We start from the raw sequence: 100,784 nt of genomic DNA, 5'->3' as shown, positions 1-100,784 counted from the left end.
ACCGAAAACGGGCGGTGCAAACGCAGAAACTGCGTTGAATTCGCTGATTCCGAGTCGCGCTGTTTCATGTCGTGGCAAGCCGCCCGCTATCGGCTGGCGCTAAACGTGTTTTGAACACCATCCTTAGGGCAGGCTGAACCAGCGTCAAATCGATGCCGTAAATACCGTTGGTCGCCTGGGCAGAAAGTCTTGTGAACTTGAGTTGACACAAAGTTTCACCTTTTTACACTACATACTCATCTGCTACTTATCGCCTTGGGGAGGTTAAATGAGTGCTTCAAAAGTATTTGCTTTGGGTATGTCCCACTGCGCGCTGTGTTTGGGGTTCTCGGCCGTACTTGTGGCTTGCGGTGGCGGAAGTGATGCTGGAGGCAACCGGCTGGTTGGGGCAAAGTCCGATACTGTTGCCAAGGGTAACTCCACAGTAGGAAGTACTCCGGCGCCGAGTGAACCGCCCTCACAAACGCAAACAGATGAGATCTTGCGCAAGGGCGCAGAGTTGAATCAAGTCGAGTTGGCAGCAGCCCAAACTGCACTAGGTGCAAGCGGGTCCAAAGCTTTTCAATTCACGACCAAGGCATTCTCCGGGTTGATCACGGCCTATCGGTTCTACAACAGCCAAACCGGCGCTCACTTCTATACGGTCAACACGACCGAACGCGACAACATCATTGCCAATCTGCGGCAGTTTCAATATGAGGGCCCAGCGTTCTTGGCGAGTGCTGTGGCGGCCCAGGGCTTAAGTCAGGTTCATCGCTTCTACAACACGCAGACCGGTGTTCACTTCTACACCATCAGTGTTTCCGAGAAAAATCTGATCCAGCAGACATTGCCACAGTATCAGTACGAAGGGGTTGCGTATTACGCCAGCAAGGTGACAGGCACTGCCTTGACGCCATTGCACAGGTTCTACGTGAATACCCGGGGATTTCACTTCTACTCAAACAACCAGGCAGAAACGGACGCCATTCGCAACAATCCCGCGACGGCCCACTACGTCTATGAAGGTGTGGGCTATTACGTGCTGGGCGGCAGCTATGAGGCAAGACCGGTGGTCTTGCCACACTCTGGGGTGAGCACTTCGTCGTGTTATCCGCTGGGAAGCAGTACCGTGGTCGTTTGTGATTCGGACAGTGGCCGCTCTCTTTATCAGGCCCAGGATGGTCATCGGGCAAGCATCAATCCGATGAGCTACAGCGAAGTACCCGCAGCGGCGGGAGGCACGTACCCTCGCACCGAGTGCATCAAAGACAACATGACCGGCCTTTTCTGGGAAGGGAAGAATGCAGTCGAGCCACGGTCGGCCGCTGCGGTTGTGACCTATGCGAATGTCGCTGCCTATGTGACGTACGTCAACAGCATTGCACTGTGCGGCTTTACCAATTGGAGAGTGCCAGAAATACAGGAGCTGCACAGCATTGTTGACTATGGTCGACGTGGCCCCAGTCAAGACACAGAATGGTTTCCCAATGCGGCGTCAAACTATTACTGGTCTTCCACACAGTCGGTCGTGTCCAGCGCTGCCCAGAATTGGGTGGTGGATTTCGACGACGGTCGGCAGTATCGATACGCTCGCACCTCGAGTCTGCGTGTTCGTTTGGTTCGTCACCAGCCCTGATGATGCAATGGCTGTCCGTGTTTTCTCCTAACAAAGTAGGGATGAATTCCATGAAGACTTTTTCCGCTATTTGCAGGGCATATCTTGTGTTCGTGTTTCTCGGCGTGAGCAGTGAGATGGCGTTCTCGCAAGCCACCTGTCCCACCTCGCCAGGCCGGTTCGCTGCCACCGGGGACGAAGTGCTTGACCGGTACACGGGTTTGGTGTGGAAGCGCTGCAGCCAGGGGCAGACGTGGAGTGGGTCTGACTGCACTGGAACGGCAACCACCCACACGCACGAGCAGGCGATGATTGTTGCTGGCCAGGCCACCGGAGGTTGGCGTCTGCCGAATATCCGGGAGTTGTCAACCCTGGCCGACTTCGGCTGCTACAGCACCTTGCTGGCGGCTATCGATCAAACGGCGTTTCCTAGGGCACCCAGGGGATCTGCCTGGTCGACGACCCCGATGAAATTGAGTACTGGGTACGCCTGGTATGTGAATTTCGATGAGGGTGATGCTCAGTGGACTTCTCGTGGAAGTTCTTTGTATGTTCGTCTTGTGCGATCCACGCCCTAAGTTTGTAGAAGGCAACGCGGTATCGCTGGACGCGATGTATCAGTCTGGAGTTGGAGTCCAACTCCAGAAACTGCTATTGCTCTAACCGGTGTCAGACGCCCAGATACTGTTCCAGCAGTTCCGGCCTGGACAGCAGTTCTTCCGAAGACCCCTCGAACACCACCTCGCCCTTGACGAGGATGACGTTGCGGTCGGTGATCTGCGTGACCTGTTTCCAGGCCTTGTCCACGATGATGCTGCTGATGCCGCTTTCCCGGATCAGGCCGCAGATGCGCCAGATCTCGCGCGCGATCAGCGGCGCCAGGCCTTCGGTCGCCTCGTCGAGGATCAGCACGTCGGGGTTGGTCATCAGCGCGCGGCCGATGGTCAGCATCTGCTGCTCGCCACCGCTCAGTTGTTGTCCGCCGTGGCCCAGCCGTTCCGACAGGCGGGGGAAGGTTTCGAGCACGCGCTCATAGGTCCAGTCGCGCTGACCCTTCGTTCCGGCGCGCGCCGACATCAGCAGGTTTTCCTTGACGCTGAGGTTGCCGAAGATGCCGCGCCCTTCGGGCACGTAGGCGATGCCCTGTCGCGCGATCTCGAAGGTCGGCGCGCCGGTCATGGCCTGACCCTTGATGTGTACCGTTCCGCCGCTGGGTTTGACGATGCCCATGATGGACTTGAGCAGGGTGCTCTTGCCCATGCCGTTGCGGCCCATCAGGCCGATGGTCTGGCCGGGCTGGACGGTGAAGTCGATGCCGCGCAGGATGTGGCTCTGGCCGTAGTGGGTGTGCAGGCCGGTGGCCTGGATCAGCGGGGTGGTCATGTTCAATGCTCCTCGCCCAGGTAGGCCGCCTGCACCATCGGGTCGTTGCGCACCTCGGTCGGCGTGCCGCTGGCGATCACCTGGCCGTTGACCATCACGGTCAGCTGGTCGGCCAGTGCGAAAACGGCGTCCATGTCGTGTTCGACCAGCATCATCGCGTGGTCCTTCTTGAGCTTGAGCAGCAGCTCGACCATGCGCTCGGCCTCGGCCTGGCCCATGCCCGCCAGCGGTTCGTCGAGCAGCAGCACGGTCGGCTCGGTGGCCAGCGTCATCGCGATTTCGAGCTGTCGCTGTTCGCCATGGCTGATGGTGGCGGCGACGGTCTGCGCGCGGTGGGTGAGGCCGGCGAGCTCGATCGCGCGTTCGCAACGTTGGTTCACTGCCGTCATCGACGCGGCCGACTGCAGCCAGCGCAGCGGGTTCCAGGGCGCGTGCCCTTCGCGCGACTGCGCGGCCAGGCGCACGTTCTCCCAGACGGTGAAGGGCAGGAAGATGTTGGTCTTCTGGTAGCTGCGGCCCAAGCCCAGGCGCGAGATCGATTCCGGCGTGTGGCCGGCGGTTTCTTCGCCGCCGAACAGGATCTTTCCCGAGGTCGGCTGCAGGTCGCCCGAGAGCAGGTTGGTCAGCGTGGACTTGCCGGCACCGTTGGGGCCGATGACCGCGTGCAGGTTGTCGCGGTAGAGCTTGACCGAGACCTCGTTGACGGCCGCGAGGCCGCCGAAACGTTTGGTCAGCTTGTCCGCGGCGAGCAGGGCGACATCACTCATTTCGATGCCTCTTTGTTGCGGTTCAGGAATTTCTCGCCCAGACCGAGCAGCCCGCGCGGCGCCACGATCACGATGAACACGATGAACAGGCCCATCCAGAGCTGCCAGTGCTTGCCGGTTTCGAAGCCGCCGATGGCGGGCAGGTCCTTGACCAGGTGCAGCACGTACTCGAAGCTGAAGGCGCCGACGATGGCCCCGGCGAAGTTGCCCATGCCGCCAAGGATGACCATCATGATCGCGTGCGCGCTCATGTGGAACCCCATCAGCTCGGGGTTCACGAAACCGGTCTGTGCGGCCCACAGGTAGCCCGCGACGCCGGCCAGCGTGCCCGCCAGCGTGAAGGCCGCGAGCTTGTAGCCGAAGCTGCTGTAGCCCACGGCGCGCAGCCGGTGTTCGTTGACGCGGATGCCCGCCAGCACGCGGCCGAAGGGTGAGAACAGCACGCGGCGCAGGAACAGGTAGACCGCGATCAGCACCACCAGGGTGAAGTAATAGAAGTGGCGCTTGTTCTCCAGGTCCAGGCCGATGGCGGTCGCGTCGGGCCGGAAGTTGACGTAGATGCCGTCGGAGCCGCCCAGCGACTTGTTGTCGAAGAACAGGAAGAACACCATCTGCGCAAACGCCATGGTGACCATGATGAAGTAGATGCCGTGGGTGCGGACCACGAAGAAGCCGATCACCAGCGCGGCCAGACCGGCCCCGGCCGCCGCCAGCGGCAGGCTCCAGAACAGGCTGATGGGCGTGTCCTGCGGCGTGAGAAAGGCCAGTGCATATCCGGCCAGGCCGAAGTAGGCCGCGTGGCCGAGCGAGACCAGGCCGGTCACGCCCTGCAGCAGGTCCAGGCTCATGGCAAAGATCGCCAGGATCATCATCTGCGACAGCAGCTGCAGGTAGAAGTCGGTGCTTTCCAGCGGCACGAAGGGAAAGGCGGCGAGGGCGATGGCACCGGCGATCAGCACGGCCTGCATCGACTTGGGCAGCCGCTCAAGTTGGGCTTTGGCGTTGCTCATGAAATGTCGACCCCCACGCTGGTCACTTCGTGTACTGCGCTGCCCCCCACGGGGGCTTGAGCGCCTTGGAGCGGTCCTGCGGCACTCATTGTTTGAACAGCCCTTCCGGCTTGTAGAGCAGCACCGCTGCCATGAGCATGTAGACGGCCATGCCGGCGATCTGCGGCACGAGCACCTTGCCGAAGGTGTCGACCAGACCGACCAGCAGGGCCGCGACGAGGGCGCCGCGCACCGAGCCGATGCCGCCGATGACAACCACCACGAAACACATGATCAGCACCGAGCTGCCCATGCCGGGGTAGACGCTGGACAGCGGCGAAGCCACCATGCCGGCCACCGCCGCCAGCGCCACGCCCAGCGCAAACACCACGCCGTGGATCAGGCGGATGTTGATGCCCAGCGCTTCGGTCATCTCGCGGTTGAAGGCCCCGGCGCGGATCTTCATGCCCAGCCGCGTCTTGCTGATCAGGCCGTAGAGCCCCAGCGCCAGCACGACACAGACGCCCGAGACCACCAGCCGGTAGACCGGGTAGGAGAGGTTCTCGGTCAGCTGGATCGACTGGTTGACCGCGGCGGGCACGGCGACCGAGTGCACGTCGTCGCCCCAGAGGATCGAGCGGATCTCTTCAAAGATGTAGATCAGGCCGAAGGTCAGCAGCACCTGGTCCAGGTGGTCGCGGTGATAGAAGTGCCGGAACAGCAGCCATTCAAGCAGCCAGCCGAACGCCACCGCGATGATGCTGCCGACGACGATCGCCAGCACCAGGCTGTTGAACTGCGCCGCCAGTGCCCAGGCGAGGTAGGCTCCCAGCATGTAGAAGCTGCCGTGGGCGAGGTTGACCACGCCCATGATGCCGAAGATCAGCGTCAGGCCGGCAGCCAGCATGAACAGCAGCAGTCCGTACTGCAGGCTGTTGAGCAGTTGAATGAGGAAGTTGGCGAAGTCCATGGCACTCCGTACAGCCGGGGATGGCGCCGATCCGGCTTCGCCGGTCGGCAGACATCACCCCCATGAGGGGGGTGATGCCGAAGGCAGCGCAGGGGGGTCAGCTCAGTTTGCAGCCAGCGCCGGAGTCGGCCACGGCCTTCTGCGCGATGCCGATGACCTTGTTTTCCTTGCCCTCGACCTTGCGCAGGTACATGTCCTGGATCGGGTTGTGGGCCTTGCTCATGGTCCATTTGCCGCGCGGGCTGTCGATGGTGGCGCCTTCCATCGCGGTGTACAGCTCCTTCTTCTTGGAGAGGTCGCCCTTGACGGCGTTGGCGCCCTTGACCATCAGCAGACCGGTGTCGTAGCCCTGCACGGCGTAGACGTCGGGCTGCAGCTTGAAGGCCTTGGCGTATTCGAGGCGGAATTTCTTGTTGGCCGGCGTGTCCAGCGAGTCGCTGTAGTGCATGGTCGTCAGCACGCCCTTGGCGGCGTCACCGGCGGCGTCGAGCACGCCCTCGGTCAGGAAGCCCGAGCCGTAGAGCTGGATGGTCTTGTTCAGGCCGGCCGCCGCGTAGTCGGTCAGGAATTTGGCCGCGCCACCACCGGCAAAGAAGCAGGCCACGGCGTCGGGCTTGAGCGCGGCGATCTCGGTCAGCAGGGCCTGGAACTCGACGTTGGGGAAGGGCAGGCCCAGCTTCTTGACGATGGTGCCGCCGGCGGCGGTGTAGCTCTGCTCGAAGCCTTCGAAGGCCTCTTCGCCGGCCGCGTAGTTCCAGGTGATCCAGACCGCCTTCTTGTGGCCGCGCTCGACCATGGCCTTGCCCAGCGCCAGCGTGGGCTGGGAGTTGGTGAACGAGGTGCGGAACACGTTGGGCGCGCACTGGGCGCGGGTGGCGATGTGCACGCCGGCGTTGGGGATCAGGTTGAGCACACCGGATTCGCGGGCGACCTTGTGGATGCCCATCTGCACGCCCGAGTGCACGGTGCCGACCAGCACGTCGACCTTGTCGCGCTGCACCAGGCGCTGCGCGTTCTCGATGCCCTTGGCCGGATTGGATTCGTCGTCGACCTTGAAGTACTCGATTTCGCGGCCGCCGAGCTTGCCACCCTGTTCGTTGATCGCCATGCGGAAACCGTTCTCGATCGCCACACCCAGCTGGGCGAAGGTGCCGGTGTAGGGCAGCATGAAGCCGACCCGCAGCTTGTCCGATTGCGCGCGTGCCAGTTCGGGCAGCAGCAGGCCGGACGAGGCGGCGCCGATCACGGCGGCAGAACGGGTCAGGACGAGGCGGCGGGTGGTCATGGGAGAGGCTCCTGGGAGTTCGTCAAAGGTGCTGTCACTGTAGGCTGGCACTCGACGCATGGCGATACAGGCTTTCCCGTACTTTAGGGTTCAAGTATTCAGGAGTAAAGCAAGAAAGTCGAGCGAGTGGTGCTGTGACATGCAGTATCGTGCATGTTGTGCAGAATATTGCGAGGGGAAACCCTTGATGCGCACAAGACGTGCGCTGTGCCGAAAGCACTGCATGGGTGATCGGAAACGGGATGGGGTATGGGAGGGTGGCCTACCCGGAGGGACTCGAACCCCCGACCTGCTGCTTAGAAGGCAGCTGCTCTATCCAGTTGAGCTACGGGTAGACGGTGAGGCCGAGATACAAAAAAGGCCCACGTCGTGGGCCTTTTTGTTCTCAAGAAATGGTCGGAGCGGCGGGATTCGAACTCGCGACCCTCTGCTCCCAAAGCAGATGCGCTACCAGGCTGCGCTACGCTCCGACAAGCCGACGAGTATACCCTGCGGCGCAGCTTCATCCGGATTGTTTGCCTCCGACCGGCCTTGCGAACGCAAAACCACAGATTGGGCGCGCGCTGTGAGATTTGGTGGCACGGATATCAGGCCCCATCCGCGGTGGCGCGCGCGAGACGCGCCAGAACGCCCGTCAGGCGCTAGCATTGCAAGACAACTTTAGTTTTCATCATGTTTGACCGCATCAAACAAGCCTTTCGGCGCAATGCTGCTTCCGGAGCCGGGGATACCCCGGTGTCCCGCTGGGCCACTTCGCAGTTCCTCCACCACAAGGGCGGGGACAGCGGCCAGTTCATGATCGAAGGCCAGCTGCTGGGGCGGGCTTTCCGTGCGGAGTGTGGCGCTTCCTCGCGGCCATACATCGATGGGCTGGAGCTTCGTGCCCGCGTGGACCTGGACCTGCCGCCGGTGGGGCAGGTGGTGGTGATGTCGCGTGTGGTCGAGAAGTGGCTCATGGCCATCGACCCTTCGTCCGAAGCCTCTCGCGGGCTGGCGGACGAAAAGCGCTGGCTCAATCAGTTGTCGGAAACGCAGTGGCGCGATGCCTCGCCGGTTTTCTGGTCGCGCTATTCGGTGCGCAGCGACTCTTCGGAACTGGCCCAGCGCTGGCTGGACAACGATGCGCTGGAGTTCCTGACCATGGGCGACAGCCAAGTCGCCGCGAAGGTGCCGGTGGTGATCGCACTGATGCGCGGCAAGTGTTACCTGCGTCTGCAGGCCAATCCGCACGCCCGGGATGCCGACACCCTGCTCGCGCTGGAGCTGATGGAACACCTGACCGAGCGTGCCCTGAAACTGGCGGCGCGCCACTCGCGCCGCCACTGACTCAGCAACCCCGCGTCACCGGCATTTCCACATCGGTCTTCAGGGCCATGTGCCGGGCCAGTTCCAGCTTGGCGATCGCGGCACGGTGCACTTCGTCCGGGCCATCGGCCAGGCGCAGCGTGCGCTGGTTGGCGTAGCTGTAGGCCAGCGGGAAATCGTCGCTGACGCCACCGCCGCCGTGGGCCTGGATGGCCATGTCGATGATCTCGCAGGCCATGTTGGGCGCCACCACCTTGATCATGGCGATCTCGGCCTTGGCGACCTTGTTGCCCACGGTGTCCATCATGTAGGCGGCCTTGAGCGTGAGCAGGCGCGCCATCTCGATCTTGCAGCGCGCATCGGCGATGCGTTCGTGCCAGACCGACTGCGACGAGATCGGCTTGCCGAAGGCCACGCGGCTGTTCAGGCGTTTGCACATCAGTTCCAGCGCGCGCTCGGCGGCGCCGATGGAGCGCATGCAGTGGTGGATGCGGCCCGGGCCAAGGCGACCCTGGGCGATCTCGAAGCCGCGGCCTTCGCCCAGCAACAGGTTGCCCACCGGCACGCGCACGTCCTTGAGCAGCACTTCCATGTGGCCGTGTGGCGCGTCGTCGTAGCCGAACACGGTCAGCGGGCGCACCACGGTGACGCCGGGGCTGTCCGCGGGCACCACGATCATGCTCTGCTGCGAGTGGCGAGGCGCTTCAGGATCGGTCTTGCCCATCACGATGTAGACCTTGCAGCGCGGGTCGCCGGCGCCGGACGACCACCACTTGCGGCCGTTGAGCACGTAGTGGTCACCGTCGCGTTTGATCTCGCACTGGATGTTGGTGGCGTCGGACGACGCGACCGCGGGCTCGGTCATCAGGAAGGCCGATCGGAATTCGCCCTTGAGCAGCGGCTCCAGCCACTCGTCCTTGATCGCTTCGCTGGCGTAGCGCTCCAGCGTTTCCATGTTGCCGGTGTCGGGCGCCGAGCAGTTGAACACCTCGGCAGCGAACGGCACGCGGCCCATGATCTCGCACATCGGTGCGTATTCGAGGTTGGACAGGCCTTCGGGGGCGCGCTTGCTCTGCGGCAGGAAGAGGTTCCACAGGCCGGCGGCGCGGGCCTTGGGCTTGAGCTCCTCGATGATGGTGGTCGGCCGCCAGGCGTTGCCCGCCGCGCGGTTGGCGGCGATCTCGGCGAAGAAGCGCCCTTCGTTCGGGTAAATGTGCTCGTCCATGAATGCCAGCAGGCGCTGGCGCATGTCCTTGACCTTGTCGGTGTAATCGAAGTTCATGTGGTTCCTTTGGGAGTCGTGGGTCCGGACGGGTTGAAAAGGTTCAGGCCTGTTGCGCGAAGCGCCAGGCCATTTCGGCAAGAGGACGGGCGCCAGCGGCGGACGAGACCGCTTGCGCGCTGGAGGCTGTGCCCGCTTCGACGCGCTTGGCGATGCCTTGCAGGATCGCCGCGAGGCGGAACAGGTTGTAGGCCAGGTAGAAATTCCAGTCGGCCTTGAGCTGCTCGGGCGTCACGAAGCCGGTGCGTTCGCAGTAACGGGCGATGTAGTCGGCTTCGGTGGGAATACCCAGCGCCTGCACGTCCAGGCCACCGATGCCCCTGAAGGCGCCGGGCGGGATGTGCCAGGCCATGCAGTGGTAGCTGAAGTCGGCCAGCGGGTGGCCCAGCGTGGAGAGTTCCCAGTCGAGGATTGCAAGCACGCGCGGCTCGCTCGGGTGGAACATCAGGTTGTCCAGCCGGTAGTCGCCGTGCACGATGGACACCATCGACTCGTCGCGCGCCATCGCCGGGATGTTCTGCGGCAGCCAGGCCATCAACTGGTCCATCTCGGGAATGGGCTGGGTGATGGAGGCGACATACTGCTTGCTCCAGCGGCCGATCTGGCGCTCGAAGTAGTTGCCCGGCTTGCCGTAGTCCGACAGGCCGATGGCATTGGGGCGCACCGTGTGCAGCGCCGCCATGACCCGGTTCATCTCGTCGTAGATCGCACCGCGTTCGGCGTTGGACAGGTCCGGCAGCGACTGGTCCCACATCACGCGGCCCTCGACGCACTCCATCACGTAGAAGGCGCGGCCGATCACCGATTCGTCTTCGCACAAGGCGTACATGCGCGCCACCGGCACGCCGGTGCCGTGCAGCGCACCCATCACGCGGAACTCGCGCTCGATCGCGTGCGCCGACGGCAGCAGCTTGGCCACCGGGCCGGGCTTGGCGCGCATCACGTAGGCGCGCTGCGGCGTGATGAGCTTGTAGGTCGGGTTGGACTGGCCGCCCTTGAACATCTCGATGCTCAGGGGGCCCTGGAAACCCTCGACGTGGCGTTCGAGCCAAGCCTGCAGGGCTGCCGCGTCGACGGCGTGTTGCGATGCCACCGGTCGTGTGCCGGTGAAGTTCTGGAAGTCGTTCATTCGGTCACGTTCGGTGAGTGCGGGAGCGGGGTCAGGTTTCGGCTTCGGCGATGCGCATCAGCATGTCGCGGTTGCGCACCACCAGCCCTCCCTGTTCGATGCGGATCGCCTCTTCGCGCTCCATGGACTTGAGTTCCTGGTTCACGCGCTGGCGTGACGCGCCCAGCAGTTGCGCCAGTTCTTCCTGCGCCAGCTGCAGGCCGATGCGCATTTCGTTGCCGTCCGACAGGCAGGGCACGCCGTAGGAGCGCACCAGGTGCAGCAACTGCTTGGCCAGGCGCGCGCGCAGTGGCAGGGTGTTGAGATCCTCGACCAGACCGAACAGGGTGCGGATGCGCCGCGCCTGCAGCCGCATCAGCGCCTCGTACAGCTCGACGTGTGTGCTGAGGATCTTCTGGAAATCGTTGCGGGCCACGCACAGCATGGTCGTGGGACCGTGCGCGTAGGCATCGTGCGTGCGGCGATCCCCGTCGAAGAACGCCACGTCGCCAAACCACACGCCCGGCTCCACATAGGTCAGCGTGATCAGCTTGCCCGACAGCGAGGTCGAGCTCACCCGCACCGCGCCCTTGGCGACCGCCGTCCACTCGGTGGGCGGTTCGCCACGGGCGACGATCAGGTCGCCGTCCTTGAATCGCTTGACGTAGGCGCATCGAAGAATGTCGTGTCGCAGGGAGGGGGAAAGACTCTGGAACCAGCGACCACTGTTGATCGCCTCGCGTTCTTCCATTGTCAGAATCGGTTCGTCCATCGGATGTCTTTTGAGTGACTGAAAGCGGTCCCATTGTCACCACTGGGACGCAGGGCGGGCATCAGGGATATCGCGGGGAAGTGTCCCGCAGGTGTCGCTGCGCTGCTCGAAAAATCGCAGCGCCGAACGAAAGCGGGGCAGCCGGCGGGCCGCCCCAGGGCTGGCCTGACCCCGGCGACGGTGAAGACCGGCATCCTTCCCGGTCCTGGGGGTGTGACCTGCGCGGCGGCGCTGCGCGGGGCTTCGCCGGGGGACTACCGGTACCGGGCCGGTCGCTTGTCGAGGAAGGCCGCGATGCCCTCGCCGCCGTTGGCGTGGTGCAGGTTGCGCACGAAGTGGTCGCGTTCGGCGGCGAGCTGCGTGTGCAGGGGAGTGATCTGCGCGTCGTTGACCAGTTCCTTGATGCTGGCCATCGCGTTGGGCGCGCGGGCGTTGAGCTTCTCGGCCAGCGTCAGCGCGGTCGCGAGTGCCTCGCCCGGTGCGCTCACCTGATTGACGACGCCCAGCCCTTGCAGCCGCGCCGCATCGATGCGGTCGCCGCAGAGCAGCAGTTGCATCGCCGTCGCGCGGGGCAGGGCGCGCACCATGCTCCAGCTGGCGCCGCCATCGGGCGAGAGGCCGACGTTGCTGTAGGCCATCACGAACACGCTGTCCTGCGCCGCCACCAGCAGGTCGCACGACAGCGCCAGCGAAAAGCCCGCACCGGCGCAGGCGCCCTCGACCGCGGCGATCACCGGCTTGGGAAAGGCGCGGATGGTCTCGATCCAGTTGTGCAGGCTTTCGATGCTCTGCGCCTGCACCTCGGGCAGCTGCTGGCGGTTGGACAGCAGGCGCTGCAGGTTGCCGCCGGCGCAGAAATGGCTGCCTTCGCCGGTGATCACCACCGACCGCACCTCGGGGCTGGATTCGGCCACGTTCAGCGCCTCGACGCCCGCGGCGTAGATCTCGGGGCCGAGTGCGTTGCGGTGCTCGGGGTTGCTGATGGTCAGCACCATGGTCTGGCCATGGCTGTGGCTGTTGAGGCTGGCGGTCATTTCAGGCCTCTTCGTGCATCAGGCTCAGACCCAGCGCGCCACGGCGGCGCAGCCAGGGTGAGGGACGGTAGCGGGGATCGGCGTAGACCGTGCCCATGTTGAAGAGGATTTCGAGCACATTGGTGGGGCCGATGCGGTCGCCCATGGCCAGCGGGCCCATGGGGTAGCCCAGGCCCAGCGTCACCGCCACTTCCAGGTCAGCGGGGGTGCAGATGCCCTGCTGGCACATGTCGGCGGCGATGTTGACGATGGTTGCCACCACGCGCTGGGTCACGAAACCGCCGCTGTCGCGCACCACGCTCACGGCTTTGCCGTCTTTGGCGAACAGGGCGTGGGCAGCGTCGCGCATGTCGGGGCGGGTGGCGGGGTTGGTGGCCAGCACACGGCGTTTGGTCGCGGCGTCGTCCAGCATCATGTCGATGCCCACCGTGCGGGTCGGGTCCAGACGCTCGACCGCGGCCAGCGTGGTCACATCCAGTCCCAGCGGGGCGACCAGGATCAGCGCGGCGGCAGAGGGTACCTGCGCGGTTTCAATGCTGGCGCCCAGGTTCTTGAGCAACTGGTAGAGCTCGGCACGCCGTGCGGCCTTGGGCGAGACCCAGACCGGGGGCAGCGAAGCGACCTCGGGCACGGGCGGTTCGGCGGGGACCTGCGCCACGCCATTGACATAGGGGTAGAAGCCCTCGCCGACCTTCTTGCCGACGACCCCGCCGGCCAGGCGCTGCGCGGTGATCACGCTGGGCCGGTAACGCGGCTCGTCATAGTACTGGCGGTAGATGGATTCCATCACCGGGTGCGACACGTCCAGAGCGGTCAGGTCCATCAGCTCGAAGGGGCCGAGCCGGAAGCCCATCTGGTCCTTGAGGATGCGGTCGATGGTGGCGAAGTCGGCCACCCGCTCGCCAGCCACCCGCAGTGCTTCGGTGCCGTAGCCCCGGCCGGCGTGGTTGACGATGAAGCCGGGCGTGTCCTGGGCCGCGACCGGGGTGTGTCCGAACTGGCGCGCGAACTCGGTCAGTTGCTGGCACACCACAGCTTCGGTCTTCAGTCCCGCGATCACCTCGACGACGCGCATCAGGGGAACGGGGTTGAAAAAGTGGAATCCGGCCAGGCGCCCGGGCCGCTTGAGCGTGGCACCGATGGCGGTCACGGACAGGGAGGATGTATTGGTGGCGAGCACCGCCGTCTCAGGCAGCAGTGCCTCCAGATCACCAAACAGCTTCTGCTTGACGTCGATGCGTTCGACGATGGCCTCCACCACCAGATCACAGGGAGAAAGCGCGGAGAGTTCACCGACGCAGGACAGCCGCTGCAGCATGGTTTCGCGCTTCTGGGCGTCAAGCTTGTTCTTGTCGACCAGGGTCTGCCAGGTGTTGGCCAGCGCCGTGCGGGCGGCTTCCGCTGCACCAGGCTGGAGGTCGAACAGCAGAACTGCGCTGCCGGCCTGCGCCGCCATTTGTGCAATGCCACGTCCCATGGCGCCAGTGCCGACGATGCCGACGGTTTGAAAAGTAGGGGTCATATGAAAGTATTATTCGAGGGGGGAGGGCAATGACCTATGACAAAATGTTGCCACCAAGAATGGAAAGGCTCTGACGTGCGCCAGATCTGGATCGGCTCTATTTTGCTATCAACGGCGTTGGGCAGTCCCGCGGCCACTTTGGGCAGGCACAGCGGTGCCGTCGTGATCGGCCGTCCGCTTGATATCAAGGTGCAGGCCAGCGCCGGTTCGGACGAAGACCTCGCAGGCCAGTGCGTGCACGCCGACGTGTTGTTTGGCGACAACCAGGTCGGTCCGTCGTCGGTGCGTACCTCGGTTCAGCGCAATGCGCCCGATGCCGAAGCCTCTGTCCGCATCCAGACCACCGTGCCGGTGAACGAGCCGATCGTGTCCGTGGTGGTCAGGGCCGGGTGCTTGTCACCGTTTTCGCGCCGCTATGTGCTTCTGGCCGACCTCCTGTCCGAGCCGGCCACGACCGCCGGGGCTGTCTCCGAGACCGGTTCGGTGGCTTCGGCCAATCCGGCTGAGCTGCGTGCACTGCCGCCGCTGAAGGCGGCGCCATCTTTGCGCAGTGGCCGTTCCTCCGGTGCGGGTGCTGGAGCAGAGCCTTCCGCTGCGGCGGCTGGTGGACCGAAGCCCGGCACCCTGGCCAACGCCATCCCGCAGCGCACCAAGCCGCCAAGCGTGGTTCGGCGCGACGATCCACCCAAAGACGCCGGGCCACGCCTGCACCTCGATCCGGTGGATGTGAATCTGGGGATTGAGCGCGATCCGGCGCTGAGACTTTCACTGGCCCTGTTGAGCGAGCCCACCTCCAACGAGCAGGAGCGCGCCGCCGCCGCCCAGTTGTGGAAAGCGTTGAATGCATCGCCGGAAGACATCCTGCGCGATGCCCAGAAGCTGTCCGTGCTGGAGGCCGAGTCCAAGGGACTGCGCGAGCAGGAGGCCAAGAACAAGGCCGCTTTGCAGGCGCTGGAAGCCGAGGTCGAGAAGTCGCGCTACATGACCTGGCTGGCGTATCTGCTCGGCGGCTTGCTGTTGCTGAGCCTGCTGGGCGTGTCCTGGTTGTGGAAACGCCGCTCGGCGGCGGGCACCGGCGATGCGAAAGCCAAGAGCTGGTGGGCTGCGGGATCGTCCAAGAATGCGGCGGCCACGGCCAAAGGAGCTGTGAAACCGTCTCGTCCGCTCGATCTGGACCTGGATCTTGGTGACGAATCGGGCCTGGACGATCTGCATGTCCTGCACTCCGATGCGAGCGAGAGCGAGGCAGCGTTGCTGACCGCAGCTGATCGCCGTGAATTTCCGGCGAGCCAGATGGGGGTTTCCCGGTCGGTCGCCACCGAAGAGCTGTTCGATGTGCAGCAGCAGTCGGATTTCTTCGTGTCACTGGGCGAGTTCGATCAGGCGATCGGCGTGCTCAAGAACCACATCAACGAAAGCCATGAGCCCAGCGCGCTGGCTTACCTGGATCTCTTCAAGCTCTACCACAAGCTGGACCGTCGCAGCGACTACGACCGGCTGCGCGTCGAATTCAACCAGAAGTTCAACGCGGGTGCACCACCGTTCGATCAGTACTCGGATGCGAGTCAGGGGCTGGAATCGTACGAAACCGCGTTCGGCCGCATCCAGGCGCTGTGGCCCCAGCCGCGCGTGCTGGATGTGATCGAAAACTCGATCTTCCGCGACGCTTCCGATGGCGAGGCCGAGGTGTTCGACCTGGAGGCATACCGCGAGCTGCTGCTGCTGCACGCGATTGCCAAGGATGTGATCAAGCGGGATGCCGGTCTGGGGGCTTCCGATTTCCAGCACACCTCCATCCGCCCGCTCAAGGCAGCCGGACCCCGCGGAGCGGTGGCTGCGGGCGCCGCGGCAGCGGTGGCCGGTGCTTCCGGCGATCGCAATACCCAGCCGCTGGAAGACATTCCGCACGCATCCCCGCGCCTGGGACTGGATGTGGACCTGGACGCCTTGCAGGAGGCCTCGGCGTTCGAAGCGTCGCTTCCGGAGGTGGCGGTGCCGGTGGAGCAGACCGCCAAGGTGGTGTCTCCGCTCCATGCGGGGGATGAATTGTCGATCGGCAACCTGATCGACTTCGAAGTACTCGACTTCATGCCTCCGGACGACGATGCCGACAAGGGCGGCAAAGCCGGTTGATTCCGTCTTTGCCAAAGAAAAAGGGCCGGAGATCTCCGGCCCTTTTTCTTTGGCAATGGCACTCAGCGACGGACCTGCAAGGACCCCGGATTGACGATGTTGGTGGGTGTCCCCTTGATGAAATTCACCACGTTGTCGAAGGCCGCGGAAAACAGGGTTTCGTAGTTGTCCAGCTCCACATAGCCGATGTGTGGCGTGCAGATGCAGTTCTCCAGGCGCAGCAGCGCATGGCCCTGGAGAATGGGCTCAGACTCGAACACGTCGATGGCGGCCATGCCGGGGCGCCCCCGGTTGAGCGCCGTCAGCAGTGCCTCTGCCTCGATCAGCTCGGCACGGGACGTGTTGACCAGCAGCGCGGTCGGCTTCATGCGTGAAAGGTCTTCCAGCGTGACGCAGCCGGCGCTTGTTTCGCCCAGCCGGAGATGCAGGCTAAGCACATCGGACTGCTCGAACAGCTGCTCGCGGCTGCTGGCCTGTTCGTAGCCGTCGTTCACCGCTTGCTGGCGGCTGTTTTCGCTGCCCCAGACGAGCACCCGCATGCCGAAGGCGCGTCCATAGGCAGCGACCAGTTTGCCGATGCGGCCATAGCTCCACAGACCGAGTGTCTTGCCATGCAGCACCATGCCCAGACCGAAGTTGGCGGGCATCGAAGAGGCCTTGAGGCCGGACTGCTGCCACGCGCCATGTTTGAGGCTGGCCACATACTGGGGAATCCGGCGCATCGACGCCATGATCAGAGCCCAGGTCAGCTCTGCGGTGGACACCGGGGAACTCTTGCCCTCGGCGACGGCGATGCCGCGCTCCGTACAGGCGTTGACATCGATGTGGGCACCGACGCGGCCGGTCTGTGCGATCAGCTTGAGCCGCGGCAGCTTTTCGACCAGTTGGCGCGTGATCTGGGTTCGTTCCCGGATCAGCACCAGCACGTCTGCATCACGCAGGCGAATCGACAACTGGCCAACCCCCTTGACGGTATTGGTGAAGACCTTGGCAGGGAAAGGTTCCAGGCGCGTGGCGCAATCGAGCTTGCGGACCACGTCCTGATAGTCGTCGAGGATGACAATGTTCATGCCGGCTATTGTGCCGCCATGCATGGATGCCGGACCCGAGCGCGGCTTGGGTACCAAGCGGGCGAGAAGGATTCCTCGCCCGCTTGGTGCTCAGCCCATGGCGGTCGGCTGTTCCAGCGCGGCCAGACGTTCCAGTTCGGCGCAGACATCGGCCATACGGCCAGCAATGACGAGCCGGTTGTTTCCCCGCAGCGTCTTGGGTGGACGCACGATGCGCACCGGTGCGGCGCGCACGGTGGCAGGGCAGGCGGCCTGGGCCTGCTGGGCACCGCGTTGCGTGACGTCTGCAGATGGCGCGGCTCGTCCCAGCCAGCCGGCCTTGGCAAAGCGTTGCAGCCAGGGTGCCACCGGGCGGCGGGTCTGGCACGAGGTCGAAGGAGCAGGCAGCCAGCTGTCGATCAGTTGCAGGGGCGCGCGCCAGGTGGTGGAAGAGATGCGGATTCCCATGTGAAACTCCAGTGAGGGGTTGGACACAGGCAGGATTGACACGGAAAAGCCGACCTCGCAGGGATGTGCACGGCGGCACGGAAACCACCGGACAAAACGCCCGCCACCTGCAAGGACAGCACCGACCCGAGGGGTCAGATCTGGAAGCTGTTTCGGATCAGGCCGACCGCCAGGCCTTCGATTTCGAAGGGCTCGCCGGGTTGCACGACGATGGTCTTGTAGTCGGGGTTCTCGGCGTGCAGCTCGATTTGCTGCTCGCGCCGCATGAAGCGCTTGACCGTGACATCGTCGCCCAGGCGGGCCACGACGATCTGGCCATTCTTGGCTTCCTTGCCAGCCTGCACGGCCAGCAGATCGCCATCGAGGATGCCGACGTCCCGCATCGACATGCCGCGCACGCGCAGCAGGTAGTCGGGCGTGCGCTGGAACAGGCTGCGCTCCACATGGTAGGTCTGGTCCACATGTTCCTGCGCGAGGATCGGGGAACCGGCTGCGACGCGACCGATGAGGGGCAGCATCAGCTGGGTCAGGCTGGGCAGCGGCAGTGTAAGCTGCTGGGCCCTTTGCTCATTGATGGCCCGCAGGTCGTGGCTGCGCAGCCGGATGCCGCGGGAGGTGCCGCTGACGAGTTCGATCACACCCTTGCGCGCCAGCGCCTGCAGGTGCTCCTCGGCGGCGTTGGCGGACTTGAAGCCGAGTTCGGCGGCGATCTCGGCCCGCGTCGGTGGCGCACCCGTGCGCGCAATGGCGTTCTGGATCAGCTCCAGGATCTGCTGCTGGCGGGGAGTGAGCTTGGGCGGGAACGACTCGATCATGTCAACCTCGTGGTTTGGCGAGCGGGGCAACGGATAAGCTGTTTTCTTATCCAGTATCTGTATTTTTAAACAGTTTCGGAGACTTGGCAAGTGGCAATCAACAACAAGGGCGTTCGGGTCATCCTGGGGACCGGTGGAACCATTGCCGGCCGCGCGAGCCGTCCGGGCGACAACGTGGGTTATGTGGCCGGGCAGGTGCGGGTCGAAGATCTGCTGGCGGGGGTGCCAGCGCTGGAGGGCATGGCACTGGAAGTCGAGCAGGTGGAGCAGGTCGACAGCAAGGACATGCACTTTGATCTGTGGAAGCGCCTGCTGGAGCGGCTGGCGCATCACCTTTCCCGCGAAGAGGTCAGTGGTGTGGTGGTCACACACGGCACGGACACACTGGAAGAGACGGCCTGGTTCGTCGAGTCGGTGCTGCGCCCGGTCAAGCCGGTGGTGTTCACCTGCGCCATGCGGCCTGCGACCGCGCTGGTGCCGGATGGCCCGCAGAACCTGCTCGATGCCGTGACGGTGGCGGGGCTGGCAGAGGTGTCGGGCACGGTGGTGGTCTGCGCCGGGCAGGTGCACGCTGCCGAGCATGTGGCCAAGGTGCACAGCTACCGCGTGGATGCCTTCGATTCCGGCGACGCGGGGCCGCTGGCCTGTGTCGAGGAGGGCCAGTTGCGCTGGTTCCACCGGCCGCCGGCTGCGAACACCCCAGATGGTCGCGCCGACGACCTGCTGGCGCGGGTGCTGGCGGCCCCGGCCTTGCCCGGCGTGCACATCGTCACCAGCCACGCGGACACCGATGGTGGGCTGGTGCGCGCCCTGCTGCTGGCGGGAGATGCCGATCCGGGACTCCGGCCGCGTGGCATTGTCGTGGCGGCCACCGGCAATGGCACCGTGCACCGGGCGTTGGCGCAGGTCCTGAGCGAGGCCTCGGCGCGTGGGGTGCGCGTGGTGCGGGCCACGCGCTGCGCCCGGGGGCGGGTGATTCCCGATCCGGCCAATCCCTGGCCGGATTCGGCGGGACTCTCGCCGGTGAAGGCGCGCATCGCGCTGGCTCTGGCGCTGCTGGCCGGAGACGTCGTGCCGTCCTGAAACAACAAACCCGGCCTGGGCCGGGTTTGTGTGGGGTGGCCGAGGGCTTCAGCCAGCCAGTGCCTGGAAGGCGCGGCCGGTGATTTCGTCGACCGAGCCCGTGCCGCTGATGGCACGGTACTTGGGTGCGGCGGCCGGGTCGGCCTTGGCCCAGTTGCTGTAATAGTCGACCAGCGGGCGGGTCTGCGCGCTGTAGACCTCCAGGCGCTTCTTGACGGTCTCTTCCTTGTCGTCGTCGCGCTGGATCAGGGGCTCGCCAGTCACGTCGTCCTTGCCTTCCACCTTGGGCGGGTTGAACTTGACATGGTAGGTGCGACCCGAGGCCGGGTGCGAGCGGCGGCCGCTCATGCGCTCGATGATGGCGTCGAATGGCACGTCGATTTCCAGCACATAGTCCAGCTTGACGCCGGCTGCCTTCATCGCGTCGGCTTGCGGAATGGTGCGCGGGAAGCCGTCGAACAGGAAGCCGTTGGCGCAATCGCTCTGGGCGATGCGTTCCTTGACCAGGTTGATGATCAGGTCGTCGCTGACCAGGCCGCCCGATTCCATCACCGCCTTGGCCTGCAGGCCCAGCGGCGTGCCGGCCTTGACCGCTGCGCGCAGCATGTCGCCGGTGGAAATCTGGGGGATGCCGTACTTCTGGCAGATGAAGGTGGCTTGAGTGCCTTTGCCCGCGCCCGGAGCGCCCAACAGGATCAGTCTCATCGTCTTCCTTGTGAAGAGTTTTTCAGTGGATTCGAAGGGGCGCCTGTCTCCGTGAGCGCACCCGCACCTCTCTCACGAGAAGCGTTCGATTGAGGATAGCATGGCCCGCCCCGACACTGGCTTACAGGCGCGGCAAGAGAATCAAACTGATACGAACAGGGCGCGCACGCGCTCAAGGTCGGCCGGCGTGTCGACGCCAGGGCCCGGTGCGTGCTCGCTCACGTGCACCGCAATGCGCTCGCCGTGCCACAGCGTGCGCAACTGCTCCAGCGACTCGGTGCGTTCCAGCGGGGCCGGTTCCAGCGCGGGAAACTGTCTCAGGAAACCGGCCCGGTAGCCGTACACGCCGATGTGCCGCAAGGGCGCTGGCGACGGCAGCGAGGCCGGCGCGCCGTCGGCCATGCCGTCGCGCCACCAGGCGATGGGCGCGCGGCTGAAGTACAGCGCGGTTCCCACGCGGTCCAGCACGACCTTCACCACGTTGGGGTTGACGAAGTCCGCGGTGCTGGCGATCGCGTGTGCGGCGGTGCTCATCGCGCAGTCGCTGCGACGCAGCAGTTCATCGGCCACGGCCCGCACCAGGGCCGGATCGATCAGGGGTTCGTCGCCTTGCACATTCACCACGACGGTGCCGTCGTCCAGGCCCAGCAGGTCGCAGGCCTCGGCCAGCCGGTCGCTGCCCGACGGGTGATCGGCGCTGGTGAGCAGGGCGGCGATGCCGTGCGATTCACAGGCGGCGACGATGCGTGCGTCGTCCGCCGCCACCACGACTTGCCGGGCACCACTGAGCGCAGCCTGTTGTGCGACCCGAACCACCATGGGCAGGCCGGCGATGTCGGCCAGTGGCTTGTCGGGCAGACGGCTGGAGCCCATCCGCGCGGGAATGAGCACGACGAAGCCGCCGTGTGTGCCGTCCGCACCGGTCATGGCGAAGGGGTGTGGGAAGCCAGGCGTTCCAGCTCTTCGTCGGAGAGCGTGCGGGCTTCGTGTTCCAGCAAGATGGGAATGCCGTCGCGCACCGGATAGGCCAGGCGGGCGCTTCGGGAGAGGAGTTCCTGGCGGTCGCGGTCGAAGGTCAGGGGGCCCTTGGTGACCGGGCAGACCAGCAGTTCAAGTAGTTTCGTGTCCATCGGGGGATGATAGTCGGGCACCGTGCCCGCAGCCGGCCAGCCGCCGGTCCAGTGCCTCGAAAAACGCCGGTTCGATCCGCAGTTCCAGCGGAACGGCCCAGACCGCGGGGCGCTCGCTGGCGGGCCGAAGGCCCACGACATCCAGAAGCTTGACGGCGTCCTTCTCGGTACACAGCACCGTGGCCGATGGCGAGCGCGGCAAGGCGGCGAACGCGCCGGCATCGGCGTGGTCGGGCAAGGCCAGGGCCTGTGAAAGCACGAGGCCCCGCTCGCGCAGCATCTGGAAAAACACCTCGGGCCGCGCGATGCCGGCGACCGCCACCAGCGTCTGACCGGCGAACGAGCGCAGGTCACGGCGCGTCCCATGCCCATCGACGGCGTGATCGGCGAGGCGCCGCGCGGCGAAGAAGGCCCGGGTGCCCGGGGGAATGGGGATGTCTCCGTGCGGACCACCTTCCCGGCCCTGACACAGCACCAGTTGCGGAGCCAACGGATCGTCCGCTGCCGGCGGCCAGGGCTCGCGCAGCAGACCGGCGGGCAGCAGCCAGCCGTTGCCCAGTGCCCGGTCGTCGAACACGGCGATCGACACGTCGCGGCCCAGCGCCAGGTGCTGCAGGCCGTCGTCGCAGACCAGCACGTCCACCTCCGGATGCGCTGCCAGCAAGGCCCTGGCCGCATCGGCGCGGCGTCTTCCCACGAAAACGGGTACCCCGGCTTTGCGGCGGATCAGCACTGGCTCATCGCCGCCATCCACCGCCGCCGTGCCCGGATGCAGTTCAAGCACCGCATGGCCTTGCCGGCCATGGCCCCGGGAGACGACACCCGGGTGCCATCCCGCGCTTTTGAGGTGTTCCAGCACGGCCAGCGTGGTGGGGGTCTTGCCCGCGCCGCCGACGACCACATTGCCGACCACCACCACAGGCACCGGCATGGTCGCGACGGGAAGCCGGCCGCTGAGGTAACGCCGTTTGCGCAGGGCAAACAGCAGGCCGTAGACCTGCGAGAGTGGCCACAGCAGCCGCGCACGCCAGCCTCGTCCGGCCCAGACCGCCTGCCAGCGCGCCGGGGCGTCGGATGGGCTCATGCGTGGGCCGCCGGAGGCGTCAGGACTTGCCGCGGGCGGGCGCCGAGCCCGATTGCTGCGTCGCGAAGGTGATCTGCACCAGCCCCGCGCGGCGGGCGGCGTCCATCACGTTGATCACCGACTGGTGGGTGGCGGCGGCGTCGGCGCTGATGATGATCACCACTTCGCGCGTGTCCTGCGAAGCCTGCTGCAGCGCGCGGGTGAGCACCTCGACCGAGGCGCCTTCCAGCAGTTGCTGGTTGATCGCGTAGCGGCCGTCGCTGGACACGGCCACGATCACCTCTTTGGGGGTGGTCCGCTGGGCCTGGGCGTCGGCGACCGGCAGGTTGACCTGCAGCTGGGTGAACTTGCTGTAGGTGGTGGTGAGCATCAGGAAGATGAGCACCACCAGCAGGATGTCGATGAACGGGATCAGGTTGATCTCGGGCTCATCCCGGGTGCCGGGGCGGAAGTTCATGCGGGTTCCGGTTCAGGTTCGGTGCGCAGGCTCAGCGGCGCAGGCCGGCCAGGTGGCGGGCAAAGCGCTCGGACGCGACTTCCATGCCCAGCAGATACTCGTCCACGCGCGCGCGGAAGTAGCGCCAGAAAATCAGGGTCGGAATGGCCACCATCAGGCCGAAGGCCGTGTTGTAGAGCGCCACCGAAATGCCGTGCGCCAGCACGGCCGGGTTGCCGCCGCCGGGCACGGTGCCCATGCCGCCGTCGCTGCCTTGCGAGCCGAAGATGTCGATCATGCCGATCACTGTCCCCAGCAGGCCCAGCAGCGGCGCAGCGGAAGCGATGGTCGCCAGGGCGCCGAGGTAACGCTGCAGCTTGGCGCCGGCCAGGCGACCGGCGCCTTCCAGACTGGCGCGCAAGTCGGCCTCGGTTGCGCGTGGGTCGTTGTTCAGGGTGCGGAAGCCACTGGCCAGCACCTCGCCGAAGACCGAGTTCTGCTCCAGCTGGGACACGACGTCGGGGCTGGGCACGCCGCCGCGCGACACCATGATGGCTTCGTCCAGCAACTGGGGTGGCAGGACCTTGCTGGCCTTGAGGTTGACGAAGCGTTCGATGATGAGTGCCAGACCGACCACGGAACAGAACATGAGGGGCCAGATCGGCCAGCCGGCGGCTTGTATGATGGAAAACAAAGTCAGGGCTCCAGTGCGATCTTTTGATTATGTCTCAGGCCCTGTGGCCGCCTTGAGACCGCCTGGCCCTCCAGTCTTGCTGCGTTGGTGGGCAGACAACCCCCCAGCGACCGCCGGCGATGCACAGATTCTGTGGATAACTTTGTGCAGAACCCTACCCGGAAGGCGCCGCGCGCCCCGAATCCATTGCCTCTCAACGTTTCGATGACAAAACAGGCACCACAAAAGGCTTTGAAATCAAGCGTCTGCGTTCGCCGCCCCATGGCGATAGGCCCCATGGCGCGCAACGCCAGCAACGGCGCGGTTTGTGGACAGCTTGTGCCCGGAGAACCCAGTGTCTGAGCCATTTTTCAACGCGGACGACGCCGTTTCGCGGCGCGTGTGGGCAGTTGGCCCGCTGATGCAAGCGATTGCGGACGCCCTGTCGGTGCGTTTCAACCCGGTGGCGGTGCGTGGGGAGATTTCGGGCTTCTCGCGTGCGGCCAGCGGGCACTGCTACTTTTCGCTCAAGGATGAGGGTGGCCAGTTGCGCTGTGCCATGTTCCGGCGCTCGGCCGACCAGCTCCAGTTCGCGCCGCGGGATGGCCTGCTGGTGCAGGCCCTGGGCAAGCTGGACGTCTACGGGCCGCGCGGCGACCTGCAGCTGATCGTCGAGTCGCTGAAGCCGGCCGGGCAGGGTGCCCTGTTCGAGCAGTTCCTGCGTCTGAAGGCCAAGCTGGAGGCCGAAGGCCTGTTCGACGCCGGACGCAAGCGCGATCTGCCGCCGCAGCCGCGCAGCATCGCGGTGGTGACCTCGCTCGGGGCCGCTGCGCTGCGTGATGTCGTCACGGCGCTGCGCCGGCGGGTGCCGCACATTCCGGTGGTGATCCATCCGGCCTCGGTGCAAGGGGCGCAGGCACCGCAGGAAATCTGCCAGGCGCTGGAAGGTGCCTACCAGCGGTTCCACACCACCGGCGAGGGCGAGGTGCTGCTGCTGGTGCGGGGGGGCGGCTCGCTGGAAGACCTCTGGGCCTTCAATGACGAAGCCGTGGTGCGTGCGGTGGCGCAGGCGCCGATGCCGGTGATCTGCGGCGTCGGTCACGAGACCGACTTCACCTTGTCGGACTTCGCGGCCGACCTGCGCGCACCCACGCCGACCGCCGCAGCCGAACTCTGCGCCCCCGCCCGCCAGACGCGGCTCGATGGCTTGTCTCAGGTGGCGGCGGTCCTGGACGGTGCGGTGCACCGGGCCATCGATCTTCGGACCCAGCGTCTGGACCAGCTGGCCCAGCGTCTGGGTCGTCCGTCTGGCCGGGTGCATGAAAGCCAGCAGCACCTGACCGTGCTGCAGCACCGCCTGGCGGGAGCGGTGCGGTTGCGACGGCAGCGGCTGGGCATGGCGCTGGACCAACTGTCCGGCCAGCTTCCCCAGGCGCGCGACCGTGCTTTGCAGGTGCAGGTGCAGCGGCTGGACCGGTGTGCGTCGGCCCTTGGCCTGCTCGATCCGACGCTGGTGCTCGAGCGGGGCTATGCCTTCCTGACCGATGAAGAGAAGGGCAGTGTCATCACCAGTGCCGGCCAGGTGCAACCCGGCCAGCGGGTGCGGGCGACGCTGTCGGACGGAACACTGGGGCTGACGGTCGACGCCTGAGCCTTTGCCCGACCTGTGCGGGTGGGGCAGCATATTTCCGCATCGCAGCACCAATTCGCGGTCTTGCCTACAATGCGCCGGACTCAGCCGCCGGAGTTCTTCCGGTGCCGGTTTCTTCCCAACAATCTTGCAAGAGGACCCCACATGGAACACACCCTGCCCGCACTGCCGTACGCCATTGATGCCCTGGCGCCGCACTATTCCAAGGAAACCCTGGAGTTCCACCACGGCAAGCACCACAACGCCTATGTGGTGAACCTCAACAACCTGCAAAAGGGCACCGAGTACGAGTCCCTGTCGCTGGAAGAGATCATCAAGAAGGCCCCGAACCCCGGTCCGATCTACAACAACGCCGCCCAGATCTGGAACCACACCTTCTTCTGGAGCTGCCTCAAGCCCGAAGGCGGTGGCGAGCCCTCCGGCGCCCTGGCTGCGGCCATCAACGCCAAGTGGGGCAGCTACGCCGCCTTCAAGGAAGCCTTCGTGAAGTCGGCCGTGGGCAACTTCGGCTCGGGCTGGACCTGGCTGGTGAAGAAGGCCGACGGCTCGGTCGACATTGTCAACACCGGCGCTGCCGGCACGCCGCTGACGGGCGCCGACAAGGCCCTGCTGACCGTGGACGTGTGGGAACACGCCTACTACATCGACTACCGCAACCTGCGTCCCAAGTTCGTCGAGACCTTCCTCGACAAGCTGGTGAACTGGGGTTTCGCGGAAGCCAACTTCGCCTGATCACCTGGCTCCGGCCGTTCAAAGGCCCGAAGGCGTCATGCCTTCGGGCCTTTGTCTTTGCTGGCACCCGTCTGGTGGCAAAAATTTGAAGTTTTTTTGCCTTGTTTTTGCGATGTGAGATATGACTTCAAAATTTGAAGCCCGGGTCAGAGGACTGAAAGCAAAATCCCACACCATCGTTTGATTGCCCCGGATCTGTGCTCGGACCGGCGGTGTTCCAACAACGACATCAGGAGCCAATTCATGAGCCAAACTTCCTCCACCATCGTTTACACCCTGACCGACGAGGCCCCGCTGCTGGCCACGGCGTCGTTCCTGCCCATCATCCGCACCTTCGCCAAGCCCGCCGGCGTCGACGTGGTCACCAGCGACATTTCGGTGGCCGCCCGTGTGCTGGCCGCATTCCCGGAATGCCTGACCGAAGAGCAGCGCGTGTCCGACGACCTGGGCGCGCTGGGCAAGCTCACGCTTCGTCCCGAAGCCAACATCATCAAGCTGCCCAACATCAGCGCTTCCATTGCCCAGCTCAAGGCGGCGATCAAGGAGCTGCAGTCCAAGGGCTACGCCATTCCCGACTTCCCCGAAGCGCCCAAGACCGAAGAAGAGCAGGCCATCAAGGCCCGTTACTCCAAATGCACAGGCTCGGCCGTGAACCCGGTGCTGCGCGAAGGCAACTCCGACCGCAGGGCGCCACGCGCCGTGAAGGAATTCGCCCGCAAGAACCCGCACAGCATGGCCGAGTGGAGCCAGGCCTCGCGCTCGCACGTCTCGCACATGCACGCCGGCGACTTCTACCACGGTGAAAAGTCGATCACGCTCGACCGCGCCCGCGACGTGAAGATGGAGCTGATCACCAGCAGCGGCAAGACCGTTGTCCTCAAGCCGAAGGTCTCGCTGCTCGACCGGGAAGTGATCGACTCGATGTTCATGAGCAAGAAGGCCCTGCTGGCGTTCTACGAGAAGGAAATCGAAGACGCGCGCAAGACCGGCGTGATGTTCTCGCTGCACGTCAAGGCCACCATGATGAAGGTCTCGCACCCCATCGTGTTCGGTCACTGCGTCAAGATCTTCTACAAGGAAGCCTTCGAAAAGCACGCCAAGCTGTTCGAGGAACTGGGCGTCAACGTCAACAACGGCATGGTCGACCTGTACAACAAGATCGCCTCGTTGCCGCAGAGCAAGCAGGACGAGATCAAGCGCGACCTGCACGCCTGCCACGAACACCGTCCCGAGCTGGCCATGGTCGACTCGGCCAAGGGCATTACCAACTTCCACTCGCCCAACGACGTGATCGTCGACGCGTCCATGCCCGCCATGATCCGCAACGGCGGCAAGATGTGGGACGCCAATGGTCGCCTCAAGGACGTCAAGGCCGTGATGCCGGAGTCGACCTTCGCCCGCATCTACCAGGAGATGATCAACTTCTGCAAGTGGCACGGCGCCTTCGATCCCAAGACCATGGGCACGGTGCCCAACGTGGGCCTGATGGCCCAGCAGGCCGAAGAGTACGGCTCGCACGACAAGACCTTCGAGATCACCGAAGACGGCGTGGCCAACATCACCGACCTGGAAACGGGCGAGGTGCTGCTGAGCCAGAACGTCGAGGCCGGTGACATCTGGCGCATGTGCCAGGTCAAGGACGCCGCGATCCGCGACTGGGTCAAGCTGGCCGTCAACCGTGCCCGCAACTCCGGCATGCCGGTGGTGTTCTGGCTGGACAGCTACCGTCCGCACGAAGCCCAGCTGATCCGTAAGGTCAAGATGTACCTGCACGAGCACGACACCAACGGCCTGGACATCCAGATCATGAGCCAGGTGCGCGCGATGCGTTACACGCTGGAGCGCGTGATTCGTGGCCTGGACACGATCAGCGCCACCGGCAACATCCTGCGCGACTACCTGACCGACCTGTTCCCCATCATGGAACTGGGCACCTCGGCCAAGATGCTGTCCATCGTGCCGCTGATGGCCGGTGGCGGCATGTATGAAACCGGTGCCGGCGGCTCGGCGCCCAAGCATGTGCAGCAGCTGGTGGAAGAGAACCACCTGCGCTGGGACTCGCTGGGTGAGTTCCTGGCGCTGGCGGTGTCGCTGGAAGACCTGGGCCTGAAGACCGGCAACAACAAGGCAAAGATCCTGTCCAAGACCCTGGACGCCGCGACCGGCAAGCTGCTGGACAACAACAAGAACCCGTCGCCCAAGACGGGGCAGCTCGACAACCGCGGCAGCCAGTTCTACCTGGCGCTGTACTGGGCGCAGGAACTGGTGGCACAGACCGAGGACGCGGAACTGGCGGCCCGTTTCGTGCCGCTGGCCAAGCAGCTGGCCGACAACGAAGCCGCGATCGTGGCCGAACTGGCGGCGGTGCAGGGCCAGCCGGCCGACATCGGCGGTTATTACCAGCCCGACTTCGCCAAGCTCTCGGCCGTGATGCGTCCGAGCGCCACCTTCAACGCCGCGCTGGAAGCGGTGGCCTGAAGCCCATCAAGGACCGTCTCCGGACGGTCCCCCAAGAAAAAGCCCGCCTGATGGCGGGCTTTTTCTTGGGGTCTGCAAGCTGGGCTCGTTCAGCGCGTTCCTTCGAAAGGCGTGCCACCGAGCTTGGTGCCGGCCTTGAGCCCCCGCTTGGCGAACCAGCCCTGGTTCATCTCCAGCACATAACGCACCGGCTTCTCGGAGCAGTGCGAATCGAGCGTCTGCGGCTTCATGTCGGCCAGGTTGACGATGGTGCCGTCGTCGGCCACGAACGCCGCGGTCAGCGGCAACAGCGTGTTCTTCATCCAGAAGCACTGTCCGGCCGGCTCTTCGAACACGAACAGCATGCCTTCGTTGGCCGGCATGTCGGTGCGGAACATCAGGCCCGTGGCGCGCTGGTCAAACGAGGAGGCCACCTGTGCGTGGATCAGGTGCATGCCGGCCTTGAGTGTGACCTGCGGCAGGTTGCGCTGCGCTTCCTGGGACCAGGCGGTGGAGCTCGCCAGGACCAGTGTCGCGAGCAAAAGGGTGAATCGGCGGATCATGCGCGGGTTCCGGAAGTCGTGTTGGGCAGCATTGTGCTTGATCGCGCGGGCATCGCCCCCAGGTTTGGGGACTAGAATTTCCCGCGCGCCGAGCCTCGGATGTCATGCACCCGGGCCAGACGGTTGACCCCATTCCTTCCACCGGAGTTCCTTTTTCATGTACCAGCACATCCAGGTGCCCGCGCAGGGCACGAAGATCACCGTCAATGCCGACATGTCGCTGAACGTTCCGGACGAGCCAATCGTTCCCTACATCGAAGGCGACGGCACCGGGCTGGACATCACGCCGGTGATGCTCAAGGTGGTCGATGCGGCGGTGGAAAAGGCTTACGGAGGCCAGCGCAAGATTCACTGGATGGAGGTCTACGCTGGTGAGAAGTCGACCAAGGTTTACGGACCGGATGTGTGGCTGCCCGAAGAAACCCTGGCGGTTCTCAAGGACTACGTGGTCTCGATCAAGGGTCCGCTGACGACGCCGGTGGGTGGTGGTATCCGCTCGCTCAACGTGGCACTGCGCCAGGAGCTGGACCTGTATGTCTGCCTGCGCCCGGTGCAGTACTTCAAGGGCGTTCCGTCGCCATTGAAGGAGCCAGAGAAGACCAACATGGTGATCTTCCGCGAGAACTCGGAGGACATCTACGCCGGCATCGAGTACGCCGCCCAGAGCGACAAGGCGAAAAAGCTCATCAAGTTCCTGCAGGACGAGATGGGCGTGACCAAGATCCGCTTCCCGGACACCTCGGGCATCGGCATCAAGCCGGTGTCGATCGAAGGCACCGAACGCCTGGTGCGCAAGGCGATCCAGTACGCGATCGACAACGACAAGCCCAATGTGACCCTGGTCCACAAGGGCAACATCATGAAGTTCACCGAAGGCGGCTTCCGTGACTGGGGCTATGCCCTGGCGCAGAAGGAGTTCGGCGCGCAGCCCATCGACGGTGGCCCGTGGTGCCAGTTCAAGAATCCGCGTACTGGCCGCAACATCGTCATCAAGGACGTGATCGCCGACGCCTTCCTGCAGCAGATCCTGACCCGGCCGGCCGAGTATTCGGTGATCGCGACCCTCAACCTCAATGGCGACTACATCTCCGACGCTCTGGCGGCGCAGGTGGGCGGTATCGGCATTGCCCCGGGTGCCAACATGTCCGACTCCGTCGCCTGTTTCGAGGCCACCCATGGCACGGCGCCCAAATACGCCGGCAAGGACTACGTGAACCCGGGTTCCGAGATCCTGTCGGCTGAGATGATGCTGCGCCACATGGGCTGGAAAGAGGCCGCCGACCTGATCATTGCGTCGATGGAAAAGGCGATCCTGTCCAAGCGCGTGACCTACGACTTTGCCCGGCTCATGGACGGCGCCACCCAGGTTTCGTGCTCCGGCTTCGGTCAGGTGATGATCGACAACATGTAATCAGGGCCTTGGCGCCCGCAGGGAGCGCAAAAGCGCACAAAAGCCGCCAGGAACCGGCGTTCCTCGGCGGTTTTTTCTTGGCCGCCAAGTTCACAATGCCTGCATGGACAGGTGCACGCACGCATTCAACGAGGGGGTGAAAACCACTTCTCGCGGTGGTGTGCGGGCCGCGGTTTTCCCTGTTCGCAGCAGCGAAGGGCGTGGACCGCTAGAATGGTTTTCATGGCCTCCCAGATCCCGAAAAAGCCCCAGATTCCTGCAGCTCCACCAGGTGTGGGCAGCGATGATTCGGTGGTGCTCGAACGCCGCACCCAGCGTGTCAAGCCGCCCCAGATGTACCAAGTCGTGCTGCTCAACGACGACTTCACCCCCATGGAGTTTGTCGTGCACGTGATCCAGGAATTTTTCAGCAAGGACCGCGAAACCGCCACACAGATCATGCTCAAGATCCATCTGGAGGGCAAAGGCATCTGCGGCGTCTATTCCCGCGATGTGGCCAGCACCAAGGTCGATCAGGTGCTGGCGGCATCCCGGGTGGCCGGTCATCCGCTGCAATGCCTGAGTGAACCAGTTGAATAAAGACGGGTCTACCCCAAATGATGGTCTCTTCCCTGTAAACCACCCAACGGACGTTCGCGTTTCAGATCCTCACCAGCCAAAAGGAAGTGTCCATGATTGCCCAGGAACTTGAAGTCAGCTTGCATATGGCCTTTGTCGAGGCCCGGCAGCAGCGGCACGAATTCATCACGGTCGAGCACTTGCTGCTCGCACTGCTGGACAACCCCAGCGCCTCCGAAGTGCTGCGGGCCTGTTCGGCCAACATCGACGATCTGCGCAAGTCCCTGACGAACTTCATCAAGGACAACACCCCGCAGGTCGCCGGCACCGACGAGGTCGACACCCAGCCCACGCTCGGATTCCAGCGCGTGATCCAGCGCGCGATCATGCATGTGCAGTCCACCGGCAACGGCAAGAAGGAAGTCAACGGCGCCAATGTGCTGGTGGCGATCTTCGGCGAGAAGGACTCGCACGCGGTGTATTACCTGCACCAGCAGGGCGTGACCCGCCTGGATGTGGTGAACTTCATCGCTCACGGCATCCGCAAGAGCGATCCGCCCGAGTCGTCCAAGCCGGGTGAAAGCGCGGCCGACAACGAAGAGCAGAGCGCCGAAACCAAGGGCAACGACAAGCAGTCCCCGCTGGAGCAGTTCACCCTGAACCTGAACCAGGCGGCCAAGGACGGCAAGATCGACCCGCTGATCGGCCGCGACTACGAGGTCGAGCGCGTGATCCAGATCCTGTGCCGCCGCCGCAAGAACAACCCACTTCTGGTGGGCGAAGCCGGCGTGGGCAAGACGGCGATCGCCGAGGGCCTGGCCTGGCGCATCACCCAGGGCGACGTGCCGGAAATTCTGGCCGAGTCGAACGTGTTCTCGCTGGACATGGGTGCGCTGCTGGCCGGCACCAAGTACCGCGGTGATTTCGAGCAGCGCCTCAAGGCCGTGCTCAAGTCGCTCAAGGACAAGCCACACGCCATCCTGTTCATCGACGAAATCCACACCCTGATCGGAGCCGGTGCGGCCTCGGGCGGCACGCTGGACGCGTCCAACCTGCTCAAGCCGGCGCTCTCCAGCGGCCAGCTCAAGTGCATCGGCGCGACCACCTTCACCGAATACCGCGGCATCTTCGAAAAAGACGCGGCCCTGTCGCGCCGCTTCCAGAAGGTCGACGTGGTCGAACCGACCGTCGAACAGACGGTGGACATCCTCAAGGGGCTCAAGAGCCGCTTCGAGGAGCACCACAGCGTCAAGTACGCCGTGGCAGCGCTGCAGGCCGCGGCCGAGCTGTCGGCCAAGTACATCAACGACCGCCATCTGCCCGACAAGGCCATCGACGTGATCGACGAGGCCGGTGCTGCGCAGCGCATCCTGGTGCCGTCCAAGCGCAAGAAGACCATCGGCAAGACCGAGATCGAAGAGATCGTGGCCAAGATCGCGCGCATTCCGCCCGCGAACGTGTCCAACGACGATCGCGGCAAGCTGCAGACGCTCGAACGCGACCTAAAGAGCGTGGTGTTCGGCCAGGACAAGGCCCTCGAGGTGCTGGCCGCCAGCGTCAAGATGGCGCGTTCAGGCCTCGGCAAGGCCGACAAGCCGATCGGTGCCTTCCTGTTCAGCGGCCCCACCGGCGTCGGCAAGACCGAGGCCGCCAAGCAGCTGGCCTACATCATGGGCATCGACCTGCTGCGCTTCGACATGTCGGAGTACATGGAGCGTCACGCTGTGAGCCGTCTGATCGGTGCGCCTCCGGGCTACGTCGGTTTCGACCAGGGCGGCCTGCTGACCGAGGCCGTCACCAAGAAGCCGCACTGCGTGCTGCTGCTCGACGAGATCGAGAAGGCGCACCCGGACATCTTCAACGTGCTGCTGCAGGTCATGGACCACGGCACGCTGACCGACAACAACGGGCGCAAGGCCGACTTCCGCAACGTCATCATCATCATGACGACCAACGCGGGTGCCGAGACCATGAACAAGGCGACGATCGGTTTCACCAACCCGCGTGTGGCCGGAGACGAAATGGGCGACATCAAGCGCCTGTTCACGCCCGAGTTCCGCAACCGGCTGGACGCGATCGTCAGCTTCAAGGCGCTGGACGAGCAGATCATCATGCGCGTGGTGGACAAGTTCCTGCTGCAGCTTGAGGGTCAGCTGGCCGAGAAGAAGGTCGAGGTCACCTTCACCGACACGCTGCGCAAGCACCTGGCCAAGAAGGGTTTCGATCCTCTGATGGGCGCACGCCCGATGCAGCGCCTGATCCAGGATACGATCCGCCGTGCCCTGGCCGACGAGCTGCTGTTCGGTCGCCTGACCGAGGGCGGCCGCCTGACGGTGGATCTGGAAAGCAAGGCCGGCGACGACGGCAAGGAAACCCAGGAAGTCAAGCTCGACATCCTGCCGCTGCCGAAGAAGGAAGGCAAAGCCAAGCCGGAAGAGGCGACCACGGGCTGACCCAGGTGGGGGCGCAAGCCCCGACCGAACAGCCAAGAAAAAGCCCGGCTCTGCTGGGCTTTTTCATTGTCGCGGGCGGGCTATCAGGAACGCAGTGCCTGGATCGCCTGTGCCCAGCGGGCTGCCAACTTGGATTCGCCGGTGGCGTTGGGATGCACGCCGTCGTAGAGGTCGCCGGTGGAGAAGCCGGCCGACTGGTCGACCACGCTCACCCCGCGGCTGGCGGCAATGCCGTCGATCTGCGCATTCAGTGCGGCGACCGCTCCCGGGTCCACCACGTTCGGAATGATCTTGGCGAGGACGATGCGGACATCGCCCTTGCCGGCGCGGATGTTGTCGATCAGCCCACCCAGCTCCTGTGCCACGCCAGCGGGGTTTTCGCCCTGGAACAGGTCGTTGGTGCCCAGATGAATCAGCACGATGTCCGGCGCCGCGCCGGACACATACCCGGCGGCCTGGGCCGACATTTCGTCGGTCCGCCAGCCCCAGTGGCCTTCGTTGTCCTGGTCGAAATCGGCGTTGGGCGCGCTGCCGCCGGACACGCCCGAATGGCTGCCGACAAAGTTGACCTGGCAGCCGGCACCGACGAGGTTCATCCAGAGGTCGCGGCGGTAGCTGTTGTGGCCGGTGTCGCCTTCGGTGATGGAGTCGCCCATGGGCATGATCCGCAGGGCGCCGCCCGAGGTGCCGCAGGAGGCCACCCGTTCGGCGGTGCTGCCGCCGGCCGGCGCGCCGTCGGAACCGCCGCCGCCGCCGCCGCAGGCAGCAAGTGCCAGCGCCAGCAGAGGCGAAGTCAGGGACATCAGGGAAGGGCGAAGGCGCATGGAAATTCCTTGAAAAAGTGGGTGATGGTGTCGAGGGTCAGCGTTTGCCGCCCAGCAGGCCGCCGAGCACGCCACGCACGAGCTGCCGCCCGAGGCCGCTGGCCACGCTGCGCGCCGCCGTCTTGGCCATGGTCTGCACCAGGCCGTCGTACTGGCCGCCGCGCGGACCGGTGCGTCCGAACAGGGCTTCGTTGATCATGCCGCCGATGCCCGAGCCTTCTTCTTTCTTGTCTTCGGTGGCGCCCGGGATGCGGGGCGTCTTGGGTGCATCGGTCGCTGCGGCTGGTTGCTCTGCCTGTCCGCGCTTGCCGGCGTGGGCCTGGAACACTTCGTAGGCGCTTTCCCGGTCCACCACCTTTTCATACACGCCGGCCACGAGCGAAGTCTGCAGCAGCGTGGTGCGCTGTTCGGGCGTGATCGGGCCGAGCTGGCTGCCCGGCGGAATCACGAACACGCGTTCGGTTTCGCTGGGGCGGCCCTTGGCATCGAGCAGGCTGACCAGGGCTTCGCCCACGGCAAGCTCCGTGATCGCGGCTTCGATGTCCAGTCCGGCCTTGGGGCGCATGGTTTCGGCGGTGGCCTTGACGGCTTTCTGGTCGCGCGGGGTGAAGGCACGCAGCGCGTGCTGCACGCGGTTGCCCAACTGGCCGAGCACCGAATCGGGAATGTCCAGCGGGTTCTGGGTCACGAAATACACGCCCACGCCCTTGGAACGCACCAGGCGCACGACCAGCTCGATGCGGTCGATCAGGATCTTGGGTGCTTCGTCGAACAGCAGGTGGGCCTCATCGAAGAAGAACACCAGCTTGGGCTTGTCCGGGTCGCCGATTTCGGGCAAAGCCTCGAACAGCTCCGAGAGCATCCAGAGCAGGAAGGTGGCGTACAGGCGCGGCGCGTTCAGCAGCTTGTCGGCCGTCAGCACGTTGATCACGCCCTTGCCGCCGACCGTCTGCATGAAGTCGCTGATGTCGAGCATGGGCTCGCCGAAGAACTTGTCGCCGCCCTGTTGCTCGATCTGCAGCAGGCCGCGCTGGATGGCGCCGATGCTGGCGGCGCTGATGTTGCCGTACTCGGTGGTGAACTGCTTGGCGTTGTCGCCGATGTGCTGCAGCATGGCCCGCAGGTCCTTCATGTCCAGCAGCAGCAGGCCGTTGTCGTCGGCGATCTTGAAGACCAGGTTGAGCACGCCGGCCTGGGTGTCGTTCAGGTCCAGCATGCGCGAGAGCAGCAGCGGGCCCATGTCGGAAATCGTGGCGCGGACCGGATGACCCTGTTCACCGAACACGTCCCACAGCGTGGTGGGACAGGCCTGCGGTTCGGTCGGGGTGAGACCGCGGTCGGCCAGGATCTTGCGGACCTTCTCGGGCAGATTGCCTTTCTGGCTGATGCCGGTCAGATCGCCTTTCACATCGGCCATGAACACCGGCACGCCGATGTTGGAGAACTGCTCGGCCAGGGTCTGCAGCGTCACCGTCTTGCCGGTGCCCGTTGCGCCGGTGATCAGCCCGTGGCGGTTGGCCAGTCCGGGCAGCAGATGGCACTGGGCATTGGCGTTCTGGGCAATCAGCAGCGGTTCGGCCATGTCGGGCTTCCTTACAGGGGTGAAGAGGGGAGGGGGTCGTAAAATCGAAGGTTATTACACCAAATTCTGGTCAGAAAAAAGGACTCTCTCGTGGCTGGACACAGCAAATGGGCCAACATTCAACACCGCAAGGGCCGGCAGGATGAAAAGCGGGGCAAGATCTGGACGCGCGTGATCCGAGAAATCACCGTGGCCGCCCGCACCGGTGGTGGTGACCCGGCCATGAACCCCCGTCTGCGGCTGGCGATCGACAAGGCCAAGGCGGCGAACATGCCGGCCGACCGCATCAAGTACAACGTCGACAAGGCCTCGGGCAACCTCGAAGGCCAGGCGCTGGAAGAAATCCGCTACGAAGGCTACGGCATCGGTGGCGCGGCCATCATCGTGGACACCATGACGGACAACAAGGTGCGCACTGTGGCCGAAGTGCGTCATGCCTTCAGCAAGTACGGCGGCAACCTGGGCACCGACGGCTCGGTGGCCTTCCAGTTCAAGCACTGTGGCCAGATCATCTTTGCGCCGGGCACAAGCGAAGACAAGGTGATGGAAGTGGCGCTGGAGGCCGGCGCCGAGGATGTGATCACCGACGACGACGGCGCCATTGAGGTGCTGACCGCCTACACCGACTTCGAAGCCGTGAAGAACGCGCTGGAGGCCGCGGGTCTGAAGCCCGAGGTGGCCGAGGTCACCATGCGGGCTGAGAACGCGATTCCCCTTGCTGGTGAAGACGCGGCGCGCATGCAGAAATTGCTCGACATTCTGGAAGACCTGGACGACGTGCAGGAGATCTTCCACAACGCAGAGATCAACGAATGAAAGTCCTGGTGATTGGCGGTGGTGGCCGCGAGCACGCGCTGGCGTGGAAGCTCAAGCAATCCGAGGGGGTCGAGCAGGTGTTTGTGGCGCCCGGCAACGCCGGTACCGCGCGCGACGCGCAACTGACCAACCTGGCGATCACCGACAAGGTGGCGCTGCGCGAATGGGCGCAGGCCAATGGCATCGGCCTGACCGTGGTCGGTCCCGAGGCGCCACTGGCGGCCGGGGTGGTGGACGAGTTCCACGCCCACGGCCTGGCCATCTTCGGACCGACGCAGAGGGCGGCCCAGCTGGAAAGCTCCAAGGCCTTCAGCAAGGCCTTCATGCAGCGCCATGGCATCCCGACGGCCGAATACCAGACCTTCACCGACGCGGTGCAGGCCCACGCCTATGTGGACGCCAAGGGCGCGCCCATCGTGATCAAGGCCGATGGCTTGGCGGCGGGCAAGGGCGTGGTGGTGGCGATGTCGCTGGCCGAGGCGCACGAAGCGATCGACTTCATGCTGCTGGACAACAAGCTGGGCGTGGCGCACAACGAGGGCGGCGCCCGCGTGGTGATCGAGGAATTCCTCGACGGCGAGGAGGCCAGCTTCATCGTGCTGTGCGACGGCGTGAACGCACTCGCGCTGGCCACCAGCCAGGACCACAAACGCTTGCTGGACGCCGACCAGGGTCCGAACACCGGCGGCATGGGCGCGTACTCGCCGGCGCCGGTGGTCACGCCGGCCGTGCACCAGCGCGCCATGGACGAGGTGATCCTGCCCACGCTGCGTGGCATGGCCGCCGATGGCATTCCGTACACCGGCTTCCTCTACGCGGGCCTGATGATCACGCCCGACGGCCGCGTCAAGACGCTGGAATTCAACTGTCGCATGGGCGATCCGGAGACGCAGCCGATCATGATGCGCCTGCGCTCCAACCTGGCGCAGGTGCTGCTCTCGGCCACCCGCGCCGAGCTGGACCAGGTGACGCTGGACTGGGACCCGCGCGTGGCGCTGGGCGTGGTGCTGGCGGCTGCCGGTTACCCGATGAATCCCCGCAAGGGCGATGCCATCACCGGCCTGCCCGCCGACGAAGCCGACCGCATGGTGTTCCATGCCGGCACCGCCGACGCCAACGGCCAGGTGGTGGTCTCGGGCGGACGCGTGCTGTGTGTGACGGCGCTGGCCGACACCGTGGCGGCCGCCCAGAAGAAGGCCTATGGCGTGGTCGACGGCGTGCGCTTCGACGGCATGCAATGCCGCCGCGACATCGGCTACCGTGCCCTCTGACACCATGACCCAGCCGACCCGCCGCGTTCGCGACTACCTCACCGGCCTGCAGGACCGCATCACCTCGACCATTGCGGTGGTCGACGGTGGTGCCTTCGTGGTCGACCACTGGAAAAAACCCAAGGGCGAGCGCCTGCAAGGGCAGGGCATTACGCAGATCCTGGAGAACGGAGCCGTTTTCGAACGAGCCGGCTGTGGCTTCTCGCACGTGACCGGCCCGAGCCTGCCGCCGTCGGCCACACAGCACCGGCCGGAACTGTCGGGGGCGCCGTTCGAGGCGATGGGCGTTTCGCTGGTGTTCCACCCGCGCAATCCCTTCGTGCCGACGGTGCACATGAATGTGCGCATGATCGCCGCGACGCCGGCCAGCGGGCAGACCGTGTGCTGGTTCGGCGGCGGCATGGACCTCACGCCGTACTACGGCTTCGAGGAAGACGCCGTGCATTTCCACCGCACCTGCAAGACGGCGCTGGACCCCTTTGGCGTCGACAAGTACCCGCGCTTCAAGAAGTGGTGCGACGAGTATTTCTACCTCAAGCACCGCGACGAGCAGCGTGGTGTGGGCGGGGTGTTCTTCGACGACTTCTCCGAGCTGGGTTTCGAGGGCAGCTTCTCGATGCTGCGCTCGGTCGGTGACGCCTTCCTTGACGCTTATCTGCCGGTCGTGGACCGTTGCCGGGCCATGGAATATGGTGAGCGCGAGCGCGCGTTCCAGCTCTACCGCCGCGGCCGCTACGTCGAGTTCAACCTGGTCTGGGACCGCGGAACGCACTTCGGCCTGCAGTCGGGTGGACGCAGCGACTCCATCCTGCTCTCCATGCCGCCCATGGTCAGCTGGTCGTACCAGCGCGCCGAAGAGCCCGGCTCGGAAGAGGCGCGGCTTTACAGCGATTTCCTCGTGCGCAAGGACTGGATCTGATGCCGCAGGCGGCGCCGGGAAACCCCTTGCGCATCGGCCTCTTCGGCGGTGCCTTTGATCCGCCCCACCGCGCCCACCGGGCCCTGGCCGAGGCCGCCATCGGGCAGCTGTCGCTGGACCGGCTGCACATCCTGCCCACAGGCCAGGCCTGGCACAAGTCCCGCACCCTGACCGATGGCGTGCACCGCCTGGCCATGTGCCAGCTCGCCTTCGTCGATCTGCCCGCCGTGCGCGTCGACGACCGCGAGCTGCGTCGCCCGTCGGCCACGTACACGATCGACACCCTCGAAGAATTCCGTCGGGAGTACCCGGATGCCCGGTTCTTCCTCATCGTCGGTGAAGACCAGCTCCAGGCCTTCCGGAGCTGGCGCCGCTGGCAGGAGGTGTTGTCCATGGCGACCCTGGTGGTCGCTGGCCGGCCTGGTTCGCAGGGCGATTCGCCGCTGTCCGATGGACCTTCCTCGAACGACGAAGTGCCTTTCCTGCGCCTGCTGATGCCTTTGTCACCCCTGAGTTCCACCGGCATCCGGGCCGGCCTGGCCGATCCCGAACGCCGCCGCACAGGGCTGGCCGCTCTGGTGCCTGAAGCCGTCGCAGGCTATATTTCCAACCATTCCCTCTACCAACAGCCTTCATGACCAGCGAAACCACCGCCAAAAAAGACATCCAGAAACTCCAGCGAGCCATTGTGGAGGGCCTGGAAGACGTCAAAGGCCAAGACATCGTGGTCTTCAACACCGAAGCGCTGTCGCCGCTGTTCGAGCGCGTGATCGTCGCCAGCGGCACCTCGAACCGCCAGACCAAGGCGCTGGCCTCCAGCGTGCGCGATGCCGTGCGTGAAGCCGGTTTCGACAAACCCCGCATCGAGGGCGAAGACAACGGCGAATGGATCATCATCGACTGCGGCGCGGCCGTGGCCCACGTGATGCAGCCCGTGATCCGCCAGTACTACCGCCTGGAAGAGATCTGGGGCCAGAAGCCGGTGAAGCTGAAGTCGGGCGCCGAGAAGGCGGCGGCTTCCAAGAAGGCTGCTTCGGCAGAACCCAGGAAGGCCGCGAAAAAGACATCCGCGAAGACTGCAGCGACCAAGGAAGTGGCGCCCGTGTCCGGCAAGGCCGTGGTGCGCAAGACCGCCAAGGCTGCCGCACCGGTGGCCGCCAAGACGCCTGCGAAGAAGACGGCCGGCAAGGCACCAGTCAAATCGGCTGCCGCCAAGGCGCCGCGCAAGACGACGGCTGCTGCTGGCGCCAAGCCCAAGGCCGCGTTGCCCAAGCTGGTGGTCAACAAGCCCAAGCCCGCCGCCAGACCGGCAGCGAAAACCGCCGCCAAGCCGGTCGCCAAGAAGTCCGCGCCGAAGAAGAAGGCATGAAGCTCGTGATCGTCGCGGTCGGGCAGCGCATGCCCGACTGGGCCCAGACCGCCTACGACGATTACGCCAAGCGCTTCCCGCCCGAGCTGCGGGTCGACATCAAGACCGTCAAGACCGAGCCCCGCGGTTCCAAGACCGTGGAAACGGTCATGGCCGCCGAGCGCGAGCGCATCGTGGCGGCGCTGCCCAAAGGCTCCCGCACCGTGGTGCTCGACGAGCGCGGCACCCAGCTGACCACCAAGGCGCTCGCACAGCAGTTGCGCCAATGGCAGCTGGATGGCGACGACGTGGCGCTGGTCATCGGTGGCCCCGACGGGCTGGAACCGGCCTTCCGTGAGGCGGCCCACCAGCGCATCCGCCTGTCCGACCTGACGCTGCCGCACGCGATGGTGCGGGTGTTGCTGATCGAACAGCTCTACCGGGCCTGGTCCATCAACGCCAACCATCCGTACCACCGTGAGTGACTTCATCTATCTCGCCTCGCAGAGCCCGCGCCGCAAGCAATTGCTCGAACAGTGGGGTGTGCGCTGCGAACTGCTGCTGCCCGACGACCACGAAGACGTCGAAGCGCTGGAGGCGGTATTGCCAGGCGAAGCGCCGGCCGCCTATGTGCAGCGGGTGACCGGGTTGAAGTTGCAGGCGTCGGTGCAGCGTCTCCGGCGCCGGGGCCTGCCGCTGGCGCCGGTGCTGTGTGCCGACACGACGGTGGCCCTGGGCCGGCGAATTCTCGGCAAACCCGCCGATGCGGCCGATGCGCGCCGCATGCTGGGCGATCTCGCGGGCCGCCGGCACCGTGTGCTGACCGCGGTGGCAGTGGCCCGGCCGGCGGCGCGTGGCGCGGGCCGGCAATGGGCGGCGCTGTCGACCTCGAAGGTGCAGTTTGACGCCTGGAGCGCGGCCGACATCCGCCGTTATGTCGATAGCGGCGAACCCATCGGCAAGGCCGGCGCCTACGCCATTCAGGGCAGCGCGTCGTTGCACATCAGCCGCATCAGTGGCAGCTACTCGGGCATCATGGGGCTGCCGGCCCACGAGACGGCCCAACTGCTGCGCGCCGCCGGCGTGCGGCTGGCCTGCTGAACAACCAGAACATCGAGACAGACATGAGCCAGGACATCCTGATCAATTGGGCGCCGCAGGAGACGCGGGTGGCGGTGGTCGAGCAGGGCGCGGTGCAGGAGGTGCATCTGGAGCGCACCCTGGAGCGCGGACTGGTCGGCAACATCTATCTCGGCAAGGTCTCGCGCGTGCTGCCGGGCATGCAGTCGGCCTTCATCGACATCGGGCTGGACCGTGCGGCCTTCCTGCATGTGGCCGACCTGATGCCCAACATCAACGCCAAACACGCCGCGCCGAAGGACCGTGCGCCGTCGGCGGGCGAAGGCTCGGCCGAAGGTGGCGGCAAGATGCTGACACCCGATCCGGTGCAGCCGATCGAGCGCCAGATCTTCGAAGGACAGGCGCTGATGGTGCAGGTGCTCAAGGACCCGATCGGTTCCAAGGGCGCGCGGCTGACCGCGCAGATCAGCATCGCCGGCCGGCTGCTGGTGTTCCTGCCGCAGGACAACCACATCGGCGTGTCGCAGAAGATTCCCGCCGCACAGCGCGAAGCCCTGCGCCAGCGGCTGCTCGCGCTGACGGCCATGCCGGATGGCAGCGCGGCGGGCGGCTTCATCCTGCGCACCAACGCCGAAGACGCGACCGACGAAGAAATGGGCGAAGACATCGCCTACCTGCGCAAGACCTGGCAGCGCATCAAGGAGGCGTCCTCGCGCCAGCCGCCGGCCACGGTGCTGCATGTCGACCTGAACCTGATGCAGCGGGTGCTGCGCGACCTGGTGGGTGCGCAGACGCAGTCGATCCGCATCGACTCGCGCGAGCAGTTCGGCCTGCTGCAGGCCTTTGCGGCCGAGTTCATGCCCGACACCGCGCGCAAGCTGCAGCTTTACACGGGCGAGCGGCCGATCTTCGACCTGTTCAACGTCGACGAAGAGATCACGCGGGCGCTGAGCCGGCGCGTCGACCTCAAGTCGGGCGGGTATCTGGTGATCGACCAGACCGAGGCGTTGACGACCGTGGATGTAAACACGGGCGGCTTTGTCGGTGCCCGCAATTTCGACGACACGGTGTTCCGCACCAACCTGGAGGCCGCGCAGGCGATCGCCCGGCAACTGCGGCTGCGCAACCTGGGCGGCATCGTGATCGTCGACTTCATCGACATGGTGCGCGAGGACCACCGCGACGCCGTGCTGACCGAATTCCGCAAGCAGCTGGCGCGCGACCGGGTGAAGACCATGACCGGCGGTTTCTCGCAGCTGGGGCTGGTCGAAATGACCCGCAAGCGCACGCGCGAGTCGCTGGCGCACATGCTCAGTGAGCCTTGTCCGGCCTGTGATGGCAAGGGTGTGGTCAAGACCGCGCGCAGCCTTTGCTACGACATCCTGCGCGAGATCCTGCGCGAGGCGCGGGCCTTCAGTCCGCGCGAGTTCCGCGTGGTGGCGTCACCGCGGGTGGTGGAGCTGTTTCTCGACGAAGAAAGCGCTCATCTGGCCGGACTGTCGGACTTCATCGGCAAGCCGATCTCGCTGCAGGCCGAAAGCTCCATGACCCAGGAGCAATACGACATCGTCCTGCTCTGACCCTCAGGCAGCTTCCGGTTCCGAGAAGCCCTGCGCGTGCAGCCGGGCGTACAGGCCGCCGGTGCGCAGCAGCTGCTGGTGGGTGCCCTGCTCGGCGATGCGGCCGTTGGCCAGCACGACCACGCGGTCGGCGTGTTCGATGGTCGAGAGCCGGTGCGCGATGACCAGGGTCGTGCGGCCCTTCATCAGGCGGGCCAGGGCGTCCTGGACCAGCCGCTCGGACTCGTTGTCCAGTGCCGACGTCGCTTCGTCGAGGATCAGCACCGGTGCGTCCTTGTAGATGGCCCGTGCGATGGCCAGGCGCTGGCGCTGACCGCCGGAGAGCTCGGCGGCGTTGTGACCGACGCTGCTGTGGATGCCGCGCGGCAGGCGCGACAACAGCTCGCCCAGGTTGGCCGACTCCAGCGCCGCCAGCACCTTGCCTTCGTCGATGGCACCCCCGGCGGCGCCCAGCGCCACGTTGGCGGCGAGGCTGTCGTTGAGCATGATCACGTCCTGGCTCACCATGGCGAACTGGCGCCGCAGGCAATGCAGTTCCCAGTCGGGCAGAGCGACGCCATCGAGGTGGACCTCGCCGTGCAGCACTTCGACAAAGCGCGGCAACAGGTTGGCCAGCGTGGTCTTGCCCGAACCCGAAGGTCCGACCAGGGCCAGCACTTCCCCAGGCTGCACCTGCAGCGACACACCGCACAGGGCCGTGCGGTTGACTTCATCGTCGCCGGTGGATTCGTCGTCGCGCGAGGGGTAGCGCACCCAGACGTCCCTGAATTCGATGGCCCCCTGCACGCGGTCGGCGACGTGGGTGCCGCTGGATTGCTCCGGCGTGTCTTCGATCAGTTCCAGCCCGCGCTCCAGCGCCGCCAGGCCCCGCGTGATCGGGCCGGCGATTTCGGCCAGGTGCCGGATCGGAGCGACCAGCATCAGCATGGCCGTCACGAAGGCCACGAAGTTGCCGACGGTGACGCCGCTGCGGCTGCTCTGCCAGAGCGCCACCGCGATCACTGCCGACAGCGCCACCGCCGCCAGCATCTGCGTCAGCGGGGTCATGGCCGCCTGGGCGATGGTCGACTTCAGGGCCAGGCGCCGCAGCCGAACGCTCAGGCCTTCGAAGCGCTCCGACTGGCGGGCCTGCGCGCCGTGCAGCCGCACCATGCGGTGGGCCAGCGCGTTTTCCTCGACCACGTAGGCCAGTTCGTCGGTGGCCTGCTGGCTCGACTTGGTGAGGCGGTACAGCCGGCGCGACAGCACCCGCATCACCACCACCAGCGCCGGGAACAGGAACAGCACGATCAGCGTGAGCTTCCAGTTCAGCACCATCAGGTAGCCCAGCAAGGCCAGCAGCGTCAGGCTGTCCTTGGTCAGGGTCAGCAGGGCATTGACCAGCAGCGTCGAGCCGGTCTGTACTTCATACACCAGCGTGTTGGACAGCTTGCTTGCGCTCTGGCGGGCGAACAGGGTCATCTGCGCGTCGTTGAGCTTGTCGAACATCGCCCGGCGCAGGTTCAGCAGACCCAGGCTGGCGGTGTAGGAGAGCGCGTACTGTGCGAGGAATCCCGACAGACCGCGGATGCCGAACAGGCCCAGCAGCGCTGCCGGCACCATCCAGAGGTCGATGTTGCCTTCGGAGAAGCCACGGTCCAGCAGCGTCTTGAGCAGGGCCGGGATCATCGGTTCGGTCAGTGCGCCGATGACGGTGCACACCGCGGCCAGCACGATGCCGGCCGATGCCGAGCGGAAATACGGCCAGAACCGACGCAGTCGCTGACGGATCGTGTCCCGGGGGGATTCGAGTGCTGGATCGGGAGTAGTCAAGGCGGCTGGAACCTGGGTCGGTGTGTGGCGGATGCGCGGGCGGGGAACTTGTGCCGGGGGCAGCACATCTTGTCACGGCAGGGGTATGCGCATCCGGTATTATCCGTTGGCGGCCCGCTATGGTGCATTCACCCTTGAACCAACGCATGCAGGAACTGAAACGAACCGATTGGCTGCCCTCGCGGCGGCACCTGTTGACCCACGCCGCAGCCCTGTCGCTGATGGCGGCACCTCTGACAGATGCAATGGCGCAGTTTCGCGTCGAAGTGTCGGGGGCCGGTGTCACCCAGATTCCGATCTCTGCCGCCGCCTTCCGCGACAACAGCCTGGTGAACCAGGACATGGCCGCCATCGTGCGCGCCGACCTGGAGCGCAGCGGGCAGTTCAAGTTCATCGAGCCGCTGCCGGTCCGTCTGGACGAAACCTCCCGCCCTGAGCTGAACGCCTGGCGCGAAAAGGGCACCGATGCGCTGCTGACGGGCAGCGTGACGCGTCTGGCCGATGGCCGTTACGACGTGCGTTTCCGGCTCTGGGATTCGGTGCGTGGGCAGGACCTCGGAGGGCTGAGCTACCCGGTCGGCGCCACCGACCTGCGCTACGCCGCACACAAGATCGCCGACTACGTGTACGAGAAGCTCACGGGAGACAAGGGGGTGTTTGCAACCCGCATCGCCTACGTGACCAAGTCGGGGACGCAATATCGATTGCTCGTGGCCGATTCCGACGGTGAAAACTCCCGCGTCTCGCTCACCAGTCCAGAACCAATCATCTCGCCAAGTTGGTCGCCCGATAGTGCGACTCTTGCATACGTCTCTTTCGAGACTCGCAAGCCGTCGATCTACTCGATCAATGTGGGGACTGGAAAAACTCGCCTGCTGGCCAACTTCCGTGGCTCCAACAGCGCGCCGTCGTGGTCGCCCGATGGACGTCAACTGGTGGTGACCCTGTCGATTTCCGGCAATGCCCAGATCTACGCGATGGATGCCAATGGCGGCCAGCCACGGCGGCTGACGAACTCCGGCAGCATCGACACGGAACCGGTGTTCAGCGCCGACGGCCGCTCGATCTTCTTTGTGAGCGACCGAGGCGGCTCGCCTCAGGTCTATCGCATGGGCGCCAACGGTGAGAACCCCCAGCGGCTCACCTTCGACGGCAACTACAACATCTCGCCGGCACCCAGCCCCGACGGACGCTGGCTGGCCTTCATCTCCCGTGTCAATGGCGCCTTCCGCTTGCACGTCATGGACCTGAACGGCGGCAAGGTCACTGCGTTGAGCGACACCAGTGCCGACGAAAGTCCGAGCTTTGCGCCCAACAGCAAACTGATCGTCTACGCCACGCGCGACCGTGGTCAGGAAGCCCTGATGACGTCCACCGTGGATGGCCGTGTCAAGACCAGGCTGGCTGGCGCACAAGGCGACATCCGTGAGCCCGACTGGGGCCCGTTCGTCCGCTGACACCGACATACTCGACCTACTGTACGCTCACTCCCATACCGATCCAGAAAGGGACTTTTGCAATGACCAAGACTTCGACCCAGGCGCAGCACACGAACGCCTCCCGCCCTGTCTGGCTGACCCGGGTCGCCGGGCTGTTGTTGGTGGCCACGCTGGTCGCCTGCGGTTCCAGCGTGAAGCTCGACGAAGCACCGGTGGAAGACCGCAATACCACCTCGACCGGCCAGACCGGGCAGGATGGCTCCGGTACGGGTGTTGATCCGCGTGGTGTGACGGGTGTGCAGGTGCCGGGCATGAATTTGCCGCAGCCTACCGGTCTGACCCGCATTGTCTATTTCGACTACGACAGCTTCGAAGTGCGCGCCGAATTTGCCGCGGCGCTGGAAGCCAACGCCAAGTACCTCAAGGCCAACCCTGGCCGCAAGGTGGCGCTGGAAGGTCACACCGACGAACGCGGTGGTCGCGAATACAACCTGGCGCTGGGCCAGAAGCGTGCCGAAGCGGTGCGTCGCTCGATGGCTCTGCTCGGCGTGTCCGAAGGGCAGATGGAGCCGGTGAGCTTCGGTGAGGAAAAGCCCGCCGCCATGGGTGGCGACGAGGCCTCCTACGCCAAGAACCGCCGCGTCGAACTGACCTATAAATAAATGAAGCTCCGCCCCTTTGCTTCCTGGCCCGCCCTGATGGGTGGTGCGTCGTTGGTGGTCGCCAGCCTGTGGCCGCTACAGGCGCATGCCCTGTTCGACGACGACGAGGCCCGCAAGGCCATCCTCGACCTGCGGCAAAAGTTTGACGCCTACCGGCAGGACACCGATGCGAAGCTGGGGCGGCTGATGAACGAGTCGCGTGATGCAGGCACGGCCAGCCAGCGCAGCATGCTCGAACTGTCGAACCAGAACGAGCAGCTCCGGGCTGAAATCGCGCGCCTGCGTGGCCAGAACGAGCAGCTTGCGCGCGACGTCGCCGAACTGCAGCGTCAACAGAAGGATGTGCAGGCCGGTGTCGATGCCCGGCTGCGTCAGGTCGAGCCGGCCAAGGTGTCGCTTGACGGTGCCGAGTTCACCGCCACGCCGGAGGAAAAGCGGGACTACGACGCCGCGATGGAGTTGCTGCGCAAGTCCGACTTCGCGGGTGCGTCGTCGGCCTACGCCGGCTTCCTGCGCCGTTTCCCGGGCAGTGGCTATACGCCGTCGGCGTTGTACTGGCTGGGCAATGCACAGTACGCCAACCGCGCCTACAAGGAAGCGATCGAGAGCCACCGCCGTCTGGTGGCGCAGTACCCGTCGCACCAGCGCACGCCCGAAGCGATGCTGGCGATGGCGAACAGCCAGATCGAACTCAAGGATGGCAAGGGCGCCCAGCGCACGCTGGAGACCCTGGTGCGTACCTACCCGCAGTCCGAGGCCGCAGCCGCCGGGCGCGAACGTCTGGCCAAGATTCGCTGAACGGCCCCCCGGGGCGTGGTCCCTGGGTCGCTGCTTGTGGAACGCGAATGACCTCCGACTTTGAACGCCGCTTCGGCGGCATGCGCCGCCTCTATGGCGTAGACGGGGCGCAAGCCGTGTTCGACGCGCATGTGGTCGTGGTCGGCATTGGTGGGGTCGGCTCCTGGGCGGCGGAGGCACTGGCCCGCAGCGGAGTTGGGAGGCTGACATTGATCGACATGGACCATGTGGCGGAGTCGAACGTGAACCGCCAGATCCATGCGCTGTCGACCACCCTCGGACAGGCCAAGGTGGAGGCAATGAAAGAGCGCATCGCGCTCATCCATCCCGACTGCACGGTGCAGGTGGTCGACGACTTCGTGACACCGGACAACTGGTCCGCGATGGGCGCTTCCTTGCTCGCCGGTGGGCAGTCGCTGGCGGTGGTCGACGCCTGTGACCAGGTGCGGGCCAAGACGGTGATGGCTGCGTGGGCGGTGGCGCACCAGGTGCCACTCGCGAGCGTGGGCGCTGCCGGTGGCAAGCGCCGGGCGCAGGCGGTCGAGGTCGGCGACCTGGCCGACGTGACGCACGATCCGCTGCTGGCACAGCTGCGTTACCGGCTGCGCAAACACCACGGCGCATCGCGCACCAAACGCATTGGTGTGACCTGCGTGTTCAGTCGCGAAGCGGTGGCGCCTCCGGATGCCTCGTGCGCAATCGGGTCGGTGGATGGTTCGCTCAATTGCCATGGCTACGGGTCGGCGGTCAGTGTCACCGCGACCTTTGGCATGTGTGCCGCAGGCTGGGTCATTGGCGCATTGGCAGAACGTGTTGAAAAAGTGCGGCCCATTTTAAAAACAGGCGAAATGACGCTATAATCTGAGGCTTCGCAGTATCCGAAATCGATTTCAGAAATCGGATCGTGCGGGGCGTTAGCTCAGTTGGTAGAGCAGCGGACTCTTAATCCGTAGGTCGAGTGTTCGAGTCACTCACGCCCCACCAGTTTTCAACCTCCCGGTTCCGGGAGGTTTCTCTCGGTCCAGCGCGACCAGACAGATCTTCCAAGTTTGATGGGACGTTAGCTCAGTTGGTAGAGCAGCGGACTTTTAATCCGTTGGTCGGCAGTTCGAGCCTGCCACGTCCTACCAAAGCAAAAGCCCTGGTCTTTCGACCAGGGCTTTTTTCTTGGTGCAGCCAAATGCCGTTCAGGCCTTTTTCTTGAGCAGGCCGTAGATCACCAGCAGCACCACAGCGCCCACCACCGAAGCGATGAACCCTGCCGCTTGGCCCTGCGCGTACAGCCCCAGGGCTGCGCCCGCGTAGCTGGCCAGGAACGAGCCGGCGACGCCCAGGATGGCGGTCATGATCCAGCCCATGCTGTCGTCGCCCGGTTTGACCATGCGTGCGATGAAACCTGCGATCAGGCCGATGAAGAGGGTGCCGAGAATGGACATCATGGAAAGTCTGCCTTTCAGAAAGTAGAGAGAAAGTCTCTGTTCCGGTCAGACTGTAGCGAGCATTCGAGGCCCGGGGAACCCCGTCGCATCCAAACCCGGGCGCCGTGTGCGGGCTGTCACCCCGCAGCGGTGTTCACGCGACAGCGTTGGCCGCCTCGATGGCTTCGGTCAGTTCCAGCCACTTCGCCTCGACGGTGTCGATCTCGTCGTTGACGGCTTTGAGCTGGCGCCCCGCGTCGGCGAGCACGGCGGGTGTGGCCGGCTGGCTCAGGGCGTCTTCGAGGCGCTGCTTTTCCTGGGTCAACGACTGCAGGCGCTTGTCGGCCTGTTCCAGCGATTTCTTCAGCGGGCGCAGCCGTTCTGCCAGTTGCTGGCGTTTCTGCGCGTCGAGTTTGCGCTGCTCCGCGCCGCCGGGCGATGGCGGCGCTGCAGCAGCGGCAGGCGCTGGTGCTGCCACCGGTGCGGCGACGGCGGGTGCGGGCTCGCCGCGGGCCTCCTGGCGCCGCGCCTCGCGCGCCTGCTTGGCGACGTCCAGCAGATAGCGCTGGTAGTCGTCGAGGTCGCCGTCGAACGGAGCGATGCCACCACGCGAGACCAGCCAGAACTCGTCGCACACCGCGCGCAGCAACGCACGGTCGTGGCTGACCAGCATGACCGTGCCTTCGAATTCGTTGAGTGCGACCGACAAGGCTTCGCGCGTGGCCAGATCCAGGTGGTTGGTCGGTTCGTCGAGCAGCAGCAGGTTGGGGCGCTGCCAGACGATCATGCACAGCACCAGGCGCGCCTTCTCGCCGCCGCTCATGCTGCCCACGGCCTGTTTGACCATGTCGCCGCCGAAGTTGAAGCCGCCCAGGAAGCTGCGCAGATCCTGCTCGCGCGTGGCCTGGCCGCTCAGGCGCCCTTGCGCCGTGCAGTCCTTGACCAGCCGGATCATGTGTTCCAGCGGTGTGTCCGCCGGGCGCAGCACGTCCAGTTCCTGCTGCGCGAAGTACCCGATGTTCAGGCCCTTGCCTTCGGTGATCTGGCCGCTGATGGCGCCCAGGTCGCGCGCAATGGTCTTGACCACGGTCGACTTGCCCTGGCCGTTGGCGCCCAGGATGCCGATGCGCTGGCCCGCCAGCACCGACTTGCTGACATTGCGCACGATCACGGTCGGCGTACCGCCCTCTTCGGGCGAGGGATAGCCGAAGCTCACGTCCTGCATCGCCAGCATCGGGTTGGGCAGGTTCTGCGGCTCGGCGAACTCGAAGTTGAAATCGGCCTCGGCCAGCACCGGGCCGATCTTCTCCATGCGCTCCAGCGCCTTGACCCGGCTCTGCGCCTGCTTGGCCTTGCTGGCCTTGGCCTTGAAGCGGTCGATGAACTTCTGCAGGTGCGCCATCTTTTCCTGCTGGCGCGAGTAGGCCGACGCCTGCAGCGCCATCTGTTCGGCGCGCATGTCTTCGAAGCGGCTGTAGTTGCCGCCGTAGCGGGTCAGCAGCGCGCGTTCGATGTGCACGGTGACGTCGGTCACGGCGTCCAGGAATTCGCGGTCGTGGGAGATCACCAGCAGCGTGCCCTGGTAGCGCTTGAGCCAGTCTTCCAGCCAGACCAGGGCGTCCAGGTCCAGGTGGTTGGTCGGTTCGTCGAGCAGCAGCAGTTCGCTCGGACACATCAGCGCGCGCGCCAGCTGCAGGCGCATGCGCCAGCCGCCCGAGAAGCTGTTGACCGGACGGTCGAGTTCGTCGATGCGGAAACCCAGGCCCAGGATCAGGGCCTGCGCGCGCGAGGGCGCATCGTGGGCGCCGGCATCGTGCAGTGCCATGTAGGCGTGGGCCATGCGCTCACCGTCGTCGGTGGCCTCGGCGGCGGTCACTTCCTGCTGCGCCGCCAGCAGGGTCACGTCGCCCTCGATGACGAACTGCGTGGCAGGCATGTCGGTCTCCGGCATGTCCTGCGCCACCTGCGCCATGCGCCAGTGGCTGGGCACGTTGAAGTCGCCCTTGTCTTCGTGCAGCGTGCCGTCGAGCAGGCGGAACAGGCTGGATTTGCCAGCGCCATTGCGGCCCACGAGGCCGGCTTTTTCGCCGGGGTTGATGGTGCAGGAAGCGCCATCGAGCAGGACCTTCGTGCCGCGACGAAGGACCAGGTTTTTCAGGGTAATCATTGACGGGAGTCGGTAGGGCAGGCGAGTGCCTGCAAGGCTTGCGCGGTCAGCAGCAGCACCTGGTCGTCACCAGCGCTGGTGGAGAGCCAGACCACTTCCAGCTGGGGAAAGGCGGCTTCGAAGAAGGGGCGTTCGTGACCGATTTCGAGCACGAGCACGCCGTGGGGCGACAGGCGGGGGGGCAGGTCGCGCAGCAGCGCACGCACGAAGTCCATGCCGTCGGCGCCACCGGCCAGGGCCAGTTCGGGCTCGGCGCGGAATTCGGGCGGCAGGGCGGCCATGCTGCCGCTGTTGACGTAGGGCGGGTTGCACAGCACCAGGTCCCAGGGGCCGGGGCAGGCCGCGAGTCCGTCGGACTCGGTCAGCGTGACGCGGTCCTGCAGGCCATGGCGGTCGACGTTGATGCGGGCCACGGCCAGTGCGTCGGGCGAGAGGTCGGCGCCGGTCACCGCGATGTCGGGCCAGGCCATCGCGGCGAGCACGGCCAGGCTGCCGTTGCCGGTGCACAGGTCAAGCACCTGGCGCGTGTCTTCTCCCAGCCAGGCGTCGAAGCCGCCGTCGGCGATCAGTTCGGCGATGAAGCTGCGTGGCACGATGGCGCGTTCGTCGACGTAGAACGGCACGCCCTGCAGCCAGGCTTCGCGCGTGAGGTAGGCGGCGGGCTGCCGGGAATCGATGCGGCGGGTGACCAGCGCTTCGGCCTCGCGCACCTGCTCGTCGGCCAGCGCCGCGGTGGCGATCTCGTCGAGGTCGCTGTCCAGCGGCAGGCCGAGCGACCAGAGCACCAGCCAGGCCGCTTCGTCGCGTGCATTGGTGGTGCCGTGGCCATAGGAAAGGGCGGCGGCGTCGAGCCGCGCTTCGGCGCGGTCCAGCAGTTCCTGCAGGTTCATGGTGGTCAGCTGGCCTGCGCCACGCTGCGGTTCAGGCGTTGCAGGACGCCGAGGTAGATCTGCGTCAGCGGCTCGATGTCGGCCAGGGCCACATGTTCGTCGACCTTGTGGATGGTCGCGTTGGGCGGACCGAGCTCGATCACCTGGGGGCAGACCTGGGCGATGAAGCGGCCGTCGCTGGTGCCGCCGGTGGTCGAGAGTTCGGTGCTGATGCCGGTGGCGTCACGGATCGCTTCGCGCACCGCATCGACCAGGGTTCCGGGCGTGGTCAGGAACGGCAGGCCGCCCACGGTCCACGACAGGTCGAAATCGGCGCCCGGTTGCAGGCCGTGGCGCGTCAGCAGGTCGACCAGGCGGCCTTGCAGGCCCTCGGGCGTTGATTCGGTCGAGAAGCGGAAATTGAAGTCGATGACGACGGTGCCGGGGATGACGTTGCTGGCGCCGGTGCCGCCGTGGATGTTGCTGACCTGCCAGCTGGTCGGCGGGAAGAAGGCATTGCCTTGGTCCCAGACCGTGGCGGCCAGCTCGGCCAGCGCGGGCGCGACCAGGTGGATCGGGTTCTTCGCCAGTTGCGGGTAGGCGATGTGGCCCTGGATGCCCTTGACCGTGAGCTTGCCGCTCATGGTGCCGCGGCGGCCGTTCTTGATCATGTCGCCGGTGCGTTCGACCGAGGTCGGTTCGCCGACGATGCACCAGTCCAGCCGCTCACCGCGGCGCTGGACCTCGCGGCAGACGACCACGGTGCCGTCGTTGGCCGGGCCTTCTTCGTCGCTGGTGAGCAGGAAGGCGATGTCGATCGCTGGCTGCGGCGTGGTCGCGAGGAACTGCTCGCAGGCCACGACCATCGCGGCCAGCGAGGTCTTCATGTCGCTGGCGCCGCGGCCGTAGAGCTTGCCATCGCGGTGGCTCGGCGCGAAAGGATCGGTGGTCCAGGCGTCCAGCGGGCCGGTGGGCACCACGTCGGTGTGGCCGGCCCAGACCAGGGTGGGCTGCTGCCCCCGGCCCAGCCGGGCCCAGAGGTTGGCCACACGGAAGCTGTCGGGGCCGCTGTCCATGCGCTCGCAGGCAAACCCCAGCGGGGTCAGGCGCGCAGCGATGGTGTCCAGACAGCCGGCGTCGTCCGGCGTGACCGAGGGACGGGCGATCAGTTCTTCGGCAAGGCGCAGCGTGGCGGTCATCAGAATTTGACGTCGAGCGTGAACTCGGTGAAGGTGGCGGCGTCGCTCTGGTCTTCTTCGCTGGGCATCGCGGCCTGGTTGGCTTTGGATGCGTTGAAGTCGTTCTGCAGGCGCCACATCAGGTTGTTGGGCGAGTCGGCGTGGGCCAGGGCTTCGTTGCGCGAGACCAGTCCGTCGACCACCAGCCGGGCCAGATCCTGTTCGAAGCTCTGAGAGCCGACGGCCAGCGACTTCTCCATCGCTTCGCGCACGGCGGAGAAATCGGCCTTCTGGATCAGGTCGGCGACCAGGGCGGTGTTGAGCAGCACTTCCATCGCGGGCACGCGCCCGCCGGTGTGGGTGCGCAGCAGGCGCTGCGAGACCACGGCGCGCAGCGCGGCCGCGAGGTCGCCCAGCATGGTCGGGCGCACTTCGACCGGATAGAAGTTCAGGATCCGGTTGAGCGCCTGGTAGCTGTTGCTGGCATGCAGCGTGGCCATGCACAGGTGACCCGACTGCGAGTAGGCGATGGCCGCCGACATGGTCTCGCGGTCACGGATTTCGCCGATCAGGATCACGTCGGGCGCCTGGCGCAGCGCGTTCTTCAGGCCGATCTGCAGCGACGCGGTGTCGCGGCCCACCTCGCGCTGGTTCACCACCGAGCGCTTGTTGCGGTAGACATATTCGATCGGCTCTTCGATGGTCAGGATGTGGCCGGTGCTGTGCTCGTTGCGGTAGTCGATCATCGAGGCCATCGTGGTCGACTTGCCTGCGCCGGTCGCGCCGACCATCAGCACCAGGCCGCGTTTTTCCATCACGATGTCGCTCAGGATCGGCGGCACGTTCAGCGAGTCCAGCGCCGGCACGTCGGCCGGCACGAAACGGATCACCACCGCGTAGTTGCCGCGCTGGCGCATCGCGCTGACCCGGAAGTTGCCCACGCCGTCCAGCGGCACCGCCATGTTGAGTTCTCCGGTCTCGACCAGCTCCTCGATCATGTTGGCCGGAACGATTTCGGAGAGCAGGTTGCGCGGCGCATCCGGCGGCAGCATCTGGCTGTTGATCGGGATCGTCTGGCCGTTGATCTTGATCATCGCCGGCGCGTGGGCCGACAGGTACACGTCCGAGGCCTTCTTTTCGGCCATCAGGCGCAGGATGCGCTCCATCGTTCCGCTGCTCATGCCAAATCCTCAAAAGAATTCAGAAACACACATCCCATCGGCGACCGTGCTTTGGCCCGGAACACCTTGGAACTGGCTTTGCCAGTCCGCCGGTGTTGCCCCTTGAGGGGCGGAGCGCTGCGACGGGTGTGGGCCATTCAGTCGCGCAGCAGGTCGTTGATGCTGGTCTTCGAGCGCGTCTGGGCGTCGACCCGCTTGACGATGATCGCGGCGTACATGCTGTAGTCGGCGCCGTTGGCGGCCTTCTTGGGCAGGTTGCCGCTGACCACCACCGAGCCCGAAGGCACGCGGCCGTAGCTGATTTCGCCGGTCGCGCGGTCGAACAGGGGCGTGCTCTGGCCGATGTAGACGCCCATGCCGAGCACCGAGTTTTCTTCCACGATCACGCCTTCGACCACTTCCGAGCGGGCGCCGATGAAGCAGTTGTCCTCGATCACGGTCGGGTTGGCCTGCAGCGGCTCCAGCACGCCGCCGATGCCCACGCCACCGGAGAGGTGCACGTTCTTGCCGATCTGGGCGCAGGAACCGACGGTGGCCCAGGTGTCGACCATGGTGCCCGAATCGACATAGGCGCCGATGTTCACATACGACGGCATCAGGATCGCGCCCGGAGCGATGTAGCTGCCGCGGCGAGCCACGGCCGGCGGCACCACGCGCACGCCGGTGGCCCTGAGTTCGGCGTCGGAGAGGTGGGCGAACTTGGTCTGCACCTTGTCGAAGAAAGCCAGCTCACCGGCCTTCATGACCGCGTTGTCCTTCAGGCGGAACGACAGCAGCACGGCCTTCTTGATCCACTGGTGCACCGTCCACTGGCCCACGCCTTCGCGGGTGGCGACGCGCAGCTTGCCGCTGTTGAGTTCGGCGATCACGTGTTCGACCGCGTCCAGCACTTCCTTCGGAGCGGAGGCGGGCGAGAAGTCGGCGCGGTTGTCCCAGGCGGTGTCGATCAGGGTTTGCAGTTGTTGGGTCATGAGGCTGGTCAGCGTTGAAGTGGAAGAGGGTCGGTTCAGTGGGTCTGTTCGCGGCAGAAGCGCACGATGCGTTCGGCGGCTTCCAGGCATTCGGCGGGTTCGGCCACCAGGGCCATGCGCACACGGCCGGCACCGGGGTTGGCGCCACCACTGGCGCGCGCCAGGTAGCTGCCGGGCAAAACCGTCACATTGTATTGAGCCAGCAGCTCGCGGGCGAAGGCTTCGTCGGCGCTGAGGCCGGCGATTTTCCCCTCGAACGACGTTGGCACGCCGGCCCAGAGGTAGAAGGCCGCGTCCGGCAGCGCCACGTCCAGCACCTCGGCCAGCATCGGCGTGACGGCGGCGAACTTCTCGCGGTACTGGCGCCGGTTGTCGATCACGTGCTCTTCGTCGCCCCAGGCGGCCACGCTGGCGGCCTGCACGGCCGGGCTCATGGCGCCGCCGTGGTAGGTGCGGTAGAGCAGGAAGCTCTTGATCAGCGCCGCATCCCCCGCCACGAAACCGCTGCGCAGCCCCGGCACATTGCTGCGCTTGGACAGGCTGGTGAACATCATGAGGTTCCTGAAGTCGGTCCGGCCCAGCTTGACCGCGGCTTCCAGCCCGCCCAGCGGCGGTTCGTCACGGAAGTAGATCTCGCTGTAACACTCGTCCGAGGCGATCACGAAACCGTGGCGGTCGCTCAGTTCGAACAGCGTTTTCCACTCGGCCAGCGGCATCACGGCGCCGGTCGGGTTGCCCGGGGAGCAGACGAAGATCAGCTGCGTGCGGGCCCAGACCTCCTGGGGCACGCTGTCCCAGTCGACCGCGAAGTTGCGCGACGCCACGCTGGGCACGTAGTACGGCTGGGCGCCGCCCAGCAGGGCCGCGCCTTCGTAGATTTGGTAGAACGGGTTGGGAAACGCCAGCGTGGCACCGGGTTTCGAGGCGTCCAGCACGGTCTGGGCGAAGGCGAACAGGGCCTCGCGCGAGCCGTTGACCGGCAGCACCTGGTTCGCCGGGTTCACGGTGACGCCGTAGCGGCGCTGCATCCAGTCGGCACAGGCCTGGCGCAGGGTGGGCTCGCCCGCGGTGGCCGGGTAACCGGTCAGGCCGGTGTCCAGCGCGGTCGCCAGCGCGTCCTTGAGCATCTGGGGCGTGGCGTGCTTGGGCTCGCCGATGCCCAGGCTGATCGGGCGCAGGGCGGGGTTGGGCGTGATGCCGGCAAACAGCTGGCGCAGCCGCTCGAAAGGGTAGGGCTGCAGGAGGGACAACTTGGGATTCATGGGGGTGGATTATCCCAAGGCCCCGCACCGAGGTCGCCGGTGCGTCTGGCGACAGGTCGACACGGTATCATGCGCGTTGCGGTCCGGCCCCGTGATGGGGAGGATTTTTCTTATAAATCAACCAGTTAGCTTTCCGAGACCGAGTCACCGTGCGCCTCAATTCGATCAAGCTGTCGGGCTTCAAGTCCTTTGCCGAGCCGACCAACTTCATGCTGCCGGGGCAACTGGTGGGCGTGGTCGGTCCCAATGGCTGCGGCAAGTCCAACATCATGGACGCCGTGCGCTGGGTGCTGGGCGAGAGCAAGGCGTCCGAACTGCGTGGCGAGTCCATGCAGGACGTGATCTTCAACGGCACCAACAACCGCAAGCCGGCCAGCCGTTCCAGCGTGGAGCTGGTGTTCGACAACGCCGACCACCGCGCCGGCGGCCAGTGGGGCCAGTTCCTGGAAATCGCGGTCAAGCGCGTGCTGACCCGCGACGGCACCAGCAGTTACTACATCAACAACCAGCCGGTGCGCCGCCGCGACGTGCAGGACGTGTTCCTGGGCACCGGCCTGGGCCCGCGCGCCTACGCCATCATCGGCCAGGGCACGATCAGCCGCATCATCGAATCCAAGCCCGAGGAACTGCGCCTGTTCCTCGAAGAAGCCGCCGGTGTCTCCAAATACAAAGAGCGCCGCCGCGAGACCGCCAACCGCCTGGCCGACACGCGCGAGAACCTGACGCGGGTCGAAGACATCCTGCGCGAGCTCGGCGCCAACCTCGACAAGCTGGAGAAGCAGGCCGAGGTCGCCGCGCGCTACAACACCCTGCAGTCGGGCGCCACGCTCAAGCAGCACCAGCTCTGGTTCCTCAAGCGCAGCGAGGCCGAGGCCGACCAGGTCAAGGTCAAGAACGACGCCGCGCAGGCGGTGAACGACCTGGAGTCGCGCACCGCCGACCTGCGCCGCGTCGAGTCCGAACTCGAAACCATCCGCCAGGCGCACTATGCCGCCGGCGACCAGGTCAACCAGGCCCAGGGCAAGCTGTACGAAGCCAGCGCCGAAGTCGGCAAGCTCGAAGCCGAGATCCGCTTCGTGGTCGAGGGCCGCCAGCGCGCCGAGCAGCGCCTGGCGCAGCTCAAGGAGCAGATTGCCTCCTGGTCGACCCGCAGCCAGGACGCCGGTGTCGAGCTGGAGCAGCTGGCCGAATCCATCGTGGGCGCCGAAGAGCGCTCGATCGAGCTGGCCGCGCAGGGCGAAGAGCAGGCCGGCAGCCTGCCCGCGCTCGAAGACGCCTTGCGCGCCGCGCAGAACGCCGCCAACGAGCAGCGCGGCAGCGTCAACCAGGTGCAGCAACAGATCCAGGTGCTGGCCGCGGAGCAGCGCAACATCGAAGAACAGAGCCGCCAGCTCAACCAGCGCCGCGAGCGCCTGACGGCCGACCGCAACGCCCTGGCCGCGCCCGACGAAGCCCGCGTGGCGCAGTCGCAGGCGGCGTTCCAGCAGGCCGAACAGGCCGCCGAGCTGGCCGAGGCCGTGCTGCACGAGCTGCAGGACAGCGTGCCCGAGCTGGACGAACAGCGCCGTGCCGCCCAGGCGGCGGTCAACCAGGAATCGGCGAAACAGTCCGATCTGTCGGCCCGCCAGGACGCGCTCAAGGCGCTGCAGGAGAAGGTCCGCACCGACGGCAAGCTCAAGCCCTGGCTGGCCAAACACGGGCTGGACGGGCTGCAGGGGCTGTGGAGCCGCATCCATGTGGAGCCCGGCTGGGAAAACGCGCTCGAAGGCGCATTGCGCGAGCGCCTGAGCGCGCTCGAAGTGTCCCGGCTGGAGATGGTCAAGGCCTTCGGCCAGGACGCGCCGCCGGCCAAGCTCTCGTTCTACAGCCCGCCCGCGGCCGAAGTGCTCGCGCCCGCCCGTGCCGGCCTCAAACCGCTGACCGACTGGCTGCGCCTGAACGATGCGGGCCAGAAAGCGCTGCTGGCCGAGTGGCTGCAGGGCTGCTGGACCGCCGCCAATCTGGACGAAGCCATGGCGCAGCGCGGCCAGCTGCAGGCCGGCGAGGCCATCTATGTGCCGGCCGGCCATGTGGTCAGCGCGCACAGCGTCAGCTTCTACGCGCCCGACAGCGAGCAGGCCGGCCTGCTGGCCCGGGCGCAGGAAATCGAGAACCTCGACAAGCAGCTCAAGGCGCAGGTGCTGATCGCAGAGCAGGCGCGCGCCGCGCTGGTGCGCGCCGAAGCCGCCTACACCGACGCCTCGCAACGGCTGGTGAGCGCGCGCCGCGAAGGCGCCGAGACCCGCGGCCGTGCCCACGAATTGCAGGTGGAAATGCTGCGTCTGACGCAGCTGGCCGAACAGACCCGTGCCCGCAGCGAGCAGATCGCCGCCGACCTGGCCGAGGTCGACGGGCAGCTGGACGAGCTGCAGGAACGCCGCGTCACCGCCGAAGCCCGCTTCGAAGAACTGGACATGCAGCTGGCCGACAGCCAGGAGCGGCATGCGCAACTCGACGACAAGGTGATCTCGGCCGAACGTGGCCTGAACGGCGCCCGCGAGCAGCAGCGCAGCCTGGAGCGCCAGGCGCAGGAAGCGACCTTCACCCTGCGCAGCCTGCAGGCGCGCCAGGGCGAGTTGCAGCGCTCGCTGGACACCGCCGCGACGCAGGAAAAGTCGCTGGCCGACGAAGCCGAGCGCGCCAGCGACGAACTCACCCGCTTCACCGCCGCCGCCGCCGAGGCCGGACTGCAGTCGGCGCTGGCCATGAAGCTGGAGCGCGAGCAGGCGCTGGGCGCGCTGCGCAGCCAGTACGACGACCTGACCGCCAAGCTGCGCGCCAGCGACGAACGCCGTCTCCAACTGGAGCGCGAGCTCGATCCGCTGCGCCAGCGCATCACCGACTTCCAGCTCAAGGAACAGGCCGCGCGCCTGGGCGTCGAGCAATACAGCCAGCAGCTGGCCGAGGCCCAGGCCGATCTGGCCGCGGTGTCGCAGAGCATCACCGAGGGCAATGTGCGCCTGACCGGGCTGCAGAGCGAGATCGACCGTTTCCACCGCGAGATCCAGTCGCTCGGTGCCGTCAATCTCGCGGCGCTGGACGAACTCACCGCCGCCCGTGAGCGCAAGACCTTCCTGGACGCGCAGTCGGCCGACCTGGTCGAAGCGATGAACACGCTGGAAGACGCGATCAAGAAAATCGACGCCGAAACCCGCGACCTGCTGGGCAGCACCTTCGCCACCGTCAACCAGCACTTCGGCCAGATGTTCCCCGAGCTGTTCGGTGGCGGCAACGCCAAGCTGGTCATGACCGGCGAAGAAATCCTGGACGCGGGCGTCCAGGTGCTGGCGCAGCCGCCTGGCAAGAAGAACCAGACCATCCACCTGCTCTCGGGTGGTGAAAAGGCGCTCACCGCGATTGCGCTGGTGTTTGCCATCTTCCTGCTCAACCCGGCGCCGTTCTGCCTGCTGGACGAGGTCGACGCGCCGCTGGACGACGCCAACACCGAACGTTATGCGCGCCTGGTGACCAGCATGAGCAAGAAGGGCACGCAGTTCCTGTTCATCAGCCACAACAAGATCGCCATGGAAATGGCCGAACAGCTGATCGGCGTGACCATGCAGGAGCAGGGCGTTTCCCGCATCGTTGCGGTGGACATGGAGTCCGCCGCCGGCATGCTCGAGTCCGCCTGAGTACCCCACCACAGACCTCTTCGACCGCTTACCACCCCATGAGCACCCTGCAAATCAGCCTGGCCATCGTCGGCGGTCTCGTTCTCGCCGGCGTTGTGGCCTACAACGCCTGGGTCACCCGCCGCAGCGCACCGCGCACCGCACGGGGTTTGCAGGAGGCCGAGGCTGCGCCGCAGGTCACCGGCGACAGTGCCGCCGAGCCCGGTGGCGCGGTCGAGCCGGTGATGGGCGAGGACAGCGTCGGCGGCGGCGAGCGCATCGAGCCCGTGCTGCGCGACGAACCGTTCCAGGCGGTGTCGGTGCGCGAGGACATCCGCCCGTCGCCCGCGGTGGCGGTGACGCTCAACCACGTGGTGACCACGCCCGAGAAGAAGCCCGGGCTGGACGCGCTGATCGACGTGATCGCGCCGCTGCAGCTGGATGGTCCGGTGTCCGGTGACGCGGTCATTGCCGCGCTGCCCGGCACCCGCCGTGTCGGCAGCAAGCCGTTCGCGGTGGAAGGTCTGATCGAAGACGGCAGCGAGTGGGAGGCTCCCCGTCTCGGGCAGCGCTACAGGTCGCTGCAGGTGGGCGTGCAACTGGCCAACCGCGCCGGTGCGCTCAACGACATCGAGTTTTCCGAGTTCGTGATGAAGGCGCAGGCCTTTGCCGACACCATCGGCGCCATGCCCGATTTCCCCGACATGCGTGGTGAAGTGGCGCGTGCGCGCGAGCTGGATGCGTTTGCCAGCGGCCACGATGCCCAGCTGGGACTGACGCTGCGGGCGCGCCGCGCCGCCTGGAGCCCGGGTTATGTGTCGCAGAACGCGGCCCGGTTCGGCTTCGTGGCCGGCGTGCTGCCGGGGCGCATGGTGCTGCCGGGCAGCGTGACCGGTCAGGCGCCGATCCTGAGCCTTTCATTTGATCCGCAGGCCGCGATGGCCGAGGACCCCGAGCAGAGCGCCTTGCGCGAAGTCTCGCTGTCGCTGGAAGTGACCCATGTGCCGCGCTCCGAGCAGCCCTATGTGAAGCTGCGCCAGGCGGCCTCGGCCCTGGCCGAAGCCATGGACGGCGTGATCACCGACGACGCTGGCCAGCTGCTGGGCAGCGACACCATGGACCGCATCGGCGCCGACCTTGAGGCGCTGTACGACGCCCTCGACAGCCACGACCTGTCCGCCGGCTCGCCCCAGGCTAGACGCCTGTTTTCCTGATGAACCAAGACCTGTTTGCCGCCGAGCCTTCGCCGGCGGAGCGCGCGGCGGAACTGCGCGCGCAGCTGCACCACCACGCCCACCGCTACTACGTGCTCGACGACCCGGAGGTGCCGGATGCCGAGTACGACCGCCTGTTCCGCGAGCTGCAGGCCATCGAGGCCGACCACCCCGAGCTGCTGACACCCGATTCGCCGACCCAGCGTGTGGGCGGCAAGATCCTCGACGGTCTGACCCCGGTGCGCCACGCGGTGCCCATGCTGTCGATCCAGACCGAGACCGACACCACGGCTGCGGGCGCGGAAGCGTTCGATGCGCGCGTGCGGCGCGAGCTGGAGCTGTCACCCGAAGCGCCCGCAGTCCCGTACGCGGCCGAACTCAAGTTCGATGGCTTGGCGATCAACCTGCGCTACGAACGTGGCGTGCTGGTGCAGGCCGCCACGCGCGGCGACGGTGAGACCGGCGAAGACGTGACACAGAACATCCGCACGGTCGGTCAAATTCCCTTGAAGCTGCGGGGCGACGCTCCCGAAGTCCTTGAAGTGCGCGGCGAGGTCTACATGCGCCGCGACGACTTTGACCAGCTCAACGAACGCCAGCGCGAAAAGGGCGAGAAGACCTACATCAACCCGCGCAACACCGCCGCCGGCGCCGTGCGGCAGCTGGACCCGTCGGTGACGGCGCAGCGCCCGCTGTCGTTCTTCGCCTACGGGCTGGGTGAGGTGCTCGGCTGGACACTGCCGGAGACACACAGCGGCCTGCTGGACGCGCTGGCCGCGTTCGGCCTGCCGGTCTGTGCCGACCGCTGTGTGGCGGACGGCGCTGCCGGGCTGGTGGCGTTCCACGACGCGATCGAAGCGAAGCGCGACAGCCTGCCCTTCGACATCGACGGTGTGGTCTACAAGGTCAACAGCCTCGAACTGCAGCGCCGCATGGGCTTCAAGACCCGCGAGCCGCGCTGGGCGGTGGCGCACAAGTACCCGGCGCAGGAACAATTGACGACGGTGCAGGCGATCGATGTGCAGGTCGGGCGCACCGGCAAGCTCACCCCGGTGGCCAAGCTGGCGCCGGTGTTCGTGGGCAACGTGACGGTGACCAACGCGACGCTGCACAACGAGAACGAAGCGCGCCGCAAGGACGTGCGGGTCGGCGACACGGTGATCGTGCGCCGCGCGGGCGACGTGATTCCCGAGGTGGTCGCTGTGTTGCCCGAGAAACGGGTCGACGGCGCCGAGCCGTTCACCATGCCCGGGCACTGCCCGGTCTGCGGCAGCGTCGCGGTGCGCGAGGAGGGCGAGGTCGACCACCGTTGCACCGGCGGCCTGTTCTGCAGCGCGCAGCGCAAGCAGGCGATCCTGCATTTCGCGCAGCGGCGCGCGGTCGACATCGAAGGCCTGGGCGACAAGCTGGTGGACCAGCTGGTCGACGCCGACGTGGTCAAGACCCTGCCCGACCTCTACCGCATGGGCCTGATGGCGCTGGTCAACCTGGACCGCATGGCCGAGAAGTCGGCGCTGAACGTGCTCGACGCGCTGGAAAAATCCAAGCGGACCACCTTGCCGCGCTTCCTGTTCGGCCTGGGCATCCGCCACGTCGGCGAGGCCACGGCCAAGGAGATGGCGCGGCATTTCGGCGGGCTGGACGCGATCATGGACGCCAGCACCGAGCAGCTGCTCGAAGTGCGCGATGTCGGACCGGTGGTGGCCGAGAGCATCCACACCTTCTTCGAGCAGCCCCACAACCGCGAGGTGGTCGAGCAGCTGCGGGCCTGTGGCCTGAGCTGGGAAGAGGGCGCGCCGGCCGAGCGCGCGGCCCAGACGCTGGCGGGCAAGACCTTCGTGCTGACCGGCACTTTCCCGACGCTCAAGCGCGACGAGGCCAAGGATCTGCTGGAAGCCGCCGGCGCCAAGGTTTCGGGCTCGGTGAGCAAGAAGACCGACTACGTGGTGGCCGGCGAAGAGGCCGGCAGCAAGCTGGACAAGGCGCGCGAGCTGGGCGTGGCGGTGATCGACGAGGCCGGCATGCTGGCCCTGCTGGCCGCGCCGGCGACCTGACGGCGCCGTTTTCGCCGTTGCCCGCGCCGTGCGCGGGCACCTTCCTGCCGGCAAGGCTGCTGACAACGGTTTGTCAGGAATGCCGGTGGGGGTTGTGGCGAGTGCGGCAAGTCGGCCGACAATCGCGGATCCGCTGAAAAGCCATCTCCGACAACCATGGCCATCCGACCCCTTCTCAAAATGGGCGACCCGCGCCTGCTGCGCGTGGCGCAGCCGGTGACCGCCTTCGACACCCCCGAGCTGCACGCGCTGATCCAGGACATGGAGGACACACTGGCCGACGCCAATGGCGCCGGGCTGGCGGCGCCACAGATCGCCGTCGACCTGCAGGTCGTGATCTTCGGCACCGGCGCGCCCAACCCGCGTTATCCCGAGGCACCGGTCGTGCCACGCACGGTGCTCATCAACCCGGTGATCACGCCGCTGGGCGACGAGCAAGAAGAGGGCTGGGAGGGCTGTCTGTCGGTGCCGGGACTGCGTGGCGTCGTGCCGCGCTGGCAGCGCATCCGCTACGAAGGGTTCTCCCCCGACGGCAGTAGGGTTGACCGGGAGGCCGAAGGTTTTCATGCTCGCGTGGTCCAGCACGAGTGCGACCACCTGATGGGCATGCTGTATCCGATGCGGGTGCGCGACTTTTCACGCTTTGGCTACACCGATGTGGTGTTTCCAGGGCTGAGCCAAACTGAAAAAAACTGAAACAAAAATCGGCCGGTGAGGGCCGCGGGCATCGATATGCTCTGCGGGTTTGCTGCGCCGCAACGCAATGGGAGTTCCTTGTTCCAATGAAACATTTCCTGATCCTGGCAACCGCAGCGGGCCTGACGGCCTGCGGCAGCATGGGCCCTGCGCCCGAGGCTGCCCTGCGCAGCGCCGACAGCAGCGTGCCCGCGGGCTGGTACGCACCACCATTGCCCCACAACGGGCAGACCGCCGCCCTGGCCGACTGGTGGTCGCGCTTGGGTGATGCGCAGTTGCCCTCCCTGATCGCCGACGCCCAGAAGGGCAGCGCCAACGTCGCGACCGCGCGGGCCCAGGTCTACGCGGCACGGGCCGCACTGGCCGGGGCCGACAGCGCCAGCCTGCCGCAGGTCGGCCTGACGGCAGGTGTCTACCGCGGTGTCAGCGCCAGCGCGCCGCTGGGCACCGGCATGAACGCGGGCCTGCAGGCTTCATGGGCGCTGGACCTCTGGGGCCAGAACGCGTCGTCGGTGCGGCAATCCGCCGCCGAAGCGGCCGCGGCTCAGGCGGGCTGGCACCAGGCCCGGGTGCTGACGGCGGCCGAAACGGCGCGTCTGTATCTCGGCTGGCGTTCTTGCCTCGCACAGCGCGCCGTGATCGACAACGACTTTCGCTCGCGCGAAGTCACCGCACGCAGCGCGGCCGACACCGAACGCGCCGGCCTGCTCGCGCCCGCCACCGCGGCGCTCGCCCGCGCTGGCCGGGCCGATGCGCAGGCCCGCCTTGCACAGCAGACCCGCAGTTGCGAACAGCAGTTCAAGGCACTGGTGGCACTGACCGGGGTGAACGAGCCCCAGTTGCGCGAGCGGCTGGGCAGCGGTGCGAACCTGCCCGACCCGGCGCAGGCCGGTTCGTCGCTGGCCGTCGCGGCCGTGCCGATGGACGTGTTGCGGCAGCGGCCGGATGTGGCCCGCGCACAGCAGGAGCTGATTGCTGCGGCCGAAGGCGTGGGCGTGGCCCGCGCGGCGCTCTGGCCCAGCCTCAGCCTGAGCGGCAATGTGCTGCGCAACCGCTTCTCCACCGGTGGTGAGAGCACCAGCTTCAACAGCTGGTCGGTCGGGCCGCTGGCGCTGAACCTGCCCCTGATCGGTCGTGGTGGACTGAACGCCTCGGCCGACGCCGCGAGTGCCCGCTACGAAGCGGCCGCGCTGGCCTATGCCGGTGTGCTGCGCAGCGCGGTGTCGGACGTCGAGCAGGCGCTGGTGGCGCTGGACGCGCTCAAGACCCAGCTGACGGCCAGCCGCCAGGCCGTGGCCGACTACACCCGTTCGTTCGAGGCGACCGAAGCGCGCTACCGCGTGGGTCTGGCCAACCTCAACGAACTGGAAGACGCGCGCCGCCTCAAGCTCAATGCCGACAGCGGCGCCGTCGCGCTGCAGCTGGACCACCTCAACACCTGGATCGCCCTGTATGTCGCCCTGGGCGGCGGCTTCGATCCCCAGACCGCACCGGAGCCGGTGCGCCAAGCCTCATGAAGACCATGCACCCTTTTCATCTGAACCCGACGGGCCGCGTGGCGGCCGCCCTGTTGCTGACCTCGGTGCTCGTGGTCGCCTGTGGCAAGGACGACAAGCCCGCAGCCAAGGACGGCAAGGAAGGCGCTGCCCCTGCGGCGGCTGCGGGTGCTCCCGCTGCTGCGCCCAAGCCCGCGATGACGGTGACCACGGCCAAGCCCGAGTCGGCCAGCCTGTCGCTGCTGCTGCAGGCCAACGGCAACATCGCCGCCTGGCAGGAAGCCAGCGTCGGCGCCGAGGTGCCCGGGCTGCGGCTGGCGACGGTGAACGTCAACATCGGCGACGCGGTGAAGAAGGGCCAGGTGCTGGCCACCTTCGCCCGCGAAACCACCGAGGCCGAGAACCTGCAGGGCAAGGCGGCCCTGATGCAGGCCGAGGCCGGCTTCGAAAACGCCAAGGCCGACGCCGACCGCGCACGCTCGATCGAGAACACCGGTGCGCTGTCGAAGTCGCAGATCGCGCAGTACCTGACGCAGGAAAAGGTGACCCGGGCGCAGTTCGAAGCGGCCAAGGCCGCCTACGGCGCGAGCCAGATCCGGCTGGGCAACACGCAGGTGCGCGCGCCCGACGACGGCGTGATCTCGGCCCGCACGGCGACCGTGGGCGCCGTGGCCGGTGCGGGGCAGGAACTGTTCCGACTGGTGCGCCAGAGCCGCATGGAGTGGCGCGCCGAGGTGACGCCGTCCGAAGTCGGCAAGGTCAAGGTCGGGCAGAAGGTCGACGTCACCGCCGCCAGTGGCCTCAAGGTGACCGGCACGGTGCGCGCGATCGCGCCGACCGCCGATCCGCAGACCCGCAATGTGCTGGTGTTCGCCGATCTGCCGAAACACGGCGAACTCAAGGCAGGCACCTTCGCGCGCGGCCAGTTCCAGCTCGGCGCCAGCCAGGCGCTGACCGTGCCGGCCCAGTCCATCGTCGTGCGCGACGGCCACAACTACGTGTTCGTGGTCGGTGCCGACAACAAGGCCTCGCAGCGCAAGATCGAGACCGGCCGCCGCACGGGCGAACGGGTCGAGGTGCTCGACGGCCTCAAGGCCGAGGAGTCGGTGGCGGTGCAGGGCGCGGGCTTCCTCAACGAGGGTGACCTCGTGAAACTGGCCAAGTGAAGGACCCGCGATGAACGTTTCCGCGTGGTCCATCAAGAACCCGATTCCGGCGGCGATGCTGTTCGTCATGCTGACGCTCGCCGGTCTGTTCTCGTTCTCGTCGATGAAGGTGCAGAACTTCCCCGACCTGGACGTGCCCAACATCACCATCGTCGCCAGCCTGCCGGGCGCCGCGCCCAACCAGCTGGAGAACGATGTCGCGCGCAAGCTGGAAAACAGCCTGGCGTCGCTGCAGGGTCTCAAGCACATCTACACCAAGGTGCAGGACGGCACGGTGTCGATCACTGCCGAGTTCCGCATTGAAAAGAGCACGCAGGAAGCGCTGGACGACGTGCGCTCGGCGGTGGCCAAGGTGCGCGGTGACCTCCCGACCGACCTGCGCGAACCGATCATCAACAAGCTCGAACTGGCCGGTGGCGCCGTGCTGGCCTACACCGTCCACTCCGACAAGATGGACGACGAGGCGATCTCCTGGTTCGTCGACAACGACGTGGCCAAGCTGCTGCTGTCGGTGCGTGGCGTGGGGGCGGTCAACCGCGTCGGTGGCGTCAACCGCGAGGTGCAGATCCTGCTCGACCCGCTCAAGCTGCAGTCGCTGGGTGCGACCACGGCCGACATCTCGCGCCAGCTGGCGCGGGTGCAGATCGAGAGTGCGGGGGGCCGGGCCGACATCGGTGGCAGCCAGCAGCCGCTGCGCACGCTGTCGTCGATGAAGTCGGCCGAAGAACTGGCCGCGCTCGAACTCTCGCTGTCCGACGGCCGCCGGGTCCGCCTGGACCAGATCGCGACCGTGAAGGACACGATCGCCGAACCGACGGCCGCCGCCTTCCTCGACGGCAAGCCGGTGGTCGGTTTTGAAGTGGCGCGCAGCCGCGGCGCCAGCGAAGTCGAAGTGGGCCACGGCGTGCGGGCCAAGCTCAAGGACATGCAGGCGGCCCGTCCGGACCTGCAGATCACCGAGTCGTTCGACTTCGTGACGCCGGTCGAGGAGGAATACAACGCCTCGATGACGCTGCTGTACGAGGGCGCGCTGCTGGCGGTGCTGGTGGTGTGGCTGTTCCTGCGCGACTTCCGGGCCACGGTGGTGTCGGCGATCGCGCTGCCGCTGTCGGCGATTCCGGCCTTCATCGGCATGCACTACATGGGCTTCACCATCAACGTGGTGACGCTGCTGGCGATGTCGCTGGTGGTCGGCATCCTGGTGGACGACGCCATCGTCGAGGTGGAAAACATCGTGCGTCACATGCGCATGGGCAAGTCGCCGTACCAGGCCGCGATGGAAGCGGCCGACGAGATCGGCATGGCGGTGATCGCGACCACCTTCTCGCTGATCGCGGTGTTCCTGCCGACGGCCTTCATGGCCGGCATTCCCGGCAAGTTTTTCAAGCAGTTCGGCTGGACGGCGGCGCTGGCGGTGTTCGCCTCGCTGATCGTGGCGCGGGCGCTGACGCCGATGATGGCGGCCTACATCCTCAAGCCGGTCGTGACCGCCAAGGACGAGCCGGGCTGGGCGCGCAACAACCGCGTGCTCGGTGCGATCTGGACCTGGATGACCAACCAGAACGAGCCGGGCTGGCTGCACACCTACCAGGGCTGGGCGGCCTGGTGCATCCGCCACCGCTGGATCACGATGGCGGGCGCCGCCCTGTTCTTCGCCGGCTCGGTGATGCTGATTCCGCTGCTGCCGCAGGGCTTCGTGCCGGCCGACGACAACTCGCAGACCCAGGTCTATCTGGAGTTGCCGCCCGGCAGCACGCTGCAGCAAACCGTGGCCACGGCCGAACACGCGCGGGTGCTGGTCGCGGGCGTGCAACACGTCAAGTCGGTCTACACCACCATCGGCTCCGGCTCGGCCGGCAGCGACCCGTTCGCCCCGCAGGGCGCGCAGGAGTCGCGCAAGGCGGCGCTGACGATCCAGCTCGATCCGCGTCATCAGCGGCCGCGCAAGCAGGTGATCGAGAACCAGCTGCGCGACGTGATGTCCGGCATCGCCGGCGTGCGCTACAAGGTCGGCCTTGGCGGCTCGGGTGAGAAGTACATCCTGACCCTGACCGGCAACGACGCCAATGCCTTGTCGACCGCCGCCCGCGCCATCGAGCGCGACCTGCGCACCATCCAGGGCGTGGGCAGCATCCAGTCGTCGGCCGCGCTGGTGCGCACCGAGATCAACGTGACGCCGGACCTGCAGCGTGCCGCCGATCTGGGTGTGACCAGCTCGGCGATCGCCGAGACCCTGCGCATCGCCACCGTGGGCGACTACGACAGCGCATTGCCCAAGCTGAACCTGCCGCAGCGGCAGGTGCCGATCGTGGTCAAGCTCGACGGCGCTGCCCGCCAGGATCTGGAGGTGCTGGGGCGTCTGTCGGTGCCGGGCGCCAAGGGCCCGGTGATGCTGAGCCAGGTCGCCACGCTGAGCTTCGGCGGTGGCCCGGCCGTGATCGACCGCTACGACCGCGCGCGCAACATCAACTTCGAGGTCGAACTCGCCGGCATTGCGCTGGGCGACATGAAGACCGCGGTCGAGCAACTGCCGAGCATCCGCAACCTGCCGCCGGGCGTACAGGTGCTAGAGATCGGCGATGCGGAAGTGCAGGGTGAGCTGTTCGCCAGCTTCGGTCTGGCGATGCTGACCGGCGTGCTGTGCATCTACATCGTGCTGGTGCTGCTGTTCAAGGCCTTCCTGCACCCGTTCACCATCCTGACCGCGCTGCCGCTGTCGCTGGGCGGTGCCTTCGTGGCGCTGCTGCTGACCAACAAGGCGTTCTCGATGCCCTCGCTGATCGGCCTGATCATGCTGATGGGGGTAGCGACCAAGAACTCGATCCTGCTGGTCGAGTACGCGATCGAGGCGCGGCGGGTGCACGGCCTGACGCGGCTCGATGCGATCCTGGACGCCTGCCACAAGCGGGCGCGCCCGATCGTGATGACGACCATCGCCATGGGCGCCGGCATGTTGCCCATCGCGGCCGGCTGGGGCGAGTCCGACGGCAGCTTCCGTTCGCCGATGGCCATCGCCGTGATCGGCGGCCTGATCACCTCGACCTTCCTGAGCCTGCTGGTGATCCCGGCGGTGTTCACGATCGTCGACGACGTGTCGCTGTTTTTTGGACGCTTGTTTGGGCGCAGCCCTGCGACGTCGGCCCCTCAAGGGGGCGTCAGCGGCAGCCCGGCAGAACCGGTTCCGCGCTGACCCGGACCTGGGGGGCTGTGTCTAGCCCTCCAGGGTCTCCAGCAGCTCGGTCTCGATCTCGATCTGGCGCTTGTTGACCTGCAGCTCGAAGCCGCTGATCAGGAAGGTGTCTTCGACGCGCTCGCCCAGCGTGGTCACCTTGGCCAGCTGCACGCTGATCTCGTGCCGCGCGAGCACGCGCGAGACGCAATAGAGCAGACCGGCGCGGTCGCTGGCCGAGATGCTGAGCAGCCAGCGCTGCGCCTTTTCGTCCGGGCGCAGGTCCACGCGCGGCGTGATCGGGAAGCTCTTGACCCGGCGCGAGAGCCGGCCCTTGCTGGGCGGTGGCAGCGGGCCGCGCTGGTCGATCGTGGCTGCCAGGTCCTTTTCCACCATGGCGGTCAGCTCGCGGTAGTGGTCCGAGAGCGTGGGCGCGACGACCTGGAAGGTGTCCAGCGCATGGCCGGTCAGGGTCGTGTGGATGCGGGCATCCAGGATCGAGAAGCCGGCGTTGTCGAAGTAGCCACAGATGCGGGCGAACAGGTCGCTCTGGTCGGGGGCGTAGACCAGCACCTGCAGGCCCTCGCCTTCCGGCGACAGCCGGGCACGCACGATGGCGGCGTCGGGCCCGGTGGCCTCGCCGGCCGGTGCGGCCGCCACACCGGTTTCGCCCCGGGCGTTGATCGCGAGCTGGCGCGTCAGCACCCGCGTGTGCCAGGCGATCTCGTCGGCCTGGTGGCGCATGAAATAGCCCACATCCAGGGTTTCCCACAGCGTCTTGTGCGCCAGGTGGGGCAGGGCGTGCAGCGCCAGCATCGACAGCGCCTCGCGCTTGCGGGCCTCGACCACGGCGTCCGGATCGGGCGCGCGGCCGCCCAGCGCGCGCAGCGTGTAGCGGTACAGGTCTTCCAGCAGCTTGCCCTTCCAGGCGTTCCAGACCTTGGGGCTGGTGCCACGGATGTCGGCCACCGTCAGCAGGTAGAGCGCGGTCAGGCGGCGCTCGTCGCCCACGCGCTCGGCGAAGGCCTTGATGACGTCGGGATCGCTCAGGTCTTCCTTCTGCGCGATCCGGCTCATGGTCAGGTGCTCGGACACCAGGAACTCGATCAGGCGGCTGTCTTCGCGCTCGATGCCGTGCTGGCGGCAGAAGCTGCGCACGTCCTTGGCGCCCAGCTCGGAGTGGTCACCGCCGCGGCCCTTGGCGATGTCGTGGAACAGGGCGGCGACGTAGAAGATCCACGGCTTGTCCCAGCCGGCGGCCAGCTGCGAGCAGAACGGGTATTCGTGCGAATGCTCGGCGATGAAGAAGCGGCGCACATTGCGCAGCACCATCAGGATGTGCTGGTCCACGGTGTAGACGTGGAACAGGTCGTGCTGCATCTGGCCGACGATGTGGCGGAACACCCAGAGGTAGCGGCCCAGCACCGAGGTCTGGTTCATCAGGCGCATCGCGTGCGTGATGCCGTCGTTCTGCTGCAGGATCTGCAGGAAGGTGGAGCGGTTGACCGGGTCGGCGCGGAAGGCGCCGTTCATGATCGGCCGTGCGTTGTAGAGCGCGCGCAGCGTGCGGGCCGACAAGCCCTTGATGCCCAAGGTGGTCTGGTACAGCAGGAAGGTTTCGAGGATCGCGTGCGGCTGGCGGATGTAGAGGTTGTCGCTGGCGACCTCCAGCATGCCGGCCTTGTCGAAGAAACGCTCGTTGATCGGGCGCAGGGCTTCCGGCCCGATCTCGTCGCTGTTCAGGCGCTCCTCGATGTTGAGCAGCAGGATCTGGTTGAGCTGGGTCACGGCCTTTGCCGCCCAGTAGTAGCGGCGCATCAGCTCTTCGCTGGCGCGCCGGGTGCTGCGCGCGGTCCTGGCCGGTGGCTGGGTGTCGGGTGCGGGCTGCTGCGACTTGTAGCCGAACGACTCGGCCACGGCGGTCTGCAGGTCGAACACCAGCCGGTCTTCGCGCCGGTGGGCCAGCAGGTGCAGGCGCGCCCGGATCAGGCTGAGCAGGGCTTCGTTGGCCTTGATCTGGCGCACCTCCAGCGGCGTGGCCAGCCCCTTGCGTGCCAGCTCGTCCCAGCTGCGACCCAGGCCGGCGGCCTTGGCGACCCAGAGGATGACCTGCAGGTCGCGCAGCCCGCCGGGCGACTCCTTGCAGTTGGGTTCGAGCGAGTAGGGCGTGTTTTCGTACTTGGTGTGGCGCTGGCGCATCTCCAGCGTCTTGGCGACGAAGAAGGCCTTGGGGTCCATCACCTCGCCCAGTTGCCGCACCAGGGCCGGGAACTGCTGGCGGGCGCCGACGATCAGCCGGCATTCCAGCAGCGAGGTCTGCACCGTCACATCGCGGCCCGCTTCTTCCACGCATTCGGCGGTGGTCCGCACGCTCGACCCGATCTCCAGTCCCACGTCCCAGCAGGAACCGATGAAGGCTTCGAGCCGGTTCTTGAGCGCTTCGTCCACATCCGGCTTCACGCCGTCGGGCAGCAGCACCAGCACGTCGACGTCCGAATGCGGAAACAGCTCGCCGCGGCCGTAGCCGCCGACCGCGATCAGCGCGAACCCAGGGCCGAAGCCGGCGCTGGTCCAGAGCTGGCGCAGCGTGTCGTCGGTCAGGCGGGCCAGTTGCTGCAGCGCCTGGCGCACGCCGCGCATGGACGCGCCCTGCTGGCTCAGCTGTTCCAGCAGCGCGGTCTTGTCCTGCCTGTAGCGCTGGCGCAGCGCGACGATGTCGCCGGGAACGTCACCCATGCAGGCTCCCGGATTCAGCAGGACGTGGTGGTCACGAACGGTGGCAGCGGCGGGCTGCCGGCCGACAGGGTCAGCACCTCGTAGCCGGTCGGCGTGACCAGCACGGTGTGCTCCCACTGGGCGGAGAGCGAGCGGTCGCGCGTGACGATGGTCCAGCCATCGCCCATCTCCTTGATGTCGCGCTTGCCGGCATTGATCATGGGCTCGATGGTGAAGGTCATGCCGGGCTTGAGTTCCTCCAGCGTGCCGGGGCGGCCGTAGTGCAGCACCTGCGGGTCTTCGTGGAAGCGCTGGCCAATGCCGTGGCCGCAGAACTCGCGCACCACCGTGTAGCCGCTGCCTTCGGCGAAGGTCTGGATCGCGTGGCCGATGTCGCCCAGTCGCACGCCGGGCTTGACCATCACGATGCCCTTCCACATGGCTTCGAAGGTGACCTGCGAGAGGCGGCGCGCCTGCACGCTGCAGGCCGCCTCGCCACCGATCAGGAACATGCGGCTGTTGTCGCCGTACCAGCCCTCGGGCGTGATGACGGTGACGTCGACGTTGAGGATGTCGCCCTTCTTCAGCGGCTTCTCGTTGGGAATGCCGTGGCAGACGACGTGGTTGATCGAGGTGCAGAGGTGGCCGGGGTAGGGCGGGTAACCGGCGGGCTGGTAGCCGACGGTGGCCGAGCGCGTGCCCTGCTGCTTCATGTATTCGGCCGACAGCCGGTCGATTTCCAGCGTGGTCACGCCGGGCTGGATGTGGGGGGTCAGGAAGTCCAGGACCTCGGAGGCCAGTCGGCAGGCGGTGCGCATGCCGGCGATGCCGGCCTCGTCTTTGTAGGTGATGCTCATGGGACAGGATTATCCCGTGACCCGCAACCGTTTGAAACGAAGGGTGAAATCGCCACTTCTTCCTCTGGGCCACTTCTATACTGCGCCGCTCCCCCTTCCCAAGATTGAATGAAAGAGGCGTTTGCATGAAGAAGCTGCATGTCGCGGGCCTGAGCCTGCTGGTCCTGTCCGGTTCGGCCATGGCGCAGGGCGTCGGTGTGTACGGTGTGGTCGGTTCCGGCGGCCTGGGGGTTGGCGTGAACCTGCCGGTCGGCCCGGCGCTGGGCGTGCGCGGTGAACTCGCGCAGCTCAAGCAGTCCGACACCTACACCGAGGACCAGATCACCTACAAGGGCGACGTCAAGCTCAAGGGCAACGGCGTCTTCCTCGACTTCCGTCCGTTCATGGGCTCGTTCCGCCTGGTCGGCGGCGCGACCTTCGGCGGCACCTCGGCCTCGCTGCAGGCGCAGGCCACCGACGGCACCGTGACCATCGACGGCCAGCGCTTCAACGCCGCCGGCAACTCGCTGCGCGCCGACATCAAGTACCCCAGCACCATGCCGTACCTGGGCGTGGGCTGGGGCCATGGCCGCTTCAACGAACCGGGCCTGACCTTTGCCCTGGACCTGGGCGTGAGCATCGGCAAGCCCAAGGTGACGCTCACCGGCTCGGGCGGCCTGATGGCGCAGCCCGGCGCGCAGTCGGCGATTGCCGCCGAACAAAACAAGGTGCAGGACGACCTGAACGGCACCAAGGTGCTGCCGGTCGTCAAGTTCACGGTCGGATATCAGTTCTGACCGGTCGGTGCGCCGCAGGGCGGCGGGTAAAATCGCGGGTTTCCCCCATCCCCGGGACGCGCCCCGCGCCCGCCAGCCCCAAGGCCACCCACCGTGACCCTGCACCTGCGCTTTTTTGACGGCGGCAATGCCGTCAGCGACTTCAAAGTCCAGCAACTCCTGCCCCGTCTGCAGGGCATCTCCGACAAGATCACCGGCCTTTCGGCCCGCTTCGTGCACCTGGCGTCGTTCGACGCCGCGCCCGATGCCGCCACGGTGGAGCGCCTGGGTCAGCTCATGACCTACGGCGAGCCGGCGAGCGAAGGGCATCTGGCCGCCGAGAAAGCCGGCGCGCCCGCGCTGCTGGTCATGCCGCGCCTGGGCACCGTGTCGCCCTGGGCCTCCAAGGCCACCGACATCGCGCACAACTGCGGCCTGGCGCTGCACCGCGTCGAGCGCCTGGTCGAGTTCCGCATCGGTCTCAAATCCGGCCTGCTGGGCAAGGCCAGCCTGAGCGAAGAACAACTGCGCGCCGTGGCCGATGCGCTGCACGACCGCATGACCGAGGCCGTGACCACCGAGCGTTCACAGGCCGAAGCGCTGTTCACCGAACTGCACCCCGCGCCCATGGAGCACGTGGACGTGCTGGGCGGCGGCCGTGCCGCGCTGGAAAAGGCCAACGTGGACTGGGGCCTGGCCCTGGCCGACGACGAGATCGACTACCTGGTCAACGCCTTCAACGGTCTGAAGCGCAACCCGACCGACGTCGAGCTGATGATGTTCGCGCAGGCCAACAGCGAACACTGCCGTCACAAGATCTTCAACGCGCAGTTCACCATCGACGGCGTGGCGCAGGACAAGAGCCTGTTCGGCATGATCCGCCACACGCACCAGACGAGTCCGCAGCACACCATCGTGGCGTACTCGGACAACGCGTCCATCATGGAAGGCCACCAGCTGGAGCGCTTCGTCGCCCGCGCCGATGTGAAGGCGTCGCCCGCCTATCAAGCCGAAGCCGCGACCCACCACATCCTGATGAAGGTGGAAACGCACAACCACCCGACCGCGATTTCCCCCTTCCCCGGTGCTTCCACCGGCGCGGGCGGCGAGATCCGCGACGAGGGCGCGACCGGCCGCGGCTCCAAGCCCAAGGCCGGGCTGACCGGCTTCACCGTCTCCAAACTCTGGGGCGGCCTGAGCGACCAGCCGGGCGGCAAGCCCGAGCACATCGCCAGCCCGCTGCAGATCATGACCGAGGGCCCGCTGGGCGGCGCCGCGTTCAACAACGAGTTCGGCCGTCCGAACCTGCTGGGCTATTTCCGCGAGTACGAGCAGGACGTGGGCGGCGTGAGCCGCGGTTACCACAAGCCCATCATGATCGCGGGCGGCCTGGGCCAGATCGACGCGACGCAGACCAAGAAGATCGATTTCCCGGCCGGCACGCTGCTGATCCAGCTCGGCGGCCCGGGCATGAAGATCGGCATGGGCGGCGGCGCCGCCAGCTCCATGGCCACCGGCACCAACGCGGCCTCGCTGGACTTCGACAGCGTGCAGCGCGGCAACCCCGAGATCGAGCGCCGTGCGCAAGAGGTCATCAACCACTGCTGGGCGCAGGGTGAGAAGAACCCCGTGCTGTTCATCCACGACGTGGGTGCGGGCGGCCTGTCCAACGCCTTCCCCGAGTTGACCAACGACGCCGGCCGTGGCGCGCGCTTCGACCTGCGCGCCGTGCCGCTGGAAGAAAGCGGCCTGGCGCCCAAGGAAATCTGGTGCAACGAGAGCCAGGAACGCTACGTTCTGGCGATCGCGCCCGAGTCGCTGCCGCAGTTCAAGGCCTTCTGCGAGCGCGAGCGCTGCCCGTTCTCGGTCGTCGGCGTGGCGACCGAAGAGCGCCATTTGTCGCTGGTCGATGAAGGCAATGAAAGCCCGGTCGACATGCCGATGGACGTGCTGCTGGGCAAGCCGCCCAAGATGCACCGCGACGTCAAGACGGTGACGCGTGAATTCCAGCCGATGGACCTGACCGGCGTGTCGCTGGAGAAGGCCGTGATCGACGTGCTGAGTCACCCGACCGTGGCGTCCAAGCGTTTCCTGGTCACCATCGGCGACCGCACCGTGGGTGGCCTGTCGCACCGCGACCAGATGGTCGGCCCCTGGCAGGTGCCGGTGGCCGACTGCGCCGTGACCCTGGCCGACTACGCCGGCTTCGCCGGCGAAGCCATGTCCATGGGCGAGCGCACGCCGCTGGCGGCGATCAACGCCGCGGCTTCGGGCCGCATGGCGGTGGCCGAAGCCATCACCAACCTGCTGGCCGCACCGATCGAACTGCCCCGCGTCAAGCTGTCGGCCAACTGGATGGCGGCGTGTGGCGAGCCGGGTGAAGACGCCGACCTGTACGCCACGGTCAAGGCCATCGGCATGGAGCTGTGCCCGGCGCTGGACGTGTCGGTGCCCGTGGGCAAGGACAGCCTGTCCATGCGCACCCAGTGGACCGCCGAGGGCGAGAAGAAGAAGGTCACCTCGCCGGTGAGCCTGATCGTCACCGCCTTCGCCACCCTGGCCGATGTGCGCGGCACGCTCACGCCCCAGCTCAACCGCGACCTCGACGACACCACCCTGGTGCTGGTCGACCTGGGCAAGGGCCGCAACCGCCTGGGCGGCAGCGTGCTGGGCCTGACCCTGGGCCAGCCCGGCGACGAAGTGCCCGACCTGGACAGCCCGCAGGACCTGATCAACCTGGTCAACGCCGTCAACGCGCTGCGCGCCCAGGGCCAGATCCTGGCCTACCACGACCGGTCGGACGGTGGCCTGCTGGCCGCCGCCGCCGAAATGGCCTTTGCCGGCCATGTGGGTGTGTCGCTGAACGTGGACATGCTGGTCACCGAAGGCGATGGCATTTCGGACAGCCGCATGGACAGCGGCGACGCCAAGAACTGGGCGCAGCAGGTCAGCGCCCGCCGCGAGGAACTCACACTCAAGGCCCTGTTCAGCGAAGAGCTGGGCGTGCTGCTGCAGGTCAGGACCGAAGACCGCAACGCCGTGATGCAGACCCTGCGCGAGCACGGCCTGTCCAAGCACAGCCATTTCGTCGGCAAGACCCGCCCCCAGTCCTCGTCCATCGACGTGGGCAAGGGCCAGTTGCAGGTCTGGCGCGACACCAAGGCCGTGTTCAGCGCGAGCCTGTTCGACCTGCACCAGGTCTGGGACAGCGTGAGCTGGAAGATCAACCAGCAGCGCGACAACCCGGCCTGCGCGGACAGCGAGCACGCAGCGGCCGGCCTGGCCCAAGACCCGGGCATGCACGTCAGCCTGAGCTTCGACCCGCAAGACAACCTGGCCGCACCGTTCCTGAACCTGTCGCGCCCCAAGGTCGCGATCCTGCGCGAGCAGGGCGTGAACTCGCACGTGGAAATGGCCTATGCCTTCACGCAGGCCGGCTTCGAGGCCTACGACGTGCACATGACCGACCTGCAGTCGGGCCGCGCCAAGCTGGCCGACTTCAAGGGTGTGGTCGCCTGCGGCGGCTTCAGCTACGGCGACACGCTGGGGGCCGGCATCGGCTGGGCGCGCAGCATCACCTTCAATCCGCTGCTGTCCGAGCAGTTCCAGGGCTTCTTCGGCCGTGCCGACACCTTCGGTCTGGGCGTGTGCAATGGCTGCCAGATGTTCGCCGAGCTGGCCGACATCATCCCCGGCGCCGAAGCCTGGCCGCGCTTCACCACCAACCAGAGCGAGCGCTTCGAGGCGCGTCTGTCGATGGTCGAGGTGCTGCAGTCGCCCAGCCTGTTCCTGCAGGGCATGGCCGGCAGCCGCCTGCCGATCGCCGTGGCGCACGGCGAGGGCTTTGCCAACTTCAAGCACCGTGGCAACCCGGCGCAGGCCATTGCGGCCATGCGCTTCGTCGACAACGCCGGCACCGCCACCGAGCAGTACCCGTTCAACCCGAACGGCAGTCCGGGCGGCCTGACGGCGGTGACCACGGCCGACGGCCGCTTCACGGCCATGATGCCGCACCCCGAGCGCGTGTTCCGCAACATCCAGATGAGCTGGACCAGCGGCGACATCAACGCGCACAGCCCGTGGATGCGCATCTGGCGCAACGCGCGCAAGTGGGTGGCGTGATCCCGCGATGAGCCGGACGCACCCGCTGCCCGCCGACACCGTCCAGGCCTACGCCCGCGACGGGGCGGTGGTGCTGCGGGGCGTGCTCAATGCCGACGATCTGCGCACCCTGGAAGCCGGCATCGAGCACAACCTGGCCCACCTGAGCCCGCTGGCGCTGGTGGCCAGCGAGCCCGACGACCCGGGGCGCTTCGTCGAGGATTTCTGCACCTGGCTGTCCAATCCGGACTACCAGCGCATCCTGAAGGACTCGGCCCTGCCACACCTGGCGGCGCAGCTGATGCAGAGCCAGGCGGTGCGCCTGTACCACGACCACCTGCTGGTCAAGGAGGCCGGCACCCGCCAGCCCACCCCCTGGCACCAGGACCAGCCGTACTACAACGTCGGCGGCATGCAGAACGTGAGTTTCTGGATTCCGGTCGACCCGGTACCGCTGGCCAGCACCCTGCGCTTCGTGGCCGGTTCGCACACCGGCACCTGGTACATGCCGCGCACCTTCCGCGACCAGCAGGCCAGGTGGTTCCCCGAGGGCGCGCTGGCCGAACTGCCGCCGATCGACGCCGAGCCGGACACCCACCGGCAACTGGCCTGGGCGCTGGAGCCGGGCGACTGTGTGGCCTTCCACATGCTCAGCCTGCACGCCAGCAGCGGCACCGGCCCCGGCGTGCGACGGCGCGTGTTCTCGGCCCGTTACCTGGGCGACGACGCCACCCACGCGCCGCGCCGCTGGCGCACCTCGCCGCCGTTCCCGGATCTGGAGAACCGCGTGCCCGATGGAGCGCCAATGAACGACCCCCTGTTCCCGCTTGTCTGGCCCTGAATCGGCGTGAGACACCTTCCGGATTTCCCGGAAGCTTGCCTGATAGAGTGAGCCGCTTCGTTTCTTCACACCTGCTGCGACACACCATGGCCTCCAGCCTCTTTGTTCTTCTAGACGACATCGCCACCCTGCTTGACGACGTGGCCGTGATGACCAAGGTCGCGGCCCGCCAGGGCATGGCGGCCGCCGACGACGTGAGCGCCATGACAGGGCTCGCCGCCAAGAAGACCGCGGGCGTGCTGGGTGACGACCTGGCGCTGAACGCCCAGCAGGTCACCGGCGTCAACGCCGAACGCGAACTGCCGGTGGTCTGGGCGGTGGCCAAGGGCTCGCTGCTGAACAAGGCGATCCTGGTGCCGGCGGCGCTGGCGATCAGCGCGGTCGCGCCCTGGGCGATCACGCCGCTGCTGATGCTGGGCGGCCTGTTCCTGTGTTTCGAAGGCGCCGAAAAGCTGCTGCACGCCTTCCTCCACAAGAAGAGCGAGGACGACGCCCACCACGCCGAGCTGGTCAAGGCGGTGAGCGACGAGAAGGTCGACCTGGTCGCTTTCGAGAAGGAAAAGGTCAAGGGGGCGATCCGCACCGACTTCGTGCTGTCTGCCGAGATCATCGTGATCACGCTGGGCACGGTGGCCGCTGCCCCGTTCGCGCGGCAGGTCGCCGTGCTGGTCGGCATCTCGATCATCATGACCATCGGCGTCTATGGCCTGGTCGGCGGCATCGTCAAGCTCGACGACCTGGGCCTGCACCTGACGCGCAAGGCCTCGTCGGCGGCAAAGGCGGTCGGGCGCGCGATTCTGGCGTTCGCGCCCTGGCTGATGAAGACGCTGTCGGTGGTGGGCACGGCCGCCATGTTCCTGGTCGGCGGCGGCATCCTGTTGCACGGTGTGCCGGCCCTGGGCCATGCGGTCGAGCATTTCGCCGAAGGCCTGGGCGCCCTGGGTGCGGTGGTCAACAACCTGGCGGGCGGTGTGGCCGGTCTGCTGGCGGGCGCCGTGTGCGTGGTGCTGTTCAAACTGTTCAACCGGATGCGTGGTCAATCCGCACACTGAATGATCGCGGGGCCTTGACCTGAATCAAGGCCTTTCCCGTGCTGGTGTCTAGACTGGTCTCCAGATCGTGAGTGTGCTGAAGAAGTCCTTTGGCGGTCTCACGTGAACCCCCGAGAGGAGCACCATGAACAAGACCACCGACGCCAGCGCACCGATCAGCAACTTCACCAATTGCCACAGCGGCATCATCAAGCGTCTGAATGCGCTCGACGAGTTGCCTGCATTGCTGGAACCCGCGGCACGAGCCCGCCAGATCGCCGAACAGTCGCTGGAATTCTTCCGCGAAGCGATCTTCGAACACCACCTGGAAGAAGAGCGCGAGCTGTTCCCGGCCGTGATCGCCAGCGCACAACCCGGCGAAGAGCTGGAGCGTGTCAAGGCCATGACCAAGCGCCTGACCGAAGAACACCGCATGGTCGAGGCGCTGTGGAAGCGGCTCGAAAAGGGCCTCAAGCAGGTGGCCAAGGGGCAGAGCACCGATCTCGACATCGGCGAAGTGCAACGGCTGGTGACCGAATACACCGCCCACGCCCGCTACGAGGAAGTCGAGTTCCTGCCGCTGTCCGAACAGATCCTCGGCCGCAACAGCAACCACATGGCGGCACTGGGCCTGAGCCTGCACATGCGCCACGCCAGACCGGTCACCGCCTATATCTGAGGCGGAGGCGCGGGATCGAACAGGGGCGCTGCGGCGCCCTTTTTTCGTGGCCATGCCACGCCCGGGACCGGGTTGCGGTACATTCGCCGCGCCATGAAACCAACAACAGCCACGCGTGCCCACAAGCCTGAACACTGGCGAGCCGATGCCGGCAGCGACTCGGTGGTCGTGCTCAACATTCCCGGACTCAATGGCCGCGCCCGGGTGTTCGATGCCGACGTGAGCTTGGTGGTGAACGTGCCGCCCGACATCGGCGATGCCTGGCTGGAGCTGACCGTGGAATTCGACGGCCTGCGCCAGTGGTCCCGCCGCATTCCCGCGCACAACCCCGGCCAGACCGATGGTCTGGACTACCACCAGCGGCTGCGCCTGGAAGCGGAAGAGGGTGTCCGCATCCGGGCCATCGCCGCGGTCAAGGGCGTGCAGGTCAAGGCGCTGGTGGTGGAGGCGCGGGAGGAAGGACAGACACACACATGAATTTCAAAACGATCGCAATCGCCGCCTGTATCGGCTACGGACTGTGGTTTTCCGCGGTCGGAGGAAAGCGCGTCTCCGAGGAGAACGTCAAAGAGTTGTACCGGGCCTACGCGTCCGCATATCTGAACGCGGACGGAAAGGCGCTTTGTGATCTCTTTCGGGACGACGTGCATGGCAAGTTTTCAAGCACTGCCAAGTCCATGCCTGTGAATGAAGTGGTCAGCAAGGCATCCGCTTGTTCAGCGGTGGACGACTTCTACCGTTCCAAGAAACGGCTTGAAGAAACTGCCGGGCATCCGTTGTTCATGAACATCGACTACACCGTCGAATCGATCACCATTGCGCCCGACAAGCAGTCGGCTCTGGTCCAGGTCCAGCTGGAAATGCGTGTGGGAGACGAGCAAAAGGCGCTGGTGGACATGCGGTCTACGCAGATTGATGTCGTCAAACGCAGCTTCGGCAAGATGCAGTTTGCGCAGTCCGATGGTTCGGTCAGCTTCTACCGATAGCCCGAACATGCCCATGCCGAGCGAGCTCCCTGGACCCTCATCACATGGGGACGGCGCCCAACCCGTCTTCTTCGTGGTGTCGGTGCGGAAGCTGGTGGTGCTCTCGGTTTGCACCTTTGGCTTCTATCAGATGTACTGGATGTACCGGCACTGGAAGCTGGTCCGGGACCAGCGCGGTGAATCCCTTTCGCCAGCACTTCGCACCGTGATGGCGGTGTTTTTCTGCTATCCGCTGTTCAGACGCATCCTGAGGCACCCGTCGGCGCCGGATGCCACCCGCCGGGCGGCCGGGCCCATCGCCATCGGATGGATCGTTCTGTGTCTGCTGTGGTGGTTGCCCGTCCCCTACGGGTTGCTCACCAATCTGGCCGCGATGTTCATCGTCGTGCCGGTGCAGAACGCTGCGAATGCCGTCAATCGCGCAGTTGCTCCCGCCCACCCACCGAATGCGCGCATTGCGGGTCTGGACTGGCTGGTCGTCGTGCCCGGCGGCCTGCTGCTGGCGCCCGGGGTGGTCGGATCGTTTTTGCCGCAGGCCTGATGCTCAAGGCTGGCCGATGGCCGGCCGCGTCCGGTAGAACTTCACCGGACTCTCGGGCACCGCGTTCAGCACGCTGCGCTTGATCTTGCCGACCACGTGCATCTCGCAGGGTTTGCAGTCGAAGCGCAGGGTCAGTTTCTCTTTGCCGTTGATCAGCTGCATGGGCTCAGCCTTGACCGTGCCCTGCACGCCGGTCACTCCCTTGGCCTGCTTGGGGCAGAGGCTGAGGCTGAAGCGCACGCAGTGTTTGGTGATCATCAGGCTGACTTCGCCTTCTTCCTCGTGGCTTTCGTAGGCGGCGGCGATCACCTTCACGCCATGCTTTGCATAGAAATCGCGCGCCTTGTGGTTGAACACGTTGGCGAGGTAGGTGAGCGTGTCTTCCGGGTAGTTGACCGGTGGCTCGACAGGTTTCGCGCGGGGCAGGCGGTGCCAGGCTCCCGCGCGGGCGGCTTCGAGCTGTTCCACCGCGTCTCGGCGCAGGGCGTTGAGCTGGGAGGCGGGCACGAAGCGCGGCCCATTCAGATTCAGCGTCACGTCCAGCGGCTGGAACAGGGTGTCGCCCAGGCGGGAGAGGTTCTCGCGCAGCTTGGCCTCGGCCTGGCTGGGGTCCTTGGCGTTGTCCGGCGTGCCGGGCAGGGTGGCTTTTCCACTGTGGCCGTCTTCGTCGGTCACGGTCAGGCTCAGGCCTTCCGCGGTTTCATCCAGCGTGAGCCAGGCGCCGATGCGCCGCTCGGCCGACTTGCGCTCCAGGCCGCGCACCCAGTCCATGTCGCGGTTGCGGTTGACCTGCACGCCCTTGCGCAGGTCCTTGAAGCCTTCCATGGGGTCTTTCGGGAACACCCGCCAGAGCCCTTTCTTGTTCACGGCCTCGGCGCGGTTGATCTGCAGGCCCACCAGTTCCTTCTGCAGGTCCAGGTAACACAGGCCGTCGCCGTTGTGGATCACGGTGGCGGCGTCGTCGGTCTGCAGTTCGACGAAATTGGGGCCGGTGGCGGTGACGTGGCCGATGGGGCGGCCCGGGTTCTTGGGGGTGTCGAAGGCGCCGATGTCTTCCTTGCGGCCCTGCACGAAGTAGTCGGTGAACTCGCGGTTGAAGTTCTGGTCGGGGTCGGGCTGGAAGTGGAAGGTGCATTCGCCGCTGCTGGCGCGGGCCAGCGGGCTTGACGAGTTCTGGCGCTCTTCCAGGATGTCGTCGAGCAGCACCCGGTAGTGCGCGGTGATGTTCTTGACGTAGGCCATGTCCTTGTAGCGGCCTTCGATCTTGAAGCTGCGCACGCCGGCGTCGATGATTTCGCTCAGGTTGTCGCTCTGGTTGTTGTCCTTCATCGAGAGCACGTGCTTGTCGTGCGCGACGATGCGGCCCTGGCTGTCCTTGACTTCATACGGCAGGCGGCAGGCCTGCGAGCAGTCGCCGCGGTTGGCGCTGCGGCCGGTGTGGGCGTGGCTGATGAAGCACTGGCCGCTGTAGGCGACGCAGAGCGCTCCGTGCACGAAGAATTCGAGGATGGCGCGGCCGGGCGCGTCTTTCGGGCCGAGCGCGGCGTCGATGGCGGCGATCTGCTGCAGCGTGAGTTCGCGCGCCAGCACGATCTGGGAGAGGCCTGCGTCCTGCAGGAAGCGGGCTTTTTCGGGCGTGCGGATGTCGGTCTGGGTGCTGGCGTGCAGCTGGATCGGCGGCAGGTCGATTTCCAGCAGGCCCATGTCCTGCACGATCAGCGCGTCCACGCCGGCGTCGTACAGCTGCCAGGCGAGCTTGCGCGCCGGCTCCAGCTCGTCGTCGCGCAGGATGGTGTTCATCGTCACGAAGATGCGGCTGTTGAAGCGGTGCGCGTATTGCGCCAGGCGGGCAATGTCCTGCACCGAGTTGTCGGCGCTGGTGCGGGCACCGAAGGACGGGCCGCCGATGTAGACCGCGTCGGCCCCGTGGTTCACGGCTTCGATGCCGATGTCGGCGTCGCGGGCGGGGGCAAGCAGTTCGAGTTGGTGGGGCAGCATGGGCAGGGAGCAGGCAGAATCAGGGCCGAACGACGAACCCGATATTGTCCCGGAGATCGCCCATGTCTGCACCCCTAGACCTTTCCCGCACCAGCATCGTCCTTGTCCATGGTTCCTGGCACGGCGCCTGGTGCTGGAAGCGGGTGCTGCCGCTGCTGCGCGGCGCCGGGGTGGATGCCCACGCCGTGACGCTCACCGGCGTCGGCGAGCGGGCCCACCTGCTGAGCCCCAACGTCGGCATCAAGACCCACATCCAGGACGTGACCGGCCTGATCGAGTCCGAGGAGCTGGAGCGCGTGGTGCTGGTCGGCCACAGCTACGCCGGCAACCTGATCACCTGCGTGGCCGACCGGTTGCAGCGCTCGCACCCCGGCCTGCTGCGGCACCTGGTCTATCTGGACGCCGGCATTCCCGTCCCGGGCAGCAGCTGGAGCACGCCGCATTCGCCCGAGACCGTGGCCAAGCGGGCGGCCGAGGCCGAAGCCAGCGACGGCCTGAGCTTTCCGCCGCCGGACGCGAGCGTGTTCGGCCTCGCCGGCGCCGACCGCGACTGGGTCAACCGCCGGCAGACACCCCAACCCTACCGCCTGTATCACGAGGCCTTGCTGTTCGATCCGGCCCTGGTCTGGGCGGTGCCGCACAGCTTCATCGACTGTACCAACCCGCCGCTACCGACCATCGACGCGGCGCGCAAGCGCGTGCGCAGCGAGCCCGGCTGGAAGGTGTACGAACTGGCGACCGGCCACGACCCGATGGTCAGCGCGCCGCGGGAGCTGGCGCAGCTGCTGCTGGCGATCCACCACCAGTCGTCTCTGGACTGATGCCGGCGGCGCCATCCGGTCCGACACCGCGGCTGGACCGCATCGACCTCCTGCGCGCGGTGGCGATGCTGTGGATGACGGTGTTCCATTTCTGCTTTGACCTGACCTATTACGGGTTCACCGGGCAGAACTTCTACGACGACCCGTTCTGGACCTGGCAGCGCACGTGCATCGTGAGCCTGTTTCTCTTCACAGCCGGTCTGTCGCAAGCCGTGGCAGCGGAGCAAGGACAGGGCTGGCCCCGGTTCTGGAAGCGCTGGGCGCAGGTGGCCGGCGCGGCGCTGCTGGTGAGCGTCGGCTCGTGGCTGATGTTCCCGAAGACCTTCATCTACTTCGGCATCCTGCATGGCATCGCGGCCATGCTGATCCTGGTGCGGCTCACGGCGGGCTGGGGCGCCTGGCTCTGGCCCCTGGGTGCGCTGGCGATTTCGGTGAAGTGGGTCGCGCCGCTGGTGATCGCTGCGATCTCGTCGCTGGCCTTCCTCAACCAGCCCGGCTTCAACGCGCTCGGGTTCATCAGCCAGTTGCCGGTGACCGAAGACTACGCGCCGGTGCTGCCCTGGCTGGGCGTCATGTGGTGGGGGCTGGCGGCCGGGCGCTGGGCGCTGGCGAACCGGCCGCAGTGGCTGGGCGCGGGGGATGCGCCGGCCAGGGGGTTCAAGCGTGCGCTGGTCATGCTGGGGCGCTGGAGCCTGTCGTATTACCTGCTGCACCAGCCGGTGATGATCGGCCTGCTGGGCGCGCTGGTCTGGTGGAAGGGCTAGCCGGAAAAGCGGATGCTTGCCTCCAGCCCGCCGCCGGCCCTGGCCGCGAGCCGCAGCTCGGCCCGGCAATGCGGGAGCAGGCGCTGCACGATGGCCAGCCCCAGGCCCGTCCCGCCCGTGCTGGTGTTGCGTGAGCCTTCGATGCGGTAGAACGGCTGTGTCACCCGGCCCAGCTCGTGCGCGGGAATGCCCGGCCCACGGTCCAGGACCAGGATGCAGGGGCGGCCATCGGACGTCACCAGCCGCACCTCCGCGGCACCAGCGAACTTGACGGCGTTGTCGATCAGGTTGCCCAGCGCCCGGCGCAGCGCGCGGGGCCGGGTCGGCACGGTGCAGCTGGTCGGTTCGTCCGATGGCGCTTCTTTCCACACCACGTCCTGCCGCGCATCCTGGTGGTCGGCCACCACGCTCTGGACCAGGGCCACCAGGTCGGTGGGCACCACCGCTTCCTGCTCGGCCTGGGCCGAGCGCGCATAGGCCAGGCCTTGCTCGACCAGGTGCTGCATCTCGCTCAGGTCGCCCTGCAGCTTGTCGCGCAGCGTGCCGTCGTCCAGCAGGTCGGCGCGCAGGCGCATGCGGGTGATGGGCGTCTGCAGGTCGTGCGAGATGGCGCCGATCATCTGGTTGCGCTCTTCCAGGTGGCTGTCGATGCGCTGGCGCATGCGGTTGAAGGCCGCGGCGGCCTGGGCCACCTCCAGCGGACCGGTCTCGGGAAGCGGCGGTGCCGGTTGTCCGGGCTGCAGGTTCCGGGCGGCGGCGGCGAGCTGGCCGAGCGGGCGCGTCGCCTGCCGCACGGCGATCCAGCCGACCGCGGCGAGCACGGCCAGTTGCACGCACAGGGTCACGACCATCCAGGGCGAGAGGCGCAGGCGCGGCGGTGCCAGATCCACGGCCAGCGGCGTGCCGTCCTTGAGCCGCAGGACCAGCCGAAGCTCGCCACCCGGTTCCGGGGAGGCGCCGGCCAGGACCGGCTGGCCCAGGGCCTTGGACACGGCGTCCGCCACCGACCAGACATCGTCCTGCGCGCCCAGCGTCTCCGGCGCCGCCGGGTCACCCAGCAACAGCCGGTAGTTGGGGCGCTCCAGCCGGGGCAGCCAGGCCTGACGCTCGGCCCCGGGCAACCGGTCGAGCATGGCCACGGAGCTGGCGATGTCGGTGCTCAGGTACGACACCATCAGGCCGCGCATCACCAGGCTGCGCTCGGCCAGCACCATGCCGAAGGTCAGGAGCTGCGCCAGGGCCAACCCGGCGAACAGGATGAGGGCCAGCCGGGCGGACAGGCTGAATGGCCGGCTCATGGCGCTGGCGCCGGCGCGCCACCGGTCCGCACGGGCAGGCAGAAGACATAACCCTCGCTGCGAACGGTCTTGATGTAGCGGGGCTCGCGCGGATCGTCGCGCAGCCGCTGCCGCACGCGGCTGACCAGCAGATCGATGGAGCGGTCCAGCGCATCGGCGTCGCGCCCCTGGGTCAGTTGCAGCAGCTGGTCGCGGTCCAGGATGCGCTGCGGATGCTGCAGCAGCACCCGCAGCAGGCGGTACTCGGCGCCCGACAGCGAGACCACGGTACCCGCACCGTCCAGCAGGTGGCGGGCGACCGTGTCCAGTGTCCATTCCCCGAAACACAGCATCGGCAGCGGCGTTTCGGCGGCGATGGGGGGCGGCAGCATCCGGGTGCGCCGCAGCACCGCGTGCACCCTCGCCAGCAGTTCGCGCGCGGCAAAGGGCTTGGACAGGTAGTCGTCCGCTCCCAGCTCCAGCCCCAGGATGCGGTCGGCCTCGTCCGAGCGCGCGCTGAGGATGACGATGGGCAGGAATCGCTGGTCCGGTGCACGCAGCGCACGGCACAGGCTGATGCCGTCCTCGCCCGGCAGCATCAGGTCCAGCACCAGCAGGTCGACCCGTTCGCGCGCCAGGACCCGGCGCATCTCGCGGCCATCCGCAGCGCCCGTGGCCCGGAGACCTTGCCGCTCCAGATAGCGGGTCAGCATTTCCCGGATGCCAGGGTCGTCGTCGACGATGAGGATGTGGTCGGGGCGCTCCATTACTGCTTTTTACACGAGCCACCCGGAACCCGGGACGGCCCGGACGGGAGATTTGTATGGCAGTTTGTCTGGCGGCAGGCGCCGACGCATGGCGCGACAGAAGCCCCGGTTCCGGACACACGCGGGACAACCCGGCGGCGCTCAATGCAGGTCATTCCCACCGACCTCAGGAGTCTTGATGAACCACCCTTTCTTGCGCCTCACGCTGCTGATTGCCACCGGCCTTGCCGCGGCACAGACCCAGGCACAGACCCAGCCGGCCCACGGCGGCCGCTGGGTCACCGAGTCCGGCAACCTGGAAATTGACATTGCGCCCTGCGGCGATGCCCTGTGCGGGACCGTGGTGCGCGTGCTGGCCAACCGCTCGATGGAGGCGCCCGGGCAGGCGATGGCGCCCGCCGACCAGCGGCCCGCGCTGGGCATGCAGATCCTGAGCGGACTGCGGGCGGGCGGCGAGGGCGTCCTGAGCGGCGAGATCTACAACCGCGAAACGGCCAAGACCTACCGCGTACAGCTCACCCTGGACGGGCCGCAGCAGCTGCTGGTGAGGCCCTACGTGGGCATTCCCCTGTTCGGCAAGACGCAGTTGTGGCGCCGGGTCAGCGAACCGGAGGTGGCCCGATGAGCGGGCTCGATCTGGCGCAGCCGGGGCTGGCCTTTGCCGCCGGCCTGCTCACCGTGGCGGCGCCCTGCGTGCTGCCGCTGCTGCCGGTGGTGCTGGGGGTCTCCGCGGCGGGCGGCCCGGGCGCTCGACCGGTGTTCATCGCCCTCGGTTTTGCGCTGTCGTTCACCCTGCTGGCGCTGGTGTTCGGGTCGCTGCAGCACCTGCTGGGCCTGGAGCAGCAGACGGTGCGCGATGGCGCGGCCCTGCTGCTGGTGCTGTTTGGCCTGAGCATGCTCTGGCCGCAGGGATTCCAGCGCCTCAGTGTGTGGGCCAGTGGTTTCCTGAACCGGGTCACCAGTCTGGGCGACCGGGCGGGCCCGGGCTGGGCCGGCGGACTGCTGGTGGGTGTCTCGCTGGGGGCGGTCTGGACGCCGTGCGCCGGTCCGGTGCTCGCCACCATCCTCACCCTGGTGGCGTCGCAGCGCCACTGGGGCGCGTCCGCGAGCCTGCTGGGCCTGTACGCCCTGGGCGCGGCCATTCCCATGCTGCTGATCGCCTACGGCGGTCAGTGGGCGATGACCCGTTTGCGCAGGCTGGCGGGTTTTTCCCACCGCTTGCAGCAGGTGCTGGGCCTGCTGGTGGCCGGTGTGGGCCTGCTGACCTTTCTGCAGTACGACACGCTGGTCACGCTCTGGCTGTCCGACTGGTATCCGTCCATCGCTGGAGGACTCTGAACATGGCTTTCGACTCCATGCCGCTGCGGCGGCGCACCGTGCTGGCCGGACTGGCCAGCCTGCCACTGCTGTCGCTCGCGTCGCCCGACGGTCTGCAGGACTGGGGCGATGCACCGGACTTCCGTGGCATCGGCCAGTGGTTCAACAGCCCTCCGCTGTCTCTCGCCCAGCTGCGGGGGCGGGTGGTGCTGGTGGACTTCTGGACCTTCGCCTGCATCAACTGCCTGCGCACGCTGCCCCATGTCAACCGCTGGGCCGCGACCTACCAGACCCAGGGGCTGGTGGTGGTGGGCGTGCACAGCCCGGAGTTCGCTTTCGAGCGCTCGGCGACCGGTTTGCAGCAGGCCATCCAGCGCCATGGGGTGAAGCACGCCGTGGCCGTGGACAACGACCACGCGACCTGGAAGGCGTACGACAACCGGTACTGGCCAGCCCATTACCTCATCGATGGCCGGGGGCGGATCCGCTACCGCCACTTCGGGGAAGGCAACCAGGACGTCACCGAGGCCGCCATCCGCACGCTGTTGCAGCGGCCTGGGCGGGCCTGAAGGGGCGCGCGCTCAGGCGACGCAGAACGGCCGCAGAAACTGCGCTGCCACGAACAGGTCCTTCTCGATCGCACGCCGCACGCCGGCGCTGTCGCGCAGCCGCAGCGCCATGACGGCGTCTTCGTGGGCGTCGTTGATCACCCGCAGCGAGGCCGGCACTTCGAACAGCTTGTTGGACAGCGGGCCGACCTTGAGCCAGACGGTCTCGATCAGTGCGAGCAGGGTGGGCGACGCGGCGGCCTGGTACAGGCGCAGGTGGAACAGCTCGTTGGCGTCGAGGTAGCCCTTGGCGTCGTTGGCCTTGAGCGCGTCGCGCATCTGCTGCTCCAGCGCCAGCAGCCCGGTCACGCCGGCCGCGTCCAGGCGGTGCGCGCCGCGTTCGGCGGCCTCGCCTTCGAGCAGCATCCGGGTCTGCAGCACGTCGTCGAACTCGGCCAGCGAGAGCCGGGGCACCTGCATGCCGGCGTGCGGCACATTGACCAGAGCCCCCTCGGCCGCCAGCCGCTGCAGGGCGGCCCGCACCGGCATGACGCCAGCCCCCAGCTGCTGGGCAATGGCGTGGATCTTCAGCCGCTCGCCCGGGAGGAACTTGCCCACCGTGACCCATTGCCGCAGTTGCGCGTAGGTCTGGTCCTGCTGGGTCGGGGCGGGCGTCTTCATGTCAGCGTTCGGGGGTGATGGCGGCGAGGACTTCGTCGAGCGCGCCCAGCAGCTGGGCCACGTCTTCCATGGTCGTCTGCGGGCACACCAGCATCATGTTGTGGAAGGGCGTGATCATGACGCCTCGGTTGAGCAGACCGAGGTGGATCAGGTGCTCCAGCTCGCCGTCGAGGATGCGGTCGGCCTCGCTGCCGTTCTTCGGTGGCGTCGGGCAGAACTGGAACTCGGTGCGCGCGCCGACCTGCGTCACGCACCAGGGCAGGCCGTGGTGGCCGATCACGGTGCGCAGGCCGGCGGCCAGGTGCTCGGCCAGCGCCAGCATGTGGCCGTAGGCCCCGGGCGTCATGACCTCGGTGAGGGCGGCGCGCATGGCGGCCATGGCCAGCATGTTGCCGGTGAGGGTGGTGCCGATGCCGCTGTGGCCGGGCGGGGCGTCGCGTTTGGCCTGTTCGGCGCGCGCCGCGAGGTCGGCGCTCATGCCGTAGACCGCGCAGGGCACACCGCCGCCGACGGGTTTGCCCAGCACCAGCGCATCGGCCTCGATGCCGTGCGCGCGGGCGTAGCCGCCGGGGCCGGTGCTGATGGTGTGGGTCTCGTCCATCACCAGCAGCGTGCCGTGGCGGCGGAGGATCTGCTGCGCTGCGTCCCAGAACCCCGGTTCGGGCAGCACCATGCCGATGTTGGTCATCACCGGTTCGGCCAGCACGCAGGCCACATCGCCACCCGCCAGCGCCGAGTCCAGAGCCGCCAGGTCGTTGAACTCGACCACCACCGTGTGGTCCAGCAGGTTGTGGACCTGCCCGAGCAGGCTGTCGCGCTGCACCGGCTGGCCGTTGACCAGGTCGACGAACACGTCTTCGATGGTGCCGTGGTAGCAGCCGTTGAACACCAGGATCTTCTGGCGCCCGGTGGCGGCGCGGATCCAGCGCACGATGTAGCGGTTCGCGTCGGTCGCGCTCATCGCGAACTGCCAGAACGGCAGGCCGAAGCGCTGCGCCAGCTGTTCGCCGACCACGGCGGCGTCTTCGGTCGCGAGCATGGTGGTGTAGCCGCGGGTCGCCTGCCGGGCCACGGCGGCGGCGACGGGTGCGGGCGAGTGACCGAACATGGCGCCGGTGTCGCCCAGGCAGAAGTCGGTCAGGACGTGGCCATCGACGTCGGTGACCATGGCGCCGCTGGCGTGGTCGACATGCAGAGCAAACGGCGTGCCCCAGTCGTTCATCCAGTGCAGCGGCACGCCGAACAGCAGGTGTTCGCGGGCGCGGTCGGCCAGGCGGGCGGACTGCGGGTTGGCGTCGGCGAAGCGTTCGCGTTCCTTCGAGAGGAAGTCGAGCGCGCGCAGCCAGTCCAGGCCCTGTCGGCCGGGGTGTGAAGTGGAGATCGGGCTGTTCATGGGCGCCTCCTCAGACCAGCAGCAACAGGTGTTCGCGCTCCCAGGAGCTGATCACGCGGTTGTAGGTCGAATACTCCAGCTCCTTGACCGCCAGGAAGGCGTCGATGAAGGCGCCGCCCAGCACCTCGCGCAGCGCCTCGCATTCGCGCATGCGCCGGATCGAGTCCTCCATGTGGCTGGGCAGTTCCTGGTCGCGGTCCCAGGCGCTGGTTTTCATGGGCTCGGTCGGCTGGCGCTTCTCGACCATGCCCAGGTAACCGGCGGCCAGCGTCGCGGCCATGGCGAGATACGGGTTGACGTCCACGCCCGGAACGCGGTTCTCCAGCCGGCGGTTGGCCGCGTCGGACTCGGGCACGCGGATGCCGCAGGTGCGGTTGTCGTAGCCCCACTGCACGTTGATCGGCGCCGACATGTAGCGCGAGAGGCGGCGGTAGGAGTTGACGTAGGGCGCCAGCATCGGCATCACCTGCGGCACGTAGCGCTGCAGGCCGGCGATGTAGTGGCGGAAGGCGGGCGTCACCGCACCGTCGTCGTCGCTGAAGATGTTCTGGCCGGTCTTCGCGTCGAGGATGCTCTGGTGGATGTGCATCGCGCTGCCGGGCTCGGCCTCCATCGGCTTGGCCATGAAGGTGGCGAAGATGCCGTGGCGCAGGGCGGTTTCGCGCACCGTGCGCTTGAACAGGAACACCCGGTCGGCCAGGTCCATCGCGTCGCCGTGGGTGAAGTTGATCTCCATCTGGCCGGCGCCGGCCTCGTGGATCAGGGTCTCCACACCCAGGCGGTGCACCTCGCAGAAGCGCGAAAGCTCCAGGAAGAAGGGGTCGAAGTCGTTGACCGCGTCGATGGAATACGACTGGCGACCGGCCTCGGGCTTGCCGGTGCGGCCCAGCGGCGGCTGCAGCGGTTCGTGCGGGTTCTGGTGCCGCGCGACCAGGTAGAACTCCATCTCGGGCGCCACGACCGGCTGCCAGCCCTGCGCGTCGTACAGCGCCAGCACCCGGCGCAGCACGCTGCGCGGCGACAGTGCGACCGGCGAGCCGTCGAACTCCTCGCAGTCGTGGATGATCACCGCGACCTGTTCGGCCGCCCAGGGCACCATGCGGGCGGTCGACATGTCGGGCACGCAGACCATGTCCGGGTCGGTGTCGCCGACAAACGCGGCGTTGTCGGGCTGCTGGCCATTGACGGTGTTGAGCAGCACGCTCTTGGGCAGGCGCATGTGCCCGGAGTTGAGAAACAGGTCCTTGGGCAGGATCTTGCCGCGCGCGATCCCCGTCATGTCGGGGATCACGCACTCGACCTCGTGGATGCGGTGCTCGGCCAGAAAGGCGCGGATGTCGGTGGGGGCGTTCATGGAATGGATTTGATCAAATAGATGCCGGATTTTGGCATCCGAACCTTGGTATTGGAAGATTTGATCAAATCCAGTTGGCCGCACATCGACAGATCCACTGCCGGGCGGGCACAAAAAAGCGCGGACGGTGCCGCGCTTTTTGCCGGGGAGAAGCGATCCTTACTGGATCTTGGCCTTCTCGCGCAGGGTCTTCTGGAACTCGGCCAGTTTCTGCTGCTGCATCTGCTGGGCGATCTGCGGCTTGAGTTCTTCGAAGGCGGGCAGCTTGGCCTGGCGCACGTCGTCGACGCGGATGATGTGGAAGCCGAACTGGCTCTTGACCGGGGTCTCGGTCATCTGGCCCTTGTCCAGCTTGATCATGGCTTCGGAGAACTCGGTCACGTAGCTGGCGGCGTTGGCCCAGTCAAGGTCACCGCCGTTGGCGCCGGATCCGGGGTCCTTGGACTTGGCCTTGGCCTGGTCTTCGAACTTGGCGCCGCCCTTGATGGCCGCGATGATGGCCTTGGCTTCGTCTTCCTTCTCGACCAGGATGTGGCGGGCGCGGTATTCCTTGCCGCCGTTGGCCGCGACGAACTTGTCGTATTCGCCCTTGAGCACCGCGTCGGAGATGGGGTTCTTCTTCTGGAAGTCGGCGAACAGGGCGCGGATCAGGATGGTCTGGCGGGCCAGTTCCATCTGGTTCTTGTACTCGTCGGTGGCGGCGATGCCGCGCTTCTGGGCTTCCTGCACGAACACTTCACGCAGGATGACTTCTTCCTTGATCTGGGCGCGGGTGGCGTCGTCGACGGGGCGGCCGGAGGCGGCGATCTGCTGCTCCAGCACCGTCAGGCGCGAGGTGGGCACGGCCTTGCCGTTGACGATGGCAACGTTCTGCGCGAATGCCAGCGGGGCGGCGGCAATCAGGGTGGCGGCGGTCAGTGCCGACAGGGAGAACTTCATGGTGTGTTTCCGTGGTGGATTTCGATGGCCAGCGCATGGAGGCCGGCGTCGGTGAAATGGCGCAGCGCATCATACACAAGGCGATGCTGTGCCACGCGGCTCTTGCCCGCGAACGACGGAGCCGCAATGCGGACCCGGAAATGGGTGCCGTGGCCCAGGCCGTTGGACCCGGCGTGGCCCGCGTGGGCGGCGCTTTCGTCGAACACTTCGAGGTGGCTCGGGTTCAGCGCGGCCTGCAGGGCCTCGCGCAGCGCGTCGGCGGTCGCGACCACCGCGCTCACGAGCCGGCTCCCGGCTCGTTGTCGCTCTTGAGGTACCTGGCGATGTACAGCCCCTGGCCGACGATGAAGACCACCGGGAAGATGTAACCCCAGAGCTTGAAGTTGACCCAGTCTTCGGTCGAGTAGTTGGCCGCGACGTAGGCGTTGATGCTGGCCATGAAGCCGAAATAGGCGACCCAGATCACGGTCAGCCGCGCCCAGACCGCCTCGGGCAGGGTGAGCTGGCTGCCCAGCAGGATCTGCAGGAAGTTCTTCTTCCAGATCCAGAGCGCGGCGGCCAGCACGATGGCCATGCTCGCGTAGAGCACGGTCGGCTTCCACTTGATGAAGCGCTCGTCGTGCAGCGCCAGGGTCAGGGCGCCGAAGATCAGGATCAGCGCCAGCGTGGCCTTCTGCATGGTCTGCAGCTTGCGGTCCACGGCGTAGATGATGCCGGTCTGGACCACGGTCGCCGCCATCAGGACGGCGGTGGCGGTGTAGATGTCACCGAGCTTGTAGGCGCCGACAAAAAGCGCAATGGGGAAGAAGTCGATCAGGAAACGCATGGGACCGGATTATCGGGCTTGTCCCTGCGGGCACCGGTGGCGGCTGTAACAGTCTTTTTCTTCTTTTTGCATCAGGCAGAATCGCGCGTGATCCGCCCGGCCCCGGCCAGACCCTTCCACCGCTTTCAAAGGAACCTCACGATGACGATGCCCACCCGATTCAAGCTGATTGCCGCGACCCTCGCCGTGGCTGCCCTGGCCACCGCCTGCGGTGGTGGTGGTGACGATCCGGCGCTGGCCGGCGACAGCTCGGGCGATGCCGTGGCTCGCTACATCGGTACCTGGGAATCGGACTGCTATTCGGACAGCGGCGCGTCGGCCAAGGTGCGCGCCGACTTCACCAAGACCTCGCCCACCAGCTTCACCGGCAACGTGATCGCCTACGGCTACATCGGCACCTCCTGCTCGGGCCCCAGCGTCAAGGACAAGAAGATCCTGACCAACATGTCGATGAACCACGACGGCACCAAGGAGATTGCCGGCGTGACCGCCGACAAGTTCGCGGGCGCCTCCGACCAGGGCAACGGCAAGGTCGTGCTGTACGCCGCCGGCGACGTGCTGCAGATCGGTGACCCGGACGCCGCGAAGGACGCCGAGGGCTACCCCGAAGCCTTCCTGGAAAGCAAGTACACGGTCAAGCGCAAGCAGTAAGCGGGCGGCCTGAATCCGAAAAAGCCCATCCGGTCTGCCGGATGGGCTTTTTTTCTTTACATCGAGGCCAGCAGCATGGCCCGGTAGTCGTCCGGCGTGGCGATGCGCGGGTTGGTCTTGTGGCAGTGGTCGGCCATGGCGCCCGCGATCACCTTGTCGAACAGGTCTTCGGTCACGCCCATCGCCGCCAGCCCGGTCGGCAGGCCCAGCCGGGCGTTCATGTCGCGGATCGCGTCGGGCAGGTCGCTGCCGCTCGAAAGCCCCATGGCCTGCGCCATGCGTTCCAGCCGCCGCTCCTTCTTCATCGATTCGGCTTCCGCGTTGAAGCGGATCACGGCCGGCAGGAACATGGCGTTGAGGGTGCCGTGGTGCAGCCGCGGGTTGACACCGCCCAGGCTGTGGCTGAGCGAGTGCACGCAGCCCAGGCCCTTCTGGAAAGCCATCGCGCCCTGCATCGACGCGCTCATCATGTTCAGCCGCGCCTCGCGGTCGCTGCCGTCGCGCGTGGCGCGTTCGATGTGTGCCCAGCCGCGCTGCAGGCCGTCCAGGCCGATGCCGTCGGCCGGCGGGTTGAACGGCGGCGCCATGAAGGTTTCCATGCAGTGCGCGATCGCGTCCATGCCGGTCGCGGCGGTCAGCATCGGCGGCAGGCCCAGGGTCAGCTCGGGGTCGAGCAGGGCGGTCTTGGGCACCAGCTGCCAGCTGTGGAAGCCCAGCTTGCGGCCGTCGTCGACGATCACGATGGCGCCGCGCGCGACTTCGCTGCCGGTGCCGGCGGTGGTCGGGATGGCGATCAGCGGCGGCACGGCGGCGGTGATCTTCGGTGAGCCGCCCTCGATGGTGGCGTAGGTCTTGAGCGGACCTTCGTGCGTCGCGGCGATGGCCACGCCCTTGGCGCAGTCGATGGCACTGCCGCCGCCCAGCGCGATCAGGCCGTCGCAGCTCTGGGCCTTGTAGATGTCGACAGCGGCACGCACCGCAGCCTCGGTCGGGTTGGACGGCGTCTGGTCGAACACCGCCGGTTGCCAGCCGGGCAGGGCGGCGAGGGCCTTGTCTAGCAGGCCGACCGCCTTGACACCCGCGTCGGTCACGATCAGCGGGCGGCGGATGCCGGCGCGTTCGCACTCGGCCGGCAACTGCGCCAGCGCGCCGAAGTCGATCAGGATGTTGGTGATGTACAGGATCTGGGCCATGTCTTGTCTCGCTCTGATGGGGATGGGTTGCTGCCGGAAAACTATACGGCCCGCGACAGGGGCGGCCAATGTCGCCGCCAGGTCCGAGGGTCGCACAAAAGACAGCCACAATCCCGTCCCATGTCGCACCACCCGAATCCCCGCTCCCTGCTGACGACCCAGATGCGCGGCGTGCTCGACCGCATCGCCCGCGCCGGCCACCCGCCCATGCACGCGCTCTCGCCCGACCAGGCCAAGCGCGCCTACGAAGCCGGCGCCGGCGTACTGGACATGGCGCCGCACAAGCTGGCCCGGGTCGAGGATCTGGTGATTCCCGCGCGCGATGGGTTCCCGCTGCCCGCCCGTTTGTACGCGCCGGCGTCGGAGCAGCCCTTGCCGGTGCTGATGTACCTGCACGGTGGCGGTTTCACGGTCGGCAGCGTGGCGACGCACGAGCCGCTGTGCCGCCATCTGGCCCACCTGGCACAGTGCGCCGTGGTCTCGGTCGACTACCGGCTGGCGCCCGAGTGGCAGTTCCCGACGGCGGTGCACGACGCCTGGGACAGCCTGGCCTGGCTGCGTGAGCAGGCCACGACGCTGCGGCTGGACGGCACGCGGCTGGCGGTCGGTGGCGACAGTGCCGGCGGCACGCTGGCTTCGGTCACGGCCATCGCCGCGCGCGACGCCAGCCTGCCGCTGTCGCTGCAGCTGCTGTTCTACCCCGGCACCGCCGGGCACCAGGACACGCCCTCGCACAAGACCTTCGCCGAAGGCTTCCTGCTCGAAGAACCGCACATCAGCTACTTCTTCGGCCACTACCTGCGCAGCGCCGCCGACCGCGACGACTGGCGCTTTGCGCCTCTGGACGGCGTCGATGACAGCGGGCAGGTGCGTGAACTCGACGGCGTGGCGCCGGTCTGGATCGGGCTGGCGGAATGCGACTGCCTGACCGACGAAGGCGTGATGTACGCCGACCGCCTGCGCATGGCCGGGGTGCCGGTCGACCTCGAGATCTATGCGGGCGTGGTGCACGGCTTCATCCAGTTCGGCCGCGCCATCCCGCAGGCCATGACGGCCCACAATGACGCGGCGCGGGCGCTGCGCCACGCCTTCGGGTGATCAGACTCCGGCGGCTAAGGCGCGGTTAATGTGGCGCGGCTAGGGTGTCCGGTATGAACAGCCACCAGCTCCTGACCATGACCGTTCCCGCGGTGGTCGCCACCGTCGGTGGCGTGATCGCCGCCCTCTGGAACCCTTCGCACCAGTTCCGCAGCCTGGTCCAGCACTTCGCTGCCGGTGTCGTCCTGGCGGCCCTCGCGGTGGAGCTGCTGCCCGACATCGCCAGCGAGCATGCGAGCGCTGGCGTCGTGATCGGCTCGTTCGCGCTGGGCAGCCTGTTCATGTACGGGCTCAAGCTCTGGACCCTGCGACTGGAACACGCCGCGGGATCGGGCCACGCAGCCCAGGGGCTGGGCATGGGCCTCCTGCTGGCGACCTTCATCGACGTCGCCACCGACGGTTTCATCATCGGCGCCGGTTTCGCCGCCAACGGCGAGGCCGGGACCATCCTGGCGCTGGGCCTGTCGGTCGAGCTGCTGTTCCTGGGCCTGGCGCTGGCGTCGGACACCGTCAAGGGCTGGCGGGTGATCGGCCTGTCGGCCGCGCTCGGACTCACGGTGCTGCTGTTCGCCGCGCTGGGCAGCGTGCTGCTGGCGGGTGCCTCGCAGCAGCTGATCGGCGGCGTGCTGGCCTTCAGCGCGGCCGCGCTGCTGTATCTGGTGACCGAAGAGTTGCTGATGGAGGCGCACACCGTCGAAGAAAAGCCGATCTCGACCCTGGTGCTGTTTGCCGGTTTCCTGGCCTTCTGGAGCATCCAGCTGGCGGCGAAATAATCAGGGCTTTGCCGCCCACGACGGAGTTCCCGACATGACGCTCAAGCGATCCGACTTCCGCTTCTTCCACCGCCTGCGCGTGCGCTGGGCCGAGGTGGACATGCAGAAGATCGTCTTCAACGCCCACTACCTGATGTACTTCGACACCGCGATCGCCGACTACTGGCGCGCGCTGGCGCTGCCCTACGAGCAGGCCATGCACCAGCTCGACGGCGACCTCTATGTGGTCAAGGCGACGGTCGAGTTCCATGCATCGGCGCGGGTCGACGACCAGATCGAGGTGGCGATGAAATGCAGCCGCATCGGCACGTCATCCATGACCTTCACCGGCGCGATCTTCCGCGGCGACGAACACCTGATTTCCGGCGAGATCGTCTATGTCTTCGCCGATCCGGTGACACAGACCTCGCGCCCGGTGCCACAGGTGCTGCGCGACATCCTGACGGGCTACGAGGCCGGCGAGGCGATGGCCTCGGTGCAGGTGGGCGACTGGGCGAGCCTGGGCACGGACGCCCGCACCGTGCGCACGGCCGTGTTTGTCGAGGAGCAGCGCATTCCCAAGGACCTGGAGCACGACGCGGCCGACCTGGGCGCCGTGCACGCCGTGGTGCGCAACCGGCTGGGCCAGGCCGTGGCCACCGGGCGCCTGATCCCGAGCGGCACTCCGGGCGTGTCGCAGATCGGGCGGCTGGCGGTGAACCGGGTGCTGCGCGGCGGGGCGCTGGGCACCCAGGTGTTGCAGGCCCTGGTGGAGGCGGCGCGGGCGCGTGGCGACCGCGAAGTCATGCTGCATGCGCAGCGCAGCGCGATCGGTTTCTATGACCGGCTGGGCTGGCAACGCCGCGGCGAAGCGTTCGAAGAAGCGGGTATTGCCCACCAGGAGATGGTGCTGCCGCTCTGAGCGGCAGCCCGACTCAGCCCAGCGTGAGCGACCGGGGCGCTTGGTCGGTCCAGCGGTGAGGACCGGTCGGCGCCGGATGGTGCGTCCACTCGCTGAGGGTGGCCCGCCAGCCATTGCCGGACAGGGCCACATCCACCACCAGGCTGCTGCGCGTGCCGTAGCCGCGGACCGCCATGTCCACGAACGGGCTGGAGAGCGCTTGCTCGATCTTGGGCGGCACGCCGGTGGCAGGCAATTGGGAGGAGGGCTGCGTCTGGTGATCGGCCAGCGCCTGGCCCAGGGGAGCACGAACGTCGCCCGCGACCTGCAGCGCCGAGGTCAGTGCCGCCTTCAGCCGTTGCGTTTTCGGCCAGGGGGTGTCGAGCGTGGCGTTGGACAGGCCGTAGACCCCGGGCGCGAGCGTCTGGTGGTGCAGGGGCGCGGCGTGGTCGGCGTGCGGATGTCCGGGATCGCGGTTGCTGATCCAGGACCAGAACCCGGTATCCAAATCGCCGATGACCAGATTGAACCCACCGTAGTCCGCAGGGTCGATGCCGGCGAGCAAACTGCTCCAGTCGGTGCCGACTGACAGCCAGCGCGTGGTCAGCTCACCGCGGCTGCGGCGGCCCGGGCCCGGGTTGGCGCTGCGCACATTGGTCAGCATGGCCACCCGGCCGGCCTCGCTGATGCCCAGCCAGGTGCCGCCATCGCGCCGGTCGCGGCCGGCGACCACGCCGGTTCCGTCGGGCAGCTTCCAGCGGTGCAGCGGCTCGGTCGGGCGATCGAAAAACTCGTCGCGGTTGGCGGCCAGCAGCAGCGGGCGTTCAGGATCGACGCCGATGGCAAAGGCAATCAGGCACATGGCGACCTGAGCCTCAATGTTCAGACGTCCGCGAGCAGCGTGTAGGGCAGGGGCTGCAGCGTCAGCAGCGGACCATCGCCAGCGCCCAGATGCAGGCGG

91 protein-coding genes and 4 tRNA genes (1 of these 95 cut by a window edge) are annotated in these 100,784 nt (G+C 66.7%); 49 read left to right on the top strand and 46 right to left on the bottom strand.

The genetic code is table 11. The features are described 5' to 3' along the window. The first annotated feature begins 268 nt into the window (after window positions 1-268). Both ACS5NL_RS17190 and ACS5NL_RS17185 read left to right on the top strand, forming a co-directional pair. Window positions 269-1,618 (top strand): DUF1566 domain-containing protein, encoded by a 1,350-nt coding sequence (locus ACS5NL_RS17190; RefSeq protein WP_439355110.1) that lies wholly within the window; start codon window positions 269-271, stop codon window positions 1,616-1,618. Then, entirely contained in the window at window positions 1,618-2,175 is a 558-nt protein-coding gene (locus ACS5NL_RS17185) for an Lcl C-terminal domain-containing protein (RefSeq protein WP_439355109.1), read from the top strand. The genes ACS5NL_RS17190 and ACS5NL_RS17185 overlap by 1 nt, the downstream gene beginning before the upstream one ends. A 91-nt stretch (window positions 2,176-2,266) precedes the next feature. Here the strand turns inward: ACS5NL_RS17185 and ACS5NL_RS17180 are convergent, their stop codons facing one another. The 7 genes from ACS5NL_RS17180 to ACS5NL_RS17150 form a co-directional block, all read right to left on the bottom strand. Next, on the bottom strand, window positions 2,267-2,980 hold the full coding sequence (locus ACS5NL_RS17180; protein WP_439355108.1) for an ABC transporter ATP-binding protein: 714 nt from the start codon (window positions 2,978-2,980) through the stop codon (window positions 2,267-2,269). A 2-nt stretch (window positions 2,981-2,982) separates the two neighbouring features. After that, window positions 2,983-3,747, bottom strand: a complete 765-nt coding sequence (locus ACS5NL_RS17175) for an ABC transporter ATP-binding protein (RefSeq protein WP_439355107.1) — start codon at window positions 3,745-3,747, stop codon at window positions 2,983-2,985. Further along, on the bottom strand, window positions 3,744-4,757 hold the full coding sequence (locus ACS5NL_RS17170; protein ID WP_439355105.1) for a branched-chain amino acid ABC transporter permease: 1,014 nt from the start codon (window positions 4,755-4,757) through the stop codon (window positions 3,744-3,746). The genes ACS5NL_RS17175 and ACS5NL_RS17170 overlap by 4 nt, the downstream gene beginning before the upstream one ends. 85 nt (window positions 4,758-4,842) lie before the next feature. Next, on the bottom strand, window positions 4,843-5,706 hold the full coding sequence (locus ACS5NL_RS17165) for a branched-chain amino acid ABC transporter permease (protein ID WP_439355103.1): 864 nt from the start codon (window positions 5,704-5,706) through the stop codon (window positions 4,843-4,845). Window positions 5,707-5,803: 97 nt separating this feature from the next. Then, a complete protein-coding gene (locus ACS5NL_RS17160) occupies window positions 5,804-6,991 on the bottom strand; it encodes an ABC transporter substrate-binding protein (RefSeq protein ID WP_439355102.1) in 1,188 nt (395 codons plus the stop codon). A gap of 258 nt (window positions 6,992-7,249) precedes the next feature. Then, window positions 7,250-7,326, bottom strand: a tRNA-Arg gene (locus tag ACS5NL_RS17155). 58 nt (window positions 7,327-7,384) lie between these two features. Further along, window positions 7,385-7,461, bottom strand: a tRNA-Pro gene (locus ACS5NL_RS17150). A gap of 265 nt (window positions 7,462-7,726) precedes the next feature. Between ACS5NL_RS17150 and ACS5NL_RS17145 the strand changes: the two genes are divergently transcribed. Continuing rightward, the gene (locus tag ACS5NL_RS17145) at window positions 7,727-8,317 is read left to right on the top strand and encodes a hypothetical protein (RefSeq protein WP_439355100.1); all 591 of its coding nucleotides are present in this window, start codon (window positions 7,727-7,729) and stop codon (window positions 8,315-8,317) included. Between the two features lies 1 nt (window position 8,318). On the opposite strand, the gene ACS5NL_RS17140 is transcribed toward ACS5NL_RS17145, so the two are convergent. The 5 genes from ACS5NL_RS17140 to ACS5NL_RS17120 all read right to left on the bottom strand — a co-directional run bounded on the left by ACS5NL_RS17140 (window position 8,319) and on the right by ACS5NL_RS17120 (window position 14,014). Continuing rightward, entirely contained in the window at window positions 8,319-9,578 is a 1,260-nt protein-coding gene (locus ACS5NL_RS17140; RefSeq protein ID WP_439355098.1) for an acyl-CoA dehydrogenase family protein, read from the bottom strand. A 43-nt stretch (window positions 9,579-9,621) separates the two neighbouring features. Next, on the bottom strand, window positions 9,622-10,707 hold the full coding sequence (locus ACS5NL_RS17135; protein ID WP_439355097.1) for a phosphotransferase family protein: 1,086 nt from the start codon (window positions 10,705-10,707) through the stop codon (window positions 9,622-9,624). 31 nt (window positions 10,708-10,738) lie between these two features. Further along, complete coding sequence (locus tag ACS5NL_RS17130) at window positions 10,739-11,458, bottom strand: Crp/Fnr family transcriptional regulator (protein WP_439355096.1); 720 nt, start codon at window positions 11,456-11,458, stop codon at window positions 10,739-10,741. Between the two features lie 254 nt (window positions 11,459-11,712). Beyond that, window positions 11,713-12,492 carry an oxepin-CoA hydrolase, alternative type gene (locus tag ACS5NL_RS17125; RefSeq protein WP_439355095.1) on the bottom strand — a complete coding sequence of 260 codons (780 nt, stop codon included), beginning with the start codon at window positions 12,490-12,492 and terminating at the stop codon, window positions 11,713-11,715. A 1-nt stretch (window position 12,493) separates the two neighbouring features. Then, a complete protein-coding gene (locus ACS5NL_RS17120) occupies window positions 12,494-14,014 on the bottom strand; it encodes a 3-hydroxyacyl-CoA dehydrogenase (protein ID WP_439355094.1) in 1,521 nt (506 codons plus the stop codon). Between the two features lie 75 nt (window positions 14,015-14,089). Between ACS5NL_RS17120 and ACS5NL_RS17115 the strand changes: the two genes are divergently transcribed. Next, the gene (locus tag ACS5NL_RS17115) at window positions 14,090-16,147 is read left to right on the top strand and encodes a type IV pilus assembly protein FimV (protein WP_439355093.1); all 2,058 of its coding nucleotides are present in this window, start codon (window positions 14,090-14,092) and stop codon (window positions 16,145-16,147) included. A gap of 62 nt (window positions 16,148-16,209) precedes the next feature. On the opposite strand, the gene ACS5NL_RS17110 is transcribed toward ACS5NL_RS17115, so the two are convergent. The 3 genes from ACS5NL_RS17110 to lexA form a co-directional block, all read right to left on the bottom strand. Continuing rightward, entirely contained in the window at window positions 16,210-17,217 is a 1,008-nt protein-coding gene (locus tag ACS5NL_RS17110; RefSeq protein ID WP_439355092.1) for a D-2-hydroxyacid dehydrogenase family protein, read from the bottom strand. A 90-nt stretch (window positions 17,218-17,307) separates the two neighbouring features. Then, window positions 17,308-17,664 (bottom strand): hypothetical protein, encoded by a 357-nt coding sequence (locus ACS5NL_RS17105; RefSeq protein ID WP_439355091.1) that lies wholly within the window; start codon window positions 17,662-17,664, stop codon window positions 17,308-17,310. A gap of 134 nt (window positions 17,665-17,798) precedes the next feature. Beyond that, window positions 17,799-18,479 carry a transcriptional repressor LexA gene (gene lexA, locus ACS5NL_RS17100; RefSeq protein ID WP_439355090.1) on the bottom strand — a complete coding sequence of 227 codons (681 nt, stop codon included), beginning with the start codon at window positions 18,477-18,479 and terminating at the stop codon, window positions 17,799-17,801. Window positions 18,480-18,569: 90 nt separating this feature from the next. Here lexA and ACS5NL_RS17095 point away from each other — a divergent pair, with 90 nt between their 5' ends. Beyond that, a complete protein-coding gene (locus ACS5NL_RS17095; protein WP_439355089.1) occupies window positions 18,570-19,562 on the top strand; it encodes an asparaginase in 993 nt (330 codons plus the stop codon). A 48-nt stretch (window positions 19,563-19,610) separates the two neighbouring features. Here the strand turns inward: ACS5NL_RS17095 and adk are convergent, their stop codons facing one another. The 6 genes from adk to ACS5NL_RS17065 all read right to left on the bottom strand — a co-directional run bounded on the left by adk (window position 19,611) and on the right by ACS5NL_RS17065 (window position 23,611). Continuing rightward, complete coding sequence (gene adk / locus ACS5NL_RS17090) at window positions 19,611-20,267, bottom strand: adenylate kinase (protein ID WP_439355088.1); 657 nt, start codon at window positions 20,265-20,267, stop codon at window positions 19,611-19,613. Window positions 20,268-20,408: 141 nt separating this feature from the next. Beyond that, window positions 20,409-21,194 carry a 3-deoxy-manno-octulosonate cytidylyltransferase gene (gene kdsB, locus ACS5NL_RS17085; protein WP_439355087.1) on the bottom strand — a complete coding sequence of 262 codons (786 nt, stop codon included), beginning with the start codon at window positions 21,192-21,194 and terminating at the stop codon, window positions 20,409-20,411. Beyond that, the gene (locus ACS5NL_RS17080; RefSeq protein WP_439355086.1) at window positions 21,191-21,397 is read right to left on the bottom strand and encodes a Trm112 family protein; all 207 of its coding nucleotides are present in this window, start codon (window positions 21,395-21,397) and stop codon (window positions 21,191-21,193) included. Before ACS5NL_RS17080 ends, kdsB begins: the two co-directional genes overlap by 4 nt. Further along, the gene (gene lpxK / locus ACS5NL_RS17075) at window positions 21,378-22,481 is read right to left on the bottom strand and encodes a tetraacyldisaccharide 4'-kinase (protein ID WP_439355085.1); all 1,104 of its coding nucleotides are present in this window, start codon (window positions 22,479-22,481) and stop codon (window positions 21,378-21,380) included. The genes ACS5NL_RS17080 and lpxK overlap by 20 nt, the downstream gene beginning before the upstream one ends. Before the next feature lie 19 nt (window positions 22,482-22,500). Further along, window positions 22,501-22,938, bottom strand: a complete 438-nt coding sequence (locus tag ACS5NL_RS17070; protein WP_439355084.1) for an ExbD/TolR family protein — start codon at window positions 22,936-22,938, stop codon at window positions 22,501-22,503. 31 nt (window positions 22,939-22,969) lie between these two features. After that, a complete protein-coding gene (locus ACS5NL_RS17065; RefSeq protein ID WP_439355083.1) occupies window positions 22,970-23,611 on the bottom strand; it encodes a MotA/TolQ/ExbB proton channel family protein in 642 nt (213 codons plus the stop codon). A 334-nt stretch (window positions 23,612-23,945) separates the two neighbouring features. Between ACS5NL_RS17065 and xseA the strand changes: the two genes are divergently transcribed. The 3 genes from xseA (at window position 23,946) to ACS5NL_RS17050 (ending at window position 28,451) form a co-directional block, all read left to right on the top strand. Continuing rightward, window positions 23,946-25,241 carry an exodeoxyribonuclease VII large subunit gene (gene xseA, locus ACS5NL_RS17060; protein WP_500684333.1) on the top strand — a complete coding sequence of 432 codons (1,296 nt, stop codon included), beginning with the start codon at window positions 23,946-23,948 and terminating at the stop codon, window positions 25,239-25,241. A gap of 144 nt (window positions 25,242-25,385) precedes the next feature. Further along, entirely contained in the window at window positions 25,386-25,973 is a 588-nt protein-coding gene (locus ACS5NL_RS17055) for a superoxide dismutase (protein ID WP_439355081.1), read from the top strand. A gap of 243 nt (window positions 25,974-26,216) precedes the next feature. Continuing rightward, window positions 26,217-28,451, top strand: coding sequence for an NADP-dependent isocitrate dehydrogenase (locus ACS5NL_RS17050; RefSeq protein WP_439355080.1), 2,235 nt, complete (start codon window positions 26,217-26,219; stop codon window positions 28,449-28,451). An 89-nt stretch (window positions 28,452-28,540) separates the two neighbouring features. Here ACS5NL_RS17050 and ACS5NL_RS17045 read toward each other — a convergent pair whose 3' ends face one another. Then, window positions 28,541-28,993, bottom strand: a complete 453-nt coding sequence (locus tag ACS5NL_RS17045; RefSeq protein ID WP_439355079.1) for a DUF192 domain-containing protein — start codon at window positions 28,991-28,993, stop codon at window positions 28,541-28,543. Between the two features lie 157 nt (window positions 28,994-29,150). Here ACS5NL_RS17045 and icd point away from each other — a divergent pair, with 157 nt between their 5' ends. The 3 genes from icd (at window position 29,151) to clpA (ending at window position 33,415) form a co-directional block, all read left to right on the top strand. Then, entirely contained in the window at window positions 29,151-30,404 is a 1,254-nt protein-coding gene (gene icd, locus ACS5NL_RS17040; protein WP_439355078.1) for an NADP-dependent isocitrate dehydrogenase, read from the top strand. A 213-nt stretch (window positions 30,405-30,617) separates the two neighbouring features. Further along, on the top strand, window positions 30,618-30,983 hold the full coding sequence (gene clpS, locus ACS5NL_RS17035; protein WP_439355077.1) for an ATP-dependent Clp protease adapter ClpS: 366 nt from the start codon (window positions 30,618-30,620) through the stop codon (window positions 30,981-30,983). Window positions 30,984-31,075: 92 nt separating this feature from the next. Next, window positions 31,076-33,415 (top strand): ATP-dependent Clp protease ATP-binding subunit ClpA, encoded by a 2,340-nt coding sequence (gene clpA, locus ACS5NL_RS17030; RefSeq protein WP_439355075.1) that lies wholly within the window; start codon window positions 31,076-31,078, stop codon window positions 33,413-33,415. A gap of 83 nt (window positions 33,416-33,498) precedes the next feature. Here the strand turns inward: clpA and ACS5NL_RS17025 are convergent, their stop codons facing one another. Together ACS5NL_RS17025 and ACS5NL_RS17020 are read right to left on the bottom strand one after the other, a co-directional pair. Continuing rightward, the gene (locus ACS5NL_RS17025; RefSeq protein WP_439355074.1) at window positions 33,499-34,239 is read right to left on the bottom strand and encodes an SGNH/GDSL hydrolase family protein; all 741 of its coding nucleotides are present in this window, start codon (window positions 34,237-34,239) and stop codon (window positions 33,499-33,501) included. Window positions 34,240-34,276: 37 nt separating this feature from the next. Continuing rightward, on the bottom strand, window positions 34,277-35,821 hold the full coding sequence (locus ACS5NL_RS17020; RefSeq protein ID WP_439355073.1) for a helicase HerA-like C-terminal domain-containing protein: 1,545 nt from the start codon (window positions 35,819-35,821) through the stop codon (window positions 34,277-34,279). 90 nt (window positions 35,822-35,911) lie between these two features. On the opposite strand from ACS5NL_RS17020, the gene ACS5NL_RS17015 reads away from it, so the two are divergent. From ACS5NL_RS17015 to rng, 8 genes are read left to right on the top strand one after another with little or no spacing between them, the layout of a single operon-like run. Beyond that, window positions 35,912-36,637, top strand: a complete 726-nt coding sequence (locus ACS5NL_RS17015) for a YebC/PmpR family DNA-binding transcriptional regulator (protein WP_439355072.1) — start codon at window positions 35,912-35,914, stop codon at window positions 36,635-36,637. After that, window positions 36,634-37,908 (top strand): phosphoribosylamine--glycine ligase, encoded by a 1,275-nt coding sequence (gene purD / locus ACS5NL_RS17010; RefSeq protein ID WP_439355070.1) that lies wholly within the window; start codon window positions 36,634-36,636, stop codon window positions 37,906-37,908. Before ACS5NL_RS17015 ends, purD begins: the two co-directional genes overlap by 4 nt. Window positions 37,909-37,912: 4 nt before the next feature. Further along, window positions 37,913-38,827: an oxygen-dependent coproporphyrinogen oxidase gene (gene hemF / locus ACS5NL_RS17005; protein ID WP_439355068.1), complete on the top strand. Its 915-nt coding sequence runs from the start codon at window positions 37,913-37,915 to the stop codon at window positions 38,825-38,827. 26 nt (window positions 38,828-38,853) lie between these two features. Then, on the top strand, window positions 38,854-39,465 hold the full coding sequence (gene nadD, locus ACS5NL_RS17000; RefSeq protein WP_439355067.1) for a nicotinate (nicotinamide) nucleotide adenylyltransferase: 612 nt from the start codon (window positions 38,854-38,856) through the stop codon (window positions 39,463-39,465). Then, window positions 39,462-40,196: a ribosome silencing factor gene (gene rsfS, locus ACS5NL_RS16995; RefSeq protein ID WP_439355066.1), complete on the top strand. Its 735-nt coding sequence runs from the start codon at window positions 39,462-39,464 to the stop codon at window positions 40,194-40,196. Before nadD ends, rsfS begins: the two co-directional genes overlap by 4 nt. Continuing rightward, window positions 40,193-40,660 carry a 23S rRNA (pseudouridine(1915)-N(3))-methyltransferase RlmH gene (gene rlmH, locus ACS5NL_RS16990; protein WP_439355065.1) on the top strand — a complete coding sequence of 156 codons (468 nt, stop codon included), beginning with the start codon at window positions 40,193-40,195 and terminating at the stop codon, window positions 40,658-40,660. Before rsfS ends, rlmH begins: the two co-directional genes overlap by 4 nt. Beyond that, entirely contained in the window at window positions 40,653-41,276 is a 624-nt protein-coding gene (locus ACS5NL_RS16985) for a Maf family protein (RefSeq protein ID WP_439355064.1), read from the top strand. The genes rlmH and ACS5NL_RS16985 overlap by 8 nt, the downstream gene beginning before the upstream one ends. Window positions 41,277-41,299: 23 nt before the next feature. After that, window positions 41,300-42,835: a ribonuclease G gene (gene rng, locus ACS5NL_RS16980; protein ID WP_439355063.1), complete on the top strand. Its 1,536-nt coding sequence runs from the start codon at window positions 41,300-41,302 to the stop codon at window positions 42,833-42,835. Window positions 42,836-42,838: 3 nt separating this feature from the next. Here rng and msbA read toward each other — a convergent pair whose 3' ends face one another. Then, window positions 42,839-44,647, bottom strand: coding sequence for a lipid A export permease/ATP-binding protein MsbA (msbA, locus tag ACS5NL_RS16975; RefSeq protein ID WP_439355062.1), 1,809 nt, complete (start codon window positions 44,645-44,647; stop codon window positions 42,839-42,841). Window positions 44,648-44,793: 146 nt separating this feature from the next. On the opposite strand from msbA, the gene tolB reads away from it, so the two are divergent. The 6 genes from tolB to ACS5NL_RS16945 all read left to right on the top strand — a co-directional run bounded on the left by tolB (window position 44,794) and on the right by ACS5NL_RS16945 (window position 48,676). Beyond that, a complete protein-coding gene (tolB, locus tag ACS5NL_RS16970) occupies window positions 44,794-46,104 on the top strand; it encodes a Tol-Pal system beta propeller repeat protein TolB (RefSeq protein WP_439355061.1) in 1,311 nt (436 codons plus the stop codon). A gap of 62 nt (window positions 46,105-46,166) precedes the next feature. Then, complete coding sequence (gene pal / locus ACS5NL_RS16965; RefSeq protein ID WP_439355059.1) at window positions 46,167-46,748, top strand: peptidoglycan-associated lipoprotein Pal; 582 nt, start codon at window positions 46,167-46,169, stop codon at window positions 46,746-46,748. Further along, a complete protein-coding gene (ybgF, locus tag ACS5NL_RS16960; RefSeq protein ID WP_439355058.1) occupies window positions 46,749-47,546 on the top strand; it encodes a tol-pal system protein YbgF in 798 nt (265 codons plus the stop codon). It begins immediately after the preceding gene. Between the two features lie 47 nt (window positions 47,547-47,593). After that, complete coding sequence (locus ACS5NL_RS16955; protein ID WP_439355057.1) at window positions 47,594-48,406, top strand: tRNA threonylcarbamoyladenosine dehydratase; 813 nt, start codon at window positions 47,594-47,596, stop codon at window positions 48,404-48,406. A 48-nt stretch (window positions 48,407-48,454) separates the two neighbouring features. Then, window positions 48,455-48,530 (top strand) — tRNA-Lys (locus ACS5NL_RS16950). A 70-nt stretch (window positions 48,531-48,600) separates the two neighbouring features. Beyond that, window positions 48,601-48,676: transfer RNA gene (locus tag ACS5NL_RS16945), tRNA-Lys, on the top strand. Between the two features lie 57 nt (window positions 48,677-48,733). Here the strand turns inward: ACS5NL_RS16945 and ACS5NL_RS16940 are convergent. From ACS5NL_RS16940 to dapC, 7 genes are all read right to left on the bottom strand, one after another. Continuing rightward, window positions 48,734-48,985: a GlsB/YeaQ/YmgE family stress response membrane protein gene (locus tag ACS5NL_RS16940; protein WP_439355056.1), complete on the bottom strand. Its 252-nt coding sequence runs from the start codon at window positions 48,983-48,985 to the stop codon at window positions 48,734-48,736. Window positions 48,986-49,118: 133 nt separating this feature from the next. Then, window positions 49,119-51,131: an ABC-F family ATP-binding cassette domain-containing protein gene (locus tag ACS5NL_RS16935; protein WP_439355055.1), complete on the bottom strand. Its 2,013-nt coding sequence runs from the start codon at window positions 51,129-51,131 to the stop codon at window positions 49,119-49,121. Next, window positions 51,128-52,021 carry a 50S ribosomal protein L3 N(5)-glutamine methyltransferase gene (gene prmB, locus ACS5NL_RS16930; RefSeq protein WP_439355054.1) on the bottom strand — a complete coding sequence of 298 codons (894 nt, stop codon included), beginning with the start codon at window positions 52,019-52,021 and terminating at the stop codon, window positions 51,128-51,130. Before prmB ends, ACS5NL_RS16935 begins: the two co-directional genes overlap by 4 nt. 5 nt (window positions 52,022-52,026) lie before the next feature. Further along, a complete protein-coding gene (gene dapE / locus ACS5NL_RS16925) occupies window positions 52,027-53,199 on the bottom strand; it encodes a succinyl-diaminopimelate desuccinylase (protein ID WP_439355052.1) in 1,173 nt (390 codons plus the stop codon). Further along, window positions 53,199-54,359 (bottom strand): PilT/PilU family type 4a pilus ATPase, encoded by a 1,161-nt coding sequence (locus ACS5NL_RS16920; RefSeq protein WP_439355050.1) that lies wholly within the window; start codon window positions 54,357-54,359, stop codon window positions 53,199-53,201. Before ACS5NL_RS16920 ends, dapE begins: the two co-directional genes overlap by 1 nt. 137 nt (window positions 54,360-54,496) lie before the next feature. Beyond that, window positions 54,497-55,330 (bottom strand): 2,3,4,5-tetrahydropyridine-2,6-dicarboxylate N-succinyltransferase, encoded by an 834-nt coding sequence (dapD, locus tag ACS5NL_RS16915; RefSeq protein WP_439355049.1) that lies wholly within the window; start codon window positions 55,328-55,330, stop codon window positions 54,497-54,499. Between the two features lie 35 nt (window positions 55,331-55,365). Next, window positions 55,366-56,592, bottom strand: a complete 1,227-nt coding sequence (dapC, locus tag ACS5NL_RS16910) for a succinyldiaminopimelate transaminase (protein WP_439355048.1) — start codon at window positions 56,590-56,592, stop codon at window positions 55,366-55,368. 149 nt (window positions 56,593-56,741) lie between these two features. Between dapC and smc the strand changes: the two genes are divergently transcribed. The 7 genes from smc (at window position 56,742) to ACS5NL_RS16875 (ending at window position 70,058) form a co-directional block, all read left to right on the top strand. Then, window positions 56,742-60,263: a chromosome segregation protein SMC gene (smc, locus tag ACS5NL_RS16905; RefSeq protein ID WP_439355046.1), complete on the top strand. Its 3,522-nt coding sequence runs from the start codon at window positions 56,742-56,744 to the stop codon at window positions 60,261-60,263. Between the two features lie 38 nt (window positions 60,264-60,301). Then, window positions 60,302-61,456, top strand: coding sequence for a cell division protein FtsZ (locus tag ACS5NL_RS16900; RefSeq protein ID WP_439355045.1), 1,155 nt, complete (start codon window positions 60,302-60,304; stop codon window positions 61,454-61,456). Next, on the top strand, window positions 61,456-63,510 hold the full coding sequence (gene ligA / locus ACS5NL_RS16895; protein WP_439355044.1) for an NAD-dependent DNA ligase LigA: 2,055 nt from the start codon (window positions 61,456-61,458) through the stop codon (window positions 63,508-63,510). The genes ACS5NL_RS16900 and ligA overlap by 1 nt, the downstream gene beginning before the upstream one ends. A 156-nt stretch (window positions 63,511-63,666) precedes the next feature. Continuing rightward, entirely contained in the window at window positions 63,667-64,206 is a 540-nt protein-coding gene (locus ACS5NL_RS16890; protein ID WP_439355043.1) for a peptide deformylase, read from the top strand. Between the two features lie 86 nt (window positions 64,207-64,292). Then, entirely contained in the window at window positions 64,293-65,723 is a 1,431-nt protein-coding gene (locus tag ACS5NL_RS16885) for an efflux transporter outer membrane subunit (protein WP_439355042.1), read from the top strand. Between the two features lie 5 nt (window positions 65,724-65,728). Continuing rightward, a complete protein-coding gene (locus ACS5NL_RS16880; protein WP_439355041.1) occupies window positions 65,729-66,868 on the top strand; it encodes an efflux RND transporter periplasmic adaptor subunit in 1,140 nt (379 codons plus the stop codon). Between the two features lie 10 nt (window positions 66,869-66,878). Next, a complete protein-coding gene (locus tag ACS5NL_RS16875) occupies window positions 66,879-70,058 on the top strand; it encodes an efflux RND transporter permease subunit (protein ID WP_439355040.1) in 3,180 nt (1,059 codons plus the stop codon). A gap of 21 nt (window positions 70,059-70,079) precedes the next feature. Here the strand turns inward: ACS5NL_RS16875 and ACS5NL_RS16870 are convergent, their stop codons facing one another. Continuing rightward, entirely contained in the window at window positions 70,080-72,773 is a 2,694-nt protein-coding gene (locus ACS5NL_RS16870; RefSeq protein WP_439355039.1) for a [protein-PII] uridylyltransferase, read from the bottom strand. A 14-nt stretch (window positions 72,774-72,787) separates the two neighbouring features. Next, window positions 72,788-73,609: a type I methionyl aminopeptidase gene (gene map / locus ACS5NL_RS16865; RefSeq protein ID WP_439355038.1), complete on the bottom strand. Its 822-nt coding sequence runs from the start codon at window positions 73,607-73,609 to the stop codon at window positions 72,788-72,790. A gap of 125 nt (window positions 73,610-73,734) precedes the next feature. Here map and ACS5NL_RS16860 point away from each other — a divergent pair, with 125 nt between their 5' ends. The 8 genes from ACS5NL_RS16860 to ACS5NL_RS16825 all read left to right on the top strand — a co-directional run bounded on the left by ACS5NL_RS16860 (window position 73,735) and on the right by ACS5NL_RS16825 (window position 82,543). Beyond that, window positions 73,735-74,385 carry a hypothetical protein gene (locus ACS5NL_RS16860; protein ID WP_439355037.1) on the top strand — a complete coding sequence of 217 codons (651 nt, stop codon included), beginning with the start codon at window positions 73,735-73,737 and terminating at the stop codon, window positions 74,383-74,385. A gap of 93 nt (window positions 74,386-74,478) precedes the next feature. Beyond that, window positions 74,479-78,486, top strand: coding sequence for a phosphoribosylformylglycinamidine synthase (purL, locus tag ACS5NL_RS16855; RefSeq protein WP_439355036.1), 4,008 nt, complete (start codon window positions 74,479-74,481; stop codon window positions 78,484-78,486). Window positions 78,487-78,493: 7 nt separating this feature from the next. After that, window positions 78,494-79,306, top strand: coding sequence for a phytanoyl-CoA dioxygenase family protein (locus ACS5NL_RS16850; protein ID WP_439355035.1), 813 nt, complete (start codon window positions 78,494-78,496; stop codon window positions 79,304-79,306). 86 nt (window positions 79,307-79,392) lie between these two features. After that, complete coding sequence (locus tag ACS5NL_RS16845) at window positions 79,393-80,358, top strand: DUF808 domain-containing protein (RefSeq protein WP_439355034.1); 966 nt, start codon at window positions 79,393-79,395, stop codon at window positions 80,356-80,358. 124 nt (window positions 80,359-80,482) lie between these two features. Then, window positions 80,483-81,016 carry a hemerythrin domain-containing protein gene (locus tag ACS5NL_RS16840; protein WP_439355033.1) on the top strand — a complete coding sequence of 178 codons (534 nt, stop codon included), beginning with the start codon at window positions 80,483-80,485 and terminating at the stop codon, window positions 81,014-81,016. A gap of 93 nt (window positions 81,017-81,109) precedes the next feature. After that, on the top strand, window positions 81,110-81,493 hold the full coding sequence (locus tag ACS5NL_RS16835; RefSeq protein ID WP_439355032.1) for a hypothetical protein: 384 nt from the start codon (window positions 81,110-81,112) through the stop codon (window positions 81,491-81,493). Continuing rightward, a complete protein-coding gene (locus ACS5NL_RS16830; protein ID WP_439355031.1) occupies window positions 81,490-82,002 on the top strand; it encodes a hypothetical protein in 513 nt (170 codons plus the stop codon). The genes ACS5NL_RS16835 and ACS5NL_RS16830 overlap by 4 nt, the downstream gene beginning before the upstream one ends. Window positions 82,003-82,015: 13 nt before the next feature. Next, window positions 82,016-82,543, top strand: a complete 528-nt coding sequence (locus ACS5NL_RS16825) for a DUF4234 domain-containing protein (RefSeq protein WP_439355030.1) — start codon at window positions 82,016-82,018, stop codon at window positions 82,541-82,543. A gap of 3 nt (window positions 82,544-82,546) precedes the next feature. Here the strand turns inward: ACS5NL_RS16825 and ACS5NL_RS16820 are convergent, their stop codons facing one another. Continuing rightward, window positions 82,547-84,547: a peptidase U32 family protein gene (locus ACS5NL_RS16820; RefSeq protein WP_439355114.1), complete on the bottom strand. Its 2,001-nt coding sequence runs from the start codon at window positions 84,545-84,547 to the stop codon at window positions 82,547-82,549. A 56-nt stretch (window positions 84,548-84,603) separates the two neighbouring features. On the opposite strand from ACS5NL_RS16820, the gene ACS5NL_RS16815 reads away from it, so the two are divergent. Next, entirely contained in the window at window positions 84,604-85,362 is a 759-nt protein-coding gene (locus ACS5NL_RS16815; RefSeq protein ID WP_439355029.1) for an alpha/beta fold hydrolase, read from the top strand. Next, on the top strand, window positions 85,362-86,126 hold the full coding sequence (locus ACS5NL_RS16810; RefSeq protein WP_439355028.1) for an acetyltransferase domain-containing protein: 765 nt from the start codon (window positions 85,362-85,364) through the stop codon (window positions 86,124-86,126). Before ACS5NL_RS16815 ends, ACS5NL_RS16810 begins: the two co-directional genes overlap by 1 nt. Here the strand turns inward: ACS5NL_RS16810 and ACS5NL_RS16805 are convergent. Beyond that, window positions 86,123-87,424: an ATP-binding protein gene (locus tag ACS5NL_RS16805; RefSeq protein WP_439355027.1), complete on the bottom strand. Its 1,302-nt coding sequence runs from the start codon at window positions 87,422-87,424 to the stop codon at window positions 86,123-86,125. The genes ACS5NL_RS16810 and ACS5NL_RS16805 overlap by 4 nt on opposite strands. Further along, window positions 87,421-88,170, bottom strand: a complete 750-nt coding sequence (locus tag ACS5NL_RS16800) for a response regulator (protein ID WP_439355026.1) — start codon at window positions 88,168-88,170, stop codon at window positions 87,421-87,423. Before ACS5NL_RS16800 ends, ACS5NL_RS16805 begins: the two co-directional genes overlap by 4 nt. Before the next feature lie 178 nt (window positions 88,171-88,348). Here ACS5NL_RS16800 and ACS5NL_RS16795 point away from each other — a divergent pair, with 178 nt between their 5' ends. Genes ACS5NL_RS16795 through ACS5NL_RS16785 form a run of 3 tightly spaced genes read left to right on the top strand, consistent with a single transcriptional unit; the run spans window position 88,349 to window position 90,056 of the window. Then, window positions 88,349-88,795 (top strand): DUF2147 domain-containing protein, encoded by a 447-nt coding sequence (locus ACS5NL_RS16795; RefSeq protein ID WP_439355025.1) that lies wholly within the window; start codon window positions 88,349-88,351, stop codon window positions 88,793-88,795. Then, window positions 88,792-89,508 (top strand): cytochrome c biogenesis CcdA family protein, encoded by a 717-nt coding sequence (locus tag ACS5NL_RS16790; protein ID WP_439355024.1) that lies wholly within the window; start codon window positions 88,792-88,794, stop codon window positions 89,506-89,508. Before ACS5NL_RS16795 ends, ACS5NL_RS16790 begins: the two co-directional genes overlap by 4 nt. 2 nt (window positions 89,509-89,510) lie before the next feature. Then, window positions 89,511-90,056 (top strand): thioredoxin family protein, encoded by a 546-nt coding sequence (locus tag ACS5NL_RS16785; protein WP_439355023.1) that lies wholly within the window; start codon window positions 89,511-89,513, stop codon window positions 90,054-90,056. Between the two features lie 12 nt (window positions 90,057-90,068). Here the strand turns inward: ACS5NL_RS16785 and ACS5NL_RS16780 are convergent, their stop codons facing one another. The 6 genes from ACS5NL_RS16780 to ACS5NL_RS16755 all read right to left on the bottom strand — a co-directional run bounded on the left by ACS5NL_RS16780 (window position 90,069) and on the right by ACS5NL_RS16755 (window position 95,228). Then, window positions 90,069-90,716: a GntR family transcriptional regulator gene (locus ACS5NL_RS16780; RefSeq protein WP_439355022.1), complete on the bottom strand. Its 648-nt coding sequence runs from the start codon at window positions 90,714-90,716 to the stop codon at window positions 90,069-90,071. Between the two features lies 1 nt (window position 90,717). Further along, on the bottom strand, window positions 90,718-92,109 hold the full coding sequence (locus ACS5NL_RS16775) for an aspartate aminotransferase family protein (RefSeq protein ID WP_439355021.1): 1,392 nt from the start codon (window positions 92,107-92,109) through the stop codon (window positions 90,718-90,720). Window positions 92,110-92,119: 10 nt separating this feature from the next. Beyond that, window positions 92,120-93,463, bottom strand: a complete 1,344-nt coding sequence (locus ACS5NL_RS16770; RefSeq protein WP_439355020.1) for a glutamine synthetase family protein — start codon at window positions 93,461-93,463, stop codon at window positions 92,120-92,122. A 159-nt stretch (window positions 93,464-93,622) separates the two neighbouring features. Then, complete coding sequence (locus ACS5NL_RS16765; RefSeq protein WP_439355019.1) at window positions 93,623-94,402, bottom strand: peptidylprolyl isomerase; 780 nt, start codon at window positions 94,400-94,402, stop codon at window positions 93,623-93,625. Continuing rightward, complete coding sequence (locus ACS5NL_RS16760; protein ID WP_439355017.1) at window positions 94,399-94,683, bottom strand: BolA family protein; 285 nt, start codon at window positions 94,681-94,683, stop codon at window positions 94,399-94,401. The genes ACS5NL_RS16765 and ACS5NL_RS16760 overlap by 4 nt, the downstream gene beginning before the upstream one ends. Next, window positions 94,680-95,228 carry a septation protein A gene (locus ACS5NL_RS16755; RefSeq protein WP_439355016.1) on the bottom strand — a complete coding sequence of 183 codons (549 nt, stop codon included), beginning with the start codon at window positions 95,226-95,228 and terminating at the stop codon, window positions 94,680-94,682. The genes ACS5NL_RS16760 and ACS5NL_RS16755 overlap by 4 nt, the downstream gene beginning before the upstream one ends. Before the next feature lie 141 nt (window positions 95,229-95,369). On the opposite strand from ACS5NL_RS16755, the gene ACS5NL_RS16750 reads away from it, so the two are divergent. After that, window positions 95,370-95,879: a hypothetical protein gene (locus ACS5NL_RS16750; RefSeq protein ID WP_439355015.1), complete on the top strand. Its 510-nt coding sequence runs from the start codon at window positions 95,370-95,372 to the stop codon at window positions 95,877-95,879. A gap of 56 nt (window positions 95,880-95,935) precedes the next feature. Here the strand turns inward: ACS5NL_RS16750 and gbd are convergent, their stop codons facing one another. Beyond that, the gene (gene gbd, locus ACS5NL_RS16745) at window positions 95,936-97,072 is read right to left on the bottom strand and encodes a 4-hydroxybutyrate dehydrogenase (protein ID WP_439355014.1); all 1,137 of its coding nucleotides are present in this window, start codon (window positions 97,070-97,072) and stop codon (window positions 95,936-95,938) included. A 120-nt stretch (window positions 97,073-97,192) separates the two neighbouring features. On the opposite strand from gbd, the gene ACS5NL_RS16740 reads away from it, so the two are divergent. The 3 genes from ACS5NL_RS16740 to ACS5NL_RS16730 are packed head-to-tail and all read left to right on the top strand — an operon-like array spanning window position 97,193 to window position 99,844. Next, complete coding sequence (locus tag ACS5NL_RS16740) at window positions 97,193-98,170, top strand: alpha/beta hydrolase (RefSeq protein ID WP_439355013.1); 978 nt, start codon at window positions 97,193-97,195, stop codon at window positions 98,168-98,170. Window positions 98,171-98,223: 53 nt separating this feature from the next. After that, window positions 98,224-98,943 (top strand): ZIP family metal transporter, encoded by a 720-nt coding sequence (locus ACS5NL_RS16735; RefSeq protein WP_439355012.1) that lies wholly within the window; start codon window positions 98,224-98,226, stop codon window positions 98,941-98,943. A gap of 34 nt (window positions 98,944-98,977) precedes the next feature. Further along, window positions 98,978-99,844 carry a YbgC/FadM family acyl-CoA thioesterase gene (locus tag ACS5NL_RS16730; RefSeq protein WP_439355011.1) on the top strand — a complete coding sequence of 289 codons (867 nt, stop codon included), beginning with the start codon at window positions 98,978-98,980 and terminating at the stop codon, window positions 99,842-99,844. 13 nt (window positions 99,845-99,857) lie between these two features. Here ACS5NL_RS16730 and ACS5NL_RS16725 read toward each other — a convergent pair whose 3' ends face one another. Together ACS5NL_RS16725 and ygfZ are read right to left on the bottom strand one after the other, a co-directional pair. Next, the gene (locus tag ACS5NL_RS16725) at window positions 99,858-100,685 is read right to left on the bottom strand and encodes an NRDE family protein (protein WP_439355010.1); all 828 of its coding nucleotides are present in this window, start codon (window positions 100,683-100,685) and stop codon (window positions 99,858-99,860) included. Window positions 100,686-100,705: 20 nt separating this feature from the next. Then, on the bottom strand, window positions 100,706-100,784 hold the 3' portion of the coding sequence (gene ygfZ, locus ACS5NL_RS16720; protein ID WP_439355009.1) for a CAF17-like 4Fe-4S cluster assembly/insertion protein YgfZ. It continues 857 nt past the right edge of the window; the window shows 79 of its 936 coding nt (coding positions 858-936); its start codon lies off the right edge, out of view; it ends in the stop codon at window positions 100,706-100,708.

The organism is Hydrogenophaga sedimenti, from assembly GCF_051857515.1.
In the GTDB taxonomy this organism is placed as follows: Bacteria; Pseudomonadota; Gammaproteobacteria; order Burkholderiales; family Burkholderiaceae_C; genus Hydrogenophaga.
This window is presented reverse-complemented; position numbering and strand designations above follow the sequence as displayed.

Bases quoted from the DNA above. Each gene is read 5' to 3' on its own strand.
- ACS5NL_RS17190 (WP_439355110.1), top strand. From the start codon at position 269: ATGAGTGCTTCAAAAGTATTTGCTTTGGGTATGTCCCACTGCGCGCTG.
- ACS5NL_RS17185 (WP_439355109.1), top strand. From the start codon at position 1,618: ATGATGCAATGGCTGTCCGTGTTTTCTCCTAACAAAGTAGGGATGAAT.
- ACS5NL_RS17180 (WP_439355108.1), bottom strand. From the start codon at position 2,980: ATGACCACCCCGCTGATCCAGGCCACCGGCCTGCACACCCACTACGGC.
- ACS5NL_RS17175 (WP_439355107.1), bottom strand. From the start codon at position 3,747: ATGAGTGATGTCGCCCTGCTCGCCGCGGACAAGCTGACCAAACGTTTC.
- ACS5NL_RS17170 (WP_439355105.1), bottom strand. From the start codon at position 4,757: ATGAGCAACGCCAAAGCCCAACTTGAGCGGCTGCCCAAGTCGATGCAG.
- ACS5NL_RS17165 (WP_439355103.1), bottom strand. From the start codon at position 5,706: ATGGACTTCGCCAACTTCCTCATTCAACTGCTCAACAGCCTGCAGTAC.
- ACS5NL_RS17160 (WP_439355102.1), bottom strand. From the start codon at position 6,991: ATGACCACCCGCCGCCTCGTCCTGACCCGTTCTGCCGCCGTGATCGGC.
- ACS5NL_RS17140 (WP_439355098.1), bottom strand. From the start codon at position 9,578: ATGAACTTCGATTACACCGACAAGGTCAAGGACATGCGCCAGCGCCTG.
- ACS5NL_RS17135 (WP_439355097.1), bottom strand. From the start codon at position 10,707: ATGAACGACTTCCAGAACTTCACCGGCACACGACCGGTGGCATCGCAA.
- ACS5NL_RS17130 (WP_439355096.1), bottom strand. From the start codon at position 11,458: ATGGACGAACCGATTCTGACAATGGAAGAACGCGAGGCGATCAACAGT.
- ACS5NL_RS17125 (WP_439355095.1), bottom strand. From the start codon at position 12,492: ATGACCGCCAGCCTCAACAGCCACAGCCATGGCCAGACCATGGTGCTG.
- ACS5NL_RS17120 (WP_439355094.1), bottom strand. From the start codon at position 14,014: ATGACCCCTACTTTTCAAACCGTCGGCATCGTCGGCACTGGCGCCATG.
- ACS5NL_RS17110 (WP_439355092.1), bottom strand. From the start codon at position 17,217: ATGAACATTGTCATCCTCGACGACTATCAGGACGTGGTCCGCAAGCTC.
- ACS5NL_RS17105 (WP_439355091.1), bottom strand. From the start codon at position 17,664: ATGGGAATCCGCATCTCTTCCACCACCTGGCGCGCGCCCCTGCAACTG.
- lexA (WP_439355090.1), bottom strand. From the start codon at position 18,479: ATGATCGAGTCGTTCCCGCCCAAGCTCACTCCCCGCCAGCAGCAGATC.
- adk (WP_439355088.1), bottom strand. From the start codon at position 20,267: ATGAGACTGATCCTGTTGGGCGCTCCGGGCGCGGGCAAAGGCACTCAA.
- kdsB (WP_439355087.1), bottom strand. From the start codon at position 21,194: ATGACCGGTGCGGACGGCACACACGGCGGCTTCGTCGTGCTCATTCCC.
- ACS5NL_RS17080 (WP_439355086.1), bottom strand. From the start codon at position 21,397: ATGGACACGAAACTACTTGAACTGCTGGTCTGCCCGGTCACCAAGGGC.
- lpxK (WP_439355085.1), bottom strand. From the start codon at position 22,481: ATGAGCCCATCCGACGCCCCGGCGCGCTGGCAGGCGGTCTGGGCCGGA.
- ACS5NL_RS17070 (WP_439355084.1), bottom strand. From the start codon at position 22,938: ATGAACTTCCGCCCCGGCACCCGGGATGAGCCCGAGATCAACCTGATC.
- ACS5NL_RS17055 (WP_439355081.1), top strand. From the start codon at position 25,386: ATGGAACACACCCTGCCCGCACTGCCGTACGCCATTGATGCCCTGGCG.
- ACS5NL_RS17050 (WP_439355080.1), top strand. From the start codon at position 26,217: ATGAGCCAAACTTCCTCCACCATCGTTTACACCCTGACCGACGAGGCC.
- ACS5NL_RS17045 (WP_439355079.1), bottom strand. From the start codon at position 28,993: ATGATCCGCCGATTCACCCTTTTGCTCGCGACACTGGTCCTGGCGAGC.
- icd (WP_439355078.1), top strand. From the start codon at position 29,151: ATGTACCAGCACATCCAGGTGCCCGCGCAGGGCACGAAGATCACCGTC.
- clpS (WP_439355077.1), top strand. From the start codon at position 30,618: ATGGTTTTCATGGCCTCCCAGATCCCGAAAAAGCCCCAGATTCCTGCA.
- clpA (WP_439355075.1), top strand. From the start codon at position 31,076: ATGATTGCCCAGGAACTTGAAGTCAGCTTGCATATGGCCTTTGTCGAG.
- ACS5NL_RS17025 (WP_439355074.1), bottom strand. From the start codon at position 34,239: ATGCGCCTTCGCCCTTCCCTGATGTCCCTGACTTCGCCTCTGCTGGCG.
- ACS5NL_RS17020 (WP_439355073.1), bottom strand. From the start codon at position 35,821: ATGGCCGAACCGCTGCTGATTGCCCAGAACGCCAATGCCCAGTGCCAT.
- purD (WP_439355070.1), top strand. From the start codon at position 36,634: ATGAAAGTCCTGGTGATTGGCGGTGGTGGCCGCGAGCACGCGCTGGCG.
- hemF (WP_439355068.1), top strand. From the start codon at position 37,913: ATGACCCAGCCGACCCGCCGCGTTCGCGACTACCTCACCGGCCTGCAG.
- rsfS (WP_439355066.1), top strand. From the start codon at position 39,462: ATGACCAGCGAAACCACCGCCAAAAAAGACATCCAGAAACTCCAGCGA.
- rlmH (WP_439355065.1), top strand. From the start codon at position 40,193: ATGAAGCTCGTGATCGTCGCGGTCGGGCAGCGCATGCCCGACTGGGCC.
- rng (WP_439355063.1), top strand. From the start codon at position 41,300: ATGAGCCAGGACATCCTGATCAATTGGGCGCCGCAGGAGACGCGGGTG.
- tolB (WP_439355061.1), top strand. From the start codon at position 44,794: ATGCAGGAACTGAAACGAACCGATTGGCTGCCCTCGCGGCGGCACCTG.
- pal (WP_439355059.1), top strand. From the start codon at position 46,167: ATGACCAAGACTTCGACCCAGGCGCAGCACACGAACGCCTCCCGCCCT.
- ybgF (WP_439355058.1), top strand. From the start codon at position 46,749: ATGAAGCTCCGCCCCTTTGCTTCCTGGCCCGCCCTGATGGGTGGTGCG.
- ACS5NL_RS16955 (WP_439355057.1), top strand. From the start codon at position 47,594: ATGACCTCCGACTTTGAACGCCGCTTCGGCGGCATGCGCCGCCTCTAT.
- ACS5NL_RS16940 (WP_439355056.1), bottom strand. From the start codon at position 48,985: ATGATGTCCATTCTCGGCACCCTCTTCATCGGCCTGATCGCAGGTTTC.
- ACS5NL_RS16935 (WP_439355055.1), bottom strand. From the start codon at position 51,131: ATGATTACCCTGAAAAACCTGGTCCTTCGTCGCGGCACGAAGGTCCTG.
- prmB (WP_439355054.1), bottom strand. From the start codon at position 52,021: ATGAACCTGCAGGAACTGCTGGACCGCGCCGAAGCGCGGCTCGACGCC.
- dapE (WP_439355052.1), bottom strand. From the start codon at position 53,199: ATGACCGCCACGCTGCGCCTTGCCGAAGAACTGATCGCCCGTCCCTCG.
- ACS5NL_RS16920 (WP_439355050.1), bottom strand. From the start codon at position 54,359: ATGAGCAGCGGAACGATGGAGCGCATCCTGCGCCTGATGGCCGAAAAG.
- dapD (WP_439355049.1), bottom strand. From the start codon at position 55,330: ATGACCCAACAACTGCAAACCCTGATCGACACCGCCTGGGACAACCGC.
- dapC (WP_439355048.1), bottom strand. From the start codon at position 56,592: ATGAATCCCAAGTTGTCCCTCCTGCAGCCCTACCCTTTCGAGCGGCTG.
- ACS5NL_RS16900 (WP_439355045.1), top strand. From the start codon at position 60,302: ATGAGCACCCTGCAAATCAGCCTGGCCATCGTCGGCGGTCTCGTTCTC.
- ligA (WP_439355044.1), top strand. From the start codon at position 61,456: ATGAACCAAGACCTGTTTGCCGCCGAGCCTTCGCCGGCGGAGCGCGCG.
- ACS5NL_RS16890 (WP_439355043.1), top strand. From the start codon at position 63,667: ATGGCCATCCGACCCCTTCTCAAAATGGGCGACCCGCGCCTGCTGCGC.
- ACS5NL_RS16885 (WP_439355042.1), top strand. From the start codon at position 64,293: ATGAAACATTTCCTGATCCTGGCAACCGCAGCGGGCCTGACGGCCTGC.
- ACS5NL_RS16880 (WP_439355041.1), top strand. From the start codon at position 65,729: ATGCACCCTTTTCATCTGAACCCGACGGGCCGCGTGGCGGCCGCCCTG.
- ACS5NL_RS16875 (WP_439355040.1), top strand. From the start codon at position 66,879: ATGAACGTTTCCGCGTGGTCCATCAAGAACCCGATTCCGGCGGCGATG.
- ACS5NL_RS16870 (WP_439355039.1), bottom strand. From the start codon at position 72,773: ATGGGTGACGTTCCCGGCGACATCGTCGCGCTGCGCCAGCGCTACAGG.
- map (WP_439355038.1), bottom strand. From the start codon at position 73,609: ATGAGCATCACCTACAAAGACGAGGCCGGCATCGCCGGCATGCGCACC.
- ACS5NL_RS16860 (WP_439355037.1), top strand. From the start codon at position 73,735: ATGAAGAAGCTGCATGTCGCGGGCCTGAGCCTGCTGGTCCTGTCCGGT.
- ACS5NL_RS16850 (WP_439355035.1), top strand. From the start codon at position 78,494: ATGAGCCGGACGCACCCGCTGCCCGCCGACACCGTCCAGGCCTACGCC.
- ACS5NL_RS16845 (WP_439355034.1), top strand. From the start codon at position 79,393: ATGGCCTCCAGCCTCTTTGTTCTTCTAGACGACATCGCCACCCTGCTT.
- ACS5NL_RS16840 (WP_439355033.1), top strand. From the start codon at position 80,483: ATGAACAAGACCACCGACGCCAGCGCACCGATCAGCAACTTCACCAAT.
- ACS5NL_RS16835 (WP_439355032.1), top strand. From the start codon at position 81,110: ATGAAACCAACAACAGCCACGCGTGCCCACAAGCCTGAACACTGGCGA.
- ACS5NL_RS16830 (WP_439355031.1), top strand. From the start codon at position 81,490: ATGAATTTCAAAACGATCGCAATCGCCGCCTGTATCGGCTACGGACTG.
- ACS5NL_RS16825 (WP_439355030.1), top strand. From the start codon at position 82,016: ATGCCGAGCGAGCTCCCTGGACCCTCATCACATGGGGACGGCGCCCAA.
- ACS5NL_RS16815 (WP_439355029.1), top strand. From the start codon at position 84,604: ATGTCTGCACCCCTAGACCTTTCCCGCACCAGCATCGTCCTTGTCCAT.
- ACS5NL_RS16810 (WP_439355028.1), top strand. From the start codon at position 85,362: ATGCCGGCGGCGCCATCCGGTCCGACACCGCGGCTGGACCGCATCGAC.
- ACS5NL_RS16805 (WP_439355027.1), bottom strand. From the start codon at position 87,424: ATGAGCCGGCCATTCAGCCTGTCCGCCCGGCTGGCCCTCATCCTGTTC.
- ACS5NL_RS16800 (WP_439355026.1), bottom strand. From the start codon at position 88,170: ATGGAGCGCCCCGACCACATCCTCATCGTCGACGACGACCCTGGCATC.
- ACS5NL_RS16795 (WP_439355025.1), top strand. From the start codon at position 88,349: ATGAACCACCCTTTCTTGCGCCTCACGCTGCTGATTGCCACCGGCCTT.
- ACS5NL_RS16790 (WP_439355024.1), top strand. From the start codon at position 88,792: ATGAGCGGGCTCGATCTGGCGCAGCCGGGGCTGGCCTTTGCCGCCGGC.
- ACS5NL_RS16785 (WP_439355023.1), top strand. From the start codon at position 89,511: ATGGCTTTCGACTCCATGCCGCTGCGGCGGCGCACCGTGCTGGCCGGA.
- ACS5NL_RS16780 (WP_439355022.1), bottom strand. From the start codon at position 90,716: ATGAAGACGCCCGCCCCGACCCAGCAGGACCAGACCTACGCGCAACTG.
- ACS5NL_RS16775 (WP_439355021.1), bottom strand. From the start codon at position 92,109: ATGAACAGCCCGATCTCCACTTCACACCCCGGCCGACAGGGCCTGGAC.
- ACS5NL_RS16770 (WP_439355020.1), bottom strand. From the start codon at position 93,463: ATGAACGCCCCCACCGACATCCGCGCCTTTCTGGCCGAGCACCGCATC.
- ACS5NL_RS16765 (WP_439355019.1), bottom strand. From the start codon at position 94,402: ATGAAGTTCTCCCTGTCGGCACTGACCGCCGCCACCCTGATTGCCGCC.
- ACS5NL_RS16755 (WP_439355016.1), bottom strand. From the start codon at position 95,228: ATGCGTTTCCTGATCGACTTCTTCCCCATTGCGCTTTTTGTCGGCGCC.
- ACS5NL_RS16750 (WP_439355015.1), top strand. From the start codon at position 95,370: ATGACGATGCCCACCCGATTCAAGCTGATTGCCGCGACCCTCGCCGTG.
- gbd (WP_439355014.1), bottom strand. From the start codon at position 97,072: ATGGCCCAGATCCTGTACATCACCAACATCCTGATCGACTTCGGCGCG.
- ACS5NL_RS16740 (WP_439355013.1), top strand. From the start codon at position 97,193: ATGTCGCACCACCCGAATCCCCGCTCCCTGCTGACGACCCAGATGCGC.
- ACS5NL_RS16735 (WP_439355012.1), top strand. From the start codon at position 98,224: ATGAACAGCCACCAGCTCCTGACCATGACCGTTCCCGCGGTGGTCGCC.
- ACS5NL_RS16730 (WP_439355011.1), top strand. From the start codon at position 98,978: ATGACGCTCAAGCGATCCGACTTCCGCTTCTTCCACCGCCTGCGCGTG.
- ACS5NL_RS16725 (WP_439355010.1), bottom strand. From the start codon at position 100,685: ATGTGCCTGATTGCCTTTGCCATCGGCGTCGATCCTGAACGCCCGCTG.